The organism is Streptomyces wedmorensis (assembly GCF_000716445.1).
Classification (GTDB): domain Bacteria; phylum Actinomycetota; class Actinomycetes; order Streptomycetales; family Streptomycetaceae; genus Streptomyces; species Streptomyces wedmorensis.
This window is the reverse complement of record NZ_JNWK01000033.1, coordinates 1-102,926: the sequence shown is the minus strand read 5'-3', so window position 1 is coordinate 102,926 and position 102,926 is coordinate 1. Positions and strand designations below refer to the sequence as shown.

Annotated in this window: 91 protein-coding genes and 1 pseudogene; 52 read left to right on the top strand and 40 right to left on the bottom strand. The window is 72.7% G+C overall.

The window, feature by feature from the left end; translation table 11 throughout:
- Positions 1-206: 206 nt before the first annotated feature.
- The 6 genes and pseudogenes from OO54_RS24790 (at position 207) to OO54_RS24770 (ending at position 6,254) form a co-directional block, all read left to right on the top strand.
- Positions 207-524 (top strand): GNAT family N-acetyltransferase, encoded by a 318-nt coding sequence (locus OO54_RS24790; protein ID WP_033206674.1) that lies wholly within the window; start codon positions 207-209, stop codon positions 522-524.
- A 152-nt stretch (positions 525-676) separates the two neighbouring features.
- A pseudogene (locus tag OO54_RS48830) lies at positions 677-1,363 on the top strand (NADP-dependent oxidoreductase); the annotation flags it as partial.
- Positions 1,362-1,610 (top strand): zinc-binding dehydrogenase, encoded by a 249-nt coding sequence (locus OO54_RS48825; protein ID WP_106970092.1) that lies wholly within the window; start codon positions 1,362-1,364, stop codon positions 1,608-1,610. The pseudogene OO54_RS48830 and the gene OO54_RS48825, both read left to right, overlap by 2 nt.
- A gap of 108 nt (positions 1,611-1,718) precedes the next feature.
- Complete coding sequence (locus OO54_RS24780; RefSeq protein WP_200146764.1) at positions 1,719-2,483, top strand: SDR family NAD(P)-dependent oxidoreductase; 765 nt, start codon at positions 1,719-1,721, stop codon at positions 2,481-2,483.
- A gap of 90 nt (positions 2,484-2,573) precedes the next feature.
- Positions 2,574-3,152, top strand: coding sequence for an antibiotic biosynthesis monooxygenase (locus OO54_RS24775; RefSeq protein ID WP_033206668.1), 579 nt, complete (start codon positions 2,574-2,576; stop codon positions 3,150-3,152).
- A gap of 171 nt (positions 3,153-3,323) precedes the next feature.
- Positions 3,324-6,254: an AfsR/SARP family transcriptional regulator gene (locus OO54_RS24770; protein WP_051787158.1), complete on the top strand. Its 2,931-nt coding sequence runs from the start codon at positions 3,324-3,326 to the stop codon at positions 6,252-6,254.
- A 255-nt stretch (positions 6,255-6,509) separates the two neighbouring features.
- Here the strand turns inward: OO54_RS24770 and OO54_RS24765 are convergent, their stop codons facing one another.
- From OO54_RS24765 to OO54_RS24745, 5 genes are all read right to left on the bottom strand, one after another.
- Positions 6,510-6,944, bottom strand: coding sequence for an ester cyclase (locus OO54_RS24765; protein ID WP_033206666.1), 435 nt, complete (start codon positions 6,942-6,944; stop codon positions 6,510-6,512).
- Positions 6,945-7,429: 485 nt separating this feature from the next.
- A complete protein-coding gene (locus OO54_RS24760) occupies positions 7,430-7,993 on the bottom strand; it encodes an NADPH-dependent FMN reductase (protein ID WP_033206665.1) in 564 nt (187 codons plus the stop codon).
- Between the two features lie 67 nt (positions 7,994-8,060).
- Positions 8,061-8,609, bottom strand: coding sequence for an NAD(P)-binding domain-containing protein (locus OO54_RS24755; RefSeq protein WP_033206663.1), 549 nt, complete (start codon positions 8,607-8,609; stop codon positions 8,061-8,063).
- 80 nt (positions 8,610-8,689) lie between these two features.
- Positions 8,690-9,673: an alpha/beta hydrolase gene (locus OO54_RS24750; protein ID WP_033206661.1), complete on the bottom strand. Its 984-nt coding sequence runs from the start codon at positions 9,671-9,673 to the stop codon at positions 8,690-8,692.
- Between the two features lie 227 nt (positions 9,674-9,900).
- Positions 9,901-10,554 (bottom strand): hydrolase, encoded by a 654-nt coding sequence (locus OO54_RS24745; RefSeq protein WP_033206660.1) that lies wholly within the window; start codon positions 10,552-10,554, stop codon positions 9,901-9,903.
- Positions 10,555-10,704: 150 nt separating this feature from the next.
- Between OO54_RS24745 and OO54_RS24740 the strand changes: the two genes are divergently transcribed.
- Both OO54_RS24740 and OO54_RS24735 read left to right on the top strand, forming a co-directional pair.
- Positions 10,705-11,601 carry an NADP-dependent oxidoreductase gene (locus OO54_RS24740; protein ID WP_051787157.1) on the top strand — a complete coding sequence of 299 codons (897 nt, stop codon included), beginning with the start codon at positions 10,705-10,707 and terminating at the stop codon, positions 11,599-11,601.
- A gap of 38 nt (positions 11,602-11,639) precedes the next feature.
- Positions 11,640-12,317, top strand: coding sequence for an NAD(+)/NADH kinase (locus tag OO54_RS24735; protein WP_051787156.1), 678 nt, complete (start codon positions 11,640-11,642; stop codon positions 12,315-12,317).
- Between the two features lie 7 nt (positions 12,318-12,324).
- Here the strand turns inward: OO54_RS24735 and OO54_RS24730 are convergent, their stop codons facing one another.
- From OO54_RS24730 to OO54_RS24710, 5 genes are all read right to left on the bottom strand, one after another.
- Positions 12,325-12,864 carry a hypothetical protein gene (locus OO54_RS24730; protein WP_157856508.1) on the bottom strand — a complete coding sequence of 180 codons (540 nt, stop codon included), beginning with the start codon at positions 12,862-12,864 and terminating at the stop codon, positions 12,325-12,327.
- A gap of 44 nt (positions 12,865-12,908) precedes the next feature.
- Positions 12,909-14,222: a hypothetical protein gene (locus tag OO54_RS24725; protein WP_234439548.1), complete on the bottom strand. Its 1,314-nt coding sequence runs from the start codon at positions 14,220-14,222 to the stop codon at positions 12,909-12,911.
- Positions 14,223-14,287: 65 nt separating this feature from the next.
- Positions 14,288-15,094 carry an ABC transporter ATP-binding protein gene (locus tag OO54_RS24720; RefSeq protein ID WP_033206657.1) on the bottom strand — a complete coding sequence of 269 codons (807 nt, stop codon included), beginning with the start codon at positions 15,092-15,094 and terminating at the stop codon, positions 14,288-14,290.
- A 19-nt stretch (positions 15,095-15,113) separates the two neighbouring features.
- A complete protein-coding gene (locus OO54_RS24715) occupies positions 15,114-15,926 on the bottom strand; it encodes a membrane protein (protein WP_033206655.1) in 813 nt (270 codons plus the stop codon).
- On the bottom strand, positions 15,923-16,483 hold the full coding sequence (locus OO54_RS24710; RefSeq protein ID WP_033206654.1) for an RNA polymerase sigma factor: 561 nt from the start codon (positions 16,481-16,483) through the stop codon (positions 15,923-15,925). The genes OO54_RS24715 and OO54_RS24710 overlap by 4 nt, the downstream gene beginning before the upstream one ends.
- Before the next feature lie 676 nt (positions 16,484-17,159).
- On the opposite strand from OO54_RS24710, the gene panD reads away from it, so the two are divergent.
- Together panD and OO54_RS42505 are read left to right on the top strand one after the other, a co-directional pair.
- Entirely contained in the window at positions 17,160-17,615 is a 456-nt protein-coding gene (panD, locus tag OO54_RS24705; protein ID WP_033206653.1) for an aspartate 1-decarboxylase, read from the top strand.
- A 499-nt stretch (positions 17,616-18,114) separates the two neighbouring features.
- The gene (locus tag OO54_RS42505; RefSeq protein WP_051787154.1) at positions 18,115-19,584 is read left to right on the top strand and encodes a transglycosylase family protein; all 1,470 of its coding nucleotides are present in this window, start codon (positions 18,115-18,117) and stop codon (positions 19,582-19,584) included.
- On the opposite strand, the gene OO54_RS45135 is transcribed toward OO54_RS42505, so the two are convergent.
- Entirely contained in the window at positions 19,465-20,577 is a 1,113-nt protein-coding gene (locus OO54_RS45135) for a DMT family transporter (protein WP_033206652.1), read from the bottom strand. The two genes, OO54_RS42505 and OO54_RS45135, sit on opposite strands and share 120 nt — an antisense overlap.
- A 291-nt stretch (positions 20,578-20,868) precedes the next feature.
- On the opposite strand from OO54_RS45135, the gene OO54_RS24695 reads away from it, so the two are divergent.
- From OO54_RS24695 to OO54_RS46460, 3 genes are all read left to right on the top strand, one after another.
- Positions 20,869-21,582, top strand: coding sequence for a (2Fe-2S)-binding protein (locus OO54_RS24695; RefSeq protein WP_033206649.1), 714 nt, complete (start codon positions 20,869-20,871; stop codon positions 21,580-21,582).
- 62 nt (positions 21,583-21,644) lie between these two features.
- Positions 21,645-23,129: an SDR family NAD(P)-dependent oxidoreductase gene (locus OO54_RS24690; RefSeq protein WP_033206647.1), complete on the top strand. Its 1,485-nt coding sequence runs from the start codon at positions 21,645-21,647 to the stop codon at positions 23,127-23,129.
- A 281-nt stretch (positions 23,130-23,410) separates the two neighbouring features.
- Positions 23,411-23,581, top strand: a complete 171-nt coding sequence (locus OO54_RS46460) for a hypothetical protein (RefSeq protein WP_017240713.1) — start codon at positions 23,411-23,413, stop codon at positions 23,579-23,581.
- Positions 23,582-23,666: 85 nt separating this feature from the next.
- On the opposite strand, the gene OO54_RS24685 is transcribed toward OO54_RS46460, so the two are convergent.
- Together OO54_RS24685 and OO54_RS24680 are read right to left on the bottom strand one after the other, a co-directional pair.
- Positions 23,667-25,094, bottom strand: coding sequence for a lipase maturation factor family protein (locus tag OO54_RS24685; protein ID WP_033206646.1), 1,428 nt, complete (start codon positions 25,092-25,094; stop codon positions 23,667-23,669).
- Positions 25,095-25,116: 22 nt separating this feature from the next.
- Positions 25,117-25,668 (bottom strand): DUF1990 domain-containing protein, encoded by a 552-nt coding sequence (locus OO54_RS24680; RefSeq protein WP_033206645.1) that lies wholly within the window; start codon positions 25,666-25,668, stop codon positions 25,117-25,119.
- A 263-nt stretch (positions 25,669-25,931) separates the two neighbouring features.
- On the opposite strand from OO54_RS24680, the gene OO54_RS24675 reads away from it, so the two are divergent.
- The 8 genes from OO54_RS24675 to OO54_RS24640 all read left to right on the top strand — a co-directional run bounded on the left by OO54_RS24675 (position 25,932) and on the right by OO54_RS24640 (position 36,096).
- Complete coding sequence (locus tag OO54_RS24675) at positions 25,932-27,233, top strand: DUF6777 domain-containing protein (RefSeq protein ID WP_234439547.1); 1,302 nt, start codon at positions 25,932-25,934, stop codon at positions 27,231-27,233.
- A 157-nt stretch (positions 27,234-27,390) separates the two neighbouring features.
- Positions 27,391-29,367 carry a SpoIIE family protein phosphatase gene (locus tag OO54_RS24670; protein WP_234439550.1) on the top strand — a complete coding sequence of 659 codons (1,977 nt, stop codon included), beginning with the start codon at positions 27,391-27,393 and terminating at the stop codon, positions 29,365-29,367.
- A gap of 97 nt (positions 29,368-29,464) precedes the next feature.
- A complete protein-coding gene (locus OO54_RS24665; protein WP_234439546.1) occupies positions 29,465-30,928 on the top strand; it encodes a wax ester/triacylglycerol synthase family O-acyltransferase in 1,464 nt (487 codons plus the stop codon).
- 52 nt (positions 30,929-30,980) lie between these two features.
- Positions 30,981-31,853 carry an Fpg/Nei family DNA glycosylase gene (locus OO54_RS24660; RefSeq protein ID WP_033206641.1) on the top strand — a complete coding sequence of 291 codons (873 nt, stop codon included), beginning with the start codon at positions 30,981-30,983 and terminating at the stop codon, positions 31,851-31,853.
- 30 nt (positions 31,854-31,883) lie between these two features.
- Positions 31,884-32,633: a LytR/AlgR family response regulator transcription factor gene (locus OO54_RS24655; RefSeq protein ID WP_033206640.1), complete on the top strand. Its 750-nt coding sequence runs from the start codon at positions 31,884-31,886 to the stop codon at positions 32,631-32,633.
- A gap of 118 nt (positions 32,634-32,751) precedes the next feature.
- On the top strand, positions 32,752-33,138 hold the full coding sequence (locus tag OO54_RS24650) for a DUF485 domain-containing protein (RefSeq protein ID WP_033206639.1): 387 nt from the start codon (positions 32,752-32,754) through the stop codon (positions 33,136-33,138).
- A gap of 19 nt (positions 33,139-33,157) precedes the next feature.
- Complete coding sequence (locus OO54_RS24645) at positions 33,158-34,891, top strand: sodium/solute symporter (protein ID WP_033206638.1); 1,734 nt, start codon at positions 33,158-33,160, stop codon at positions 34,889-34,891.
- Positions 34,888-36,096 (top strand): histidine kinase, encoded by a 1,209-nt coding sequence (locus OO54_RS24640; protein WP_033206637.1) that lies wholly within the window; start codon positions 34,888-34,890, stop codon positions 36,094-36,096. The genes OO54_RS24645 and OO54_RS24640 overlap by 4 nt, the downstream gene beginning before the upstream one ends.
- A 17-nt stretch (positions 36,097-36,113) precedes the next feature.
- Here the strand turns inward: OO54_RS24640 and OO54_RS24635 are convergent, their stop codons facing one another.
- The 3 genes from OO54_RS24635 to OO54_RS24625 all read right to left on the bottom strand — a co-directional run bounded on the left by OO54_RS24635 (position 36,114) and on the right by OO54_RS24625 (position 37,800).
- Positions 36,114-36,617 carry a hypothetical protein gene (locus OO54_RS24635; protein WP_033206636.1) on the bottom strand — a complete coding sequence of 168 codons (504 nt, stop codon included), beginning with the start codon at positions 36,615-36,617 and terminating at the stop codon, positions 36,114-36,116.
- 201 nt (positions 36,618-36,818) lie between these two features.
- Positions 36,819-37,238: a PaaI family thioesterase gene (locus tag OO54_RS24630; protein WP_033206634.1), complete on the bottom strand. Its 420-nt coding sequence runs from the start codon at positions 37,236-37,238 to the stop codon at positions 36,819-36,821.
- A gap of 4 nt (positions 37,239-37,242) precedes the next feature.
- Positions 37,243-37,800, bottom strand: coding sequence for a sigma-70 family RNA polymerase sigma factor (locus tag OO54_RS24625; protein ID WP_017240699.1), 558 nt, complete (start codon positions 37,798-37,800; stop codon positions 37,243-37,245).
- 259 nt (positions 37,801-38,059) lie between these two features.
- Here OO54_RS24625 and OO54_RS24620 point away from each other — a divergent pair, with 259 nt between their 5' ends.
- Complete coding sequence (locus tag OO54_RS24620; protein ID WP_033206690.1) at positions 38,060-39,289, top strand: CapA family protein; 1,230 nt, start codon at positions 38,060-38,062, stop codon at positions 39,287-39,289.
- A 113-nt stretch (positions 39,290-39,402) separates the two neighbouring features.
- Positions 39,403-40,287 (top strand): polysaccharide deacetylase family protein, encoded by an 885-nt coding sequence (locus OO54_RS24615; protein ID WP_033206632.1) that lies wholly within the window; start codon positions 39,403-39,405, stop codon positions 40,285-40,287.
- 60 nt (positions 40,288-40,347) lie between these two features.
- On the opposite strand, the gene OO54_RS24610 is transcribed toward OO54_RS24615, so the two are convergent.
- A complete protein-coding gene (locus tag OO54_RS24610) occupies positions 40,348-41,010 on the bottom strand; it encodes a class F sortase (protein WP_033206630.1) in 663 nt (220 codons plus the stop codon).
- 481 nt (positions 41,011-41,491) lie between these two features.
- On the opposite strand from OO54_RS24610, the gene OO54_RS24605 reads away from it, so the two are divergent.
- Positions 41,492-42,016 (top strand): hypothetical protein, encoded by a 525-nt coding sequence (locus OO54_RS24605; protein ID WP_033206629.1) that lies wholly within the window; start codon positions 41,492-41,494, stop codon positions 42,014-42,016.
- Between the two features lie 108 nt (positions 42,017-42,124).
- Here the strand turns inward: OO54_RS24605 and OO54_RS24600 are convergent, their stop codons facing one another.
- The 3 genes from OO54_RS24600 to OO54_RS46810 all read right to left on the bottom strand — a co-directional run bounded on the left by OO54_RS24600 (position 42,125) and on the right by OO54_RS46810 (position 44,425).
- The gene (locus tag OO54_RS24600; protein ID WP_033206627.1) at positions 42,125-42,691 is read right to left on the bottom strand and encodes a hypothetical protein; all 567 of its coding nucleotides are present in this window, start codon (positions 42,689-42,691) and stop codon (positions 42,125-42,127) included.
- 167 nt (positions 42,692-42,858) lie between these two features.
- Positions 42,859-43,623, bottom strand: coding sequence for a bestrophin-like domain (locus OO54_RS24595; RefSeq protein WP_033206626.1), 765 nt, complete (start codon positions 43,621-43,623; stop codon positions 42,859-42,861).
- Between the two features lie 91 nt (positions 43,624-43,714).
- A complete protein-coding gene (locus OO54_RS46810; protein WP_209440902.1) occupies positions 43,715-44,425 on the bottom strand; it encodes a hypothetical protein in 711 nt (236 codons plus the stop codon).
- Positions 44,426-44,965: 540 nt separating this feature from the next.
- Between OO54_RS46810 and OO54_RS24575 the strand changes: the two genes are divergently transcribed.
- Together OO54_RS24575 and OO54_RS24570 are read left to right on the top strand one after the other, a co-directional pair.
- Positions 44,966-45,778, top strand: a complete 813-nt coding sequence (locus OO54_RS24575; RefSeq protein ID WP_033206621.1) for an SAM-dependent methyltransferase — start codon at positions 44,966-44,968, stop codon at positions 45,776-45,778.
- Positions 45,775-47,940, top strand: coding sequence for a putative bifunctional diguanylate cyclase/phosphodiesterase (locus OO54_RS24570; RefSeq protein ID WP_033206620.1), 2,166 nt, complete (start codon positions 45,775-45,777; stop codon positions 47,938-47,940). Before OO54_RS24575 ends, OO54_RS24570 begins: the two co-directional genes overlap by 4 nt.
- Positions 47,941-47,968: 28 nt before the next feature.
- Here the strand turns inward: OO54_RS24570 and OO54_RS42500 are convergent, their stop codons facing one another.
- Both OO54_RS42500 and OO54_RS24560 read right to left on the bottom strand, forming a co-directional pair.
- Positions 47,969-49,180 carry a serine/threonine-protein kinase gene (locus OO54_RS42500; RefSeq protein WP_078905324.1) on the bottom strand — a complete coding sequence of 404 codons (1,212 nt, stop codon included), beginning with the start codon at positions 49,178-49,180 and terminating at the stop codon, positions 47,969-47,971.
- Between the two features lie 31 nt (positions 49,181-49,211).
- A complete protein-coding gene (locus OO54_RS24560; RefSeq protein ID WP_033206619.1) occupies positions 49,212-49,658 on the bottom strand; it encodes a hypothetical protein in 447 nt (148 codons plus the stop codon).
- 108 nt (positions 49,659-49,766) lie between these two features.
- On the opposite strand from OO54_RS24560, the gene OO54_RS24555 reads away from it, so the two are divergent.
- Positions 49,767-50,354 carry a helix-turn-helix domain-containing protein gene (locus OO54_RS24555; RefSeq protein WP_051787152.1) on the top strand — a complete coding sequence of 196 codons (588 nt, stop codon included), beginning with the start codon at positions 49,767-49,769 and terminating at the stop codon, positions 50,352-50,354.
- Positions 50,355-50,366: 12 nt separating this feature from the next.
- On the opposite strand, the gene OO54_RS24550 is transcribed toward OO54_RS24555, so the two are convergent.
- Positions 50,367-51,254 carry a LysR family transcriptional regulator gene (locus OO54_RS24550; protein WP_026058460.1) on the bottom strand — a complete coding sequence of 296 codons (888 nt, stop codon included), beginning with the start codon at positions 51,252-51,254 and terminating at the stop codon, positions 50,367-50,369.
- Between the two features lie 96 nt (positions 51,255-51,350).
- On the opposite strand from OO54_RS24550, the gene OO54_RS24545 reads away from it, so the two are divergent.
- From OO54_RS24545 to melC2, 5 genes are all read left to right on the top strand, one after another.
- Positions 51,351-52,076 carry a succinate dehydrogenase gene (locus tag OO54_RS24545; protein WP_078905323.1) on the top strand — a complete coding sequence of 242 codons (726 nt, stop codon included), beginning with the start codon at positions 51,351-51,353 and terminating at the stop codon, positions 52,074-52,076.
- A gap of 2 nt (positions 52,077-52,078) precedes the next feature.
- Positions 52,079-54,022, top strand: a complete 1,944-nt coding sequence (locus tag OO54_RS24540) for a fumarate reductase/succinate dehydrogenase flavoprotein subunit (RefSeq protein ID WP_033206615.1) — start codon at positions 52,079-52,081, stop codon at positions 54,020-54,022.
- Positions 54,019-54,768, top strand: coding sequence for a succinate dehydrogenase/fumarate reductase iron-sulfur subunit (locus OO54_RS24535; protein WP_017240685.1), 750 nt, complete (start codon positions 54,019-54,021; stop codon positions 54,766-54,768). Before OO54_RS24540 ends, OO54_RS24535 begins: the two co-directional genes overlap by 4 nt.
- Positions 54,769-55,060: 292 nt before the next feature.
- Positions 55,061-55,453 (top strand): apotyrosinase chaperone MelC1, encoded by a 393-nt coding sequence (gene melC1 / locus OO54_RS24530; RefSeq protein ID WP_033206614.1) that lies wholly within the window; start codon positions 55,061-55,063, stop codon positions 55,451-55,453.
- 23 nt (positions 55,454-55,476) lie between these two features.
- Positions 55,477-56,304 carry a tyrosinase MelC2 gene (gene melC2 / locus OO54_RS24525; protein WP_033206612.1) on the top strand — a complete coding sequence of 276 codons (828 nt, stop codon included), beginning with the start codon at positions 55,477-55,479 and terminating at the stop codon, positions 56,302-56,304.
- A 26-nt stretch (positions 56,305-56,330) separates the two neighbouring features.
- Here melC2 and OO54_RS24520 read toward each other — a convergent pair whose 3' ends face one another.
- Complete coding sequence (locus tag OO54_RS24520) at positions 56,331-58,721, bottom strand: ATP-binding cassette domain-containing protein (RefSeq protein WP_033206610.1); 2,391 nt, start codon at positions 58,719-58,721, stop codon at positions 56,331-56,333.
- A gap of 93 nt (positions 58,722-58,814) precedes the next feature.
- Entirely contained in the window at positions 58,815-59,834 is a 1,020-nt protein-coding gene (locus tag OO54_RS24515; RefSeq protein WP_033206609.1) for an MsnO8 family LLM class oxidoreductase, read from the bottom strand.
- Between the two features lie 167 nt (positions 59,835-60,001).
- Between OO54_RS24515 and OO54_RS24510 the strand changes: the two genes are divergently transcribed.
- The 5 genes from OO54_RS24510 (at position 60,002) to OO54_RS24490 (ending at position 68,304) form a co-directional block, all read left to right on the top strand.
- Positions 60,002-61,246: an ABC transporter substrate-binding protein gene (locus OO54_RS24510; RefSeq protein WP_033206606.1), complete on the top strand. Its 1,245-nt coding sequence runs from the start codon at positions 60,002-60,004 to the stop codon at positions 61,244-61,246.
- Positions 61,247-61,258: 12 nt separating this feature from the next.
- The gene (locus OO54_RS24505; RefSeq protein WP_033206604.1) at positions 61,259-63,976 is read left to right on the top strand and encodes an ABC transporter permease subunit; all 2,718 of its coding nucleotides are present in this window, start codon (positions 61,259-61,261) and stop codon (positions 63,974-63,976) included.
- The gene (locus OO54_RS24500) at positions 63,973-64,740 is read left to right on the top strand and encodes an ABC transporter ATP-binding protein (RefSeq protein ID WP_033206601.1); all 768 of its coding nucleotides are present in this window, start codon (positions 63,973-63,975) and stop codon (positions 64,738-64,740) included. The genes OO54_RS24505 and OO54_RS24500 overlap by 4 nt, the downstream gene beginning before the upstream one ends.
- A gap of 313 nt (positions 64,741-65,053) precedes the next feature.
- Complete coding sequence (locus tag OO54_RS24495; RefSeq protein ID WP_033206598.1) at positions 65,054-65,257, top strand: DUF6229 family protein; 204 nt, start codon at positions 65,054-65,056, stop codon at positions 65,255-65,257.
- 209 nt (positions 65,258-65,466) lie between these two features.
- Positions 65,467-68,304, top strand: a complete 2,838-nt coding sequence (locus OO54_RS24490) for a type 2 lanthipeptide synthetase LanM family protein (RefSeq protein ID WP_051787151.1) — start codon at positions 65,467-65,469, stop codon at positions 68,302-68,304.
- Between the two features lie 25 nt (positions 68,305-68,329).
- On the opposite strand, the gene OO54_RS24485 is transcribed toward OO54_RS24490, so the two are convergent.
- Complete coding sequence (locus OO54_RS24485) at positions 68,330-68,995, bottom strand: deoxynucleoside kinase (protein ID WP_033206595.1); 666 nt, start codon at positions 68,993-68,995, stop codon at positions 68,330-68,332.
- 375 nt (positions 68,996-69,370) lie between these two features.
- Here OO54_RS24485 and OO54_RS24480 point away from each other — a divergent pair, with 375 nt between their 5' ends.
- The 3 genes from OO54_RS24480 to OO54_RS24470 all read left to right on the top strand — a co-directional run bounded on the left by OO54_RS24480 (position 69,371) and on the right by OO54_RS24470 (position 74,689).
- The gene (locus tag OO54_RS24480) at positions 69,371-69,970 is read left to right on the top strand and encodes an RICIN domain-containing protein (RefSeq protein WP_234439605.1); all 600 of its coding nucleotides are present in this window, start codon (positions 69,371-69,373) and stop codon (positions 69,968-69,970) included.
- Between the two features lie 241 nt (positions 69,971-70,211).
- Positions 70,212-74,093, top strand: coding sequence for a GDSL-type esterase/lipase family protein (locus OO54_RS24475; protein ID WP_033206590.1), 3,882 nt, complete (start codon positions 70,212-70,214; stop codon positions 74,091-74,093).
- 107 nt (positions 74,094-74,200) lie between these two features.
- A complete protein-coding gene (locus OO54_RS24470) occupies positions 74,201-74,689 on the top strand; it encodes a phosphatase domain-containing protein (RefSeq protein WP_033206588.1) in 489 nt (162 codons plus the stop codon).
- Between the two features lie 173 nt (positions 74,690-74,862).
- Here OO54_RS24470 and OO54_RS24465 read toward each other — a convergent pair whose 3' ends face one another.
- On the bottom strand, positions 74,863-75,078 hold the full coding sequence (locus OO54_RS24465) for a dodecin (protein ID WP_017240671.1): 216 nt from the start codon (positions 75,076-75,078) through the stop codon (positions 74,863-74,865).
- A gap of 280 nt (positions 75,079-75,358) precedes the next feature.
- Here OO54_RS24465 and OO54_RS24460 point away from each other — a divergent pair, with 280 nt between their 5' ends.
- The 3 genes from OO54_RS24460 (at position 75,359) to OO54_RS24450 (ending at position 78,551) form a co-directional block, all read left to right on the top strand.
- The gene (locus OO54_RS24460; protein WP_033206681.1) at positions 75,359-76,609 is read left to right on the top strand and encodes an extracellular solute-binding protein; all 1,251 of its coding nucleotides are present in this window, start codon (positions 75,359-75,361) and stop codon (positions 76,607-76,609) included.
- 137 nt (positions 76,610-76,746) lie between these two features.
- Entirely contained in the window at positions 76,747-77,664 is a 918-nt protein-coding gene (locus OO54_RS24455; RefSeq protein ID WP_033206586.1) for a GNAT family N-acetyltransferase, read from the top strand.
- Entirely contained in the window at positions 77,661-78,551 is an 891-nt protein-coding gene (locus tag OO54_RS24450; RefSeq protein WP_033206583.1) for a lysophospholipid acyltransferase family protein, read from the top strand. Before OO54_RS24455 ends, OO54_RS24450 begins: the two co-directional genes overlap by 4 nt.
- Here the strand turns inward: OO54_RS24450 and egtD are convergent.
- Genes egtD through egtA form a run of 4 tightly spaced genes read right to left on the bottom strand, consistent with a single transcriptional unit; the run spans position 78,446 to position 82,786 of the window.
- The gene (gene egtD / locus OO54_RS24445; RefSeq protein WP_033206580.1) at positions 78,446-79,411 is read right to left on the bottom strand and encodes an L-histidine N(alpha)-methyltransferase; all 966 of its coding nucleotides are present in this window, start codon (positions 79,409-79,411) and stop codon (positions 78,446-78,448) included. The two genes, OO54_RS24450 and egtD, sit on opposite strands and share 106 nt — an antisense overlap.
- On the bottom strand, positions 79,408-80,160 hold the full coding sequence (egtC, locus tag OO54_RS24440; RefSeq protein ID WP_033206578.1) for an ergothioneine biosynthesis protein EgtC: 753 nt from the start codon (positions 80,158-80,160) through the stop codon (positions 79,408-79,410). The genes egtD and egtC overlap by 4 nt, the downstream gene beginning before the upstream one ends.
- On the bottom strand, positions 80,160-81,530 hold the full coding sequence (gene egtB, locus OO54_RS24435) for an ergothioneine biosynthesis protein EgtB (protein ID WP_234439606.1): 1,371 nt from the start codon (positions 81,528-81,530) through the stop codon (positions 80,160-80,162). The genes egtC and egtB overlap by 1 nt, the downstream gene beginning before the upstream one ends.
- Positions 81,527-82,786 carry an ergothioneine biosynthesis glutamate--cysteine ligase EgtA gene (egtA, locus tag OO54_RS24430; protein ID WP_033206577.1) on the bottom strand — a complete coding sequence of 420 codons (1,260 nt, stop codon included), beginning with the start codon at positions 82,784-82,786 and terminating at the stop codon, positions 81,527-81,529. Before egtA ends, egtB begins: the two co-directional genes overlap by 4 nt.
- A gap of 691 nt (positions 82,787-83,477) precedes the next feature.
- Here egtA and OO54_RS24425 point away from each other — a divergent pair.
- Positions 83,478-84,308: a TIGR02452 family protein gene (locus OO54_RS24425; protein ID WP_033206575.1), complete on the top strand. Its 831-nt coding sequence runs from the start codon at positions 83,478-83,480 to the stop codon at positions 84,306-84,308.
- 419 nt (positions 84,309-84,727) lie between these two features.
- Here the strand turns inward: OO54_RS24425 and OO54_RS24415 are convergent, their stop codons facing one another.
- The 3 genes from OO54_RS24415 to OO54_RS24405 form a co-directional block, all read right to left on the bottom strand.
- Positions 84,728-86,149, bottom strand: a complete 1,422-nt coding sequence (locus OO54_RS24415; RefSeq protein ID WP_033206572.1) for an SPFH domain-containing protein — start codon at positions 86,147-86,149, stop codon at positions 84,728-84,730.
- Between the two features lie 83 nt (positions 86,150-86,232).
- Positions 86,233-86,463: a hypothetical protein gene (locus OO54_RS24410; RefSeq protein WP_017240661.1), complete on the bottom strand. Its 231-nt coding sequence runs from the start codon at positions 86,461-86,463 to the stop codon at positions 86,233-86,235.
- A 112-nt stretch (positions 86,464-86,575) separates the two neighbouring features.
- The gene (locus tag OO54_RS24405) at positions 86,576-87,850 is read right to left on the bottom strand and encodes an MFS transporter (protein WP_033206570.1); all 1,275 of its coding nucleotides are present in this window, start codon (positions 87,848-87,850) and stop codon (positions 86,576-86,578) included.
- 155 nt (positions 87,851-88,005) lie between these two features.
- Here OO54_RS24405 and OO54_RS24400 point away from each other — a divergent pair, with 155 nt between their 5' ends.
- The 3 genes from OO54_RS24400 (at position 88,006) to OO54_RS24390 (ending at position 90,946) form a co-directional block, all read left to right on the top strand.
- Complete coding sequence (locus OO54_RS24400) at positions 88,006-89,040, top strand: LacI family DNA-binding transcriptional regulator (protein ID WP_033206567.1); 1,035 nt, start codon at positions 88,006-88,008, stop codon at positions 89,038-89,040.
- A gap of 155 nt (positions 89,041-89,195) precedes the next feature.
- Positions 89,196-89,465 (top strand): hypothetical protein, encoded by a 270-nt coding sequence (locus tag OO54_RS24395; RefSeq protein ID WP_017240658.1) that lies wholly within the window; start codon positions 89,196-89,198, stop codon positions 89,463-89,465.
- A 293-nt stretch (positions 89,466-89,758) separates the two neighbouring features.
- Complete coding sequence (locus OO54_RS24390; protein ID WP_033206564.1) at positions 89,759-90,946, top strand: thiolase family protein; 1,188 nt, start codon at positions 89,759-89,761, stop codon at positions 90,944-90,946.
- Between the two features lie 73 nt (positions 90,947-91,019).
- Here OO54_RS24390 and trxA read toward each other — a convergent pair whose 3' ends face one another.
- Positions 91,020-91,385 carry a thioredoxin gene (gene trxA / locus OO54_RS24385; protein ID WP_017240656.1) on the bottom strand — a complete coding sequence of 122 codons (366 nt, stop codon included), beginning with the start codon at positions 91,383-91,385 and terminating at the stop codon, positions 91,020-91,022.
- A 311-nt stretch (positions 91,386-91,696) separates the two neighbouring features.
- Here trxA and OO54_RS24380 point away from each other — a divergent pair, with 311 nt between their 5' ends.
- Complete coding sequence (locus tag OO54_RS24380) at positions 91,697-93,406, top strand: alpha/beta hydrolase (RefSeq protein WP_033206562.1); 1,710 nt, start codon at positions 91,697-91,699, stop codon at positions 93,404-93,406.
- Positions 93,407-93,661: 255 nt separating this feature from the next.
- Positions 93,662-95,113 carry a dihydrolipoyl dehydrogenase family protein gene (locus tag OO54_RS24375; protein WP_033206561.1) on the top strand — a complete coding sequence of 484 codons (1,452 nt, stop codon included), beginning with the start codon at positions 93,662-93,664 and terminating at the stop codon, positions 95,111-95,113.
- A gap of 40 nt (positions 95,114-95,153) precedes the next feature.
- Here OO54_RS24375 and OO54_RS24370 read toward each other — a convergent pair whose 3' ends face one another.
- Complete coding sequence (locus OO54_RS24370) at positions 95,154-95,798, bottom strand: TetR/AcrR family transcriptional regulator (RefSeq protein WP_033206559.1); 645 nt, start codon at positions 95,796-95,798, stop codon at positions 95,154-95,156.
- 160 nt (positions 95,799-95,958) lie between these two features.
- On the opposite strand from OO54_RS24370, the gene OO54_RS24365 reads away from it, so the two are divergent.
- On the top strand, positions 95,959-97,365 hold the full coding sequence (locus OO54_RS24365; RefSeq protein WP_033206557.1) for a purine-cytosine permease family protein: 1,407 nt from the start codon (positions 95,959-95,961) through the stop codon (positions 97,363-97,365).
- 64 nt (positions 97,366-97,429) lie between these two features.
- Positions 97,430-99,115: an amidohydrolase gene (locus tag OO54_RS24360; protein ID WP_033206555.1), complete on the top strand. Its 1,686-nt coding sequence runs from the start codon at positions 97,430-97,432 to the stop codon at positions 99,113-99,115.
- A 31-nt stretch (positions 99,116-99,146) separates the two neighbouring features.
- On the opposite strand, the gene OO54_RS48375 is transcribed toward OO54_RS24360, so the two are convergent.
- The 4 genes from OO54_RS48375 to OO54_RS24345 form a co-directional block, all read right to left on the bottom strand.
- Positions 99,147-99,269: a hypothetical protein gene (locus tag OO54_RS48375; RefSeq protein ID WP_267888943.1), complete on the bottom strand. Its 123-nt coding sequence runs from the start codon at positions 99,267-99,269 to the stop codon at positions 99,147-99,149.
- Positions 99,270-99,421: 152 nt separating this feature from the next.
- Positions 99,422-100,075 carry a DUF305 domain-containing protein gene (locus tag OO54_RS24355; RefSeq protein WP_033206552.1) on the bottom strand — a complete coding sequence of 218 codons (654 nt, stop codon included), beginning with the start codon at positions 100,073-100,075 and terminating at the stop codon, positions 99,422-99,424.
- A 93-nt stretch (positions 100,076-100,168) separates the two neighbouring features.
- Positions 100,169-100,678 carry a hypothetical protein gene (locus tag OO54_RS24350; protein ID WP_033206550.1) on the bottom strand — a complete coding sequence of 170 codons (510 nt, stop codon included), beginning with the start codon at positions 100,676-100,678 and terminating at the stop codon, positions 100,169-100,171.
- Between the two features lie 97 nt (positions 100,679-100,775).
- Positions 100,776-101,120 (bottom strand): tetratricopeptide repeat protein, encoded by a 345-nt coding sequence (locus OO54_RS24345; RefSeq protein ID WP_033206547.1) that lies wholly within the window; start codon positions 101,118-101,120, stop codon positions 100,776-100,778.
- A 152-nt stretch (positions 101,121-101,272) separates the two neighbouring features.
- Between OO54_RS24345 and OO54_RS24340 the strand changes: the two genes are divergently transcribed.
- Positions 101,273-102,238 carry a pirin family protein gene (locus tag OO54_RS24340; RefSeq protein ID WP_033206544.1) on the top strand — a complete coding sequence of 322 codons (966 nt, stop codon included), beginning with the start codon at positions 101,273-101,275 and terminating at the stop codon, positions 102,236-102,238.
- Positions 102,239-102,926 lie beyond the last annotated feature (688 nt).

The following is a 102,926-nucleotide window of genomic DNA, read 5'->3' as shown; positions in this document are numbered from 1 at the left end:
AAGCCGTTCCCACTCGGCATCCGTCAGATCACCCCGCCCCATGCCCACAGCAACGACTCGGGCACGGAGTAGTCACATGATCGACCGGACAAGTCCTAGGCGGTGATTGCCGATGTGCGCCTGGGCATGTGCCTGCCAGCGTGGCGTACATGTGCACGCCGTCCGCTTCCCGTCGCGACGCGGTGCCCGCTCGGAACGGAGAAGCCATGGACAGTGCGAAGCCTGAGGTCACGGTGACCAGGGTCGATGAGGAGAACCGGCTGGAGGCGTACGCGGACGGACGGCTCGCGGGCCTGGTCGAGTACATCCCCGCCAAGGGGCTGATCGCGTTCGTGCACACGGAGGTCCTGCCCGAGCGTGAAGGGCAGGGCATCGGGTCCGCTCTGGCGAAGGCGTCTCTGGAAATGGTCCGGAAGGCCGGCGTGAAGTTCCTGCCGGTGTGCCCGTTCATCGCCGCCTATGCGGACCGGCACCCCGAGTTCGAACCGTGGCGGTACCGGCCCCTCAGTCGCGTCGCCGACTGAGGCAGCGAGCCCGCATTCGCGCTTATGTTGACGCATCAACAAAATGCGTTATTGTTGATGCATCACCAAATGGGGTCGGGTTATCCGCCCCGCTCCCACCGGCCGCGGCGCCAGGTCCCACGGCTGATCACACAAGAGTCAGGAGCAAGGTCATGAAGGCGCTCATCGCCCGGTCGTACGGACCGCTGGAGGACCTCGAGTTCGCGGACGTACCCGCTCCCACCCCCGGCCCGGGCCAACTGCTGGTCCGGCTTCAGGCCACCTCGCTCAACGCCGTCGACAAAGTGCTCGTCACCGGCGCCATGCGAGACGTGCTGCCCGTACGGCATCCCTTCGTCCCCGGCGTGGACGTCAGCGGAGTGGTCGAAGCCGTCGGCGAGAACGTCACCCGCTTCTCCGCCGGCGACGCCGTCATCGCCTGGAACAGCGTGACCGCCGGTGCGCTCGCCGAGTACATCGTCATCGACGACGCCCCGTCCGTGGCCCCCCGACCCGCCGGACTCACCCCCGCGCAGGGCGCCGCGCTGCCCACCGGCGCGCTCACCGCGGCAGCGCTGCTCGACGCCGTCCGGGCCGGTGAGGGCGGCAGCGTCCTGATCGTGGGAGCCGCGGGCGGCGTCGGCTCGTTCGCCGTCCAGCTCGCCAAGCAGGCGGGCCTGACCGTCCTGGCCACCGGCCGCGCGGACGACGAGTCGTTCCTGCGTCGCCTCGGCGCCGACCACGTCCTCGACTATCGCGACGTCGACATCGCCCAGGAGGCGCACCGCCTGTCGGACGGTGGTGTCGACGCGGTGATCGACCTGGCGAACGCCGGTCCGGCCCTCGCCGCCACGGCCGCTGCCGCCAAGGCCGGCGGACAGCTCGTGTCCCCCCTCGGCGGCCCCCCCCGCCTTCGAACGCGGCGTCACCGCCGTCTACACCGGCACCCGCACCCCGAAGGGCAGGCTGGAGGAACTCGCCGCGCAGGCCACCGACGGCCGGCTGAGCGTCGAGATCGACTCCGACTACGCGTTCGGCCAGGCGGACCAGGCCCTGGTCGACTTCGCCGCCAAGCACGTACGCGGCAAGGTGACCGTCACCTTCTGACGTCCGAGCCGCCTCCGGCGGGGCGTACTCAGAACCTCCGCCGGGGGCATCCAAAGCCATCGGCCCACCCCCCACCCTCCACGCATCACCAGTCAGGAGCTGGACACAGTGACGGAACGGTATTTCGACTTCACCGGCAAAGTCGTGCTCGTCACCGGCGGCGCCACCGGAATCGGCCGGGCGGTCTCCCTCGCCTTCGCCCGCCAAGGTGCCACCGTGGTCATCGGCGACATCGGCGCGCGCAGCAGCGAGACCGTCAACCTCATCGAGAAGGAGGGTGGTCGCGGCCTGTTCGTCCCCACCGACGTCACCGTCGCACGGGAGGTCTCCCGCCTCGTCTCGACGACCGTCGACACCTTCGGCGACCTCCACATCGCCTTCAACAACGCGGGCGTCTTCGTCCCGCCGGTTCCGCTGGCCCAGCAGACGGAAGAGGACTTCGACAAGGCGATCGCCGTCGACCTCAAGGGTGTCTTCCTCTCCCTCAAGTACGAGATCGCCCACATGGCGTCCGCCGGCGGCGGCTCCATCATCAACACCGCGTCGATCGCCGGACTCATCGGCGATCCGGACATGGCCCCCTATGTGGCGGCCAAGCACGGCGTCATCGGACTGACCAAGGCGGCCGCCGTCGACTACGCGAAGGCCGGAGTCAGGGTCAACGCACTGGCCCCCGGACTGACCAAGACGGCCATGACGCAGGCGTGGCTCGACGACCCGGTCAAGCGGGACGTCGTCATGGCCGGTCCGCAACTCGGCCGCGCCGCCGAACCCGAGGAGATCGTCGGCATGGTGCTCTACCTCGCCTCCTCCGCCGCCTCCTTCACCACCGGTGGCGTGTTCGTGGTCGACGGCGGCCAGACCGCTCACTGAACCCATCCACACGGTCGCCGACCCCTGGGCCAGCACACCCGGCAGGGTCGAACGCCTGAACTCGGCCGCCCCGTGCCGAAGGAGACAGCCATGTCGGAAACCGTCGAGTCCGAGCGGCGGTCGGCCCCGCTCCCCTCCGGAGAGGTGGGTCTGCTCATCGCCCGCCAAGTGGACCCCGGACACGAAGAGGACTTCGAGAAGTGGGCTCACGGGGTGCTCACCGCGGCCTCCGCCTTCCCGGGACACCTGGGCTACGGCCTGTTCCGGCCCAGCAGCCCCGGTGAGCCGTGGTGCGTGGTCCACCGGTTCCGCGACGCCGAGGCACACGCCCTCTGGGACGCCTCCGCCGAACGCGCCGCCTGGTTCCGGCGGGCCGACGGCCACCACCGGGAGGTCGACCGGCGCCGCCTCAGCGGCATCGAGAGCTGGTTCGTCCCACCGGGCAGCGCTCATGTCGCCCCGCCGCCCCGCTGGAAGATGACGGTGGCAGCGGTGCTCGGGATCTACCCGATCTCCCTCTTCGCCGGCGCTGTGGTCCAGCCGTATCTCGACAGCCTGCCCCTTCTCCTGCGTACAGGGCTGGTGGCGGTCCTGTTCAGCGGTCTCATGTCCTACGCGGTCATGCCCGCGCTGACCTGGGCGCTGAGGAAGTGGCTTCGTCCGAGCTGACCGGCGGGCCCGCAGGTTCGGCAGGCCAACCCTGGGCGCCCTGCGCGCTTTCTCTCGTGGTGCTCCGCACTCTCGACTGAAGAACCCTTTCTACGCGGTCTGCGTAGGATGATCATCTAGTCCCCCAGGGCGGCGGGAGCTGATCGGGTTCGTGGGCTGATGAGGTCATTCATGTGGACAGTGGGGGCGCCGGGCATCGGCTTCTCGGTGTTTGGTCGGCTTCGGGCATGCCGGGACGGTGTTGAGCTGGATCTCGGTTCGCCTCAGCAGCGGGCAGTGGCCGCGGTCCTGATCCTGCGGCACGGGCGTACCGTGAGCCTGGATGACCTCGTGGCCGCCCTGTGGGAGGCGCCACCCCGGCGTCCGGAATCCGTGGTGCGCACCTACGTGTGGCGGCTGCGGCGTCTGCTGGAGCCCGGCCGTACTCAGGGTGAGGCATGGCAGATCCTGCGATCCGTCCCGGGCGGGTACGTTCTGCACCTGGACGAGGGCTCTGTGGATCTGGAGCTGTTCGAGCGTCGGGTCGCCGAGGCGCGGGCGCGTAGCGCGGCCGGGGAGACGGTTGCGGCCCGGGAACTGTTCGACGACGCGCTGGCGCTGTCGCGGGAGCCGGCGTTGACGGAAGTACCCGGCCCGTTCGCGCAGACCGAGCGCTCCCGGCTGGAGGAGCGCCGACTGGATGTGGTCGAGGCCCGACTGGAGGCGATGGCAGAGCTCGGCGAAAGCACGGAAGCCGCGACCGAACTCGCCGGCCTCGTCGAGACGCACCCGTTGCGTGAAGGGTTGCACTATCTGCTGATGCGAGCCCTCTCACGTAGCGGTCGGCAGGCCGAGGCACTGGCGGTCTACCGCCGAGTGCACAGCATGCTCGCGCGGGAACTGGGCATCGAGCCCAACGCCCGTCTTCAGGGACTGCATGCCGAGATCCTCGCCGTCACCACCCCGTCCGCGGGGCGTCCTGAGGTCGTCTCCGGCGGGGACCGCGCCCCTCGACAGATCCCGCACGCCGTGGCCGACTTCACCGGCCGGGCCCAGGAGACCGAACGCATCCGGCAGGCCCTGCGGCGTCCTGCCGCGGAAGGCATGCCGATCGTGCTCCTCACCGGGATGGGCGGTGCGGGCAAGACGTCCCTCGTCACACACAGCGTGCGCCCTGTGCTCGACGCCTACCCCGACGGGCAGCTCTACGTCGACCTGCGCGGAGACGGCGGCACCCCCGCCGACCCCGGAGCCGTCCTGGCGTCCTTCCTGCGCGCCCTGGGCGAACGGGAGTCCTTCATCCCCGCGGAGCTGGATGGACGTGTTGCCGGCTACCGCTCGCGGCTTGCCCAGCAGCGCATGCTGATCGTCCTGGACAACGCCGCCGACTTCGACCAAGTGACCCCGCTCCTGCCCGACTCGCCCTCCTGCGCCGTGGTGATCACCAGCCGCAACGCCCTCGCGGCCCTTCCGGTCAGCCTCCGTGTCGTCCTCGGCCCCATGTCCCAGCAAGAGGCGATGCACCTGTTCACCCGTCTCGTAGGTTCCGCCCGCATCGACGCGGAACCGTATACGGCACACCGCGTCCTCTCGGCGTGCGGAGGTCTGCCGCTGGCCGTGCGCATCCTCGGCTCCCGTTTGGCCGCGCGCCCCGAGTGGACCCTGGAGGACCTCGCCGAGCGCCTTGCCGACGAGCAGCAGCGACTATCAGAACTGCGCGTGGAGGACGTCAGCGTGGAGTCCAGCTTCGCCCTCGGATACGACCAGCTCGACCATGAGGCACGACGCGCCCTGCGACTGCTGGCTCTGCCCACTCACAGCCTCTACGACCTGCCGACCGCGTCCACCCTCCTCGGAACCCCCACGGGCACCACTCGGCAGCTTTTGGAACGCCTGGTCGCGGCCGGGCTGCTGGATGAACCGGCCCTGGATCGCTACCGTCTCCACGATCTGGTCCGTCTCTTCGCGCGCCGCCTGGCCGTCGAAACCGACTCCGAGCAAACCCGTCACGCCGCCCTTGGCCGCCTCCTCGACCTGCACCTGCTCTCCGCCACCGAGTCCTACCGTGTCATCCGCCCTGGGCATACGGTGGTACAGGCATCGCTCCCGGCCGCCCCTGGAGGGCCGCACTTCGGCAGCGTGGGCGAGGCACTGGCGTGGAGCGCGTCCACCCTCGACGATATTCTGATGCTGCTGCACCAGACGGCGGCCACCCACACCGCGCGAGCCGCGACCCTCCTGCTGATGCTGGACGCCGTCCTGATGAGCTCCCACCTCTGGCATCAGGTGATTCCGGTCGCTGCCCTCGTGGCTGACGTGGCCGCCGGCACCCACGACGCGCGCTCCGAAGCGCGGGCCCGCTACATGTTGGGCGGGGCTCTGGCATCGGTCGGCCGACCGGACCAGGCCAGGGCGAACGTGGCCCGCGCCCTGGAATTGTCGAACCAGGAAGATGACGTCTACAGCATGGCGCTCAACGTCCAGGGCCTGCTGCCCCAGCTCGCCCCGAAGGACAGCATGGAGATACTCAGGCGGGCGGCTGAGCTGGCCCGGAAGAATGGAAACTCCCATCTGGAGGCCATGACACTGGGCAATGCGGTGCAGGTCCGTCTCGTCTCTGAGGGTATTGACGACCGGACGGTGGCCGACTCCGAGCGCCAAGTGCGGTTGTACCGTCGGCTCGGCGACCGTTTCGGGGTGGCTTTCTCCTACTACCGTCACGGTCAAGTCCTGGCCCGGCAGAACCTGTTGAGCGATGCGATCGCGATCCATCTCCGCAGTCTGGACATGCTCGCCGTGGGGGAGCAGGACCTCGTCCGCGCAGGCAACCACGTTCGGCTTTGTGAGGCCTACACGCAGACGGGCGGGCTGGCGCTGGCCGTGCGTCACGCGGAGGAGGGCCTGCTGCTGAGCCGACAGATCCGCCACGAGCAACTGGAAGCGGTCTCGCTGCGCGCGTTGGGCGACGCGAAATCCGCGATGAATCGGCCTGAGGAAGCCCGGGAACATTGGCAGCTTGCCCTGAGCATCTTTGAAAGCGTGAGGCTTGATGCCCTCGCCGACGGAGTGCGTGAACGCCTCAGGGCGGGTTCTCAGGGCACCCCGCCACCTACCGCTGCGTGATGTTGCGCAGAATGCCTTCCGCGGGGTGCGCGGCTTTGGGCTCAGTGGGGGTCTGGTGGACGTCTCGTCGACAGGCGGTTCCACAACGGCTGGGCGGTTCCGGAAGGGCTGTCCGGTCTCGGTAGCCGGACAGTTCGAGCAGCAGACGTCGGTAATAGATCCTGAGCATGGCGCGGTGCAAAGGGTCTGTGGCGTTCCTCAGAAACGCCTCGACACGCAGTGGCCACTGCGTGTCGAGGGCCGGGGTCTCACCGGTCACGGGGTGACGGTGCGGGCGCCGAGCTGCTCCATCAGGGAGAAGAGGTTGGCCACGCCCCAGTGCTCGGTGATCCGGCCGTCGACGACCCGCATGGCGTCGACGGTCTCGAACCGGATCTCGCGCCCGGTGGGCGCGATGCCGAAGAACTCTCCCTTGTGGGTGCCGTGATAGGTCTTGTAGGTGGTGACGAGATCGTCCTGGGCGGCTTGCCAGTGGATTACTGCATGGAAGTCCGGGAAAGCGGCGCGCAGGGTCTTGTAGAGCTCCAGGGCGCCTGCCTTGTCCGGCGTGCGGCCGGGCTGCGGGGTGTGATCGACGAAGTCGTCGGAGAACAGTTCGTCGTAGAGAGCCCAGTCTCCGCCGCCCTGTACTTCCTCGGTGTTGCGGCGGATCACTGCCTTGGCGGCTTCGCTGACGGTGTTGTTGCTCATAGGGGGTCCTTGTCGTGCTCGGGCTCGGGTCGGGGGTCACATGGCAGCGGTCTGGCTGCCGTCGACGACCGACACCGCTCCGGTGACGTAGCCGGTCAGGTCGGGGCCGAGGTGGGCGACCACGTCCGCGACCTGGGAAGGGCTCCGAACCGGCGCAGCGGAATGATGCCGATCGTGTCAGGGGAGACTGCGTCGGCGTGGAAGCCGGAAGGGCCGAGCGTGTCGGCCAGGGCTGCGGCCATCGAGACGGCGGCGCCGTTGAGTGTGCGACGGGCGGCACGGGCGTCGGCGCCGACGACGCCGCTCTGAGAACGACGCTGCCGTCCTGCTGAGCCCTCTCGTCTGCTGGGCTGCTGCCTGAGCTGTGTGGAGTACGCCGGCGACGTCGGCAGTCATGAGACGGTCGATGTGTGACGCCTGGGAGATGTCCGCAGCGGCGACGACCTTGCCCGTGAGGAGGCTGCTCGCGGGACCGTTCTGTGCGATCAAGCCGAGGCGCGGAGCTTCGCGAGGGCGCCGCTCCAGGCGACGACCTGGTCCAGGACGCCGATGACCGCACCCTCCTGGTGGGCGGCGGGGTGGAACTCGCTGAAGTTCTCGAAGTCGGTGTACAGGGAGAGGGCGACCTGGTTGCGGACGTCGGCGACCTGGAGCTCACCCATGACCAGGCGCAGGTGCTCGACGGCACGGGTGCCGCCGACGCTGCCGTAGCTGACGAAGCCGGCGGCCTTGTTGTTCCACTCCTTGTAGAGGAAGTCGATGGCGTTCTTCAGGGCTCCGGACGTGGAGTGGTTGTACTCGGGGGTGACGAAGACGTAACCGTCGAAGGAGGCGATCTTCTCTGCCCAGGCCTTGGTGTGGGGCTGGGCGTACTGGCCGAGGGAGGGCGGCGCCACCTCGTCGAGGTGGGGAAGCTTGAACTCGGCGATGTCGACGAGCTCGTACTCGGCGTCGGTGCGCTGCTTGGCGATGTCGACTACCCAGTTGGCCACGGCTTCGCCGTTCCGGCCGGGACGGGTGCTGCCGAGGACGATCGCGATGCGGGTCATGAGGGGTCTCCTTGGAGGGAGTGCTGAACGGGCGGATGCCGACCGGGAACGTGGGTCCGGTCCGGGGCTACAGCTCGCCGGGACGGCCGTAGCGGTAGAAGAAGGGGCCGATCTGCCCTGCGAGGGCGCGCGTCAGCGCGGAGCTGTTCTCGAGCAGCCGGGCGCCGGGGTCGAGGTCGCCGACGTAGAGCGGGTCGAGGCCGGCGTCCCGGATGAGCTGCTCGGTGATGTCCTTCGCTCCGGGTTCCGCCGCGTAGAGGCTGCTGGGGGTGACGCGCTGCGTGGCGATGTCGTCGTAGGCGGAGGCGAAGACGGTGGAGAACGACTTCGCGGTGGGGCCTCCGACGACGGCCTTGATGCGGTGGGAGAGGGACGGGAAGGTCTCGTCCCGCTCGGTGTAGAGGTTGGTGGTGTCGATGGTCACCTGACCGTCAAGGCCGGTGACCGTCGACAGGGCCTCGGTGATCACGTTGCCGGGGACGGACACGACGACGACGTCGGCGCCGGAGGCGTCACCGCCCTCGCGTCCGATGGTGGTCACCTGGTGGCCTGCCCTCTGCCACATGCGGGCCAGACCGCCACCCACACGCCCACGGCCGATGATGGTGATGTTCATACAGAGCTCCTTGGTTGATGTGTCAACAAAATAACGGAGGGATGTTGTCGCGTCAACAACTGCACTCTCCGGTGTGGCGGTCAGAGCCGCAGCGTCCGACGCAGCCAGTCGACCCGCATCGCGCGAGCCCGCCTCGACAGATCGGCCTCGGGCGCGAGCGCGTCGAATCCGTGAAAGCCGCCCGGCCACACGTGCAACTCGGCCACGCCGCCGGCCTGCCAGAACCGGGCGGCGTAGGTGACGACCTCGTCGCGGAAGGTCTCGGCGGAACCGACGTCGATGAAAAGGGGAGGCAGGCCGGACAGGTCCTCGGCGCGCGCGGGAGCCGCATGGGCCGGGACGTCCGGGCCACCGCGACGCTCTCCCAGCAGCGCGGTCCACCCCGTGTCGTTGGATGTACGGTCCCACGCCCCCACGCCGGCCATCTGGCGGGCTGACACGCTGTCGTTGCGGTCGTCGAGCATCGGGCAGACCAGCAACTGCCCCGCTGCCACAGGACCGTCCAGATCCCGGGCGAGCAGCGTCATGGCCGCCGTCAGACCGCCGCCCGCGCTCGGCCCCGACACCACCACACGCCCGGGGTCGATCCCCAGGTCCTCGGCACGGGTCATGGTCCACCGGAACCCGGCGTACACGTCCTCCAGGCCTGCGGGAAAAGGGTGCTCCGGAGCGAGCCGGTACTCGACGGAGACCAGGACGATTCCCAGTTGCTGCACCCAGTCGAGCATCTCGCCGATGAGGTTGCGGTTGTCCCCCAGGACCATGCCGCCACCGTGCGTGAAGTAGACCGCGGGCCGCGACTCCATGGAGCCGGTCCGCCGGCAGATCAGCAGAGAGATGTCCGGAGCTCCCGTCGGCCCCGGAACCCGGAGTTCCTCGAACTCGACGGCGCCGCCTCGGCGTATGTCGTCGTCGGTCGCGGCACCGGACGCCATGAAGTCACGCAGCCCGGGGAGCATCTCCGGAAGAATGGCCGGTGGCATGACCTGCGCCAACGACTCCAAGGCGGGCACGAGTTCGGCGTCGAAGGGAGGCGGCGGTCCGATGCGCGACGTGTCGGTCATGTGTTCCTGCGTTTCTGTCGGTGAGTCATGGCACGACATGTGCGGGGCGTGAAACCCCACTCGCCTGCCCGTTCCGGTGGGCGGCGGCGCAGGTGCGCCGCCGCCCTGGCGGCACTTGAGCCGGGGCAAGCGGAACCGCGTGGGTGCGGCATGCACGAGCCGCGGGCGGCATGGCAACGAGACCGGTGCCGTGCCGCCCGCGGGCTCCCGCTGCCGGACGGGCGGAGTCAGCCCTTGTTCTGCCCCAGGAGCTGCAGTTCCCAGGCCAGGCTGGTGCCGAAGCTGCTCCCGTGCTCCAGGAGGATCTCCGTCATGCCGGGAACGGTCTCCTCGCGAGCCCAGTCGCGCTGCCACTCCGAGATGACGGTGCCGGAGCAGGTCGGGATGACACCGGCCTGGATCATGCGCTCGATGCCGCGCTCGTGGGCCTCGGTGGTGGTGGCACCCGAGGCGTCGGTGACGGCGAAGACGCGGTAGCCGTCGGCGAGGGCGTGGATCGCGGGCCAGGCGAGGCAGATGTCCGTCCACAGCCCGGCGATGACGAGGTCCTTGCGACCGGTCGCCTCGACGGCGTCGACGACCCGCTGGTCCTCCCAGGTGTTGATCGCCGTACGGTCGATCGGCGTCTGCTCGGGGAAGACGTCCTGGAGCTGGCGGATGATGTGGCCGCCGCGGTCCTCGACGACCGTGGTCAGGATGGTCGGCACGTTGAAGAGCTTGGCGCCCTTGGCCAGCGCAGTCACGTTGTTGATGACCAGGCTGGCGTCCATGCTGCGCATGCCGGCGAACTGGGCACCCTGGTGGTCGATCAGCAACAGTACCGACTTCTCGGGAGTGAGGAGCGCGTCGAGTCCGGTGTACGTGATGGCGTTGGCTGCCATGTCATCTCCGATGATTGTCGTGACCGGCGACCTGGATGCGGCCGCCTCGAGCAGAGTCGCAGCAGCCTCAACTCCCGCGCATCGGTGACTAGTACGTACGTGGTTCGCAGGGCTATCGGCGGATCGACGGGCACTTGACAGGCGGATCGGATCCGACGGCCGGCGGAGGCCCTCGTCCGCGTCGTGGTGGCACCCGTAAACCCGGGCGAGGCCGGCATCAGGGAAGGCGGCTTCGCGGACATGCGGCCGGCGCACTTTCCCGAAGGCCGGGGCAACGACTTCGCCGGATGCATCGTCGCCCTGGGCGAGGGGGTGAACGAGTTCGCCGTCGGGGACGAGGTCATCGGATATCTCCCCCGCGCCGCACACGCCGACTACGTCGTCTCCCCGGCCGCCGTCCTCACGCCGAAGCCCGCGGACATCCCCTGGGAGGTGGCAGCGCCCCTGTCCGCGGTCGGGGTGACCGCCTGGGCAGCTGTCCAAGCGGTCGACCCCCAGCCCGGGGAGACCGTCGTCGTGTCCGCGGCCGCCGGGGGTGTGGGCTCCCTCGCAGCCCAGCTCGCCCGTCTGCGTGGCGCCACGGTCATCGGTACGGCCGGAGACCAGAACGCCGACTTTCTCCGGTCTCTGGACGTCATTCCCGTACAGCACGGCCCCGGACTGGCAGAGCGTCTGCGCGCCCTCGCGCCGCAGGGGATCGATGCCTACATCGATACCTTCGGGCATGGCAACGTCGACACCGCCATCGCCCTGGGCGTACGACCGCAGCGCATCAACACCATCGCCGACGGCCGTGCCGTAGCCCGCTACGGCGTACGGAGCGAGGCGCAGGAGGGCTCGTTCTCCCGTGAGGTCGTCGCCGAGCTCGCGGCCCTTGTCTCGAAGGGTTCGCTGACCGTGCCCATCAGCGCCGTCTACCCGCTGGAAGAGGTCCAGGAGGCCTACCGTCAGGTCCAGCGGCGCCACACACGGGGAAAGATCGTCCTCAGCCTCGTCCCGGACACGGAGCGTGCCTCTACAGCGGCATTGATCAAGACCCGAACCTGAGCATCCCGCCGGCCTCCGCCGCATCCGAGGAGGTACGCATGTCCGTACAACGCATAGGGCTCATCACCCACCGAGGGCGCCCCGCCGCCAGGGAAGCCACCGGCGCCGTTCACGCATGGTGTCGGTCGCACGGCATCCGCTGTACCGACATCGATGTGTGGGGCGAGGACCAGCAGCGCCGCACCAGCCGAGAAGAGGCGGAGGCCGCCGGTGACCCGGACCTCCTCGCCACCCCCACCGGCTCGACTGCTTGCGGCTTCGCCGCCGGAGGCCCCGTTCTGTCCTCCCACATAGATGCGGTCGTCTTTACGCCGATCGCCCCGCACATGACCTTCGACCACAGCGTCGTGGCGGCCCCCGACGAACCTGTCGCCCTGCGGATCCTGCCGAACTCGGGACAGGCCGCGGTCATCGTCGACGGCCGGCTGCACGGCATCCTCGACCCGGGCGACTGGATCGGCGTCTTCCGGGCCCCGCACCGAGTGCGGCTCATCCGGCTGCACCCGACCGACTTCTACGGCCGCCCACATGACCGCTTTCGCCTCACCGACGCACCCGCGAGAGTAGTCGACGGACAGGCCGCGCCGTTCTTCCGTCCCGACACCCCGATACCGCCCGACCTCGCCGAGATGCGGCTGCCTCCCCGACAGCGGCGCGCTGACCCCTGTCGACGGCCGTCGTCTGCCGAGGCGACTTCTTCGTGGACGGCCGGATGACGCCGTGTCAGCGAGCAAGGACGGAAGGCCGGGGACCCGCTGTGGCATAGGTGACCAGCCCGGTGACCAACAGCGCCGCCGACATCCATGTGGAAGGCGCCGCGTCGGCAGGCTGGAACATCCACGCTGCGATCTCCACGGTCCGATCTCCTGATGGCGGGACGAAGTAGGCGACGGCGCACCAGGCGAAGGGCACGGCCCAGGCGAAAGCAGCACCGAAGACCGCCGCACCGATCGCCGCGAGACCGGCCAAGCCGCAGGCGGCGCGGCCGATCACGAGAAGCGTGGTGGTCTCGGTGGTGACCTGGAGTGCCAGTAAGACCGTCACGGCCGCCATTCCGATGCCCAGGGCATGCGCGGCCCTGATCCAGGCCCAGGAGAGTGAGCCGGTTCGGTCGAGCCGCACATCCTGTCCGCCCAGCCCGGTGGAGGCCACCGCGATGCCTGCGCTCAGGGCGAGTACCAGCGACCGGGCGTCGGGCGAGTGCTGCTCACCGGACCAGGACGGAATAGCGGCCGCGATACCGCTGATCACCGTGGCCGGCAAGCTGAGGAAGATCTGCCGTGAGCGGGCATAGAGTCGGAGCCACCTCAAGGCTGCCCGCCTTTCGTTAGTGCGCCAAGGGGATCGCCCTGGCACGAGAAGGCAGCGCGGCGCATCGCGTCGATCTTCGAGCGCTGCTCCTGTTCGGGTCGCGAGTGCAGCGTCTCCCAGACCGGCTGAGCCAGAGCCATTGCTTCGTCGCGCGACCAGAGAGTTCCCGGCAGCGGCTCCAGCTCACCTGTCGCCCATGCGACCGCGACGCTTTGCGCGGCGATCTCACGGATCTTGCGGCGACTGCCGTCCTCCGGGGAAAGACATGTGGGTGCCAGCCCGCTGGCGATGAGGCTGCGGACGAGATCTGTCCCACGGGCGTGAGTGACCGACCAGTCGTCGAAGTACAGGAACAGCGTGGTGCGCGAACGCGGCCGCACTGTTCCGGGGGCCTGCTGAACGGTGGACTCGTTCATGGTCAGAGGCGCCTGATCGCCCAGTCGCTCACGCATGATGCGCAGCGCCTGGTAAGCGGGCCCGACAAGATCCGGAAGCCGTGAGGAGTGGGCCCTTGTGACACACACCCGTCCGTTGCACTGCGGCGCTGCCATCACGGTGTCCACCACGTAGGTCCGAGACGAAGTGGGCGGCAGGACGGCCAGAGCGATCACGCCGGCGGCAAGAGCTGATGAGACCGCCGCGAGACGCGCTCGTCGGCGGGCGGCGACGAGAAGCGCGACACCCGTCGTGCCCAGTCCGGCCAGCCAGATCACTTGCCCGGCGTGCACCGAGGCGGAGAACGTCGTCAGCACGTCGCGCACGGGGCCGTTCGCGGGGGAGAGGAGCGCGAACCGCAGCGGCACGATGCGCTCGCCGGCCATGGGGTCCTGGGCCTGTTGCATGGTCAGCGTGCCCATGAGCGCCGCTGCCGCCAGGAGCGGTGGTGTCAGTGCGGACGGCGCGACCTTGCCCATGCCCATGCCGAAGACGGAACCGGCGACGAGCGAAAGAGCGCCCACCAAGGACAGCGGTAGCCATCCCGTGTGCCAGTGACCGTCACTGGTGTGCACGTGGATCGCTCCCAGCAGGACGGGGCAGGCGAAAGCCGCTGTCAGCGTGAGCGCCGACGCGCCCGCGGTTCGTACTGCCCGCGACAACGGGGGCCGGGACGTGGTGGCCAGCAGCTCTGTCATTCCGGAGCGGTGATCTCGCATGCCTTGCAGCGCCCCGAACCCCACTGCGAGCGGCCACAGGAACACGAGCAGGAAGCGGGTCCACAGGGCCATCGAGGTCCACTGTGCCGTCCACATGGTGGGGCCCTTCTCCCAAGGGCCGCTGATCAGGTACAGGAACCCCAGCGTCAGGAGCACCAGGACACCTCCCGCCGAAGGAGCGACCGAACGTCGCAGCTCTGTGCGCAGGATGCCGAAGGACCTCACCACGTACCCGCCTCGCGGTCGGTGGAAGCCAGGAGTGCGGAGTATCCCCGGTCAAGCGGGCTGCCGCCGATGTCCTCGGGACCGCCGATCGCCTCGAGTTCCCGTGGGGTCCCCTGAAAGACCAACCGGCCGTCCGCGAAGAGGATGACGTCCGTACACGCGGCGGCCACGTCCTCGACGAGATGGGTGGAGACCACCACACAGGTCTCGTCCGCGAGGCTCTTGAGGAGTTCACGGAAGCGCAGTCGCTGCGCGGGATCGAGGCCGACGGTGGGTTCGTCGAGAAGGAGGATGCGAGGGTCGTTGACCAGGGCCTGCGCGATGCCGACGCGGCGCACCATGCCGCCGGAAAGCGACTTCATGCGGTCGTCCGCCCGGTCCGCCAGTCCGACACGTTCCACCGCGCGTTGCACCGCCCCGGGGATCTCCTTCTTCGGCACTTCCTTGAGCCAGGCCATGTACTCGACGAACTCGCGCACGGTGAACCGCCGGTAGTAGCCGAACTCCTGGGGGAGGTAGCCGATGGCGCGGCGCACTGCTCGTTGGTCACCGGCGTCCCCGACGGCGTGTCCCAGCATGTGCAAGGACCCGCCGGCCGGACGGAGCACGGTCGCCAAGGCCCGGATGAGGGTGGTCTTCCCGGCGCCGTTGGGGCCGAGGAGGCCGTGGACTCCCGTGCCCAGGCGCAGGTCGATGCCGTCCACCGCACGCCTCCGGCCGGCCCTGACCGACAGCCCCTTGGCGTCGATCTCCCAGGCGTAGGTCTTCGGCGCGAGTTCGCTCGCGCCCACGAAGGTTTTCACTTGACGTCTCTTCTCAGGGTCATCGCTGCGGATGCAGCAGCGCGCCGGTGTTCCGGCGGACGATCAGGGCCATGGTCGCGAGGGCGGCCAGCGCGGCCCAGACAGGCAGTGCTGACGGCCGGAGGGCCAGAGGCATGTGGCTCATCGCCAGGGCGGGGACGAGGATCACGCCGGCCCACAGGCCGGACAGGGCGAGAGCGGCGCGGGTGACTCCCCACACGGTGCCCAGCGCCAGTGTGGCCGCGGTGGTGGCCAGACACGGGAGGAGCCATTGGGCCACCATTGCCCCGGTCGCCCAACCGCCGATGAGCAACGTCGGTACGACCACGGCGAGGGTGGCCACCGTGCGCCGCAGCACCAGGGGCATCCCGGCCCGTGGCGTCGCCGCCGTGATCTCGGAGGCGGGGTCCAGTGCCGGCGACCAGGCGGCCGTCACGGCGAGGACGGGCAGGAGGGGAGCGAGCAGCAGGAGCAGGGAGATGTCGCCGGTCAGCGATTGCAGGACGTCGAGGAGTGTCGCGAGGAACGACACGACGATGATCGCCAGCAGCCACGGCACTGTGGTCGGGGCAGCCCAGCTGAACAGTCCTGCGCTCCGACGGCGCGGTGCCGACGCGGTGGCGGTCAGCTGCGGTTCCAGTCCGGCCCAGACGTCGTCGAGGAGGGACATGACCGCGGGGTCCTGGACACGTGCGAGGGCGGAGAGGTGGTCGCGGCACGTCGGGCATCCTTCGAGGTGTCCCTCCAGGGCCCACACCTTGTCCGTCGCCAGAGCTTGCGGGCTGCGCAGATAAGCACTGATCAATTGGGGCGACGCGTGTTCCGATGTCATGACAGGGCCTCTCGCATCACCCTTCGTGCCCGCCGGGCACGCGTTTTCACGGTGCCCTCGGGCACCTTGAGCAGAACGGCGGTCTCCCGCACCGACAGACCGTCGAGGACCAGGGCCTGCAGGACGTCGCGGAGTTCCGGTGCCAGTTCGGCCAGTGCTTCTCCGAGGTGCCCGTCCACGCGCGCTGCGAGAACCTCCTCCTCGGCGCCCGGCGCCGCTGGATCGGGAGCCGCGGCGGGTGGTGGCTGGGCGTGGTGGGCCCGGCGCCGGAAGGCGTCGACAAGCCGGCGGGCGGCGATGGTCCACAGCCATCCGACGGCGGACCCACCGACCGCGGAACCCGCGAACCCGTTCGCCGCCCGCCAGACGGCCAGGTACGTCTCCTGCAGGACTTCCGCGACGATCTGTTCGTCGCCGCAACGTCTGCGCAGCCGGGTCGCCAGCCAGGGAGAGGTGCGCCGATACAGTTCTTCGAACGCGCTGCGGTCGCCGCGGGCGACGAGCTTGACGAGATGCTCCTCGTCAAGCTCGTGCAGTGGCTCTTTGCGTGGTCTCACACCCGCAAGACGTGGGCAGTCGACGATCGGTTTTCGCCAGACTGTGATCCGCGGCACAGAGGCGGAGAAGGGGTCGCTCGCTGCTGAACCCTGCCCGGCCGATCATGCGGTTGGGGCTGCAGCGGACTTTGCGGAAATCTCGGCAGCCGGGCCCATAGGCGCTTCCGCTCTCAGCGCCGAAGGGGCCGTGCGCCGCTGGCCGGGGTCGGTTTCCTACCGCGCCTACGGCTCGCGGGCCCGCCGGGCGGGAAGCCGTCGCTCGCGAGTTCCACGCTGCCGAGGGGCCTCGGACGGGCGACAGACAGCGAGCCGACTTCCGGAGCGGTCGAGCGTCGACCGGCTGATGGCCAAAGGGGCCGTGTTCCGTGAACCGGAGCGATGCCGGTGCCCGACAGTTTGGTGGTGCGTGGGCATACGTCGTCCGTGTGCAGAGGGGTCTCCCGCATGTCTGATGGCTCATCAGGTAAGTCAGCATCTGGTCAGTATGAGTCCCCGCGCGTTCCGGTGTGATCGTCCCAACAGACGCCTGAGCGAAGGGAAAGGTCCAGGTAGGAACCCGTCTCGCCTGATCGGAGCGATGTTCCTCACAAACATCGTTCGGCGCGTGCCGGTGTACAGTCGAGACCGCCCTTGACCTGCACGAAGCAGGCAGGGAGCCGTCTCAGAGGAGTCCACAGTGCTGCGCACTCTGTTCAAGTCCAAGATCCACCGGGCGACCGTGACCCAGGCGGACCTCCACTACGTCGGTTCGGTGACCGTCGACGCGGAGCTGATGGAGGCGGCCGACCTCCTGCCCGGCGAGTTGGTGCACATCGTCGACATCGACAACGGGGCCCGTCTCGAGACCTATGTCATCGAGGGTGAGCGCGGTTCCGGCGTGATCGGGATCAACGGTGCCGCCGCGCACCTCGTGCACCCCGGGGACCTCGTCATCCTCATCAGTTACGCCCAGGTCGACGACGCGGAGGCGCGGACGTTCGTGCCGAGCGTCGTGCACGTCGACGCGGAGAACCGCATCGTGGAGCTGGGTGCCGACGCGTCCGCGCCCGTGCCCGGGAGCGACACGGTGCGGGCCCCGCACGCCGTGCCCGGCGCGCCGGCGGAGCCCGTCGGCGCACCCGTGCGGGTCTGAGCGGAGAAACGCCGCACGGCAGGGCCGAGGATCCCCGACGACCGGGCGGACGCAGGCCCGGAGACGGGCGGGATCCGGCGGTGCGGGCGGTCCTTCCGGCCTCCGCCGGCCGGGTGCGGGACCCGAAGGGCGGGGTCCGGCGGGCGTAGGCGCGTCCGCCGGGCCACCCTGGGAAGGGACGAACCCGTCGACCGAGAGGTCCGTGATGACGCAACCGCCGTACCCCGACCCGCAGCCGCCCTCGCCGATCCCGCCGTCACCGCCGCCGGTGCCGCCGCCGAACCCGGTTCCGGTGCCGCCGGATCCCGCGCCGACGCCGCCGCCGCAGCCCGGCGGGCCCGTACCGGAGCCCGAGCCTCAGCCCCAGCCGGGTCCCGCGGGCCGGGGACCGGCGTCAACACGGAGGTGACACAGGGGGCTTGAGGTTCCGCGAAGCCCTTGTCACGGAGCGTGCGCCACCCCTAACTTGGACGGCTGCTGCTGTGTTCAAGGGGGGCCCATGGCCGTACGCGGACGTCACCGCCGCCACCAGCCGAGCCGGATCAACCGCGCCTCGCTGACCGTCACCGCGGGAGGCGCCGGAATGGCGCTGCCGCTCATCGGGGCGGGCGCGGTTCAGGCGGCCTCGCTCGACGTGTGGGAGAAGGTCGCGGCCTGCGAGTCCTCCTCCAACTGGCGCATCAACACGGGCAACGGCTACTTCGGCGGCCTCCAGTTCAGTCAGTCCACCTGGGAGCGGTACGGCGGAACGCACTACGCGCCGCGCGCCGACCTCGCCTCCAAGGACCAGCAGATCGCCGTCGCCGAACGCGTCCTCAAGGGACAGGGGCCCGGTGCCTGGCCGTCCTGCGGGCCGCGCGCGGGTCTCGCCCGGGGCGGGGAGACACCGGCCGCCGCTCCCGAGCGCGGCACGGCGCAGAAGCCGTCCCGTGCGGGGAACGCGCCCCGGACCACGTCCCTGCCCGGGCAGCGCGCGTTACCGGAGGAGCCCGCGAGGAACGCCGGCCCCACCTCCGTACCGACCGTCCGCGAGATGTACACCGTGACGCCCGGCGACTCGCTGTCGGCGATCGCCCGCGACGAGCACGTCCAGGGCGGCTGGAAGGGCCTCTACGAGGCCAACCGACGGATCGTCGGCGACGATCCCGACCTCATCCACCCCGGCCAGCGCCTCACCCTCCGCATCGCCGCGCCCCGCAAGCCGGACGCCACCAAGGCCGCCAAGCCGACGACGGCGACTCCCCCCGCGAAGGGGACCCCGTCGGCCGAGCCCGCCACCCCGGCGAAGCCCGTGGGCCGGACTGCCCGGCCCGCCAGGACCGCCCCGCCCACCGGAGCGACACGTCCCGGCACGCAGCCCTCCAAGACCCCCGCCACGCGCCCCACCGCGCCGCGACCGGCGCCGACGGCCTCGACGAGACCGGCCCCGAAACCGGTGACGAAGCCCGCGCCGAAGCCCGTGGTGGGGAAGAAGCCGGTCCCGAAGCCCGCCGCGGCCAAACCGGCGCCGAAACCGGTCCCCAAGCAGACGCCACGGCCCAGGCCCGCCGCCGCGCCCGACGAGGACCGCTACTCGGCGCCCGTCTCCGCGGACGTCGGCACCCGCTACGGCAAGCCGGGCAGCTCCTGGTCCAGCGGCTACCACACCGGCGTGGACTTCCCGGTGCCCACCGGGACCTCGGTCAAGGCCGTGGCGGGCGGCCGCGTCGTCTCCGCCGGGTGGGGCGGGGCGTACGGCTACCAGATCGTCCTGCGGCACGACGACGGCCGCTACAGCCAGTACGCGCACCTCTCCGCGCTCAGCGTCCGCGAAGGCCAACGGGTGAGCGCCGGTCAGCGCATCGCGCGCTCAGGATCGACCGGCAACAGCACGGGGCCGCATCTCCACTTCGAGGTGCGGACGGGTCCCGGGTACGGATCCGACATCGACCCGCTGGCCTACCTCAGGGCCCGGGGCGTCACCCTCTGACCGCCGGGCCACGGGATCCCGGCGGACCGACGGCGCCGGCCCCTGGGCCTCGGACGGCCCCCGGGTCTCGGACGGCCCCCGGGTCTCGGACGGCCCCCGGGTCTCGGACGGCCCCCGGGTCGCCCCGGACGCCGAAGGCGGTGCCGGCGCCGACGGCGCGTCCGGGGGCACGGTCATCCGGTCCAGCATGAGCTGGACGAGTCCGCCCGCGGCCACGGCGCCGCAGATCAGGGCGGCGACGGCACCGGCCGTGCCGTACCGGAAGCTCTCGCCGAACAGGGTCAGGCCCACGGCCGCGGCGACCACCGGATTCACCACGGTGACGGTGGCGAGCGGGGCGGCGAGCCCGGCACCCCGGTACGAGGCCTGGGAGAGGAGCAGTCCGGTCACGGCGAGGGCCGACAGGACCAGCAGCGCCGTCCACTCGGCGACCGGCGCGCGGGACGTCCACTCCTCGGCGACCGCCTTCGTGAAGACCGACGCGATGCCGAACGAGACGCCCGCGGCGGCGGCCAGCACGATGCTGCGCAGCACGGACCTGCCGATCAGGCGCGCCACCGTGAACAGGACGGCCACCGCGGCGAACGTCGCGGCCGCGAGCAGCCACCGCTCGTCGTCGGCCAGGGACCGCGCCTCGGCGCCGCTGGTCAGGCTCAGCAGCCCGGCGAGGCCCGCGGTGGCCATGACGGCCCCCCGCCAGGCCCGCCGCCCGGCCGCGCGGCCGACGAACAGGGCTGCCAGGGGCAGCGCGAAGACGATCGTGAGCGCGCCCAGCGGCTGGACCAGGCTGAGCGGCCCGTACGCGAGGGCGGCGACGTGCAGCGCCGCGCCGACGCCGTTGAGCAGGACGGAACCCCACCAGGCCGGGCTGTGCAGCGGCGCGTAGCGCGGACCCGTGGCGGAGGCCGCGACCCGCTCCTGCACGATCGCCGCGGACGCGTAGGCGACCGCCGAGACCAGGGCCAGGAGGACGGACAGCATGAGAGGACTCATACCTTCCACGATCTCTCTTCCCGGCCGTTCGCGTCGTCGTACCAGGGGACGTCTTCGCACGTACCACCGGCGCAGTACGCGGGGCCCGCGTACGCCTTGAGACGTACGCCTTCGCAGGTCGGACCGGGTGGAAAGCGACTTTTCCGGTCCCCGGTACGACCGCACGACCGACTCCGGAACCCGTGTGCGAAAAGTCCCCGGCTACGGTGGGCGCCGAGCCCGCGACACGGGCTCCGTCCGCGCCGCCAGGCCCGGACGGGAGGGACGGCGACGGACCGGGGGCGCAGGCGCGTGGATCTCGTGGAGAGCGGATCGGTGGGCGGGTTCTTCGCCCTGCGGACCATCCCGCCGGAGGGCGGCGGGGCGCACCGTCCGCTGGCCCGGCTGTACGCGGGGGAGGACGGCCCCCTCACCGCGCGCGTGGACCGGGTCGCCGCCCGGCTCGGCACCCCCGAGCGGCGCGTCGCGGCCTCGATCGCCCACCTCGGACTCGCCGCCCGCCTCTGGTCGACCGCCATCGGACCGGCCGCGCTGTACGGCCGCTTCCCGGACCTGGCCCCCGGCGAGCTGCACTGGGACGGGGCCCTCACCTCGCCCGACGACCTGTGGTGGTCCGGCTCCGCCACCCGCCCCGCCACCGTCGACGAGCTCGCCGCGGTGGTCCTGGAGGCCCACCTCGTCCCGCTGCACGCGGCGCTGCGGCGCGACGGCGGGATCTCGCCCCGGCTGCTGTGGGGCAACGCGGGCTCGGCGCTCGCCGGCGCGCTGCGGGAGCTGAGCCGGTGGGCGGCCGTCCACCGGCGGCCGGACGCGGCCGAGCGGGCCGCAGCACTCGTCTCCGGGCTCCTCGCCCGTCCCGAGCTCGCGGGCACGGTGCGCGGGCCCCGGCTGCGCCGGTCCAGCTGCTGTCTCTACTACCGCTGCCCCGGGGGCGGCCTGTGCGGCGACTGTGTCTTCGACCACGCTCCCCGTACGGGTTTGGAGGCGCGGCCCCCCGCTCCGTAAAGTTGCTTCTTTGAGAGCCCCTGAGCGGCGAGACGCACGAGCGAACGAGGAACCCGAAGGCCATGACGGTGACCGAAGAAACCCAGGACTACGGGCCGGGCGTCGACCCCGAGCGCCTGGCCGTCTGCCTGAGCGTCCTCGACGAGCTCGACAAGCTGGACGTCGACCACCCGGACGCCATCCGCGTCCGGCGCGCCACGGCCGGGATCTACCGGACCGTGAAGCAGCGCCGCCGCCAGGAGCGCCGGGCCTCGAAGACCGCCAACGACAAGGCGGTCACCGAGGCCACGGCCACCGGCTCCGCGCAGCGCATCGACGACGAGACCGAGGGCCTCCTGCCCAGCTCCGTCACCGAGGAGGGCCGGATCGCCGGGATACTCCAGCGCCCGCGCTCCTGCTACGTCTGCAAGACGCGGTTCGTCGAGGTCGACTACTTCTACCACCAGCTCTGCCAGAAGTGCGCCGCGGAGAACCGGGCCAAGCGGGACGCCCGCGCCGACCTCACCGGCAAGCGCGCGCTGCTCACCGGCGGCCGGGCGAAGATCGGCATGTACATCGCGCTGCGGCTGCTGCGCGACGGTGCCCACACCACCGTCACCACCCGTTTCCCCAAGGACGCCATCCGCCGCTTCAAGGCGATGGAGGACTCCGCGGACTGGATGCACCGGCTCGAGGTCGTGGGCATCGACCTGCGAGACCCGGCGCAGGTCGTGGCCCTCGCCGACCAGATGACCGAGGCCGGACCCCTCGACATCCTCATCAACAACGCGACGCAGACCGTGCGCCGGCTGCCGTCGGCGTACGCCGCCCTGGTCGACGGCGAGAACGCCCCGCTGCCGGCCGGTGAGCTCCCCGCCCACCACGTCATCGGTGCCTTCAACTCCGGCGCGGTCGGCGAGCTGGTGGGCGGCTCGTCGCTGCCCGCCGGAGTGAGCGGCCTCGACGCGCAGCAGGTGGCGGACCTCGCCCTGGTCGCGGGCAACGCCTCCATCGCCCGGCACCTCGACGGCACCGCCATCGACGCCGGCGGCCTGGTGCCGGACGTCGTCGAGACCAACACGTGGGTGCAGAGCATCGAGCAGATCTCCCCGGTGGAGCTGCTGGAGACCCAGCTGTGCAACTACACGGCGCCGTTCATCCTGATCAGCAAGCTGCGGCCGGTGATGGCCGAGGCCGCGAGGAAGGCCGCGAGCGGCCGTTCCTACGTCGTGAACGTCTCCGCGATGGAGGGTGTCTTCAGCCGCGGCTACAAGGGCGCGGGCCATCCGAACACCAACGCGGCCAAGGCCGCGATGAACATGGTGACGCGCACCAGCGGTGAGGAGATGTTCAAGACGGACGGCATCCTCATGACCTCCGTCGACACCGGCTGGATCACCGACGAGCGCCCGCACTTCGACAAGCTGCGGCTGGCCGAGGCCGGCTTCCACGCCCCGCTCGACCTGGTCGACGGCGCGGCCCGGGTGTACGACCCGGTCGTGCGCGGCGAGGCCGGCGAGGACCTGTACGGCTGCTTCCTGAAGGACTACGCCCCCGCCAACTGGTAGGCCCGCCCGGCCCCCGTCGACTGAAATGAGCGTTCTACCCATCGGTAGGGCGCTCATTCGACTTGTGTCACCCGATCGCGTCACACTTTGGAGCCCGGTAGAGCGCGGATCCGCTCATTTGGTTAGTCTGATGCTCACGGTCGGCCACCGAGGAGCCACACCTTCCTCACGGCCGGCCCGGGGACTGGCCTGCCACCAAGGCCGCGGTCCCGCCCGACGAACGGCGCCACCGCGACCGACCGGCACTTGTCCCACAGGTACGCGACACAAAGGAGTGCGCGGTGACACCCGAACTGACGAAGCAGGATCCGCGACCGGCCGAACCCGTCGACCGGCCCCGCCGCAAGGGCGAGCTGGGAAGCCTCGAAGTGTGGGCCCGCTCGGCCCCGATCCGGCTCGCGGGCTACGAGGACGACCTCGCGGAGCCCCACATCCTGCCCGGCATCGACTGAGCCGGTGGCTTGACGCCATCCTGATCTCCCTGTGCCCCCGGTCGCCGGAACCCACGTTCCGGCGACCGGGGGCACAGGCGTGTCCTCACCGGTCGTCCACGGACGGGCGCAGCAGCCGGGTCGGCGGCAGGTACTCCCGCACCAGCGTCCGGTGCCACCACGCCCCGGTCGAGCGCAGCTCGCGCCAGGTCGTGTACCGGTACCGGTAGAGCCGGGCGCGGACATGGGTGGGCGGGGCGTCGGGGAAGGGGTTGTGGGCGAGCAGCCGAAGGGTGTCCCGGTCGCCGTCGAGCAGCCGCTCGACGAAGGGACCGAACCACTCGCGCGCGTACCCGGGGGAGAGGGCGGCGAACCACATCAGCCAGTCGAGCCGCAGGTGGTAGGGGGCGAACTGGCGGGGCAGCCGGCGGAGGTCGCCGGGTTTGCCCTTGAAGCCGTACTCCCGCCAGACCGTGCCCGGGTGCGGAGCCGGGTCGTCGGTGCCCTCGACGACGATCTCGTCCCGGATCCGGCCGACGGTGCCGAACGCGCCGTAGGTGTTGACCAGGTGGAACGGGTCGTACGAGCGGTTCATCGCCTGGTGCCGGGAGAGCAGGTTCCTCACCGGGCGGTAGCTCCGTACCAGGACGAAGACGGTCACGAGGACGACGAGCACCACGTACCAGAGCGGCGGGTCCGGCTGGGGGTGGGAGCCGGTGAGCGGCGAGGCGTCCACGGCGGACAGCGCGAGCACGATGGTGATCCAGTTGAGCCAGGCGAAGTTGCCCGAGAGCACCAGCCACAGCTGGGTCGCGATCATCAGACCGGCCGCGATCGTGGCGACCGGCTGCGGGGTGAACAGCAGGAACGGCACGAGCAACTGGACGACGTGGTTGGCCGCGGCCTCCACCCGGTGCAGCGGGCGCGGGAGGTGGTGGAAGAACCAGCTCAGCGGGCCGGGCATCGGCTGGGTCTCGTGATGGTGGTAGAGGCAGGTCAGGTTCCGCCAGCAGGCGTCGCCGCGGATCTTGATGAGCCCGGCGCCGAACTCGACCCGGAAGAGCAGCCAGCGCAGCAGGAAGAGGACGAGGACGGGCGGGCCGGTGTCGTCGTTGCCGAGGAACACGGCGAGGAACCCGGTCTCCAGGAGCAGCGACTCCCAGCCGAAGGAGTACCAGGTCTGGCCCACGTTCACGATCGACAGGTACAGCGCCCAGAGCACGAACCACAGGAGCATCGACACGGCCAGCGGGACCGCGTCGCCGACGCCGGCCACCAGCGCGAGCGCCAGCGCGGCACCGGACCAGGACACCGTCGCGAACAGCCGGTCGGAGTAGCGCCAGTGGAAGAGCGAGGGGGTGTGGCGCGGGCGGGTCCGGCGCACGTACTCGGGCACCGGGAGCATGCCGCGCTCGCCGATCAGCGCCCTGAACTGGAGGGCGGCCGACAGGAACGCCACGCAGTACAGCCCGGCGAGGCCCCGCTGGAAGACGATCCGGCTCAGCCAGTGGTCGGGTGCGGTGAACCACTCCATCGCTTCCAGTATCGGCCCCCGGTCACCTCCTGACGAGGCGCCGCAGGGTCCGGCCCAGGCGGCGCGCGTACGCCAGCTGGAGCCGCGGGATCAGGGGGCCGCCCAGTCGGGTGTACCAGGTGGCGGGTCGGCTGAACGCGGTGACCGTGAACCGGACGGCGCCGCCGGGCTCCAGCGAGACGACGAACGACTCCTCGCCGCACTCCGGATGTCCGCTCAGGGTGCCGTAGGCGAAGCCCGCGCGGTTCTCCTCGTACGCCGTCCAGATCACCGAGCAGGGAGCGCCGAGCCGCGCCCGCCCGACGCCCACCGACACCTCCAGGCAGACGCCGGGCTCGGCGCGCGGGGCTTCGCAGCGGACGGTCGCCCCCGAGGCGCGGTGCATCCGCCATGTGGTGACGGCGGCACCGGCGGCCTCGAACGCGGCACGGCCGCTGCCCACGACCACGCTGTGACGCAGGTGCAGGTACCCGTCGGGCAGCGTCTCCGGAGTGCCGGTCGCCCCGACCTCCCGGTAGGTGAGGGTCTGACGCGGGCGCGCCGGCCGTGCGAGGTCGCTCGTGAGTCGGGTCATGCCGGAATCCCCCTCGGCGGTTGAACGCGTTCAACTGGCGAGTTGAGAGTAGGACGTTTCTTGAACGTGTTCAAGTGGAGGCGGGGTGGCGTACCGGTCGCGCCGGGGTGGAGGAGGCGCGAAGGCGCGGGCCGTCCCGCCGACCGGGTGTCCACGGACCCGGTCGGCGGCCCTCCGCTTGCGGCCCGTCACGGGCTGCGACACACATGGAGGACTGGCCGGAACCGGGCCGCGGGGCCCGGGAAGAGAAAGCGGGAGAACCAGTGCGCACCCCCTTGCGCCGGACACGGCGCACCCCCGCCGCCGACCGGGCGGCCCGGTCGGCGGCGGCCGACCGCCCGTTCCCGTCCGCCTTCGACGGAACGGCCCCGTCCGCCTCCGGCGGCCCCGCACCCTCCACCCCGGGCCGCCCCGCCCCGCCCGTCGCCGCCCGCTCCGCGGCGGCGGCGGTGGCGTCGGTGTTGCTGCTGGCGGGCTGTTCCGCCGGTGAGGAGGGAGCCGGGGGAGGCGCCGTGGAGGCCGCGGCCGCCGTCACGCGGGACATCGTCCTCCAGCCGGTGGGTGCCCAGGGGCCGGACCCGTTCACCGCGTCCACCGCACGGATCACCCGGCAGTCCTTCGCACCGAACCGCGAGCCGGGGAACGGGTCCGGACAGGCCCGCGAGATCACCGGATCCACCCCCGGCCTGTACGGGGGGACGCGCGCGGAGGCCAGCTGCGACGTCGAGCAGCAGGCCGCCTTCCTCGCCGCCGACCAGGGCAAGACCCGCGCGTTCGCCGAAGCGGCCGGCATCCCCGAGACCAACGTGGGGGACTGGCTGCGCGGACTGACGCCGGTCGTCCTGCGCGCCGACGCGCGGGTCACGAACCACGGGTACCGCGAGGGTCGGGCGACCGCCTTCCAGTCCGTGCTGCAGACCGGTACGGCGGTCCTCGTCGACCAGTACGGCTCCCCGCGCGTCCGCTGCGCCTGCGGCAACCCGCTGCGCACCCCGGTCGCGGTCCGGGAGGGCGTCCACCAGGGTGACCCGTGGGACGGCTTCGACCCGGACCGCGTCATCGTCGTCCGGCCGACCACCACCGTCGTCACCAGCCTCGTCATCGTGAACGCCGCCGACAGCACCTGGATCGAGCGGCGGACCGGCAGCGACGGGGACGCGGACCGAAAGCCCGACGTCGCACCGGCCTGCGACCCGGACGAGTGCGCCCTGTCCGACGCCGCCACGCCCGGCCCGGTCACCCCCGTGCCCAGCTCCCCGGACCGCCGCCCCTCGCCGGACCCGGCCTCCCCGGCCCCCGTCCCGCCGCGCCCCGTACCTTCCGACCCGCCCACCTCCGCCCCCGACCCCTCCGGGACCGGCGGCACGGACACCGGAACCGAGCCGCCCGCCCCGCCCTCGGAGCCGTACCCCGACCCGTTCGCCGACCCGCCGACGGACCCGTACCCCGACCCGCAGGACGTGCCGTCCGGCGAACCGCCCACCGTGCCGGACGGGGAGCTGCCCCCTGAGGAGCTCTTCCCGGCCGGGCCGATGCCGGACCTGCCGGAGACCTTCCAAGGGTGAATCCGATCTTCATGGTGCGCAGGGGCGGTGCTGCGCCTAGCGTGGCCCCATGAACGCGGGCAGAGGGGGCGGGGAGGCGGTCGAGCGGCTCCGCCGTGCGCCGGAGGAGTCGGCCGGCGGGGCCCGGATCCTGCACGAGTACGGCTCCGCCTTCCGGATGGGCGGCTTCGACTGGGACCTGGTCAGCGGCATGATGATCATGGACGATGCCGCGCTCGAGGTCTTCGACATGGACCGCGAGGAGTACGACGACCGCCCCGAGTCCCTCGGCTCGCGGGTCCTGCCGGACGAGGGCCGCCGCCTCGACACGATGGTGGCGCAGGCCCTCAAGGAGGGCAGCGACCAGTACGGGGCGTACTTCAGGATCCGCCGCCGCGACGGCAGCCACCAGTGGACCCACACCCAGGGGCTCGTCCACCGCGACGACGCGGGACGGCCCGTACGGATCGTCGGCGTCCTGCGCGACGCCACCCACGAACTCACCGAGTCCGCCGCCCGGCTCGGCCTCGACGAAGGGCGCCGGCAGCGCGCCGGCGTCGTCGAGGGGACCACGGCGGCCCTCGCCTACGCCCGGACCGTGCAGGACGTCATCGACCTGCTCAACGACTCGCACGCCCTGGAGCACTTCGGCGCCGCGAGCCTGGTCATGGGCCTCGTGGAGGCCGGCCGCATCCACCTCGTCGCCGAGGGACCCGACGGCGCCTTCGTGCCGGGCACCCGGTTCACCCGGGTGGACGAGCCGTACCCGATGAGCGAGGTGATCCGCACCCTTCGGCCGCGCTTCATCGACTCGGCCCGGGACTTCGCCGACTCCTTCCCGGTGCTCTGGCCGCACATCAGCGGGCTCGGCATCACCGCCGCCGCCTATCTGCCGCTCATCGCCCAGGCCCGGCCGATCGGCGCGCTCGGGCTGCTCTACAGCGACAAGACGGGCTTCAGCGAGGACGAGCGGACCCTGCTCGTGGCCCTCGGCAGCAGCATCGCCCAGAGCCTCCAGCGGGCCATGCTCTACGAACAGGAGCACGACCTCGCCGAAGGGCTCCAGCAGGCGATGCTGCCGCGCCGCATCCCCGAGGTGCCCGGCGCGCAGACCGCCGTCCGCTACCGCTCGGCCCGGCTCGGCCGGGACATCGGAGGCGACTGGTACGACATCATCCCGCTGCCGGGCGGGCGGGTCGGCGCCGTCATCGGCGACGTCCAGGGCCACGACACCCACGCGGCGGCCGTCATGGGCCAGCTGCGGATCGTGCTGCGCGCCTACGCCGCCGAGGGGCACCCCCCGGCCACGGTGATGGCCCGGGCCTCCGTCTTCCTGCACGAGCTGGACACCGAACGCTTCGCGACCTGCACCTACGCCGAGGTCGACCTCGCCACCGGGGTCGTCCAGGTGGTCCGGGCCGGCCATGTCGACCCGTTGGTGCGGGAGGTCGACGGCAGCTGCCGCAGGATCCCGGTCGAGGGCGGGCTGCCGCTCGGCCTCTCGGCGGAGTTCGGTCGCCTCGACTACCCGGTGACGACCCTGGAACTGGACCCCGGCCAGACCCTGATGCTCTACACCGACGGCCTCGTGGAGAAGCCCGGCGCCGACCTCGACGAGGGCTTCCAGTGGCTCACCTCCCTGGTCAGGCGCGGTCCCGGCGACCTCCAGCAGCTCGCCGACCACCTCTGCGACGTGGTCGCCGACCGCGGCGGCGAGGACGACGTGGCGATCCTGCTGCTGCGCCGCGACGGAGGGTTCGCCGTGCCGGCCGGGCGGTTCCGGCAGCACGTGGCCCAGAGCGACCCGGAGGCCCTGAGTTCGGCCCGGCACATGGTCAGGGCCGCCGTGCGGGCCTGGGGCGCGGAGGAGCGCGCCGACGAGATCGAGCTGGTCGCCGACGAGCTGATGACCAACGCGCTGATGCACACGGACGGCGGGGCGATCGTGACCCTGCGGATCCTGGCCGGCCCCGTGCGGCGGCTGCGGGTCGAGGTGGAGGATCGTTCCAGCGCCCTGCCCCGGCGCCGGGAGGCGGGGGAGGCGGGGGTCTCCGGGCGCGGGCTGCTGCTCGTCGACCAGATCTCCGACATATGGGGCGTCGAGTCGCGGGGCGGTGGCAAGTGCGTGTGGTCCGAGTTCACCTTGGAACGCTGAGGTTGTTAACTGAGCGTGAACCGATCGTACTTGACCGTAACTGTCGGTACGCGATTGACTGCGATCTCCCGCCCCTCCGCGCAGGACGTGAGGCCCCATGAGCAGCAGCGAGCTACTGGCCCCCGAGCGACCGGCCCCCGCACGCCCCGACCCCAAGGGTCCCGACCCCGAGGACCCCGCCCCCGAACTCCTGGCCCCGCTCGACCTGGCCTTCTGGCACCTGGAGTCCACCGACCACCCCCTGCACCTCGGCGCCCTCGCCCACTTCGGCCCCGCGCCCGCCCTCGCGGGCCACGAACCGCCGGACGTCCTGGACCTGCTCGCCCGCCGCGCCGCCGCCGTCCCCCGGCTCCGGATGCGCGTCCGCGACGTCCTCCTCCCGGTCGGCGGCGCCGCCTGGAGCGCCGACCCCGGCTTCGACGTACGCCGCCACGTCCGCGAGATCGTCCTGCCCGGCGCCGACTTCCCCGCCGAGAGCGCCCGGATCGCCGCCGAACTGATGGAGCAACCCGTCGAACGCGGCCGGCCCCCGTGGGAGATGTACCTCCTCACCGGCGCCCCCGACGGCTCGTTCGCCGTCCTCGTCAAGCTCCACCACGCCCTCGCCGACGGCATGCGGGCCGTCGCCATCGGCGCCGGCATCTTCGACGAGATCGCCGCCGCCGGCCGCCGTCCCGCCGGCCGCCCCCGGCCCGTGCCCCCGCGCTCCTGGCTCCCCGCGCCCGGCCGGCTCCTCGACATCGCCCGGGAACGCCTCGGCGACCTCGGCCGCGCCGTCGAGGTCGGCGCCTCGGTCGTCGGCGCCTCCGTCGTCCGCGCCGCCCGCCCCGCCGAGGCGCTCGCCGCCCACTCCAGCGGCACCCGCAGGATCGCCACCGTCACCCTGGACCTCGAACGCGTCCAGCGGATCCGCCGCGCCACCGGCGGCACCGCGAACGACGTCCTCCTCGCCGTCACCGCCGGAGCGCTCCGCCGCTGGTTCGACGGCCGCGGCCTGCCCCTCCCCGGGGTCGACCCGCGGGCCCTCGTCCCCGTCTCCCGCCGCCGTCCCGGCGCCGCGCCCGGCCCCGGCAACAGCCTCTCCGGCTACCTGCTCGACCTGCCGGTCACCGAACCCGAACCGGCCGCCCGACTCGCCGCCGTCCGGCACGCCATGGACCGCAACAAGGCGGCGGGCCCCCTCAAGGGCGCGGGCGCCGTCGCCCTCCTCGCCGACCGGCTGCCCCCGCTCGCCCACCGCATCGGCGGGCCGCTCGCCTCCGGCGCGGCCCGGCTCCTGTTCGACGTGCTGATCACCCAGGTACCGCTGCCCCGCGCCGCGCTCTCCCTCGGCGGCGCCCCGCTGCGCGCCCTCTTCCCCATGGCCCCGCTCGCCCGCGGCCAGTCCCTCGCCGTCGCCATGTCCCCGTACGGCGGCCGGGTCCACATCGGCCTCGTCGCCGACGGCGAGGCCGTCCCCGACCTCGACGCCCTCGCCGCCGCGCTCGCCGCCGAACTCGACCTGCTCGACCCCCCTCGGACAGCCGCGGAGCCGGGGCCGCGGCCCGGCCCGGCCGACTGAGCGGCACAGGGTCTGTCGCGCGACCCGGCCGGCCGTGCGGCAGGGTGGAGCCATGCCCGAACTCCCCGAGGTGGAAGCGCTGCGCGAGTTCCTCGACGCGCACCTGGTGGGCAAGGAGATCGCCCGCGTCCTGCCCGTGGCGATCAGCGTCCTCAAGACGTACGACCCGCCCCTGGACGCCGTCGAGGGCGCGGAGGTCACCGCCGTCGCGCGGCACGGGAAGTTCCTCGACCTCACCACCACCGGACCGGCCGGCGAGCTCCACCTCCTGATCCACCTGGCCCGCGCGGGCTGGCTGCGCTGGCAGGACCCGCTCCCGTCGGGCCCGCCGAGACCGGGCAAGGGCCCGCTGGCCCTGCGGGCCGCGCTCACCGGCGGCGACGGCTTCGACCTCACCGAGGCCGGCACCACCCAACGCCTCGCCGTCCACCTGGTCCGCGACCCGCAGGACGTGCCGGGCGTCGCCCGCCTCGGCCCCGACCCGCTCGCCGACGACTTCGGCCCCGACGCCTTCGCCGCGCTCCTCGCCGGAGAACGGCGCCAGATCAAGGGCGCCCTGCGCGACCAGAGCCTCATCGCCGGCGTCGGCAACGCCTACAGCGACGAGATCCTCCACGCCGCGAGGATGTCGCCGTTCAAACCCACCCAGAACCTCACCCCGGAGGAGACCACCGCCCTCTACACGGCGCTGCGCACCACCCTCCGCGAGGCCGTCGAACGCTCCCACGGCCTCGCCGCCGGCCGGCTCAAGGCCGAGAAGAAGAGCGGCCTGCGCGTCCACGGCCGCACCGGCGAGCCCTGCCCCGTCTGCGGCGACACCATCCGCGAGGTCTCCTTCAGCGACTCCTCCCTCCAGTACTGCCCCACCTGCCAGACCGGCGGCAGGCCGCTCGCCGACCGGCGCCTGTCGAAGCTGCTCAAATAGCCCTCCGGACCGGCCGTTACACTCCGCCGCATGCTGCGCGTACTGGCCGTCGACGACGAGGAACCCGCCCTCGGGGAGCTGCTCTACCTGCTGCGCGCCGACCCGCGGGTGCGGACGGCGGAGGGCGCGGGCGACGCGACCGCCGCCCTGCGCCGGATCGGACGGGCGCTGGAGACGGGACCCGAAGGGGACGACGGCATCGACGTCGTCTTCCTCGACATCCACATGCCCGGTCTCACCGGGCTCGACGTGGCCAGGCTGCTCGCCGGCTTCGCGCGTCCGCCGCTGGTCGTGTTCGTCACCGCCCACGAGGGCTTCGCGCTCCAGGCGTTCGACCTGAAGGCCGTCGACTACGTCCTGAAGCCGGTCCGCCGCGAGCGACTCGCCGAGGCCGTCCGCCGCGTCCACGACCTGGTGCACGCGACGGCGGCCCCCGCGACGGCGGCACCCGAGCAGATCCCCGTCGAACTCGGCGGCGTCACGCGCTTCCTCGCCGTCGACGACATCGCCTACGTGGAGGCCCACGGCGACTACGCCCGCCTCCACACGGACCACGGCAGCCATCTCGTCCGCATCCCGCTCTCCACCCTGGAGGAGCGGTGGGCCGCCCGGGGCTTCGTCCGCATCCACCGCAGCCACCTCGTGGCCCTCGCCCGGATCGACGAACTCCGGCTCGACGGCGGCGCCACCTCCGTCCGGGTCGGCGCGACCGACCTCGCCGTCAGCCGCCGCCACGCCCGTCACCTGCGGGACCTCCTGATGCGGCGGGCCGGCGGCTGACCGCCCGCACGTCTACCGCGGCCGGAGCGCGCTGCGTAGACTCCACGCGTCCGCCGGGCCGGTGCCGCCGTCCGCGCGGGCCGTCGCAAGTCGTCGAGAGAGCCGGGAGCGGACCCCGATGTCCGAGCACCACCCCCCGCGCAGACCCCGGCGCGAGACCGTCACCTACGCCTCCGCCCACGGCGGCGCGGCCGCGCCCGGGACAGCCGGGCGCCGGCCCGTCCACCCGCCGGCCCGCTCCGAGATAGACGAGCAGACCACCCTGGGCCACACCTACGTCCGCTCCCTGATGCGCAGCCAGCTCCGCGCCGCGCTCACCGCCCTCGGCGCGCTCGCCCTGCTCGTCGGCTCCCTGCCGCTGCTGCTCGCGCTGCCCGCGCCCGAGGCGCTCGTCTGGGCCGCCCTCGGCGTCGGCGTGTACCCGGTCGTCTGGGCCATCGCCCACTGGTACGTCCGCCGGGCCGAGCGCAACGAACGCGACTTCACCGGCCTCGTCGAGCACTGAGAGCGGTGGAGCACCCCGGATGAACCAGACCTACGCGGTCGCCGCAGTCACCGCCGTCGTCCTCGCCACCGTCCTCATCGGCGCCCTCGGCCTGCGGATCTCCCGCACCACCTCCGACTTCTACGTCGCCTCGCGGACCGTACGGCCCGGCCTCAACGCCGCCGCCATCAGCGGCGAGTACCTCTCCGCCGCCTCCTTCCTGGGCATCGCCGGCCTCGTCCTCGTCCAGGGCCCCGCCATGCTCTGGTACCCGGTCGGCTACACCGCCGGATACCTCGTCCTGCTCGTCCTCGTGGCAGCCCCGCTGCGCCGCTCCGGGGCGTACACCCTGTCGGACTTCGCCGAGGCCCGGCTCGAATCCCCGCAGGCCCGCAGGCTCGCCAGCCTCTTCGTCGTCGGCATCGGCTGGCTCTACCTGCTGCCCCAGCTCCAGGGCGCCGGACTCACCCTGGAGATCCTGACCGGCGCCCCCGACTGGGTCGGGGGGCTGCTCGTCGCCCTGGTCGTCACAGGAACCGTCGCGGCGGGCGGCATGCGCAGCATCACCTTCGTCCAGGCCTTCCAGTACTGGCTGAAACTCACCGCCCTGCTCGTCCCCGCGCTGTTCCTGCTCGCCGCCTGGTACGGGGACGGGGCGCCCAGGGCCCGCTTCGACGCCCCCGCCGTCCTGCGCGGCTACACCGTCGTCCGGGTCGCCGACACCGTGCGGATCGGGCTCGACGCCCCCCTCACCGTCACCGTCACCGGCCGCGTCGACTCCGTCCCGTACGCCGACCGGACCGTCACTCTGACCTCCGGCACCCACCACGTCCTCGGCGGCACCACCCTGTCGTTCGCGCCGGGCGCGCCGCTGCCCGAGAGGGCCGTCACCGGCTCCGACCCGCTCGGCTGGTCGCAGCCGCTCGCCGGAGGCCGCGACGGACACCAGCTGTACGCCACGTACGGCCTGATCCTGGCGACCTTCCTCGGCACCATGGGGCTGCCCCACGTCGCCGTCCGCTTCTACACCAGCCCGCACGGCCGCGCCGCCCGCCGCACCACCCTCGTCGTGCTCGGCCTGGTCGGCGCCTTCTACCTGCTGCCGCCGCTCTACGGTGCCCTCGGCCGGATCTACGCCCCCGAACTCGCCCTCACCGGCTCGGCCGACGCCGCCGTCCTCGTGCTGCCCGACCGGATACTCGGCGGACTCCTCGGCGACCTCCTGGGTGCGCTCCTCGCGGGCGGGGCCTTCGCGGCGTTCCTCTCCACGGCGTCCGGGCTCACCATGTCCGTCGCCGGCGTCCTCACCCAGGACGTGCTGCCCTCCCGGGGCGTGCGGCACTTCCGGCTCGCGACCCTGCTCGCCACCGCCGTGCCGCTGGGCGTCGGCGTGGTCGCCTCCAAGGTGCCGGTGGCCGACGCCGTCGGCCTCGCCTTCGCCGTCTCCGCCTCCTCCTTCTGCCCGCTGCTCGTCCTCGGCATCTGGTGGCGGCGGCTGACCCCGCCCGGCGCCATGGCGGGACTCCTGCTCGGCGGCGGTTCCGCCCTCGTCGCCGTGATGGCGACGCGGGCCGGACTCGCCCCCGGCGGCTGGCCGCACACCCTGATGGCCTGGCCCGCCGTCTGGTCGGTACCCCTCGGCTTCCTGAGCATGGTGCTGGTCTCGCTCGCCACGCCCCGCCGCGTCCCGCCCGGCACCCCGGCCATCCTCGCCAGGCTCCACCTCCCGGAGGAGTTCACCGGCACCGTCCCCGCCCAGGAGGCACGCCGATGAGCGGCATCGCCCTCGCCGCCGCGTCCGCCGCGGGGGCCGTGCTCCTCGCCGCGGGCTTCGTCCTCGGGGGGTTCGCCGCCCGGCGCGGCGGCCGCGCCGCCGACCCTGGTCTCGGCACACCGGTCGAGCGGGCGACCTTCCACACGCTGCACACCGCCTCGCTCGCCGCGCCGCCGCTGCGGGCGGGCCTCACCGAGGAGACCGCGCGCAAGGCCGCCGGCACGCTGCGCTCGCTCCTCGGCACCGAGGCGCTCTGCCTCACGGACCGCGGCGCGGTCCTGGCCTGGGACGGTCCCGGCGAGGACCACCACCGCGCGCACGTGCCGGACCAGGTGGCCGAGACCCTGGAGACCGGGCGCAGCCGCTCCGCGCACACCGGCTGCGCCGACCCCGACTGCCCGCTGCGCTGGGCGGTGATCGCTCCGCTCACCGGGGAGGACGGGGTGCTCGGCGCGCTCGTCGCCTACGGTTCCCGGGAGTCGGCCGTCCTGGTGCGGGCCGCGACGGAGGTGGCCCGCTGGGCCTCCGTACAGCTGGAGCTGGCCGAGCTCGACCGGTCGCGCACCAGGATCGTGGAGGCCGAGATCCGGGCCCTGCGCGCCCAGATCTCGCCGCACTTCATCTTCAACTCCCTCGCGACGATCGCCTCCTTCGTGCGCACCGACCCCGAGCGCGCCAGGGAACTCCTCCTGGAGTTCGCCGACTTCACCCGTTACTCCTTCCGACGGCACGGCGAGTTCGCCCAGCTGGCCGACGAACTGCGCTCCATCGAGCAGTACTTGGCGCTGGCCGGCGCCCGCTTCGGCGATCGCCTCAAGGTGACGCTGCAGATCGCTCCCGAGGTGCTGCCGGTGACCCTGCCCTTCCTCTGTCTCCAGCCGCTGGTGGAGAACGCGGTGAAGCACGGGCTCCAGGACCGGGAGCGGGGCTGCCGCGTCACCATCGCCGCCCGGGACGCGGGCGCCGAGGCGGTGGTGACCGTCGAGGACGACGGCATCGGCATGGACCCGGAGGTGCTGCGCGCCGTCCTGCGCGGCGAGCACCCGGCCGGCTCCGGCATCGGCCTCTCCAACGTGGACGAGCGGCTGCGTCAGGTGTACGGGACGGAGTACGGCCTCGTCATCGAGACGGGGCTCGGCGCCGGGATGAAGGTGACGGTACGCGTCCCCAAGTACCGGCCGGGCGTGCACCGTTCTGCCGCTTAGCGGTCTCGCTCGCGCGGTCAGCGCAGGTGCAGCGAGAGATGGGCGAGCGGAAGGCCCAGCTTCCAGGCGGGGAGCCAGACCTGGTCGTCCTCGTCCACCGGGGAGGCGTCGCCCCCGACCGCGCGGCCGTCGAGGTCGGCGGCGAGCACCCAGGTGTCCCGCAGCAGGCGCCAGGCGGTGTGCGCGAGTGCCAGGTCCGGGCCGTCGCCGCCGGACGCCCGCCGCGCGGCGAGCCTCTCCTCGACCCAGGGCGGCCAGGGCCGGTCGTAGGCCGTGCGGCGCAGCCAGGCGTCGACGTCGCCGGCGGCCCAACCGACCGAGGGCCCGTCAGGTCCTTCGGACAGGTGGACGGTGAGGGCCAGGGCCCGGAGGCCGGCCCGGTACTCCAGTGAGCCGGGCGCCACGAGGGCGGCGGCCCGCAGCACCTCGTCGGCCAGGTACTCGGCGCACAGCCAGGCCATCGGGACGGCGAGGCCGCCGCCACTCGTGCCGCCGGCGCCGTTCGTGCTCTCGGGCAGCAACGCTCCCACCTTCTCCCGGACGTCGGGGACCCGGACGTCAGGGCCCGGGGGAGAGCCTCCTCCGAGAAGGGCGCCCGCGGGTCCCGCTTTGCTCAACTCGCCCGTGTGGTTTCGGATACGTTTCCCGGCCGGATCGGTGCCGGTGAGGTTCCTGTTGCCGGACGTGTCGAGGGTGGCGTGGGAGACGGCGGGGACGAGGCCTCAGCCGAGGAGCGCGTACACGGCGGTGGCGTGGGCGGCGGTGTCCTCCGTGCCCTCGGCCGTCATCGCGATGTCGGCGAAGGCCATCCGCTTGCCCGCCTTGGTGAGCCGGGCGTGCACGAGGACGTCGGCGCCGACGACCGCCCGCTGGAAGCTGATGGACTGCTGGACGGTGGTCATCGGCACGAATCCGCCGCGGGCCGCGGCGACCGCGATGACGGTCGCGGTGTCGGCGGCGGCCATCAGGGCCTGGCCCGAGAGGCCGCCGCCCTCCCGGGCGAGCCGGTCGGACCAGGGGAGCCGGAGCACGGCCCCCTCACCGTCGGCACCGACCGACTCGACGGTGAGTCCCAGATCGAGCACCCAGGGGGCGAAGTTGTCGGCGAGGATCTTTTCGGCGGCGGCGAGTGTCAGCGTCACGGCGTCATTGTGGGGCCGCGGCCCGGGGCCGGGCAACGCCCGCGCGACGCGGCCGGTACCCGGGCAGTGACCGGCCGAGCTGGCGCAGGGCGTAGTGCGAGCGGGACTTGACGGTCCCGGCGGGGATGCCGAGGTCCACGGCGGCCTCGTTGACGGTGAGGCCGTGGAAGTAGAGCCGTACGAGCACCGCGCGGTGTTCCGGGCTCAACTCCCGGACGGCCGCCCGGACGTCGAGCGCGGCCTCGGCGGAGGTGGTGGCATCGGCGGGGTCGGGGGTCACGGCGAGGACGCCGTCGCCGATCTCGGCCGGCCGGGCGAGTCGTGACCGCCGGGCGTCGATGGCGAGGCGGCGGGCCACGGTGAAGAGCCAGGGCCGGATCGAGGCGTAGGCGCCGTCGAAGGCCTCGGGGTGCAGCCAGGCCCGTACCAGCGTCTCCTGGGCGAGGTCCTCGGCCCGCTGCCGGTCCCCGTAGGTCAGCCCGAGCAGGAAGGAGAGCAGCGCGGGTCCGTGCTCCCGCTGCAACTCCTCCAGGGTCCGTTCGTCGGTCGTCGCCGTCGTCATCCTGCCCACCTCTCCCGCGGCTCGTCGTCGGGCCGTATACGAGCGCATCCGGAGGACGAGGGACAGGGAACGGACAGCGGTCTGCGACGAACGGTCGCACCGAGCGGCGAATGGTACGGCGAACGGTCAGACGGAGTCGGTGCGTCCGTTTCGGCTGGGTTCATGACGTTCTACGGCCTTGACCCTTGACTGAGGCTTTTTCGCGCGCTCAATTGATCAGAACAGATGTTCATCGGATGAGTTGGGTGGAGTGCCGTACATGACCACACGCACCAGACCCGCGGGAGCGGTGGCCCTCACCGCCGTCCTGCTCGCGGCGGCGACCGGCTGCACCGACGGCGCCGGCGGCGGCCCGGGCGGCGGGACACCCGGAACCTCGTCCGGCCCGCCGGGCGCGAGCCGCCCCGCGGGGTCCCCCGCTGCCCCGTCCGCGGCACCGGGCGGGGCCTCCGCACCCACCGGATTCACCCTCGTGGCCTCGGGCGACGTCCTCCCGCACGACTCGATCATCCGCCGCGCCGCCGAGGACGCCGGCGGCGGGGGATACGACTTCGGCCCCATGCTCTCCGGGGTGAAGCCCGTCGTCTCCCAGGCCGACCTCGCCATCTGCCACATGGAGACCGTGTACGGGAAGGAGGGCGGGCCCTACACCGGCTACCCCGCCTTCAAGTCGCCGCCCGAGGTCGCCGCGGCGCTGAAGGCCACCGGCTACGACTCCTGCTCCACGGCCTCCAACCACACCCTCGACGACGGCGCCGCGGGCCTCGGCCGCACCCTCGACGCGCTCGACAAGGCGGGCGTCCGGCACGCCGGTTCGGCCCGCACCGCCGAGGAGGCCGCACGGCCCGCCCTGCTCAAGGCCGGCGGCGCCACCGTGGCCCAGCTCGCCTACACCTACGACACCAACGGCTACCCGCTCCCCGAGGGGCGGCCCTGGGCGGTCCAACTGCTCGACGAGAAGAAGGTCGTCGCCGACGCGCGCGCCGCCCGGGCGGCCGGCGCGGACGTCGTCGTGGTCAGCGTGCACTGGGGCACCGAATGGCAGACCGAGCCCGACGAGCGGCAGCTCTCCCTCGGCCGCGCGCTGACCGCCTCGCAGACCGGAGGCCGCCCGGACATCGACCTGCTGGTCGGTACACATGCCCATATCCCGCAGGCTTACGAGAAGGTCAACGGCACCTGGGTCGTCTACGGCATGGGCGACCAGATCGCGGGCGACATGATCAACCACGAGGGCGCCTACGACCCGCGCGGCAACCAGGGCACCCTCGGCCGCTTCACCTTCGCGCCGCCCCGCACCCCCGGCGCGCGGTGGGAGGTCACCAAGGCCGAGTTCATCCCCCAGTGGTTCGACACCGCACGCGGCCGGGTCGTCAACCTCGGCGCCGCCGACGGGAGCAACGCGCGCCACGCCGAGATCCGCGACACGATCCGGCGGGTGGTGCTCAGCCGCGGCGCCGACAAGGACGGCCTGGTGATGGGGAAGTAGGCCGCCCGCACCCGTTCCCGAAACGCCTCGGGCGATCGGCTCATCGGGTGTTTTCGGACGGGTGGCCGGTGTCGATGGGCTGCGGCGGGCCCCGCCCGTACGAACCATTGGTCATGAAAAACGATCAGATGAACAGTGGCCGCCGGGCGGTGCTGCGCCTCGCCGCCGCCCTCGGCGCCACCGCCACCGTCGGCGTCCTCGCGGCGGACCGGTTCGGCACCCCCGGACCCGTCGCCGGCACCGCTTCCGCACCCCAGGGAGCGCCGGGCGCGGGGCACGGGGGAGTGGGGTCGGCCGCCGGACCCCAGGCCGCCGGGTCCACCCGGCTGCGGCCGACGGCCTACCGGCTCCAGCCGATGACCGCGTACGCGCCGCCGGCGTTCCGCCGCGCGCTGCCCCCGGTCCGGCAGCGGCCGTTCCTGAGCATGTCGGGGGTCGGCCGCTCGATGGTGCTGACCTTCGACGACGGGCCCGACCCCCGCTACACCCCGGCCATCCTGGAGACCCTCCGCCGCTACGACTGCCGGGCCATGTTCTTCGTCTGCGGCGAGATGGCCGTCGACAACCAGGACCTGCTGCGGGAGATGGCCGAGGACGGACACGTCGTCGGCAACCACTCCTGGTCCCATCCCCTCATCCCCAAGCTGCGGCCCTCCCGCATCCGCGACGAGCTCGGCTCCACCAGCGAGGTCGTCGAGCGGACGCTCGGCACGGCGCCGCTCTGGTACCGGGCCCCCTACGGCGCCTGGAACCGGCACTCCTTCGAGATCGGCGCCGAACTGGGCATGGAGCCGCTCGCCTGGACCGTCGACACCCTCGACTGGAAGGAACCGGGCACCGACTCCATCGTCCGCCGCGTCCTCGACGGCGCCGCGCCCGGCACCGTCGTGCTCTCCCACGACGCCGGCGGCAACCGCTCGCAGAGCGTCGCCGCGCTCCGCCGCTACCTGCCCGAACTCCTCGACGCCGGCTACCGGATCACCGTGCCGCGGCGCTGAGCGCCCGGGTACGGCGGAAGGGCCCCGGCATCTGGTGCCGGGGCCCTTCGTGCGGGGCCGCTAGCGCGAGCCGACCATGCGCGCGTAGACGACGACGTTCCCGTCGTAGCCACGCGCGCGCGTGTAGCCGCCGCCGCAGGTGATCACCCGGAGTTCCGGCTCCCCGTTGTCGGCGTAGACCTGCACGCCGGGGAAGTTGTCCTTGGCGTACACCTCGACGCCGTAGATCTCGAAGACCGCGACCCGGCCGTCGTACCGCTCGACCTCGACGTGCTGGCCCTTCTGGAGCGAGCCCAGGCCGTAGAAGACCGCCGGTCCCTTCGCGTTGTCGACGTGGCCGACGATGACGGAGGTGCCGCGCTGGCCGGGGGCGATGCCGTTCTGGTACCAGCCGGCGAGGTTGGGGTCCTCCGGCGGCGGGGCCGCCACCCAGTCGTCCGCGTCCAGGCCCACGTCCATGATGGGGGCCGCCACCTGGATCGCCGGGATCTTGATCCGGGACGCCGGTGCGAAGGGCAGCGGCTCCAGACCGGTGGTCGCGGCGGGCGGTGGCGGGGCGACCGGATGTGCCACCGGCCGGGCGGCGGCGGCGGGTTGAGGCGGCCCGTCGGCGATGTCCACCCCGTTGCGCATCATCGCGAGTCCGGACAGCATGGCGAGGGCCAGGACGCCCCAGGGTCGGCGTCTCCTGCGATCGAAGACGCGGAAGTCCTTCGGGGGCATGGTTCTCCCTTCTCGGCGTCGTCAGAACGGTAAAGCCGGTCGCGCGCGCCGTCGCGCCGGACGGCGCGAACGGGTGAGGGCCCGCCGCCGGACGGGTGTCAGGGCCGTCGGCGGCCTACGGGACGGGCGCGGACGGCCCCGGCCGAGGCGCGGGCCGGAGGCGGCGCGGGGGGTATGCGTGGAGGCGGCGGCGGGGCGGGTGAGGGGCGAGCCCGGCAGCCCGTGCCGAAGCGCGGCCGGGGTGCAGCCGGGTGACGTCGGGGCTGACCCATCCGAGTAATCGTCGGATAAGCATCCCGAACGCCTTTGACCTGCGGCTCCGTTGCCTCAGGGGGCTCTTCCCTCGGCGTGTCGCCTCACCGGGGTGGCCCAGTGCCGACGTGCACGGCTCGCACCGACTGGTGATGGTTCGTCATGGAAGGCGTACTCGTCGAATCTCCCGGAGCACCGCTTTGGGGCGTCTTCCACAGGAGGTTCAACCATGCGTGCTGCACGCACTCTGGCGGTGACGGCGACCGCGTTCGCGGCGCTCGGACTCGCGGCCCCCCTCGCCACCGCAACCAACGGGCCCAGCAACGTGACGGTCCCTCTCCAGACCGAGCGGGGCGGAGACGGTTCCAACGGCGTCACCGTGTCCCCCTTCGCGGTCCACCAGGGCGCGATCCTCACGATCACCGTCCGCGGCTGCGCGGGTGGCACGGTCACGTCGAACGCCTTCCCGACGACCACGCTCCCCGCCGCCGTCAACGGCGTGTCGACCGCCACCCCCCGCATCTTCAACAACGCCACGCCCGGCCAGTACAACCTGGCCGTCCAGTGCAACGGCCGCACCCTGACCCAGCCGTTCCGGGTCCTGGCCGGCCAGGGCGCGCAGGGCGGTCTCGGAGGCTCGCTCGCGCCCAGCTCCACCGAGATGGCCGTGGGCGGCAGCCTGGTCGCCGCGGCCGCGCTCGGCGGCGGGGTCTTCATCGCCCGCCGTCGCCGTATGACCGGCGCGGGAGTCTGACCGGTCGAACCTCCCGGTCGGCCCGCTGCGCCCGCCGCCCCCGAGTCCCGCTGGGACCCGGGGGCGGCGGGCGTCCGTGGCGCCCACCGGTCCGGCCGCGACGCCCGGTCAGTGGCGCCGGGCCGAGCCGTTGCGGCGGCGCACCACGTACACGACGCCGGTGGCCCCGGCCACGACCAGCGCGCCGCCGGCCGCCAGCTCCAGGGGTTCGACGCCGCTGTCCACCGACCCTCCGAGACCTCCCCGTACCCCGCGCGGGGGGGTGAGGATCGTGGCGCTGATGGTCGGGGTGGCGGTGGGGGCGGGGGTGCCGCTGATGCTGAGGTCGACGGTGTCCTGGACTCCGCCGGTGCAGTTGAACGACACCGTGTACACGGCGCCGCGCTTGGCGTCGATGTCCACGAGGGCGGTGGCCGCCGAGCCCGGTGCGATGACGACGGTGTCGAAGATGCCGGCCGAGGCCGTCGCCGTACTGGCGCAGCCGGGCGCGCTGAGCGTCACCCGGCCGCCGGGGGCGACGACCCCGGGCGACACGACGAAGTCGCCCGGGGCCTTGGCCTTCGGTGCCCGCGGGCCGTTGGCGGGAGTGTCGTCCGCCGCGACGGCGGTGGGGGCGGCCAGGGCGAGGGCGGCCGCCCCCAGCAGGGCAGTGGTAGCGGCACGTATCGCGCGCATGGTGAATCCTCCGGGTCCCGAGGGGCAGCCGCGGAAGGGGGTTTCCGCCGAACGCCTTGCGTACACCTCGATGCCGGACACGCTAGGAGCGCACTACCACAGCCGCGATCCCAGGCGTGCGAATGGGGCACGATTGTCCCCCGTGCGGCCCATTCGGACGGCCTGGATCACCGTGTGAGCTGCGGGAACAGATCGGTGAACGGCGTGGCGGTGGCCGAGATGCCCCGGCCGAACGGCGCGTCGAAGTCCCAGATGAGGAACAGCAGGAACGCGATCAGGACGCTGAAGAGCCCGGCGAGCAGCAACTCCCGCCCGGTCCTGCGGATCTGGAGCGTGAAGATCAGGCCGACCGTCACCAGGGCGCCGATGATCAGGCCGAACCACACCACCCCCGGCATGGTCGCCCCCGCGCTCTGCCCGCGGGCCCCCCGGGCGTCGTCGGCCGCCGCCACCCGGTCGACCAGCGGCTGGTAGGCCTGCCCCTCGAAGTCGTTGGCGGGCTGGTAGTCGGTGACGCTGCGCCGGACCCGCTCCAGGAGCGCGGTCCCCTCGTCGCTCAGCTCGCCGTGCTCGGACATGTACGTCCACTCGTCGTGGACCACGTACGAGACGTACGCGTCGACGTCGGCGCGGATGCCCTCCCGGACCGCCTGCGGATACACCTCGGCGCGGGCCGAGATCTCGTGCATCGCCTGGGCCTCCTGCCGGACGGTCTCCTGGGCGGCCCCGCGGGCCTCCCAGACGCCGGCGATGGCCAGACCGAGGACGATCGCGTAGATCACGCCGATCATCATCGTCATGTACTCGATGACGTCGGGGGTCTCGCTGGGGTCGTCGTCCTCGGGGATCCGGCGGTTGTTGATGACGACGATGGTCAGGACGACGGCGCAGGCGGCCGCCATCGCAAGGGTCAGAACAAGCCATTCGGACATGAAAGCTCTCCGGCGGGACTCGGCGGGTGAAGGGGACGGGAGGGCAGCGGGACGGCTGTCCGGCGCGTAGGGCGACCGGTGCGGCGGCGGGTCATTTGGACCGGGGGCGCAGGATCGCCGTCGCGAGCACGGCCGGGGCCGTGATCATCAGCGTCGCGGTGACGACGGAGGTGCCGCCCTCCCGCTTGGCCTGCGTGGCCGGTCGGTAGTGGGGCAGCGCCACGGGCGTGGGGGCCGGGCGACGCGGGCGCACGGTCGGCGGAGGCGGCGGCGCGGGCGCGGGTTCAGGCGGCCTCGTGGTCGGCGGCGCGGGCTTCGGCGGCTCCGGACGCGGCGCGGGGCGGACGGCCGGCGGCTTCGGTACGGGACGCGGCGGGGGCGGCTCGGGCGTGGGTGGCGGCGGGGGCGGCTCCGGCGTCGGCGTCGGGGACGGGGAGGGCTTCGGCGGTTCGGGCTTCGGTGTGGGGGAGGGAGTGGGCGTCGGCGTGGGCGTGGGCGTGGGCGTGGGCGACGGGCACGGCGGGGGCGGCTTGGGAGGGCAGGGCTTCGGGTGGTGGTGGTCGTGGCCCTTGCCTTTGCCCTTGCCGTGCTGGTGGTGGCCCTTGCCGCGGCCGTCGTCGCCGTCACCGTCGTGGCCGTGGCTGTGGCCGCCGCCGGCGACGGCCACCGCGATGTTCGAGCCGTCCTGGTCGGTGGAGGCGTAGGCGCAGGCGTCGGCGGCGGCGGGCACGGGCGAGGCGAGCAGCCACACCAGTCCCAGGGCCGCCACCGGCCGCGCGAGGAGTGATCCGTACAGAGACACGCCGTCGAGCTTGATCACATGAGGCGCGCGCCGGGGCGGAATCACGGCGGATTCGCCGGATGGAGGGGATCTCCGGTTGTGCGGGCTTGACGTTTCGCCGTGTGTCGGACTCGGATTCGGCTCAATGCCCGGTATCGCCGACCGCGTGATTCCGGACGGGGGCCGAGAAGGTCCGTTCCGGCCTCCGGATCGAGAACTGTCCGGTTGTCGCCCTGTCGGATCGGGCCGTCAACGGGGCATCCTGCACCGGCGACCGGGTCCTGACAACGGCAACGGCCGAGGTACGGGCGGGACCTGGGCCACCGTCGGATGGTGAGCGGCGTCGCCGGTGTAGCCGACGCACGATCATATGCACGTGAATTTGCACAGCCTGAAGGCGTGAACTCTGCGTTCCGGGAGCACGTGCCAATGGCGTGTGACCAAGAACGGACCGCTAATTTCCGTTTCTACTCGCTCTCCCGGCGGGCGATCAGTAGCCTCACCTCGAACACCGGCCGCGAACACATGGCCGCATCCCATGGCGACTTGTTGGAGACATTGATGGAGCGTCCCGCCTGGGCTCCGCCTGGTATCGACATCTCGGTACCGAGCGTGTCCCGTATGTACGACTTCTATCTGGGCGGCTCGCACAACTTCGAAGTGGACCGGGAAGCGGCGCGCAAGGCCATGGAGTTCATGCCGGGCCTGCCGAAGATCATGCAGGCGAACCGTGCCTTCATGCGGCGCGCCGTCCGCTACGCCGTTGACAACGACGTCACCCAGTTCCTGGACATCGGCTCCGGCATACCCACCTTCGGCAACGTGCACGAGGTCGCCCGGAAGGCCGACCCCGCCGCGCGCGTCGTCTACGTCGACCACGACCCGGTCGCCGTCGCCCACAGCCGCGCCGTCCTGGAGGGCGACGAGGCCGCCGCGGTCGTCGCCGCCGACCTGCGCAAGCCGGCCGAGATCCTCTACAGCCCCGAGGTCTCCCGACTGCTCGACCTGAACCGGCCGGTCGCCCTCCTCCTCGTCGCCGTCCTGCACTTCCTGGAGGACGAGGACCGCCCGTACGAGGCCGTCGCCGAACTGCTCGGCGCCCTCGCCCCCGGCAGCCTCGTCGTCGTCACCCACGCCTCCTACGAGGGCATCCCGCTCCTGGAGGACGAGGCGGACGGCACCGTGGGCGTCTACCGGAACATCCGCAACCCCCTGGTGATGCGGTCCAGCGGCGAGATCGCCCGCTTCTTCGAGGGCACCGAGATGGTCGAGCCCGGCCTCGTCCCGATGCCCCTCTGGCGACCGGAGAGCCCGGTCGAGGAGGAGGATCCCTACGCCTTCTCCGGCTTCGCAGGGGTGGGGCGCACAGCGTGAAGGTCCCGTCGCAGCCGACCGGCGCAATCGCGGAGGCCGACGGCCCGGAGGACAGGCTCAGGCGCTTCGTCACCATCTGGAGCCGCGCCATCTTCCCGGTGACGGCCACCTCGCTGACCCGCGCCGAATTCGAGGTGCACCTGCTGCCGCTGGCCCGCACCCTGTGCGACGCGCTGCACGCCCGGCCCTTCGACACGGCCCCGGCCCAGCGCACCGGCGCGGACCTGATCGCCGCCCACTGCACCGACCCGGACGCGCTCGGCCGCAGCCTCGGCGTGGTCGATTCGTACCTGGTGCTCTACTGCGGCACGGAGTCGGACCTGCCGGCCGAGGAACTCCGTGCCCGCTGCGCCCGGCTCCAGCACGCCATGGCCACCGGCTACGCGCAGGCCCTGCGCGAGCGGACCCGCGCCGAGCAGGAGGCCATCGCCCGCTCGGCGCTCACCGCCCGCAGCGCCGCCGAGATCGCCCTGCACGCCACCGAGAGCCGCTTCCGCGCGGTCTTCGACGGCGCGGCGATCGGCATCGGCATCGCCGACCTCGACGGCAACGTCCTGGAGATCAACGAGACCCTCACCCGCATGTTCGGCGGCATGGAGGGCCAGGTCCGCAGCAAGAACGTCAGCGAGTGGGCCCACCCGGAGGACGGGCCGCACGTCTGGAAGCTGTACGAGGAGCTGGTCCGCGGCGAGCGCGAGCACTACCGCGTCGAGAAGCCCTACTACCGGGGTGACGGAACGGTTCTGTGGACCAACCTCACGGTCTCGCTCCTCCGCGACGCCGAGGGCCGGCCCCAGTACCAGCTCGCCCTCCTGGAGGACACCACCGAACGGCGCCTGCTCCACCTGCGCCTGCGGTACGAGGCGACCCACGACGCGCTCACCGGGCTGCCCAACCGGACCCTGTTCTTCGAACGCCTGGAGAAGGCCCTCGCGCCCGGCGACAACGCCCGCTTCGGCCTCTGCTACCTCGACCTCGACGGATTCAAGGTCATCAACGACAGCCTCGGCCACTCCGCCGGCGACCGGCTGCTCGTCGAGGTCGCCGACCGGCTGCAGAGCTGCGTCACGGGCGCGGGCGAGATGGTGGCCCGACTCGGCGGCGACGAGTTCGTCGCCCTCACCACCGCCCCCGGCGGCGAACGGGACGTCACCGAACTCGCCGACCGCATCCTCGCCGCCCTCGCCACCCCCCTCCGCATCGACGGCCGCGAACTGACCGTCCGCGGCAGCCTCGGCGTCGTCGAGGGACCGGCGGGGGAGCGGACCCCCGCCGAGGTCCTCCGCAGCGCCGACATCACCATGTACCGGGCCAAGTCCGCGGGCGGCAACCGCTTCGAGCTCGCCGACCCGGAGGCCGACGCCCGCGCCATCACCCGGCACGGACTCACCACGGCCCTGCCCACCGCCCTGGAACGCGGCGAGTTCTTCATCGAGTACCAGCCGCTCGTCCACCTCGACGACGGCAGCGTGCACGGCGCGGAGGCGCTCGTACGCTGGTGCCACCCGCAGCACGGGGTGCTCGGCCCCGACCGCTTCATCCCGCTCGCCGAGGACACCGGCCTCATCGTGCCCCTCGGCCGCTGGGTGCTCCAGGAGGCCGTGCGCCAGGCCCGCTTCTGGCAGACCCGGCACGCCGACGGCGGCCCGCTGCGGATCAACGTGAACCTCTCGCCGACCCAGCTGCACCATCCGCGTCTGGTCGCCGACACCGTCGACGTCCTGGAGCGCTCGGGACTCGAACCCGGCGCGCTCTGCCTCGAAGTCACCGAGTCCGCCCTGATCGGCGCCGACGAGGACCTCCTGAAGCCGCTGCGGCAGCTGGCCGAGATGGGCGTCGACATCGCGCTCGACGACTTCGGCACCGGCTACTCGAACCTCGCCAACCTCCGCCGGCTTCCGGTGAGCGTCCTCAAGCTCGACCGCTCCTTCACCCGGGGCATGCAGCAGCACCCCGTGGACCCGGTCGACCTGAAGATCGTCGAAGGGATCGTCTCCCTGGCCCACAGCCTCGAACTCGCCGTCACCGTCGAGGGCGTCGAGACCGGCGCCCAGGCCCGCCGACTCCGCGACCTCGGCTGCGACACCGCCCAGGGCTGGTACTACGCCCGCCCCGGCGCCCCGGACCGCATCCACTCCCTCCTCCTGGCGGACGCGGTCTGAACCCGGCGGCCCCCGACCCGGACAGGGCCTAGTACTCCTCGGAGAGCTGCGGGGTCCACTCGTAGCGGGCGGTGGCCGGCACGTGGTCGCAGACCAGGAGGTACCCCTCGGGGCTGAAGGAGACGGCGAGCGCCTCCTCCGGGGCGCACGGGGCGAACACGGCGGGTCCCGCGGGGTCGGGAGGCCCCTCCTCGGCGTGGGGCGGCACCGTGCGGACCGGGGCCGGCGAGGAGCCGGCCGGAGCGCCTCCGGCCCCGGCCTCCGAGGTGAGCGCGGCGAAGGCCGTCATCGCGGCGGCGGTGAGGGCCACGGCCCCCAGGACGGCCGCCCCGAGCGCCACCCGCCCCCGGCGACGGCGCACCGCCGGGGGCGTTGCCGCCTGCGCGAACGCGGGCGCGGCGGGCACGGACGGGGTGGAGGCCGGCGCGGCGGGCCGGGGCGGCTCCACCCGGGGCAGCGGTTCGTCCGTGAACTGGTCCGGAATCAGGAAGGGTTCGCCGTCCCACAGGACGGGCCACCGCACGGGTCCCGAGGCGGCCCGGCGGCGGGCCAGTTCGTCGCGGGCCTCGCGAGCCGTCGGGCGGTCGCCGGGGGCGTCGGCGGTCATCGCGGCCACGAGGGCGGCGGGCGCCCCGAGCTCGCGGAGTACGAGCCCCGCCGCGTAGACGTCCTGTTCGGGACCGCCGCCCGACCCGGCGCGGACCTCCGGGGCCAGGTAGTCCGGGGTGCCCGCGACGAACCTCGTCGAGGTGAGCCGCAGATGGGGCAGCACCCGGGCCAGGCCGAAGTCGCTCAGGTACAGGCACGGGCGGCCGGGTCCGCTCGCCGCGAGCAGCAGGTTGGAGGGCTTCACGTCACGGTGCACGAGCCCCGCCCCGTGCACGGCGACCAGTGCCTCCATCAGCTGCTGGGCGATCAAAAGCCCCGCCTCGATGGGGAGTTCGCCGTAGTCGGCGAGGAGTCCGGCGAGGGTGCCGCCGCGTACCAGCGGCAGCACCAGCCAGGCCTCGCCCTCGCGGACGAACCAGTCGACGGGGGTGAGGACATGGGGGTGGCCGAGACGGACCGACTGCTCGCAGACGAGCCGCAGCAACGACTCCAGGTCCGCGCTCCCGGACACCTTCACGGCCACTTCCGTGCCGCCGTGCGTGTCGACGGCCCGCCACACCGCGCCCTGCGCTCCGCGTGCCACCGGCGCCACGAGCCGGTACCGCCCGGCGAGCATCCCCCCTGCTTCCATGCGCCGCAGAGTACCTCCGCGGCGCGGCGGGTCAGAGGGTGGCCAGCGTGAGGACGACGGTGTCGGCGGTGGTGACGACCGAGACGGAGGTCTTGTCCGAGGTGGCGGTGAAGACGCCCGCGATGTCCACCACCGTGTACTGGGCGCCTTCCAGGGCCTTGCGGTACTCGGCGAGGACGCCCTTCGGGTCCGTGGCGGCGTACGTCATGACGTAGCCGCCGGTGCCGCCGGTCACGGACGTCAGCTCCCCGGACGGCAGCGGCAGGTCGGCGGGCAGGTCGTCCGGCTTCTTCACGCCGTCGGCGGGCGCGTCCGGGGTCGCGGTGCCGGCGCCGCCGGAGCCGTCGGCCGGGGCCTGGGTGGTCGCGGTGGCGGTGGCGCCGCCCTTGGCGTCGCTGCCCTCCGACTGGCAGGCGGTGAGTCCGAGGACGGCGAGGGCGGCGACGGCGGCGAGCGAAGTGGTGCGCTTCCAGGTCATGGTGACGTCCCATCAGTGAGGGTGGGTGAGGTCGTGCCTTCCGGCGAGGAGATTGACATATGAAAACTCCCTTTGACAAGTGTCAATTGCCGCCCTAGCGTCCTGTGCATGGACGAGACCACCGTCGCCCGCAACCAGGAGCTCCAGCGCCAGTGGTACGGAGCTCCGCTCGGCGACCTCTGCCGGGACGTGTGCGGCCTGTTCGGCCTGACCCAGTCCGGACTCGCCGAGACCCTGGGAATCTCCCCCGCCATGCTGAGCCTCGTCATGCGCGGGCAGCGCGCGAGGATCGCCAACCCCGACGCCGCCGCCCGGCTCTCCGCCGTCCTCCACCTCGCCCAGGGCGTCCGCGCCGGAGGGGTGCCGGCCGGGGACGCCCCCCGGGCCCTCGCCGAGATCCGTGCCAGCAGGACGCCGGGCCAGGACTCCCTCGGTGCCGCCGTGACCCCGCACCAGGCGGGCGAGACCCCTCCGGCGGACCCCGACTCCGACCTGCGCTTCGCCCTGCGCCTGCGCGAGCTCCTCACCGGTCGCGCGAGCGCCCTCGACATCCTCGACGCGGCCCGACTCCTCGACGCGGACCACCCCGGACTCGCCGAGATCCTCCGGGTCTGCGGCGCGGGCCGTACGGACGAGGCCGTCGCCCTCGTCCGCGCCGTCCGCCCCGGATCCGCCGGAGAGGCCCCGGGCCGGTGACGGCCGGGGGCGTCAGGCGCCCCGGCGGGAGGCCATGAGCAGCCGCTGGAGCTCACGCGCCGCCCTCGGCGGCGCCACGTCGCTGCGGTGGGCCAGGGCGATGGTGCGGCGCAGGCCGGGCCGGGCCAGGGCCGTCACCCGCAGGTCGCGGCCGGCGCGCGCCGCGACCATCGTCGGCACCACCGCCAGCCCGAGGCCGGCCCGTACGAAGCCGAGGACCGCGTCCAGCTCGCCGCCCTCCACGGTGAAGGTGGGCTCGAAGCCGGCCGCCCGGCAGGCCCCGACGGTGAGTTCCCGCAGGTCGTAGCCGTGGCGGAACATGACGAGTGGCTGGTCGCGCAGGTCCGTGATGCGCACCGGCCGGCGCGGCGGCGGGGCCGAGGCGCTGGAGACCACCACGAGGTCCTCCCGGAGCAGCTCGACCGTGGTCAGCGCCGGTGACGGGGAGGGCAGCGGAAGCACGACGAGCGCCAGGTCGAGCGCTCCGCGCGCCAGCTCCCGTACGAGGTCGTGCGAACCGCCCTCCTCGATGAGCAGCTCGATCCCCGGGTGCAGGTCGTGGAAGGTGCGCAGGACGTCCGGCAGCAGGCCCGTGCACAGGCTGGGCGTCGCGCCGAGCCTCACCCGGCCCCGCTTGAGCTGGGCCAGCTCCTGCACTTCGAGGCGGGCCGTCTCGGTGTCGGCGAGGATGCGGCGTGCGAGCGGCAGCAGCGCCTCGCCGGCGTCGGTGAGCGTGATGTTCCCCCGGGCCCGGCTGAAGAGTTCCGCGCCCAACTCCTGCTCCAGCGCCTTGATCTGCTGGGAGAGCGAGGGCTGCGAGACGTGGACGCGCTCGGCGGCCCGGGTGAAGTGGCGGGTCTCGGCGACGGCGACGAAGTAGAGGAGCTGCTGGAACTGCATGGTCCCAGCGTAGGCGATATGGATAGGCACGACCTATCGAGATCAGCCGGACCATGTCTTGGACCTCTCGGGTCCTTCGGCCCTAGCGTCGTACGCATGGCTCTGGCACCCACGAGGGACCGCACGGCGGGCCGCCCGCCGTCCCCCACACCGTCACGCGGATTCCGGTCGTCGACCCTCGGCAAGAAGACGGTCATGGCCGTCAGCGGGCTGATCATGCTCGGCTATCTCGTCGCCCATGTCGCCGGCAACCTGAAGGTCTTCTTCGGCCCCGAGGAGTTCAACGCCTACGGCCACTGGCTGCGGGTCATGGGCGCCCCCGTCCTGCACCACGAGTGGGCCCTCTGGCTCGTCCGGATCGTGCTGGTCGCCGCCGTCGTGGCGCACGCCGTCTCCGCGTACCAGCTCAGCCGGCGCGACCTGAAGGCCCGCCCCACGGCGTACGTCCACCGCCGCAGGCGCGCCTCGTACGCCACCCGCACCATGCGCTGGGGCGGGATCGTCCTCGCCCTCTTCATCGTCTGGCACGTCCTCGACCTGACCACCGGCACCGTCCACCCCGGCGGCTTCGAGGAGGGCAGGCCCTACCAGAACGTGGTCGACACCTTCTCCACCTGGTACGGCAACGTCGTCTACATCGTCGCCATGCTCGCCGTCGGCCTGCACGTCCGCCACGGCTTCTGGAGCGCCGCCCAGACCCTCGGCGTCGGCAACGCCCGCCGCGAGCGCCTGCTGCGGGCCCTCGCGAACACCCTCGCGCTCGTCCTGACCGCGGGTTTCGTCTCCGTCCCCGTCGCCGTCATGACCGGAGTGGTGAGCTGACCATGAGCTACCTCGACTACGTGACCGGCGAGCCGATCACCGACACCAAGGCACCCGAAGGACCCGTCGCCGAGCGCTGGGACACCCGCCGCTTCCAGGCGAAGCTGGTCAACCCCGCCAACCGCCGCAAGCACCGGATCATCGTCGTCGGCACCGGCCTCGCGGGCGGCTCCGCCGGCGCCACCCTCGCCGAACAGGGCTACCAGGTCGTCCAGTTCTGCTTCCAGGACTCCCCGCGCCGCGCCCACTCCATCGCCGCCCAGGGCGGCATCAACGCCGCCAAGAACTACCGGAACGACGGCGACTCCGTCCACCGGCTCTTCTACGACACCGTCAAGGGAGGCGACTTCAGGGCCCGCGAGTCCAACGTCCACCGCCTCGCCCAGATCTCCGTCGAGATCATCGACCAGTGCGTCGCCCAGGGCGTGCCCTTCGCGCGCGAGTACGGCGGACTCCTCGACACCCGTTCCTTCGGCGGCGTCCAGGTCTCCCGCACCTTCTACGCGCGCGGCCAGACAGGCCAGCAGCTGCTGCTCGGCGCCTACCAGGCGCTGTCCCGGCAGATCGCCGCCGGAAACGTCGAGATGCACGCGCGCACGGAGATGCTCGACCTGGTCGTCGTCGACGGGCGGGCCCGCGGGATCGTCGCCCGGGACCTGATCACGGGCGAGATCACCACCCACTACGCGGACGCCGTCGTCCTCGCCAGCGGCGGCTACGGCAACGTCTTCTACCTGTCGACGAACGCGATGAACTCCAACGCCACCGCCGTCTGGCGGGCCCACCGGCGCGGCGCGTACTTCGCCAACCCCTGCTTCACCCAGATCCACCCCACCTGCATCCCGCGCACCGGCGACCACCAGTCCAAGCTGACCCTGATGAGCGAGTCGCTGCGCAACGACGGCCGCATCTGGGTCCCGAAGGCCAAGGGGGACACCCGCCCCGCCGCGGAGATCCCGGAGGACGAGCGCGACTACTACCTGGAGCGGATCTACCCCTCCTTCGGCAACCTCGTCCCCCGTGACATCGCCTCCCGCGCCGCGAAGAACGTGTGCGACGAGGGCCGCGGCGTCGGCCCCGGCGGCCAGGGCGTCTACCTGGACTTCGCCGACGCCATCCGCCGCATGGGCCGGGCGGCGGTCGAGGAGAAGTACGGCAACCTCTTCGACATGTACGAGCGGATCACCGCCGAGAACCCGTACGAGGTCCCCATGCGGATCTATCCCGCCGTGCACTACACGATGGGCGGACTCTGGGTCGACTACGACCTCCAGACCACCGTCCCCGGCCTCTTCGCCGTCGGCGAGGCCAACTTCTCCGACCACGGGGCCAACCGGCTCGGCGCCTCCGCCCTCATGCAGGGCCTCGCCGACGGCTACTTCGTGCTCCCGGCCACCATCAACGACTACCTCGCCCGCCACCCCCACGCCGAGCCCGTCACCGACGACCACCCGGCGGTACGGGAGGTGCTCGCCGAGACAGAGGACCGGCTGAACCTCCTCCTGGCCGTCGACGGCGACCGCACCCCCGACTCCTTCCACCGCGAACTCGGCGAACTCATGTGGGAGTTCTGCGGAATGGCCCGCGACGAGAGCGGCCTGCGCACCGCCCTGGAGCGGATCCCGAAGATCCGTGAGGAGTTCTGGAGCCGCATCAAGGTCCCCGGATCGGGACAGGAGTTCAACCAGTCCCTGGAGAAGGCCAACCGGATCGTCGACTACCTGGAACTCGCCGAACTCATGTGCCTCGACGCGCTCCACCGGGCCGAGTCCTGCGGCGGCCACTTCCGCGAGGAGTCCCAGACCCCCGACGGCGAGGCCGCCCGCCACGACGAGGAGTTCGCCTACGTGGCGGCCTGGGAGTTCGGCGGGACCGGCGCTCCCGTCCTCCACAAGGAAGACCTCGCCTTCGAGTACGTCCACCCCACCCAGCGGAGCTACGCATGAGGCTCAACCTGCGCGTCTGGCGCCAGAAGAACGGCGCCGCCGAGGGCGCCATGGCCACCTACGAGGTGGACGGCATCTCCGCCGACATGTCCTTCCTGGAGATGCTCGACACCCTCAACGAGGACCTCATCCTGCGCGGCGAGGACCCCGTCGCCTTCGACCACGACTGCCGCGAGGGCATCTGCGGCGCGTGCAGCCTCGTCATCAACGGCGACGCCCACGGCCCCGAGCGCACCACCACGTGCCAGCTCCACATGCGCTCCTTCCGCGACGGCGACACGATCGACGTCGAACCCTGGCGCGCGTCGGCCTTCCCCGTCGTCAAGGACCTCGTCGTCGACCGCGGCGCCTTCGACCGGGTCATCCAGGCCGGCGGCTACATCACCGCCCCCACCGGATCGGCGCCCGAGGCGCACGCCACCCCGGTCCCGAAGGCCGACGCGGACTCCGCCTTCGAGCACGCCGAGTGCATCGGCTGCGGCGCCTGCGTGGCGGCCTGCCCCAACGGCTCCGCGATGCTCTTCACCTCGGCCAAGATCAACCACCTCAACGTCCTGCCCCAGGGCTCACCGGAGCGCGAGACCCGCGTCCTCGACATGGTGGCCCAGATGGACGCGGAGGGCTTCGGCGGCTGCACGCTGACCGGGGAGTGTGCGACCGCGTGCCCGAAGGGCATCCCGCTGCCGTCGATCTCGGCGATGAACAGGGAGTGGCTGCGGGCGCGGCGGAAGGCGTCCCGGGGCTGACCGGATCAGGACAGTCTGACGGCGTGGTCCGGACCACACCGCACACCCCGGAACCGAAGATCGTTCACGGAATGATCATCTTCTCCGTAAGATCTTCGCTCCGGGGTGCCTCCACCCCGTGCGACAGCAAGATCAACTTCGTTCGAACCTGTACTCAATGTGGCAGGTTGTCCACTTCACGGCCAACCGGCCGGCGGTGATTTCCGCCGCGCCGACACCCCCGGGTACTGATGAGGGCCGCCGGGGGGTACACGACCAGACCCCCCGGTCGCACAGGCCACCTGGGGGTTTCATGTCCAGCATCACCCGTCGCCGGGCCCTCGGCGTCGCCGCCGGCGCGGCAGGCGCCGCCGCCGGCCTCGCCGCGGCCGGCTCCGCCACCGCCGCCGCTCCCCGGGCCACCGCGCCCGAGGCCGAACCGGCCCCGGCCTCCTTCGACGAGGTCTACCAGGGCCGCCGCATCAAGGGCGGACCGTCGCACGGCGGCGACCACCACGGGGGACACCACGGAGGCGGCTACTCCGTGACGATCGACGGCCGGGAACTGCACGTCATGCGGAACGCCGACGGCACCTGGATCAGCGTGATCAACCACTACGAGCCCGTCGCCACGCCCAGGGCGCTGGCCCGCGCGGCCGTCCGGGAACTCCAGGGCGCCCCGCTCGTACCCCTCACCCTCGCCTGATCCGAACCCGGAGCCGCACCACCATGACCGTACGCAAGAACCAGGCCACCCTCAGCGCCGACGAGAAGCGGCGCTTCGTCAACGCCCTCCTGGAGCTCAAGCGCTCCGGGCGGTACGACACCTTCGTCACCACGCACAACGCCTTCATCATGAGCGACACCGACAACGGCGACCGCGTCGGCCACCGGTCTCCCTCGTTCCTGCCCTGGCACCGGCGCTTCCTCATCCAGTTCGAGGAGGCCCTGCGGTCCGTCGATCCGGCCGTCACCCTCCCGTACTGGGACTGGACGGCCGACCGCACCTCCCGCTCCTCGCTCTGGGCGCCCGACTTCCTCGGCGGCACCGGGCGGGCCCGCGACGGCCAGGTGACGGACGGGCCGTTCGCCCGCGGCGGCAACCGCTGGACGATCAACGTCAGGGTCGACGGCCGCGACTACCTCCGGCGCGACCTCGGCGCGGGCGGCCGCCAGCTGCCCACCCGCGCCGAGGTGGAATCCGCCCTCGCCATGGAGACCTACGACACGGCCCCCTGGAACAGCGCCTCGGACGGCTTCCGCAACCACCTGGAGGGGTGGCGCGGGGTGAACCTCCACAACCGCGTCCACGTCTGGGTCGGCGGGCAGATGGGCACCGGAGCCTCGCCCAACGACCCCGTGTTCTGGCTGCACCACGCGTTCGTCGACAAGCTGTGGGCCGACTGGCAGGCCCGCCACCCCCGGTCGACGTACCTGCCGGCCGCCGGCACCGCGAACGTCGTCGACCTCGGCGACACCATGCGCCCGTGGAACGACGTGACCCCGGCCGACATGCTGGACCACACCCGCCACTACACCTTCGACACGGCGGCCTGATCCCGTAGGGAACGTCCTGCAGGGGTTCAGCGTCGCCCGTCGAACCCCAGCGCCCGGGCCAGATACGGTGCGGTGCGGCTGCCCGCCGCCCGCGCCACCTGGTCCGGGGGACCCGCCGCCACCACCCGGCCGCCCTCGTCGCCACCACCCGGCCCGAGGTCGACGACCCAGTCGGCGGTGGCGACGACGTCCATGTCGTGCTCGACGACGATCACCGAATGGCCGGCGTCCACCAGGCCGTGCAGCTGGCGCATCAGGACCTCGACGTCGGCCGGGTGCAGCCCGGTCGTCGGCTCGTCGAGGACGTACAGGGTGGGGGAGCGGTGCGGCCGCTGGAGCTCGGAGGCGAGCTTGATGCGCTGGGCCTCGCCGCCGGACAGTTCGGTGGCTGGCTGACCGAGCCGCAGGTAGCCGAGTCCGACGTCGAGGAGCGTCCGCAGGCTCCGCGCGGCCGCCGGGGTGTCCTCGAAGAACACGGCGGCGGACTCGACGGTCAGGTCCAGGACCTCGGCGATCGTCAGCCCGCGCAGCCGCACCCGGAGCGTCTCCGGGTTGTAGCGCGCGCCGTGGCAGTCCGGGCAGGGCGCGTACGTGCTCGGCAGGAAGAGGAGCTCGACCGAGACGAACCCCTCGCCCTGGCAGGTCTCGCAGCGTCCGCCCGCCACGTTGAAGGAGAACCGCCCCGCCTTGTAGCCGTGGGCCTTCGCCTCCTCCGTCTCCGTGAACAGCTTCCGCACGACGTCGAACAGGCCCGTGTACGTGGCCAGGTTCGAGCGCGGTGTCCGGCCGATCGGCCGCTGGTCCACCGTCACGAGCCGGCCCGCGCCGGAGACCCCTTCGGCCAGTGCGCCCACGAGGGTCGACTTCCCCGAGCCCGAGACGCCGGTCACGGCGGTGAGGACGCCCACCGGGAAGGCCGCGTCCACCGCCCGGAGGTTGTGACGGGTGACCGTACCGGTCCGCAGCCAGCCGGCGGGGGAGCGCACCGCCCGCGCGGGCGCGGGTGCCCGGTCGAACAGGAACCGCCGGGTCGCGGACGCCTCGACGTCCGCGAGGCCGCTCGGCGGACCGCTGTGCAGCACCCGTCCGCCGTGCACTCCGGCGCGCGGGCCGACGTCCACCAGCCAGTCCGCGTGCCGTACGACGTCGAGGTGGTGTTCGACGACGAACACCGAGTTGCCGGCGGCCTTGAGCCGGTCGAGGACGACGAGCAGCGCCTCCGTGTCGGCGGGGTGCAGACCGGCGGACGGCTCGTCGAGGACGTACACCACGCCGAAGAGGCCGGAGCGGAGCTGGGTCGCGAGCCGAAGCCGCTGGAGCTCGCCGCTGGAGAGCGTGGGGGTGGCGCGGTCCAGGCTGAGGTAGCCGAGGCCGAGTTCGGTGACGGTGGCGATCCGGGCCACCAGGTCGTCCGTGAGCACCCGCGCGGTCTCCCCGTTGTCCGGCGTGGCGGCCGCCGTCCCCGCGGAGGCTTCCGTCGTCCTCGAGAGCAGCTCGGACAGGGCCGTCAGCGGCAGTGAGGCGAGCTCGGCGATGGTCCGGCCCCCGAAGGTGACCGCCAGTGCCTCCGGCCGCAGCCGTCCGCCGCCGCACACCGGGCAGGGCGCGCTCGTGAGGAAACGCTCGGCCTTCGCGCGCAGGGTCGGGCTCTTCGAGTCGGAGAAGGTCCGCATGACGTAGCGGCGGGCGCTCATGTACGTGCCCTGGTAGGGGCGTTGGATCCGGTCCGCCTCCCGCACCGGATGGACGGTGACGACCGGTTGCTCGTCCGTGAACAGGATCCACTCCCGGTCCTTCGCGTCGAGCTCCCGCCACGGCCGGTCGACGTCGTGGCCGAGGGTGTCGAGGACGTCCCGCAGGTTCTTCCCCTGCCACGCACCGGGCCAGGCGGCGATCGCGCCCTCGCGGATCGACAGGTCCGGATCCGGCACGAGGAGCTCCTCGGTCGTGTCGTGGATCAGGCCGAGGCCGTGACACGAAGGGCACGCGCCCGCCGCCGTGTTGGGGGAGAACGCGTCGGAGTCGAGCCGCTCCGCGCCCTCCGGGTAGCGCCCGGCCCGCGAGAACAGCATCCGCAGGGAGTTCGAGAGCGTGGTCACCGTACCGACGGAGGAGCGGGCGTTCGGCGAGGACCGGCGCTGCTCCAGGGAGACCGCCGGCGGCAGTCCCGTGATCTCGCCGACCGCCGGCGCCCCCACCTGGTGGATCAGCCGCCGCGCGTAGGGCGCCACCGACTCGAAGTAGCGGCGCTGGGCCTCGGCGTAGATCGTCCCGAAGGCCAGCGACGACTTCCCGGAGCCGGAGACCCCGGTGAACACGACGAGCGCGTCGCGCGGGATGTCGACGTCGACCCCGTCGAGGTTGTGCTCGCGGGCGCCACGGACGCGGACGTACGGATCGTGGGGGGTGTCTCGCATGGGGTGACTTTATCGAATGGTCCGTTTTCGCCCTGGTGCCTCCCCAGGGCCCGGACGACCTCGGCGGACGCCGGCGGACCCGCTCCGGTGGCGTCAGGCGGGCCGCGGCGTCAGGCCGGCGGCCCGGGCGAGCCGACGGTACGACTCGCTCAGCGCCGCCCGGTCGTACGTGCTCGTGGTGACCAGCAGCTCCTGCGCCCCGGTCTCCTTCACCGCCCGCTCCAGCGCTCCGGCCACCTGTTCCTCCGTGCCGTGCACATGCCCGTCGAGCCCCGCCTCGTAGAAGCCGCGCTGCTTCTCCGTCATCCGCAGGCCCTCGATCCGATCGGGCGGGGCGAGTGGCGGGAACTCGCCGTGGGTCCGCGAGTACGCGAGCGACCAGGCCTCCGGAACCAGCAGCCGCCGTGCCTCAGCCTCGGTGCCGGCCACCGCGACCGTCCCGGCGACGACCACGTACGGCTCCTCCGCCCAGGAGGACGGGCGGAAGGCGGCGCGGTACGCGTCGACGGACTTCAGCAGCCGGTCCCGGCCGCGCAGGTCGCCGATGACCAAGGGCAGCCCGGCCGCCGCGGCGATCCCGGCACCCTCCCCGGTCGCGAGCACGAAGGGCGGCACCCGCAGTCCCTCGGCGGGCCGGGCGTGCACCCGCGGGTGCGCCGTCTGCTCGCCGGTGAACCAGCCGAGGAGCTCGGTGAGCTGCTCCCCGAACCTGTCGGCCTCGTCCTTCTCCCGGCCGAGGGCGCGGCGGACGCCGTCCGTGAACCCCACCGAGCGGCCGATCCCCATGTCGATCCGGCCGGGGAAGAGGGACTCCAGCACTCCGACCTGCTCGGCCACGACCAGCGGCCGGTGGTTCGGGAGCATCACCCCTCCCGTCCCGACCCGGATGGTGGAGGTCGCGGCGGCGACGGCGGCGGCGAGCACCGTGGGCGCCGATCCGGCGACACCGGGCACTCCGTGGTGCTCCGACACCCAGAAGCGGTGGTAGCCGAGGGCCTCCACCTCCCGGGCGAGGGCCACGGTCGCGCGCAGCGCCTGAGGGGCGTCCTCGCCGTCCCGGGTCCGGGAGCGGTCGAGGACGGAGAAGCGGATGCCGTCGAGGAAGGTGCTCACACAGGCTTCAACAAGCGGGGGCGGGAGGGATTCCCCGCGGCCCGGTGGGCGGCCGGCCGCGTCGGCGGCGCAGTGTGCCTGACGCATCATCAAATGATGCTGCATCAGTTATTGACGGCTCATCAGTTCGGTCGCAGAATGCGGGTCACCCGACGGAGGGATCGCCCGTGCCTCGACCGTTGCGCGTCATCGCCGCCGCGTTCGCGTTGCTCCTTGTCACCGCCTGCAACTCCGCCTCCAGCGGCGGAAGCACGCCTTCGTCCGTACGCGGAGTCACCGCCGACGCGATCAAGGTCGGCGGCATCGTCTCCATGACGACCGCCAGCGGCTACTCCAAGAAGGACACCGACCTGGGCGCCCGGGCCCGCTACGACCGGGCCAACGCCGAGGGCGGCGTCAACGGGCGGAAGATCCAGTACCTGGGGGCCGAGGACGACGGCCAGGACCCGGCCAGGAACCTGGCCGCGGCCCGCAAGCTCGTCCAGCAGGACGAGGTCTTCGCCGTCTCGCCCATGAGCTCGGTCACCTTCGCCGGCGCCGACTTCCTCGACGGTCAGAAGGTCCCGACGGTGGGCTGGGGCACCCTCCCCTCGTTCTGCGGACCGGCGCACATCTACGGCTTCAACGGCTGCCTCGTCCCGACACCCGGCGGCACGCTCAACCAGACCTGGCCCGAGAGCCTCGCGGCCGTCCTCGGCGGCGCGCGCGGAAAGTCGGTCGCGCTGATCGCCGGCGACAACGACGCCGGCAAGTTCGGCATCCGTACCTTCACCCGGGGCTTCAAGGCGGCCGGCTTCCAGGTCGCGTACGCCAAGGCCGTGGTCCCGGCGACCTCGATGCCCAGCGACTGGTCCGCGTACACCAAGGAGATCCTCCGATCCGGCCCCGGCGGCGGCGCGCCCGACGCCGTGGTCTCCGTGATGCAGACGCCGTACAACATCGGCCTGTTCACCGCACTCAAACGGTCCGGCTACAAGGGGCTCATCACCGACCCGACGGACTACGACCCGGGGCTGCTCGCGAAGGACGCGACGAAGCAGGCTTTGGACGGAGTGCACGTGCTGCTGCAGTTCCAGCCCTTCGAGTCGGACAGCCCCGCGATGCGGCAGTTCAAGGACGACATCAAGAAGGCCGCCGGCAAGGACGTGCCTCTCAACATGCACATGATGACGGGGTACATGAGCGCCGACCTCTTCCTCTCGATCGCCCGGAAGGCGGGCAAGGACCTCACCGTGGAGTCCTTCCAGAACGCCGCGGCCGGATTCTCCGACAGCGGCACGCTCGTGGGCGACCGCGCCGAACCCAAGGGGAAGAAGGAGAGCTTCGGCTGCGGGGCGCTCGTCCGGCTGAAGAACGGGCGGTACGAGGTGGCGGTGCCCTTCAAGTGCTACCCGCCCATCCCGTTCGGCTGAGGGGCGCGTCACGTGGGTGACCTGCTGGGCTTCGTCCTGAGCGGACTGGTCTCCGGCGCTTTGTACGCGCTGCTCGCGACCGGCCTCGTGCTGTCGTACTCCGCCTCCGGGGTGTTCAACTTCGCGCACGGCTCCACCGCCTACCTGTGCGCGCTGGCGTACTACGAGCTCCACTCCGGCTTCGGCTGGCCGGCCGTCCCCACCGCGCTGCTCCTGGTGTGCGTGGTGGCGCCCGGCCTCGGCGGTGTCCTGGACCGGCTGATGTTCAGGAAACTGGCCGGGGTCGGCCAGACGGCGCAGATCGTGGCCACGATCGGTCTGCTGGTCGCGCTGCCCGCGGCCGGGCGGTGGACGGTCGAACTCCTGGAGCGGGCAGGCGCCCCCGTCCTGCCCGCCGAGAACCAGTTCGGGCTGCCCGGCGTCGGGCCGAGCCCAGCCGTGTCCTGGCAGCCGATCGACGGTGTGGGCGTCGACTCCGACCAGCTGATCACCTGGATCACCACGGCCGTCGCGGCGGCCGGACTGTGGGCCCTGATGCGGCACACCCACCTCGGACTGCGACTGCGGGCGGCGGTCGACGACCGCACCCTGACCGAGCTGCGGGGCATCAGCGCGGACCGGCTGTCCTCCATGGCGTGGATGCTGTCGTCCGGTCTCGCGGGCCTCGCCGGTGTCCTCGCCACCCCGCTCCTCGGCCTCTCCGCGCACGACTACACGCTGTTCCTGTTCGTCTCGGCCACCGCGGCGGTCCTCGGGCGCTTCGTGTCGGTGCCCCTCGCCTTCGCGGGCGGCCTCGGGCTCGGCGTGCTCCAGAACCTGGTTGCGGGGTACGCGTCCTTCACGGACGACATCACCGGCTTCCGCACGGCCGTGCCGTTCCTCGTCCTCTTCGCCGGGCTCGTCGTCCTGGTCCGGCGGCAGCGTGCGGCGGGCACGGCGGCCGCGGACCCGCCACCGGTCGACTACCTCGCCGGAAAGGGGTGGGGCCGCCGCTGGGGCGGGTGGGTCGTCGCCGGCGCCCTGCTCGGCACGGCGTTCTACACCGTCACCACGCCCTTCTGGAGCGGGATCCTGGCCCAAGGCCTCGCGATCGGGCTCGTGTTCATGTCGTTCACGGTCGTCACCGGCCTCGGCGCGATGGTGTCCCTGGCCCAGGCGACGTTCGTGACCGGCGCCGCTCTGGTCGCGGGGCTGCTGATGAGTCACGGCTGGCCCTTCGTCGCCGCGGCGGCGGCCGGCACCGCCGCGGCAGCCCTGCTCGGCGCGGTCGTCGCACTGCCCGCCCTGCGGCTCGGCGGCAGATCACTGGCCCTGGCCACGCTCGCGCTCGCCTTCCTGGCGGACCAGGTGCTCTTCCAGCTCGGCCGGCTCCGCAACGGCGACACCGGCTGGGAGATACCCCGGCCGGTGGCCGGCCCCGTGGACCTGGCCGACGACCGGGCGATGGGGCTCGCCCTCGTACTGCTCAGCGCGGTGCTCGTCGCGCTGCTGACCCGGTTGCGCGGCTCCCGCTGGGGCCGGGCCATGCTCGCGGTCCGCTCGGCCCCGGAGGCCGCCGCGGCGTCCGGGGTGTCGGTGGTGCGGACCAAACTCCTGCTGTTCACCGTGTCCGCGGGCCTCGCGGGCCTCGGAGGAGTGCTCTACGCCTCGTACAACACCCGCATCACGGCCACGGACTTCACCGCGATGACCGGCCTGGTGTGGCTGGCGGTCGTGGTCGCCGCGGGAGTGCGCAGGCCGCAGTTCGCGGTGGTGGCGGGGCTCGTCTTCGCCGTGGTCCCGCACCTGATGACGACGTACGTGACGGAGTCCGCGCACCTTCCGGTGATCCTCTTCGGCCTGGCGGGGCTCGCGCTGGCGAACGACCCGGACGGGTACTGCGCCGCGCTGCCGTCCAGGCGAGCGGCCCGGCGCGCCGCGACACGGGCCGGTGACCGCTCGTCCGCGCCACCCCGCGCGCGGACGGCCGACGCGTACGCCACCGGCGCCGGGAACACCGCCCCGGGAACGGACGGCGGCCCCGGCGAGACGCCGAGCGCGCTCCGGCTGAGCGGCGTACGCGCCGGGTACGGCGGCGCGCCCGTGCTGCACGGGGTGGACCTCGCGGTGCGCCCGGGAGAGGTGCTGGTACTGCTCGGACCCAACGGGGCCGGGAAGTCCACCCTCTGCCGGGTGGCGGCGGGCCTGCTGCGGCCCGCCGACGGAGTCGTACGGGTCCGGGGCGAGGACGCCACCCGCGACACGGCCGTCGCCCGGGCGCGTCGCGGGGTACGGCTCGCTCCCGAAGGGCGGGGTGTCTTCCCCGGGCTCTCGATCGAGGCGAACCTGGCCCTGCAGCTGACGGAGGCCGAGGACCGCGACGCCGTGTACGCGCGGTTCCCCGGGCTCGCCGCCCGCCGCACCGTCGTCGCCGGGTCCCTCTCCGGGGGCGAGCAGCAACTCCTCGCCCTCGCCCCGCTCCTCCAGCGACCACCGGCCGTCCTCGTCGCCGACGAGCCGTCCCTCGGCCTCGCGCCCCGCGTCGTGGACGAGGTCTTCCAGCTCCTGACCGAACTCCGCGACCACGGCACCGCGCTCCTCCTCGTCGAGGAGAAGGCCGCCGACGCGCTCGGCGCCGCCGACACCGTCGCGTACCTCGCACAGGGCGAGATCGCCTGGTCAGGGCCGCGATCCGAAGTGGACAGGGACCGGCTCGCCGAGGCGTACCTGGGGACGGGAGTCCGCCGATGAACCAGCCTCTGCTCCACGCGAGCGGGATCGACGTCCGCTTCGGCGGCGTCCACGCCCTGCGCGGCGTGACCGTCTCCGTGCGCCCCGGCGAGGTCTGCGGCCTCATAGGCCCGAACGGCGCGGGCAAGACGACACTCTTCGACGTGCTGTCGGGCATGCGGCGACCGGACGCCGGCGCCATCGCGTACGACGGCACGGACATCACCCGCCGCCCGCCGTCCTGGCGAGCCCGGCACGGCATCCGCCGCACCTTCCAACGCCAGCAGCTCTTCGGCCAGTTGACCGTCACGGACAACCTCGTCGTCGCACAGGACTGGCGCGGCGGCGTACGCCCCTCCGCGGGCCGTCACCGGCAGCGGGCCGCCGCCGTGCTCCACGACTGCGGACTCGACGCGCTCGCCGACTCGTACGCGGGCGGCCTGCCCGTCGGCCAGGCCCGCATGGTCGAGCTGGCCCGCGCCCTCGCCGACCCGCCCCGCGTCCTCCTCCTGGACGAACCCGCCTCCGGCACCACCCCAGAAGAGCGCCGGCGACTCGCCTCCCTCATCCGCCGCACGGCCACCGACGACGACTGCGCCGTGCTCCTCGTCGAGCACAACGTGGCCTTCGTGATGGACCTCTGCTCCCGCGTCGTCGTACTCGACCTCGGACACGTCCTCGCCGAAGGCACGCCTGCCGAGATCCACGCGAACCCCGCCGTGCGCGAGGCCTACCTCGGCACCGGGACCCAAGGGCCGGAACACGATCACGACCCCGCTCACTGAGGCGGCGGGCCGCGGCCGGCGAATGGCCGAATGTGTGAGCACGACGCCACTTGACGGGCCCGGTCGCCGTCCGAGGCGCCTCCGTCCGGGCGGATGCGTCGGACCGGGACGTACGGGGCGGGGCACCGCCACTCACCTCGGCTCGCGTCCCGGCGCACGGATCGGCGGACACGGGTCCCGCGGCGCGTCGGCGATCTCCGGACGCGACCGAACACCTGAATGAAAAATGACCGGTTCTGGCAGGTCTCGGACGGACATCCTCCGGTGGATTCTGTATTTCCGCGCATTCCCTGCGATTCGTAGGAGGAACCGCATGCCCGTCATGTCCGCCAGCCGTACCGACGAGATCGTCACCGCCTGGCTCCGGGGGGCCGAGACGGCCTTCGGCGCCGACAACCCGGCCGGCCCGCTCTACGTGGGCGGAGCGGCCGGAGAGGCCGCGCTGACCGACGCCACCGAGGCGCTGCTCACCGGGTGCAGCAGCTGTACCGGCTCGTGGCACAGCTACTGCTGCTGACGAACCGCCGTACGGCACCACACGCAACACCCGGGGGACCCCTGAAGGGTCCCCCGGCCCGCGACGCCGACCCGACGCCGACCCGACCCGGTCCGCGCGGCCGGGATCCGGGCGCCCGCGACCGGACGCGTCCGGCCGGAGCGGCTCGCGGGGACGCGCCACCGGCCCGGGCCGGATCACGTGCACCCGTCGTCAGGAGAGGACCCAGCATGGTGGAACCGGTGGCAGCGGCCCGCTCGGCCGACGGAACACCACCCGAGGGATGGTTCGCGGCCCCGGTGGACGCCTTCGTCGCCCCCCTGTACGCCGAGCTGGGGGACCGGATCCCGGAGATCGCCGGGCTGTCCGCAGACGAGCGGGCGGTACTACGCAAGGCGACGCGCGAGGCCCTCGGCCGTACGCTGCAACTCCGGCTCAACCGGGTGCTCCTGCTGGAACTGCGGGCCGCCGCCCTCGCCGGCGAACTGCCCGGTGCGGACTCGGCCGCCCGCTGGGGCGCCTTCATCCGGCACGCCTCCGCCCCGGACTTCGCCGAGACCCTGCACCGCCGGTACCCGGCGCTGCGTGAACGGGTCTTCGCCTCCGGGCGCCTCCTCGTCGAAGGCGCGCTGGAACTCGGAACCCGGCTCGCCGCCGACAGGGAGGCCGTCGTCGGCCTGCTCGGCGACGATCCGGGCCCCCTGCGCGCCCTGGAGCTCGCGCGCGGGGACACCCACCACGGAGGGCGGGCGGTGGCCCGGGTGCTCTTCGAGACGGGCAGCGTCATGTACAAGCCGCGGCCGGCGGAAGTGGACGCCGCGCTGCGCTCCTTCGTCGCCGCCGTCCCCGGCGCCGAGGACCTGGGCGTGCCGAGGGTGGTGCTCCGGGACGGCTACGGATGGGCCGAGCACCTCGGCCACCACTACTGCCGGGACGAGGCGGAACTCGCCCGCTTCTACCGCGCCCTGGGCGGATGGCTGGCGGTGATGCGACTCCTCGGCGGGACCGACCTGCACGCCGAGAACCTCGTGGCCCACGGCCCGGTGCCCGCCGTGGTCGACGCCGAGGCCCTCTTCACGCCCGACGTCGAGGTCCCGCCCAGCGGGCGCGGCGACGCCGTCGACCAGGCGGCCCGGACGATCCGCAACACCGTACTGCGCACCGGCATCCTGCCGCTGCGCACCGACGGCTACGCCCTCGCCGGCGTGGACCTGTCGGCCGCGGGCGGGCTGCCCGGCCAGCAGCCGAGGATCCGTGTCCCGGTCATCGCGGACGGGGGGCTGGACACCGCCCGCATGGAGGTCGGCGTGGTGGACCTGCCGCCGGCCGGCAACCACCCCAGCCCCGAGCCGGTCCTGATCCGCCACTGGGACCAGGTGCTGACCGGTTTCGACACGCTCACCGGGACGCTCGCCGAACTCGACGCGAGCGGTGAACTCGGCACGCTGATCAAGGTGTTCGACGGATGTGCCGTCCGCAGGATCCGCCGGCCCACGCAGGCGTACACGGACATCGGCCGGATGCTCTGGCACCCGGCCTCGCTGCATGACCCGGAAGCCGGCCTGGCGCGGGCACGGGACATCCTCCACCGCAACGCCCTCGCCGCTCCGGGCGCGCCCCGCGAACCCGCGGTGATCGACGGGGAGATCGCGGACCTGCTCGTCGGTGACGTCCCCGTGTTCGTCGAGCGGGTGGACGAACAGCGGTCGGCCGCCTTCCTGACCGGATGGCGGCAGGCGGACCTCACCCGCGAGCGCGACACCATCCGCAGCGCGCTGGTCGGTGCCTATCTGAACGAACGGCAGCTCCCCGACCGGGTGCGGACGCCCGCCAGGTCACCGAGCACCGATGACCTGGACCGGCGCCGTCGCGCCCTGGCGGCCGCGGCCGTGGAGACGATCCGCGCGGCGGCCGTACGCGGCACCGACGCCACCGCGACGTGGATCAGTCCGGTGCTCACGGAGTACGGCTGGGCCGTCCGCCCGCTCGGCGCGGACCTCTACACCGGCCAGGGCGGCGTCGCCCTCGCCCTCGCCGAGTACGTACGGGAGCAGCGGGCGGGCCGGGCCGACCCGGTGGACGGCGTCGAGACCGTGCTGGCCGGCGCCCTGGAGGTGCTGGCAGCCACCGAGGACACCACACCGACCCGCCAGCTCGGCGGGTTCACCGGGATCGCCTCGCAGGTGTGGACCTGGGCAGCCCTCCACCGAGTCCTCGGGACGTCCGAAGCGCTCGACCGCGCCCGCGCCAGGGCCGCGCTGCTGACCCCGGAGCTCATCGCCGAGGACCGGGTGCTCGACGTGCTCGGCGGCGTGGCGGGCGTGATCGTCCCCCTGCTCGACCTCGCCGAACTCACCGGCAGGGAAAGGTGGTCGGACGTCGCCGCCGAAGCCGGGCGGCGACTGGAGGCGACCGCGGTCGTCGACGACCGCGGAGCACGCTGGTCCACGGTGATGTTCCCCGAGGGCATCGGCGGATTCGCCCATGGCTCCACCGGCGCCGGCTGGGCGCTCACCAGGCTCGCCCTCTCCACCGCCGGCAGCCCGACCGAACGGCGCCGGTGGTACGAACTCGGCTCCCTGGCCCACGACTTCGAGGAGTCGCTGTACTCGCCCGGCGAACGGGCCTGGGCCGACGCGCGGGGCGGGGGAGAGGTCGACCATCCCACCGCGTGGTGTCACGGCAGCACCGGCATAGGCCTGGCCGCCGTCGACCTCCACGAGCGCACCGGCGACCCGCGCCACCTGGACACCGCGCTCCGCTCGGGCCCGGCCGGCCTGCGCGAGGGCTTCGGCTGGAGCCACACCCTCTGCCACGGCGACCTCGGACTCTGGGAGATCCTCCACCGCCTGCGCGGCCTGAACGGCTACGAGGGGCCGTCCGCAGCCCAGGCGGACGCGGAGCTGCTCACCGGCATCGAGCAGCGCGGCCCCGTCGGCGGCCTCGCCAAGGAGGCCTTCGCCCCGGGACTGCTCCCGGGGCTGTCCGGAGTCGTCCACCAGCTCCTGCGGATGCATCCGGACGCCAGGCTGAGCTCACCGCTCCTCCTGGCCCTCCCCCCGGCATAGGAGAGGGCACGCGGGCGGGCGCCGGTCAGAGCACGCGGCGTCCGCTCTCCGCCAGGGCTTCCTTGACCTCGCGCGCCACCCGGGCCGCGTCGTCCGGGTTGTTCACCACGTCCGTGTGGTTCATGTCGACGACGAGGACGTCGCTGGCCGAGTAGTGCTCGTGCACCCAGTCGTCGTAGCCGGACCACAGCGTGCGGTAGTACTCGACGAGCCCCGCGTCCTGCTCGAAATCGCGTCCCCGCAGCCCGATGCGGTGCATGACCGTCTCGAAGTCCGCCTTGAGGTAGACCATGAGATCGGGGGCCTTGCGGTACGGCAGGCCGTCGATCTCGCGCATCATCTCCTCGAGCAGCCCCTCGTACACCTGCATCTCGAGGGAGCTGATCCGGCCCAGCTCGTGGTTGACCTTGGCGAAGTACCAGTCCTCGTAGATGGACCGGTCGAGCACGTTGTCGCCCTGCTTGTACGCCTCCTTGATGGCGGCGAACCTCGTCTGCAGGAAGTAGAGCTGGAGGAGGAAGGGGTAGCGCTTCGCCTCTATCTCCTCGGGACTCGCCGAGTAGAAGAGCGGAAGGATCGGGTTGTCCTCCACGCTCTCGTAGAAGACCTCGCTGCCCAGCTCCTTGGCGAGCAGCTCGGCCACACTCGTCTTGCCGATTCCGATCATGCCTCCGACGCAGATCACCGGCATACCTCACTTCTCCCTGGGAGTTCTTCTTGTTCGTGGGCGGGGAGCCGGGCTTCCCGCGCCCCTGTGACACACGGTGGTCACGCGATTCCCCGGGATTCTCTGATCGACGTCGGCCGCGGCCCGCGGCAATTTTAGATGACGTTCCCGCCCGGACCGGCCGGTGCGTCGGCGCGGGCCGACGCCGCCTCCCCGTCACCGTGGGTGGTCGTCCCGCTTCGCCTCGGGTGGCCGCGTGGGGGCGCACGGTTCCCGTTCGGGGGAGTACCGGACGTCCCGGCGCGCGCCGGGACCACACGGACGGCCGATGCCCCTTCTCGCCCCGCGTCAGTACATTCGCCGTTCCCGATCTTGCCTCCCCCGCTCCGAGGAGTCACCGTGTCGCATCGTGTCCGGCTGCCCAGGGTGCTGCGCGCACTCGCCTGCGCCGCCCTGCTCGCCGCCTTCTCCGTCGCCCCGGCGACGGCCGAGCCCGTCGACTCCGGATCGGCGGGGAGCGGAAGGGCGCTCCCGTCGATCTTCCCGCCCGACGGACACGTCGGACGCCTCGTGAACGTCGGGACGGGCAAGTGCCTCGAGATCGCGGACGGTTCGCACGCGGACGGCGCCCGCGCACAGCAGTGGGACTGCGTGGGGGTCCGGCACCAGTCCTGGCGGTGGGAACTCAGGGGAGTCTGGTACGACCAGTGGGAGCAGGAGCGCCACAACTACCGCCTGATCAACGTCGAGAGCGGCAAGTGCCTGGAGATCGCGGACTTCTCGCGTGCCGACGGCGCCCGTGCCCAGCAGTGGACGTGTGCCGACGTCGCCTCCCAGATCTGGGACTTCCCGTACGCCAGCTACCGGCGGACGATGATCTACAACTGGAACAGCGGCAAGGCCCTGGAGATCGCCGACGGCTCGCGGGCCAACGGGGCCCGGGCGCAGCAGTGGTCGGTTCCCTACATCGTTCCTAATCACATGAGCTGGGACTTCTGAGTCACAGGCCGTCCCGGGGCCGGTGGCGCCGGGGAGCTGTGCGGGGTTACCGGCCGCACCGCCGCGGCAGGGCCCGGTCCCGGCCGCGGCAGTGCGGCCGGGACCGGGCCGCCGGTCGGGAGGCGCGCCGCCGCCGGCGCGGCGAGAACTCGCCACACGGCCACCCCTGTGGAGGATGGCCAGGGATGATTACGCTGCGTAACGTTGTCGGTGATCACGGTGCTCGTCCCTGGAGGTCCCCATGCGCCTGTTCGCCGCTGCCCTCGCGTGCGCGGCCGCGATCGGACTCGTCGCGCCCTCGATCCCCGAACCCGCTCCCGGAGTCAGCCCACGGCCGGCCTCCGCGACGGCCGTGGAACCCGGCGGCGACCTCGCGTGGACCGGCGTCGGCGACGAGGAAGGCTTCCACGTCCTCGTGGCCCGGAAGTCGGAGGGGCATGCCTGGCGAACCGTCACCTCCCTCTCCGAGCCCGGGATCGACACCGACCGATGGATCGGCAACGCCTGCCTGACGGCCTCCGGACGCAGACTCGTGGTCGTCTACGCGCCCCGGACGTTCACCAACCGGCCCGAACTCTTCCTGCGGGGCGGCTTCTCGGCGGTCGTGGACCTGGACACCGGCGCCGTGCGCAAACTGCCGGTGCGGACGACCCTCGCGTACTACAACCCGGGATGCGGCGCGGGCGAGGAAGCCGTGCTCACCCAGGCGGGTGACACCGACCTCGGGCAGACCCGGCTGATGCGCCTGGACACCGCCTCGGGCACCCTCGGCGATCCCGTGACGGCGGCCGGTCAGGTCACGTCCGCCGTGCCGACCTCGCAGGGGCTGGTGGCGGCGTCGGGCCCCCGGGTGGTGCGGATCGACCCCGACGGATCCCTGCGCACCCTTGCCCGATCGACGGGCACACCGTTCGAGCTCCACCCCGACCGCGAAGGCGGCGTCTGGTTCATGGACCACACGGCCGACCAGGTGCGCGTCCGCCGGCACCACCAGGGCGGCACCCACTCCTACGCGGTCGGCGAGACCGGCCGCGTGGGCCTGTCCCCGGGGGCCGGCGGCCGGGTGTTCCTCACGGGACTTCCCGGCGAAACGCGCGCTCCGAAGACCGCCGCGGTACCAGGGGAGACGGAAGGGGCACTGCCGGCGACCGCGTCCCGGCTCGCCGTGCCGGCCACGGCGACGCCCTCCTCCACCGGCGCGATCGCCGTGACCGACACGGAGCTCGGACCGGGCCGTCGGACCGCCGACGGGCCGCGCGTCACGACGGTGACCGTGGGCACCGGACGACAGAGCGTGGCCCACGTCCCCGTGGAGCGGCGGACGCCCGCCCGCCCGGAACAGGGACACGCCCCGTCCCCGCGCCTCACGGCGCGCGCCGTGGCAGGACCGCGCGCGGCCGAGGACCCGCACGATCCCGTCGACGCCGACCGCACCTGCTCCGTCGCCCGGAGCGACGTCCGCACGCAGGTCTACCAGCCGACCCCCCACCAGGTGGAGTGGGCCGCCGACATGCTCGCCCAAGGACGTCTCGACCTGGAGCGGCCGGCGAACTGGAAGGGCTCCGGCCTGCCCGCCTACGCGCCGAACCGCATGTTCCCTCCCGTCCCCCTCGCGGGCGGCGGACGGATCCCCGCGCAGATCCTGCTCGGCATCACCGCCCAGGAGTCCAACATGTGGCAGGCGTCCCGCCACACCGTCGAAGGGCTGACCGGCAACCCGCTGATCGGGAACTACTACGGCATCCCGTTCAAGGTCGCCGCCGACGAGAACAAGTGGGACGTCGACTGGACGCACGCGGACTGCGGCTACGGCATCACCCAGGTCACCGACGGCATGCGGATGGCCGGCCGCACCAAGCCCGGCGAGGTCGCCCTGCCGCCCGACCGGCAGCGGGCCATCGCCGTGGACTACGCCGCGAACCTCGCGGCGGGCGCCCGCATCCTCGCCGAGAAGTGGAACGAGCAGGCCGCGTACGGCATGAAGGTCCACGACGGGGACCCCGCCCGCCCCGAGAACTGGTTCATGGCGGTCTGGGCGTACAACAGCGGCTTCTACGCCAGGGAGGGAGCGGGCGTCCCCTGGGGGCTCGGCTGGTTGAACAACCCGGCCAACGCCCACTACTCCGAGAACCGGCACCCGTTCCTCGACGGCCGGCCCAGCGACGCCTCCCACCCCCAGGACTGGCCCTACCCGGAGAAGGTCCTGGGCTGGGCCGCGCACTCCATCGGCAAGACCACCGGGAACAAAGGGGCCGGGTTCCAGCCCGCCTGGTGGAACACCCCCGAGCAGCGCGCCCAGGTCAAGCCGCCGCGCTTCCTGTTCTGCCTGGTGGAGGCCAACGACTGCGACCAGCGCCGCACGTTCGTGCCCGACGACCCGTCGGTGATGCCCTCGAAACCGGGGGAGAAGCCCGAACCGCCCAGCCACTGCGGTCACATCAACCCGGCCACCGGAAAGTACGACCTGAAGTGCTGGTGGCACGGGTCGGTGGAATGGAAGGACGACTGCGCCACCGAGTGCGGCAACGAGAAGATCCGGTTCAACGCGGGAGAGCACGGCAATCCGCCCGACGTGTCGGTCCACCAGCCGAACTGCCAGGCCGAGGACCTGCCCCAGGGCGTCCTCGTCGTGGACGACGTCCCCGCCGACGTGCCCGCGATCACGCCGACCGCCTGCCCGCGGCGCAGCGACGGCACCTTCGCCTTCGACTTCGCCAAGGACGGACAGACCGGGGACTACCTCTCCAAGGCCGACCTCCACCAGATCGGCGGCGGATTCGGCGGGCACTTCTGGTTCACCCACAGCCGCGCCGGGGCCCTCGGCGACCGTCTGAAGGTGACCGGACGCTGGGAACTCGGCCGCGAGTTGGACGGCTGGGCCCGGGTCATGGTCCACATGCCGAACCACGGCGCCCACACCCAGCAGGCCGCGTACACCGTGCACACCGCGGACGGGCCCAAGCGGCGCACGCTGCTCCAGCGCACGGAGGAGAACCGCTGGGTGCCGCTGGGCGCCTTCCGGTTCACGGGGCGGCCGCGGGTCGAGCTGTCCTCGGTCACCGGCGGCAAGCCGGACGGCAAGGAGGACATCGCCTTCGACGCGGTCGCGTTCCAGCCGCTGCCCGGCAAACCCCGGCACCAGGTCGTCGTCCTCGGCGACTCCTTCGCGGCCGGCGAGGGCGCGTCGCCGGTCGACGGCGCGAAGTACTACCCGGAGTCCGACCGCATGGGCCTGACGGCCTACGCCAACGCCTGCCACCGCTCGTACGCCGCCTGGTCCCGCAAGACCCGGCTGCCCGGCAGCCGGCACACCCTCGGCTACCGGACGGACGTCTGGGATCCCGAGGTCGACGCGCACCTCCTGGCGTGCAGCGGCGCCCGCACGCAGATGCTCCTGCCGACGGCCGCGCCCGGTCAGGAGCCGGTGCGCAACGCCTTCGGACTGGCGGCCGAGGGCCAGCACCTCGAACCCCCGCAGCTGGACAAGGGGTTCCTCGACGAGAACACGACGCTGGTCCTGCTGTCCATCGGAGGCAACGACGCCGGTTTCGCCGACATCATCGCCTCCTGCTTCGCCACGGACGCCTGTCACGAGAACTTCGTCCTGAACCTGGACGCCACGACGAGGAAGCGGATCACGGACAAGGTCGGGCCCTCCGTGAAGACGGCCCTGCAACAGATCGCCCAGGCCGCCCCCAACGCCAAGATCGTCCTCATGGGCTACGTGAAGCTGTTCACCGCCTCCTGCGACACGACGTCCCAGCCCGGTCAGACCGCCTTCTACAACCCGGAGGCCGGAGAGGTCGAGTGGATGGGGAAGATCGCCCTCCACCTGCGCGACACACTCGCGTCGGTGGTCAAGGAACTCCGCGAGTGGCCCGACCGGATGGACGTCCACTTCACCGACCCGATCGAGCGGTTCGGCTCCCGAGGGGTGTGCGGAAACCCCGAGGCGGTCAACGCGGGCATTCCCAAGCCCACGCGCGGCGAAGGCGCGAAGGGCGGCTTCCCCGGTCTCAACCCGCTGGTGAGCCAGCAGTCCTTCCATCCCAACGAACTCGGCACGACCATCCTGGCCGACGCCCTCACCACCGACCTCCCGCTCTTCGGCTACCCCCGCTGACCCGGGGGACCACGCCGGGGTCAGCGGGCGCCGGGCCCGGGGCCCGTGCCGGGACTCGGCGTGGAATCCCCCGGTGCCCGCGGCGTACGGCTCCTACGCTGGGGGCCGTGACATCGGACAACAGGCCCCTGGCCGTCTTCGACCTGGACAACACGCTGGCCGCCACCGCACACCGGCAGCACTACCTTGAGCGCAAGCCCAAGGACTGGGACGCCTTCTTCGCGGCGGCGCCCGACGACCCGCCGCTCGACGAGGGCATCGGGCTGTGCCGTGAGGCGGCGGAGGAGTGCGAGGTGGTGTACCTGACGGGGCGGCCGGAGCGCTGCCGGCGGGCGACGGTGGAGTGGCTGGCGGAGCAGGGACTTCCCGAGGGGGCCGTCCACATGCGGCGCCATCGCGACTTCCGGCCCGCCCGGGTGACCAAGGTGGAGGTCCTGCGCCGTCTCGCCGCCGACCGCACGGTGAGGATGCTGGTCGACGACGACATGGCGGTGTGCGACGCGGCGGAGGAGGCCGGTTTCCGGGTCGTGCGCGCCCGGTGGGCCGAGCCCTCCGAGGCACTGCGGGAAGCCCAGGAGAAGGAGGGCCGGACCTGACCTTCGGGCCGGACCTGACCTTCGGGCCGTGCCTGACCTTCGGGCCGTGCCTGACCTTCGGGCCGTGCCTGACGGGCGGGCCGTGCCTGACGGGTGGGCTGTGCCTGTCGGGTGGGCCGTGCCTGACCCGGTGGGCCGTGCCGGCTGTCGGGCGGTATCGGGAACGGGGTCCGTCAGCCCTCGTCCTCCAGGCGGAAACCGACCTTGAGGCCGACCTGGTAGTGCTCGATGGCGCCGTCGACGATGTGGCCGCGTACCTGCGTGACCTCGAACCAGTCGAGGCCCCGCAGCGTCTGCGAGGCGCGCTTGATGCCGTTGCGGATGGCCGCGTCGACGCCCTCGGTGGAGGTGCCGACGATCTCGGTGACGCGGTAGGTGTGATTCGACATGGGGGCCGAACTCCTCTCGGTGCGTTCCCTCCACGGTGCCCCAGGGTGCGTCGGCGCGCGACACGACGGCGGCCGGGCGGTGCCCGGAGGGCTACCGAAGGTAACGGATCCGGCTGCCCGACCTCGGGTCGGAACGGGATGGTCCAGGACTTGACCATCCCGTTGGTCCAGACCAGAATCCAGGCCACATACCCGCGCGAACACCCCGTTCGGTCCCCCCATGTCGGGTCAGCCCCCCATGCCGCACGCCCCTGTGCTGAACCCGCAGAAGGTGACCCACGTGAAGAACCGCCATCTCGCCTGCCCCTTGGCAGCCGCCCTCGCACTCGCCCTCGCCGGCTGCGGGATGCTGCCGGGTGGCGGCGGCCAGACGAAGACCGTCAACATCTGGCTGATGCGGGACAGCGTCAGCGAGGACTTCCTCACGCGCTTCACGGAGGCGTACGAGGACGAGCACGACGACGTCGAGCTCAAGGTCACCATCCAGGACTGGACCGGCATCGGGAAGAAGGTCACCGAGGCCATCGAGGGCTCCGGCGGCCCGGACGTCATCGAGGTCGGCAACACCCAGGTCGCCCAGTACGCCGACACCGAGAAGCTCTTCGACCTCACCCTGGAGTCCGTGCGCGACCTCGGCAGCGAGGACTGGGTGCCCGGCCTCGCCGAACCCGGCAGCATCGGCGGCTCCCAGTACGGCATCCCCTGGTACGCGGCCAACCGCATCGTCATCTACAACAAGGACCTGTTCAGCGCCGCCGGCATCGACGCGCCGCCGGCCACCCGCGCCGAATGGCTCTCCGACACCGAGAAGCTCAACCGCGACGGCAACCAGGGCATCTACCTCGCCGGACAGGACTGGTACACCCTCGCCGGCTTCATCTGGGACGAGGGCGGCGAGCTCGCCGTCGACAAGGGCGGGGAGTGGACCGGCGCGCTCGAATCGCCCGCGGCCCGGCGCGGCATGGCCTACTACAAGGAGCTCCAGTCCCTCGGCTCCGGCCCCAAGAACGCGGACGAGCAGAACCCCCCGCAGGCCGACGTCTTCGCCAAGGGCGACGTGGCCCAGCTCATCGCCACCCCCAGCGCCGTCGCCGCCATCCTCAAGGCCAACCCGGGGCTCAAGGACAAGCTCGGCTACTTCCCGATACCCGGCGGGAGGGCCGGCCAGCCCTGCGCCGTCTTCACCGGCGGCTCCGACCTCATCATCCCGGAGAACGCGCCCGAGCGGACCGCCGCCATCGACGTCGTCAAGGCGCTCGCGGGCGAGAAGTGGCAGTCCGAGCTCGCCCGCACGATGGGCTACGTGCCCAACAAGAAGAGCCTCGCCTCCGTCGTCGCCAACCAGGAGGCCACCGCCGTCATGGCCAAGGGCGCCGTGCGCGGCCGGGCCACCCCCAACTCCCCGCAGTGGGCCAGCGTCGAGGGGGACAACCCCATCAAGCCGTACATGACGGCCGTCCTGATGGGAGAGGACCCGCTGAAGGCGGCCAAGGAGGCCTCGGCCGCCATCACGGACACGCTCGCCGAATAGCATTCAGCGTTCGCACACCGGCGATCCCCCGGACGGTCAACTCGAATCCAGCCGGTCACGGAAGAAGTAGGGAGCCGGGCCACCGCGCAAGCGGCCCGGCCCGCCCCGTCCCCTTCCGTCCGCCGGAGGAGCCCGCCATGACCGCACCGACGCCCACGCTCGCCGTCCCCGCACCGGCACCCACGCCGACCGTCCCCACGCCGACCGTCCCCACGCCGACCGTCCCCACGCTGACCGTCCCCGCACAGGCGCTCGCCGCCCCCACCGCGACACCCGCGCCCGCCGTCCCCGCACAGCCCGCGGACCGGGCGGACCACGAGCCCGGCCCCCGGTACCTCGTCGGCCTCGCCCGCAACCAGGAGGACGTACGGGCAGCCCAGCGGCTGCGCCACCTGGTCTTCGCCGGCGAGATGGGCGCCCGCATCGACGGGCCCGAGCCCGGCCTCGACACCGACGCCTTCGACGCGTACTGCGACCACCTCCTCGTACGGGAGGAGAACACCGGCGAGGTCGTCGGCACCTACCGCATCCTGCCGCCCGAGCGGGCCGCCGTCGCCGGCCGCCTCTACTCCGAGACCGAGTTCGACCTCACCCGGCTCGCGCCCGTCCGGCACGACCTCGTCGAGGTCGGACGCTCCTGCGTCCACCCCGCCCACCGCAACGGCGCCGTCATCGCCCTCATCTGGGCCGGACTCGCCCGCTACATGACCGACACCGGGCACAACTGGCTCGCCGGCTGCTGCTCCCTCCCGCTCGCCGACGGCGGCACCCTCGCCGCCGCCACCTGGGACACCGTCAAGGCCAAGCACCTCGCCCCGGAGGAGTACTGGGTCACCCCGCACAAGCTGTGGAACCCCGACGGCGTCACCCGCCCCGAAGGCCGCACCGAGCTCCCGCCGCTGCTGCGCGGCTACCTCAGGCTCGGCGCCTGGGTCTGCGGCGCCCCCGCACACGACCCCGACTTCGGCGTCGCCGACCTCTACGTCCTGCTCTCGCTGCGCCGCACCAACCCGCGCTACCTCAACCACTTCCTGTCGCTCGCCCCGACGCGGTGAACCGCCCCACGGCACCCTCGCCGTGGCTCCCCACGGCACCCTGCACCCCGGACCGCTGCGCCGCCCACCCGCACACCGACGGCGACCACGACACCGCCGGCACCGCCCTCGCCGTCCTGCGGCTGGCCGCCGGCACCGGCACCGTCCTCCTCGGCATCCTCCTCGCACCCGCCGCCGCACTGCTCCCGCCCGCCGCCCGGCCCGGCCTCGTCCGGACCTGGGTGCGGGCCGTGGTCCGCGCCTTCGGAGTACGCGTTCGGTACGAAGGGACGGCTCCTGCCGCCGGTCCGCTCCTCGTCGTCGCCAACCACGTCTCCTGGCTGGACATCCCCCTCGTCGCGGCCCTGCTGCCCGGCCGGATGGTCGCCAAGGCCGAAGTGCGCGGCTGGCCGGTCCTCGGCGTGCTCGCCGCGCTCGGCGGCACCCTCTTCCTCGACCGGGACGGGCTCCGCGCCCTGCCCGGGACGGTGCGGGAGATGACCGGAGCGCTCGCGCGGGGCGGTCGGGTCGTCGTCTTCCCCGAAGGGTCGACCTGGTGCGGCCGGGCGGCCGGCCGCTTCCGGCCGGCCGCGTTCCAGGCCGCGCTCGACAGCGGGGCCGACGTCCAGCCCGTACGGATCGACTACCGGCCCACCGGAGCGGCCGCCTACGTCGGAGACGACCCGCTCGGCGCATCGCTGTGGCGGGTCGTCACCGCCCGCCGCCTCACCGCCGAGGTCCGGATGGCCGAGCGGATACCCACCGCCCGGCACCCGGACCGGAAGTCCCTCGCCGCCGCCGCTCAGCGCGCGGTCGCGAGCGACAGCGCGAACCTGCCCTCGGCGTCCGTCCACCAGCGGTCGAGATCGAGGTCCGCCGCCGCCAGCTCCGCCCGGACACCCGCCTGACGGAACTTCGCCGACACCTCCGTCCGTACCTCCTCGCCCGCCGCGAACGGCACCACGAGGTCCAGCTCGGGAATCTTCACGGTGAGCGCGTGGCGGGCGCGCAGCCGCATCTCGATCCACTCCCGCTCGGCGTCCCACAGCGCCACGTGGTCGAAGGCGTCCGGATCGGCGTCGGCGCCCAGCTCCCGGTCGATCACGGACAGCACGTTCTTGTTGAACGCGGCCGTCACCCCCGCCGCGTCGTCGTAGGCGGCCACGAGCGTCGCCTCGTCCTTCACCAGGTCCGTGCCGAGCAGCAGCGCGTCCCCCGGCGAGAGCATCGCCCGCACCGAGCGGAGGAACGTCCGCCGCTCGGCCGGAAGCAGGTTCCCGATCGTCCCGCCCAGGAAGGCGACCAGCCGCGGCCCGGGCGTCCCCGGAAGGCCGAGACCCCGGGTGAAGTCGGCGACCAGCGCGTGCACCCGCAGCTCCGGCCGCTCGGCGAGCAGCGACTCGGCCGCCCCGGTCAGCGCGGACTCGCTCACGTCCACGGGGACGTAGCTGTCCAGGCCCGGAAGCAGTGCGTCGATCAGGAACCGGGTCTTCTCGGAGGAACCCGAGCCCAGCTCCACCAGGGTCCTCGCCCCGGTGGCGGCGGCGATCTCCGGAGCCCTCGCCGCCAGGATCTCCCGCTCCGCCCGCGTCGGGTAGTACTCGGGCAGCCGGGTGATCTCCTCGAAGATCTCACTGCCCCGCGCGTCGTAGAACCACTTCGGCGGCAGCTCCTTGGGGGAGCGGGTCAGACCGTGCCGGACATCGGCGCGCAGATCGGCGCCGGCGGCGTCGGGGGCGAGGGTACGGGTCAGCTGGAACGGGCTCACGCGGACGGCTCCTTGAGCGGGGTGAGGGTGACGTCGGCGCGGTCGGCGGTCACGAGCGTGTGCTCGGGCACCGCCCGCCAGCGCGGATCGGCGTCGTACGGTTCGGAGGCCACGACCACCCGGTCGGGGCCCGTCAGGTACCAGAGGCTGTCCCCCCAGGTCGTCGCGGCGATGGTGACGCCGTCGGTCAGCAGCAGGTTCAGCCGGGACCCGGGCGCCGCGGCGGCGGCTTCCCGCACGGTGTCCGCGAGCGCCGGACCCGGCGCGTCCCCGGCCCGCAACCGGTGCAGCACGAGCGCCCACAGCAACGCCGAGTCGGTGCGCGCCTCGAGCGACAGCAACTCCTCGGCCGGGAGCGTCCCGGCCGTCGCCGCCAGCGAACCCGGCCAGCCCGCTACCGCGCCGTTGTGGCTGAACAGCCACGGCCCGCCGCCGAACGGCGCCGCCGCCGCCTCCCCGTCGGCACCCGGCAGGGTGGCACTCCGTACGGCGGCGAGGGCCGCCCCCGAGCGCACCACCCGGGCGAGGTCGGCGAAGGACAGGTCGCCCCAGATCGGCCCGGCCCGCCGGTACCGCGCGGGCACCGGATCGCCCTCCGCGTACCAGCCCACGCCGAAGCCGTCGGCGTTCACCACCCCGCTGGCCTGCGTACGGGGCTCCCAGGACTGCCGCAGCAGCGCGTGCCCCGGCCGGAGAAGGAGCTCGCCCAGTGCCACCGGCTCGCCCACGAAGGCGATGTGACGGCACATCAGTCGAGCTCCGCGCTGCGCGCCGTACGGAACCCGGAGAAGATCTGGCGCCGCACCGGCAGGTCCCAGTTGCGGAACGTGCCCCGGCAGGCGACCGGGTCCACCGCGAACGATCCACCGCGCAGCACCTTGTGGTCGGGGCCGAAGAACACCTCCGAGTACTCCTTGTACGGGAAGGCCGTGAACCCCGGATACGGCAGGAAGTCGCTCGCCGTCCACTCCCACACGTCGCCGATCAACTGCCGTACACCGAGCGGCGAAGCGCCCTCCGGATAGCTGCCCGCGGGCGCCGGCCGAAGGTGTCGCTGCCCGAGGTTCGCGTGCTCGGGACCCGGCTCCGCGTCACCCCACGGATAGCGCCGTGAACGCCCCGACCCCGGGTCGTACCGGGCGGCCTTCTCCCACTCGGCCTCCGACGGCAGCCGGCGGCCCGCCCAGCGCGCGTAGGCGTCCGCCTCGTACCAGCTCACGTGCAGCACCGGTTCCTCCTCCGGCACCGGCTCCGTCACCCCGAACCTGCGGCGCAGCCACTGCCCGCCCTCCCGGCGCCAGAACAACGGCGCCTCGATGGAGTGCTCCCTGATCTGCGCCCAGCCCTCCGGCCGCCACCAGCGCCGCTCCGTGTAGCCGCCGTCGGCCATGAACGCCAGATAGGCGCCGTTCGTCACCGGCGTCGTGTCGATGTGGAACGCGGGCACCAGACGCGCGTGCGCCGGCCGCTCGTTGTCCAGCGCCCACGGCTCGTCCGAGGTCCCCATCGTGAACGGACCCCCGGGAACCAGTACTTCCGGCGGCAGCGGTCCCGACCGCCGGACCGGCGGCGGGGGAGCGGTCAGCGCGGCCGGGCCCTTCCGCAGCTGATGGGTGATCAACATCGTCTCGTCGTGCTGCTGTTCGTGCTGCGCGATCATGCCGAACGCGAATCCCGCGTCGACCAGCGGCCGCCCCTCCAGAGGCGTGCGCTCCAGGACGTCGAGCACCCGGACGCGTACGTCCGCCGCGTAGGCCCGTGCCTCACCCGGCGCCAGCAGCGGAAGGGACGGGCGCGTCGCCCGCGGATGCTCGAACGCGTCGTACAGCGAGTCGATCTCGGGCCGCAGCGCCTCACGCCCCGCGACGGCCCGCCACAGCCACTGCTCCTCCTGGTTGCCGATGTGCGCCAGGTCCCAGACCAGCGGCGACATCAAAGGAGAGTGCTGCGCGGTCAGTTCGCCGTCCTCCACACAGGACGTGAGCAGCGCGGTCCGCTCCCGCGCGACGGTCAGCGCCTCCAGGGCACGCGTACGCAACGCCTCCGGATCGCCCTCGCCACCGGCCCCGGTCGCGCCCCCGTCCGCCACCCGACTGTCGCTTCCCTTCCCACCGGTCATGACGTCACCGCCTGAAGCTCGTCGGCCGGGCAGATCCCGGGAATCACATACCGTTCCTGGAAGGCGGCGACCGCGCGCCGGACCGACTCGCTCGCCCCGACCCGGGGCAGCGCGTCGAGGGCGACGGCGAACACGGTCCGCGCGGCGGCGTGCAGCTCGGGATCGGCGAGGCCGTCACGGGCCGCCGCGACCCAGAGCGGATTGCGCGGAGCGGGATCCGAACCGGCCCGCTCCCCGAGATGCTTCAGCGACCGGTACACGGTCTCCGCCGCCTCCGGGTCCTCGAACACCGCCGTCGTCACGGCCACCGGCACCATCCAGCCGTCGTGGCCCGACTGCGCGTCGACCATCCGCAGCTCCAGATGGCCGCGCGGCCGCACCGGCGGGAACAGCGTCGTCATGTGATAGCGGAGATCGTCGGCATCGGCCGGACGCGGCAGACCCGTACGCAGCCACTCCCGGAACGTCAGCCCCTCCGGTACCGCCCACGGACCCTCGTCGGTCCGCACGCACAACACCGGAGTGTCGAGAACATGCGCCGCCCACTCCGCGCGGGGCTCCCCGTCGGCCGAGGGCGCCAGCGCCCGCCGGGGGTCGAGGTCCGCCCAGAGCGCCTGCCGCGTCGAACGCCAGCCGGTCCGGCGACCACCGTGCACGGCAGAGTTGGCGAACGCCGCCACGAGCACCGCGCCCAGGAGATGAGCCAGCCGCCAACGCCGGTGATAACCCAGCGGCCCCGGCTCCTCGACACCCGCGTCGAGACAGATCTGCACCGACGCCGAGTCGCACATCATCGCCCGCCCCGCCGTGCCGGAGCGGCCGAGCGCCGTTTCCATCGCGTCGTAACGGGGCTCGTGCAGCACCCTCTCGCGCGGCGCGTGCCAGGGATCCACCCCGTACCCGCTCAGCGTGAGCCCCAGCGGCCCCAGCGCGCCCCGCACCGCCCGCAGGTCCGCCGCGAGCGAGTCGAGACACTCCATGAGAGAACCGGCCGGGTGCGAGCTGAGCTCCAGCTGCCCGCCGGGTTCGAACGTCAGCGCCGACACCAGCGGCAGTGACCGCACCGTGTCGACGGCCGCCGCCAGCCTCGGCGGCCGTACGGGTGTCCGCGCGTCCCGCAGGTCGTGCACCAGCCACTCCAGCTCCGCCCCCACCGTCCGGGGCGGGCCCGTCTTGAAGCAGATACATCGCAGCAGGTCCTCCGCCTCCCCTTCACCAAGAGGGGGCCCGCCACGCGGTATGCCGCTCGACGCCATCCCTGCACCTCCTCGTCATGGGGCCACGCCCCCGGAAGTCGCTGCTTCCACCTAAAGCCACCCCCGACCCCCACGCAAGACCACCTCCCCAGCCACCCCCGCGCCACGGGCCACCCCTCCGCCGCGCCTCGCCCCGCGTTACGAACCCGCACCCGGTGCGCACCGAGCAATGGGTGCGGGCCAAGGCAACAGGGGCGGAGGCGCCGCCGAGGGCGCCGTCCCGTGTGCCCACCCGTCCCGCCCCAGCGGGACGATTGCCCACACGGCGGGTGGGCCGGGATGCCGTCCCGTGTGCCCACACGGTGGGTGGGTCGGGTGCCGTCCCGTGGGCTCACGCGGTGGGTGGGTCGGGTGCCGTCCCGTGTGCCCACACGGTGGGGGGCCGGGTGCCGTCCCGTGCTCACGCGGGGGTGGGTCGGGGTGCCGTCCCGTGTGCCCACACGGGGGTGCGGCGGGCGAAGGCCCGCACGGGGCGGGGCGCAGGCCCACACGGCAGCGGGCGAAGGCCGTACGGCAGAGGGCGACGGGCCCGCACGGCGGCGCGTACGGGTGCGGGGCAAGGGGCGCAGCCCTTCGGGGCGCGGGGCCAAGGGACGCGGCCCGTCCGAGGGCGGGCGCGGCCGGCCGGAGGGTGGGGCGGTCCGGGAAATTCCGTTGCCGTGGGGGAGGCGAAACGATCACGCTGGGGGCCATGAGCGCACGACTGCGCGCGATCGCGCGGCACACCGAGGAGATCGTGGCCGAGGGCCGGTACAGGGCCCCGGACGGCCGGACCGTCTCCCTCGCGGAAGACCTGGCCGCCGCCTTGTCCGGAACCCGCCTTCACGGCCCCGGCCCGGTCGTGGTCACGCCGGACACGGATCGCGCGACGACACTCGAGGTGACGGGCGAGAGCAGCTTGGCGGCCGCCCGGAGGATGACGGCGGCCGACGGTTCCCGCCCTGTGGCGGTGCTGAACTTCGCGTCGGCGCGGAATCCGGGCGGGGGCTATCTGAACGGGGCGCAGGCCCAGGAGGAGGCGCTCTGCCGCGCGTCCGCCCTTCACGCGACCCTGCTGCGCGCGCCCGCGTACTACGCGCATCACCGGGCGGAGCGGGACGCGTTCTACACGGACCGGGTCATTCACTCGCCGGGTGTGCCGGTCTTCCGGGACGACCGGGGAGGTCTGCTCACCGACCCGTTCACGGTCGGTTTCCTGACTTCGCCGGCACCGAACGCGGGGGTCGTCCGGCGAACCGCCCCCGAGCGGGCCCATCTGCTGCCCGGGGTGCTCGCCTCGCGTGCGGAACGGGTTCTGGAGACGGCGGCGGCGGCCGGGTATCGGCGGCTCGTTCTCGGCGCGTGGGGATGTGGGGTCTTCATGAACGATCCGGAGGACGTCGCGGGCGCCTTCAGGGGGCTGCTCGCGGGGGACGGACGCTTCGCAGGTCATTTCGAGGAGGTCGTCTTCGCCGTGCTGGACCGCTCCGCGGGCGGCAGGACCCTCGCGGCGTTCGCGCGGGTGCTGGACCGTACGGCCTGAACCCGTTGCCGGCGGGAGGCCGCCTGACATGCGGCGCCCGCACCCCCGTGCCACGCTGAGGAGATACGGACCACAGTCCGATACCCCTTATGGGAGGCACGATCGTGGGCAAGAAACAGACCCGGACGAACCGGGGAGCCCGTACCGGCGGTCATGAGCACCGTACTGAGGCGGCCGCGAAGGAACAGAAGGCGGCGGCACCCCCGAGAGAGGCCTCGATGCCCCTCGTGGAGCACGCGTCGCACCGGAAGGAACGGAAGTTCGGCCACAACTGAGGCCGGTCACCCGGCGGGAGCCGACGGGCCGCGCGACGACCTGGGGTCAGTGAGCGGGGCAGGGGAGCCGACGGGGGTACGAGGACGGGGCCCGGGCGCCGAGAAGGCGCCGGGCCCCGTCCGTCACTCCCGGAACCGCGCTGACTACGCGCCGTCGCCGATGGTGATCTCGACGCTCTCCTCCGGCCGTGCGGCCGACGGTGCCGGCACGTTCGTCGCGCCGAGGCGCTCCTGGGCGGCCGGGTTCATGGTGGCGAGGAGTTGGCGGGCGAGGCCGAGGCCGGTGCCGCCCATGGTGAGGGCCTTGGCGAAGACGTCGGCCATGCCGTCGGCGCCGTTGAGGAGCACCATCTGGTCGACGTTGCCGAAGGCGGAGGCGCCGGCGGAGACGATCTCCGGCCACTTCTCGGCGAGTTGCTGGGCGACGACGGCCTCCTGGTTCTCGGCGAGCGCCGCGGCGCGCGCCTTGATCGCCTCGGCTTCGGCGAGACCCTTCGCGCGGGTGGCCTCGGCGACTGCGAGGCCCTTGGCGTGCTGGGCGGCCGCCTCGGCCTCACCGGTGAGCCGCGTCGCCGTGGCCTGGGCGGCGCTCGCGAGCTCGGTCTCCTTGGCCTCGGCCTCGGCCGCGGAGATCCGGGCGTCACGTTCGGCCGCGGCGAGCGTCCGGGTCTCGTAGGCCATGGCGTCGGCGGGCTTGCGGACCTCTGCCTGGAGCTGCTGTTCCTTGCGGTGTCCTTCCAGCTCGGCGACGCGGGTCTCCTGGACGACGACCTCCTGGCGGGAGGCCGCCTCGGCGAGCGGGCCGGCCTGGCGGGCCCGGGCGGAGGCCTGGTCCCGCTCGGCCTGGTAGCCCGCCTGAAGGATCTCGCTGTCGCGGGTCGCCTCGGACATGCGGGCCGCGGCCTGCTGCTCGGCCTCGGTGGCCCGCCGGTTGGCCTCGGCCTGCGCGATCCGGGCGTCCCGCTGGACGGCGGCGGCGTGCGGGGCGGCGAGGTTCTTGATGTAGCCGGTCGGGTCCTCGATCTCGTGGATCTGCAGCGAGTCGACGATCAGGCCGAGCTTCTCCATCTCCGTGCCACAGGCCGAACGGGCCTGTCCGGTCAGCTTCTCCCGGTCACGGATCATGTCCTCGACGGTCAACCCGCCGACGATGGCGCGGAGATGACCGGCGAAGACGATGTGCACCCGCTCCGACATGAGTTTCTGCTGGTCGAGGAAGCGGCGGGCGGCGTTGGCGATCGACACGAAGTCGTCGCCGACCTTGAAGATGACCACGCCGCGGACCTTGAGCGGAATGCCCTGGTGGGTGACGCACTCGACGGACAGCTGCGTCTCGTTGAGGTCGAGCGACAGCTTGCGGACCGCCTGGACGCCGGGGAGCACGAGGGTGCCGCGACCGGTGACGATGCGGAATCCCATTCCCGCGCCGAGGCCCTCGTTCTTGTGGTTGGAACCGGAGATGATCAGCGCCTCGTTGGGTTCCGCGACGCGCCACATCATCTTGAAGACGGTGATGACAACGACGACGGCGCCGACGACGACGCCTGCCAGAATGCCGATGCCCATGGGCAGGTTCCCCCTTCACCGGGGCCGAGCGGACCCGGTGAAGGGAGTGTGCGCCCGTGACGGGCGCACACTCAACGGTTCGGTCAACTGTCGTACGCGGCTGTGACATAGACGGTGCGTGGAGGGAGATGTTCCATGACCATCACGACCGTTCCGATCTCGATCCGCTCCTTCGGAGTCGCCGGGTGGGCGAGGAAGTGCTCGGCGCCGCCCCGGATCCGGACGATCACCTCGCCGACGAGGCCGGGGCCGACGGTGCCGGTCACCCGGCCGAGCAGTCCCACCATCGCGGAGTCCATCGACGCGTCGTCCATGACTGAACGGTACGTCAGATCCCGCCGGTCAGCGCGGACATGAACCCGTCCGGTCGAAGTCGTCCGGGGCGCTGTGTGCCCTGACCCGGCCGCGGTCCGGGGCCCCGGGCGGTCAGCGGACGCTGCGGATGGGGCGTACGGCGATTGCGCCGAGTACCGACAGGACGGCCGCGATCAGGAAGAGCGCCGTGTATCCGCCGCTGAGGGAGACGACGAGCGAGGCCACGAAGGGGGCGACGATCTGGGGTCCGGCGTTGGCGACGTTGAGGACGCCCATGTCGCGGGCCGCGTCCTCCGCCTTCGGCAGCACCATGGTGACGAGGGCGGTGTCGACCGCCATGTAGCAGCCGAAGCCGAGGCCGTTGACGACGGAGAAGGCGAGCATCGCGGTCCAGCCGGTGGAGACGGCCGGGATGAGCAGGGCGACGGCGGCGAGCGCGGCGGAGGCGCCCACGAAGAGCTTGCGCCGGTCGAAGCGGTCCGACAGCCAGCCGCCGAGCACCGTGGAGACCACCATGGCCACCGAGTTGAGCGGCATGAGGATCGCCACCGCCTCCTCGGGGGTGAGCCCGGCCGGCAGGTCGGTGTGGTCCTTGAGGATGTAGAGCTGGAATCCGGCCACCGCGAAGTAGCCGAGGACTAGGAGGGCGCGTCCGATGAACGCCCAGCGGAAGTCGTGGTCCTTGAGTGCGCTGCCGAAGGCCGCGATCTGCTCCTTGACGGGCAGCGCCGCCTTCGGGGGCATGCGCTCCTCTCGGGCGCAGGCCGTGAAGAGCACGGCGGTGGCCGCGACGATCGCGCCGAAGACCAGGTACCCGGTGCGGTAGTCCTCGGAGAAGGCCGCGCCGACGAGGGCGCCGATCGTCGAGCCGATGGGCAGTCCGAGGCCGACGGCGGCCGACGCCTTGCCGCGCGAGGCGACGGGCACCCGGTCGGGCACCACGGAGGTGATGGCCGCCTGGTAGACGTTCATGACGGCCTGCCCCAGGCACCAGGCGATGGTGACCAGCAGGATCGTGTGGACGCCGCCGAGCAGCAGCATCACCGGGACGGCCAGGAGTCCGCCGGCGAGGATCCACGGGTTGCGCCGTCCCGAGCGGTCCGACAGAGCCCCCGCGACCGGGTTGAAGACGGTCGCGAAGATCGCGGATATGCCGGAGACGAGGCCGAAGTTCGCCACCTTGTCCGCCGGATCGATGGCCTCGATCTGGAGCGCGAGGAGCATGCCGGGGACGCCGATGTACAGGGCGTACATCGCGGTGTTCCCGGCGAGCAGCAGGGGCAGCAGGCCGCGCGTCGGCCGGTCGGCGGCAGTGGGGTTCGCCGTACCGGTGGCGGGTCCGGGGGTAGCGGTGCCGGAGCCGGTGCCGGAGGAGGAAAGGGCCACGGTGCCCTCCTGGGAAGATCGCCCGATGAGGGGGCGAGGGGCGGATTGAACGATTCGTTTACACGTGTCAGTGACACGTGTGAGCACTGTGTAGCATTCAATTCCGGCCATCCGCCAGACCCCGTGCCGGATTGTTCTGGAAAGATGCCGAAGCGATGAGCCAGTCAACCGATCAGTCCCCCGAACGCCCCGCCGGGCGCGCGGTCCCTACGAGCGCCGACGTCGCGCGCCTCGCGGGCGTCTCCCGGGCCACCGTCTCGTACGTCCTGAACAACACCTCGGCCGTCCGCATCAGCGAACCCACCCGCCGCCGGGTCCGGGAAGCCGCCGAGGAACTCGGGTACGTCCCCCACGCCGCCGCCCGCAGCCTGCGCGCCGGCCACAGCCGGATGGTGCTCCTGCCGACCGCCCACGTCCCGGTCGGTCCCCTGTACAGCCAGTTCTTCAACGACTTCCAGTGGGCCCTGCGGCGGCTCGACTACACGGTGGTCCAGTACGGCAGCGTCGGCATGCGGGCCGAGGAGGCCGCCCGCGCCTGGGCCGAGCTGCGGCCGGTCGCCGTGGTCTCGCTCGGCGAGGCCGAGCTGACCGCGCAGGGCGTCGAGATCCTCAAGCGGTCGGGCGCCCGGGCCGTGATCACCCTCGGCACCCAGAACGTGGAGGGCACCCACGCCCTCGTCATGGAACAGGGGCGGGTCGGCGAGGTCGCCGCCACCCACCTGGTGGAGACCGGCCGCCGTCGCATCGGGGTCGTGATCCCGGAGGAACCCGGGCTCGACATGTTCTCCGGGCCCCGCCTCGAAGGTGCGCGCCGCGCGGCCGAGGGCACCGGCGCCACCGTCGTGCCCCTGCCGCTGCGGTACGACGAGGAGTCGGCGCGAGCGCTCGCCGCACGCTGGCGCGACGAGGACCTCGACGGAGTCTTCGCCTACAACGACGAGTACGCGATGCTCCTGATGCGCGCGCTCCAGGACGAGGGGATCTCCGTACCCGAGGAGACCGCCGTCATCGGCGCCGACGACCTCCTCCTCGGCCGCCTGCTCCGGCCCCGGCTCAGCACCGTCGCCATCGACATGGTGCTCGGCCGCGAGCTCGCCGAACTCGTCGACCGCGCCGTCCGCGAACCCGACACGGCACCCCTCTCCCGTTCCCTCCTCGACTCCCGCGTCGTACGGAGGGAGTCCAGCTGACCGGCCGGAGCCGCACGTCCGGAGTCCGGCCGAGCCGCCGGGGCCGTGCGTCCGGAGTCCGGCCGAGCCCCCTGCCGGCCGGGGTCGTACGGCTGGATCCGGACGAGACCCCCGGTCGCCCGGCGGGAGTCCCGCCGAGCGCTTAGCGTCGGTGCATGAGCACTGTTCCGAAGCGTTTCGAGATCCTGCTGGTGGCCGAGCACGTGGAGGACCGGGGCGGCGCCTCGGTGACGGACAGCGCCGTCCGCTCGGCCGTGGTCGAGGTCACCGGACGGCACGGGGAGACCGGATACCCGATCTACGAGGGGCACGGCATCAGGGCGGACATCGACCCCGAGACGCGCACCGTCGAGGCGATCCTCGTCGACGGGCGCGAACTGGACTACGGCCTGACGGCGCTCGTCCGCCTGACCGACCGCCCGTGACACACGGCCCCCGCGCCCGCCCCACCGCGCCCCGACGTGCGGCCGTCCCGTCCCGCCCCACCGCGCCCCGACGTGCGGCCGTCCCGTCCCGCCCCACCGCGCCCGACGTGCGGCCGTCCCGTCCCGCCCCACCGCGCCCGACGTGCGGTCTTCCCGCCGTGGGCGTCCGGATCCGGCCCGTTGACACGGCGGGCCGGCGGACGCAGACTCTGCGCGCGCACGCTGGCGAAGATTTTTTCACCAGGCGAACAGAGTCGTTCCGAAGGTCACGAAGGTCACGTGGGAGAGAACCGATGAGCATCCGCGACGTCTACATCGTCGACGCCGTCCGCACCCCGATCGGGAAGTTCGGCGGCGCCCTCGCCCAGGTGCGTCCCGACGACCTCGCCGCCCATGCGGTGAAGGCCCTCGTCGACCGCTCGCCCGCGCTGGACCCGGCGCGCGTCGACGACGTGTACTTCGGCGACGCGAACGGCGCGGGCGAGGACAACCGCGACGTGGCGCGGATGGCCGTGCTGCTCGCCGGGCTGCCCGTCTCGGTCCCCGGCGTCACGGTCAACCGCCTCTGCGGTTCCGGCCTGGAGGCCGTCATCCAGGCGGCCCGCGCGATCGCGCTCGGCGACGCCTCGGTGGCGATCGCCGGCGGAGTGGAGTCGATGACCCGCGCGCCCTGGGTCATGCAGAAGCCCGAGCGGGCCTTCCCCGCCGGTCACCAGCAGCTCCACTCGACGACCCTCGGGTGGCGCATGACCAACCCGAGGATGCCCGCCGAGTGGACGGTGGCGCTCGGCGAGGGCGCGGAGCTCGTCGCGGACCGGCACGGCCTGACCCGCGAGCAGCAGGACGCCTTCGCCCTGGCGAGCCACCGCAAGGCCGCCGAGGCCTGGGCCAAGGGCCTGTACGACGACGAGGTCGTCCCCTACCCGGGGGTGGACCTGGCCCGCGACGAGTGCATCCGCGACACCACCTCCATGGAGGCGCTCGCCAAGCTCAAGCCCGCGTTCCGTCCCGAGGGCGGCACCGTCACCCCGGGCAACTCCTCGCCGCTCAACGACGGCGCCGCCGCCCTGCTCCTCGTCGACGAGGAAGGGCTGCGCGAGACGGGCCGGGAGCCGCTGGCCCGCATCCGCACGTCGGCGGTCACCGGCATCGAGCCCCAGCTCTTCGGCCTCGGTCCGGTCGCGGCGGTCCGGCGTGCGCTGGAGAAGTCCGGCCGCTCCTTCGCGGACCTGCGCACCTTCGAGCTCAACGAGGCCTTCGCCGCCCAGGCGCTCGGCTGCCTCGCCGAGTGGCCGGATCTCGACCCCGAGATCGTGAACCCGCGCGGCGGCGCCATCGCCCTCGGCCACCCGCTCGGCGCGTCCGGCGCCCGCCTCGCCGGTTCGGTCGCCCACCAGCTCGCGGCGGCGGGTTCGGGCACGGGCCTCGCCGCCCTCTGCATCGGCGTCGGCCAGGGCCTCGCCCTGGTCCTGGAGCGCTGAGCCCGGGTACGACGCGTCCGGGTACGACACGAGGGGAGTACGGGATCGGCTCCCGTACCCCCCTCGCGGTGGGTCACTTCTCCAGGGCGCTCTCGATGGACTTGCGCACCTCGTCCATGTCCAGCTGCCGGGCCTGGCCGATGACGTCCTCCAGGGCCGCCTCCGGCAGCGCGCCCGGCTGCGCGAACACGGCCACGTTGTCGCGGACGATCATCAGCGTCGGGATCGAGCGGATCTCGAACGCGGCGGCCAGCTCCTGCTGGGCCTCGGTGTCGACCTTCGCGAAGACCAGGTCCTCGTGGCGCTCGGACGCGGCCTCGAAGATGGGGCCGAACTGACGGCAGGGACCGCACCAGGAAGCCCAGAAGTCGATCAGGACGAATTCGTTGCCGCTCACGACCTCGTCGAAGTTGTCCTTGGTGAGCTCTACGGTGCTCATGTTGCTGCCTACCTTTCGGGGTCTCCTGGCGGTGTCCTCACGGTCCCCTGGGGACTCGACCGACACAACGGCGGATCGAGCCGAGCTATTCCGGCCACTTCGCGCGGCCGTTTCGGCCGGTTCGTCCCGAACGGCGACGCGGGAGGCCGGGGTGGGGGCCCGCGGTGCAGGGGCGGGCGGCGCGCGAGGCCGGGGGCCTGGTCATCCCGGGGTCGGAGACGGTGCCCGTCTGAGGGAGGATTCGCCGAACTGTCCTCTGAGCAAAGGTGGTTGAGACCAATCCTTCCCCTTCCACGAGGACCTGACCGACTGTGCGAAGCATGCGAGCAGCACCCGTCGTGGCCATCGGCGCCTTAGCGACGCTCCTTCCCGCTCTCACCCCCGCGGCCGCGGCGGCCGGCTCCCGAGCCGGAACCACCGCCATCACTGTCTCCACCGCCACCACCGTCTCCACCACGGTCGACGCGCTGGAGCGGTACACGCGGCAGAAGCCGCACTGGAACCGTTGCGGCGCCGAGACCCCCGCCGATCTCGAGTGCGCGACCGTCAAGGTGCCGCTCGACTACTCCCGCCCCGGCGACCGGACGCTCGACGTCGCGGTGTCCCGGACGAAGGCGACCAGCGCCCAGGACCGGCGCGGTGTGCTGCTGCTGAATCCCGGCGGGCCGGGTGGATCGGGCCTGGACATGCCGGTGTGGATGGCGCCGGAACTGCCGGACGAGGTGAAGAAGCGGTACGACCTCGTCGGCTTCGACCCGCGGGGCGTGGGCCGGAGCGCCCCGGTGAGCTGCGGCCTGAACGGCGACGAGCTGAACTGGCAACGCCCCTACAAGGCGGCGACGTTCGACAGGGACATCCGGTGGGCCGAGACCGTGGCGGCCAAGTGCCGGGCGGGGAACGGAGCCGTACTGCCCCATCTCGCGACCCGCAACACCGCACGGGACATGGACGTGATCCGCGCCGTGCTCGGCGAGAAGAAGATCTCGTACCTCGGGTACTCCTACGGCACGTACCTGGGCGCCGTCTACACGCAGATGTTCCCCCGGCGAACCGACCGTTTCGTGCTGGACAGCGCGGTCGACCCGGAGCGGATCTGGCGCGGCATGATCCAGGTGTGGGCCGAGGGCGCGGAACCGGCGTTCACGCGGTGGGCGACCTGGACCGCCGCCCGCGACGAGACGTACGCGCTCGGTCGCACCCCGGCCGAGGTGCGCGCGACGTTCTGGGCGCTGGTCGCCCGGGCGGACCGCGAGCCGATCGTGCTCGACGGCACCGCCCTCACGGGCGACGACATCCGGGCCGGCAGGCCCATGTTCTTCGACGTGGCGTACGCGGCGGAGACGGTCGCCCGCCTCAGGGACGCCGCCGCCGGCCGTACCCCCTCGTCCTCCGGGCGCGCCACGCCACCCGCCCCCGTACCCCCGTCGTTCATCCCGGTCGGCACGGGCACGGGCACGGGCGGAGGCGCGGGCACCGGCACCGGCGCCTCGACCGGCATCGCGACCGGAACCTCCGCCGGGGCAGTCCCGGCGGACAACATGGACGCGGCGTTCTGGTCCGTGGTGTGCGCGGACACCCGTGCCTGGCCCCGGGACCCGGAGCGGTACCGCCGCGACGCGATCCGTGACAAGGCCAGGTATCCGCTGTACGGGGACTTCGCGTCGCACATCAAGCCCTGCGCGTTCTGGGGTCACGGCTCCGAGCCCGCCACCCGGGTGAACAACTCCGTCGGCGCCCTCATCCTGCAGAACGAATGGGACTCCCAGACACCGCTGGTCAGCGGCCAGGGACTGCGCCGGGCCATGAAGGGGGCGCGGATGGTGACGGTCCTGGGCGGTCAGGGTCACGGCGTCTACGGGATGAAGTCCTGCGCCGACGCGACCGCCACCGCGTACCTGACCACGGGCAGGCTGCCGGCCGCGGACACGGTGTGCCGGACCCCGGCCGCCGGGGCCGGGCACTCGCCGCGGCTGCCGCTGCCGACGCCGCGGCTTCTTCCGGGCGGGAAGGCCCGTTTCTGAAGGCAGGGGAAGGCCCGCTGCTGACGGCACCGGAAGGTCCGCTTCTGAAGGCACGGGAAGGTCCGCTTCCGGCGTCACCGTGACCGGCCGCCGACGCGGGGCCCGCCGACGGTACCTCACGCCGGCGGGCTCCGCGGGGCCGGGGCCTCGTCGGCGGTGCCACCGGCGCCGCCCGTGCGGCTGAGCCGCGACTCGCCCGGCGCGACGGCGTATCGAGCCGCGCCATTCCGGACCGCTGCCAGCAGACTGGGACCCATGACACGAACGGTGGATGCGGTGGAAGCCGAGCATGCGTACGACGTGGTGGTCCTGGGGGCCGGTCCGGTCGGCGAGAACGTCGTCGACCGGGTGCGGGCGGCCGGTCTGAGCGCCGCGATCGTCGAGAGCGAGCTGCTGGGCGGCGAGTGCTCGTACTGGGCCTGCATGCCCAGCAAGGCCCTCCTTCGCCCGGCGCTCGCCCGCTCCGACGCCCGCAAGGTGGCGGGGCTGCGCGAGTCGGTCTACGGCCCGCTGGACGCGATGGAGGTCCTCGCCCACCGGGACTCGGTCGTCGGTCACTGGAAGGACGACGGCCAGGTGGACTGGCTGGACTCCATCGACGTCCGGGTCTTCCGCGGCCACGGCCGGTTCGTCGGGCCGCGCCGGCTGGAGGTCGCGGGCCCGGAGGGCGAACGCCACCTGCTGACCGCCCGGCACGCGGTGGCCGTCTGCACCGGCACCCGCGCCGTCCTCCCGGAGCTGCCCGGTCTGCCCGGGGCGCACCCGTGGACCAGCCGTGAGGCGACCAGCTCCGACCGGGTGCCCGAGCGGCTGATCGTGGTCGGCGGGGGAGTGGTGGGCGTGGAGATGGCCACCGCCTGGCAGGCTCTCGGCGCGAAGGTGACCATGCTGGTGCGGGGCGGTGGCCTGCTGCCGCGCATGGAGCCCTTCGTCGGCGAGCACGTGGCCGAGGCCCTCGCGACGCGCGGCGTGGACGTCCGTACCGGCACCGACGTCACCGCGGTGGTACGCGACGGGGGCACCGGCCCGGTCACCGTGGTCCTGGAGGGCGGCGACCACGTCGAGGGGGACGAGGTGCTGTTCGCGACCGGCCGGGCCCCGCGCACCGACGACATCGGCCTGGAGAAGGTCGGTCTGACACCGGGCTCCTGGCTCGACGTCGACGACAGTCTGCGGGTCACCGGCAGCGACTGGCTGTACGCGGTGGGGGACGTCAACCACCGGGCGCTCCTGACCCACCAGGGCAAGTACCAGGCCCGCATCGCCGGGGCCGCGATCGCCGCCCGCGCGCGGGGCGACGCGTCCCTGGACACCGGCCGGTGGGGCGCGCACGCGGCCACCGCCGACCACGCGGCCGTCCCCCAGGTCGTGTTCAGCGACCCCGAGGCGGCCGCGGTCGGTCTCGGCCTCGCGCAGGCCGAGCGCGCGGGGTACCGGGTCCGGGCCGTCGACCTCGACATGCGGCAGGTCGCCGGGGCGGGCCTGTACGCGCAGGGTTACCGGGGGCACGCCCGGATCGTCGTGGACCTCGACCGCGAGGTGCTCCTCGGCGCGACCTTCGTCGGCCGGGGCATCGGAGAGCTGCTCCACTCGGCGACGGTCGCCATCGCAGGCGAGGTCCCCATCGCCCGCCTCTGGCACGCCGTACCGTCCTACCCGACGCTGAGCGAGGCCTGGCTGCGCCTCCTGGAGGCCTATCGGGGCTGACGGTCCTGACTCACCGTCACTTCGGTTCCGCCACTCTCCGTCACTTCGCTTCCGCCGCAGGCGTGTCGGCGTCCTCCGCCGCGTAGGGCGGGATCAGGAGCCGCGCCGCCGAGCGGGCCGCTTCGAGGGCGGGGCGCGGGTCGCGTCGGGACTCCTGGCCCAGGACGACACGGGTGCTCAACCCGTCGAGCAGGGCCAGGAGTTCGGAGGCGCGGGCGGCCGCGTCCAGGGGGGCGAAGCGACGGCGTTCGACGCCCGCCGTCAGCAGGGCCTCCAGGTCCTCCTGCCAGCCCCGGTCCAGTTCGTCCTGGGCCTCGCGGAGCGCGCTGTTGCCGGGTGTGCGGGCCCACAGCTCGATCCACAGCGTCCAGCGCGGATCGCGTGTGCCGCGCGGCAGGTAGAGCCGCAGGAAGAGGTCGAGCTTGCGCTCGGCCGTGGTCCGGCGGGCGAGGAGCGCTCGCCGCTCCTCGGCGAGCGCGGCCTCGCTCCAGCGGAGCGCGGCGAGCAGCAGCAGGTCCTTGCTGCCGAAGTAGTACAGGATGTGGCCGCCGCTGGTGCCGAGCCGCTCCGCGAGCGCGGACATGGTGAGCGAGGCGAGGCCGTCCTCCGCGATCGCGGTCATGGCCTCCTCGAGCATCCGCTCCTGGGTGACGTGTCCGTCCCGTCGTCGTGCCGACCCTGCCACCGCAGCCGTCCCCGTCCTGCCGTTCCGTGTCCTTGTGCGTCCGCTGTCCGCGAGTCCGACCTTAACCGCAACCTCCGAAGGTCTTGACGTGGCCGGAACTCATCGCACATCTTGAATGCCGTTCTAACACTTAGAACGGCATTCAAGACAGGAGCGCGTGGTGCTCGGACACGAGACGGAGCCCGTGAGCACGGGCCGGACGGCGACCGACGAGGTCTTCCAGGTCGAGGAGCACGGCATCGACCCCATCCCCGACGCGGAACGCCACGGCGCTGCCAAGGACGTGTTCTGGCTGTGGTTCGGCTCGAACCTCACCTTCACGTACGTCATCAACGGCGCCCTCGCCGTCGCCTTCGGGCTCTCCTTCTGGCAGGCCGTCGCCGTCGTCGTGATCGGCGGCCTGTCCTTCCTCGCCATCGGCGCGGCCGGCCTCAGCGGCGTGCGCACCGGCACCGCCACCCTCGTCATCTCCCGCGCCGCCTTCGGCATCCGGGGAAACTGGCCCGCGGGACTGCTCAACTGGATCGTCAGCATCGGCTACACCATCGTCAACACGGTGGTCGGCACGCTCGCCCTCGAAGCCTTCTTCGCCGACCTCGGCTGGCACGGTGGGCACGCCTCCCGGGCCCTCGCCCTCGGCGTCACCCTCGCGCTGACCTTCGCCGTCGCCCTCTGGGGCCACGCCACCGTCCAGTTCGCCGAACGCTGGATGGCCTACGTCCTCGCCGTCGGCTTCGCCGCCCTGCTCGTCCTCGTCCTGCCCGGCGCCGACACCTCCGCCCCCGCCTCCGCACCCGGCGCCTCCGGCTGGAGCCTCGCCTTCGTCGTCATGCTCGCCGGCCCGTTCTCGTACCTCCCCATGCCCGCCGACTACACCCGCTACCTGCCCCGCACGACCTCCCTCAAGGCCGTCACCTGGAGCGGTGCCCTGGGCGGCTTCCTCTCCTCCGTCGCCCTCGGCGTCGCCGGTGTGGCCGCCGCCACCCAGGCCGACATGACCGACGCCGTCGCGGGCACCGAAAGCCTCCTGCCCGGCTGGTTCCAGCCCCTCTTCCTCGCCCTGGTCCTCGGCGGCTCCGTCACCAACTCGATCATCACGCTCTACTCGTCGAGCCTGAACCTCCAGGTCCTCGGCATCCCCTGGAACCGGGCCCGCGCCATCGTCATCAGCGCCGCCGTCACCGCAGTGGGCTCCCTCGGCGCCCTCTTCCTCACCGACTTCACCACCTCGCTCCTCTCCTTCCTCTCCCTCCTGATCATCGTCTTCGCCCCCTGGGGCGGGGTCTTCCTCGCCGACATGGTCCTGCGCCGCTGCACCTACGACTCCGCCGGTCTGCACACGGGACCGGGCGGGGCCTACTGGTACCGCTCGGGCTGGCACCCGGCCGGCCTGACCGCGCTCCTCGCGGGCCTGCTCTTCTCCGCCCTCACCTGCGACTCCGAGCTCTGGACCGGCCCCCTCGTCGCCCCCCTCGGCGGCGCGGACCTCACCGTCCTCGGCGCCGCCGTCTCCGCCCTGGTGTACGTGCTCCTCGCCCGCGGGCGCGTCACCCCGGTCCGCCCCTGAACCGCCCGACACCCCCCCCGCACACCACCGCCCTTCCCGCACGTACGCCACGGAGCCACCCCGCATGAACAGCGTCACCCCCACCCCCTCCGACCTCGTCCTCACCGGGGCCCGCATCCACACCGTCGACCCGGCGCTTCCCGAAGCCCAGGCGCTCGCCGTCCGCGACGGCCGCATCGCGTGGATCGGCTCCGACGCCGAGGCGGCGGCCTGGACCGGCCCCGGCACCGAGGTCCTCGACGCCCGCGGACGGCTCGTCCTGCCCGGCTTCGTCGACGCCCACAACCACGTCCGCCTCGGCTCCGACGACGCCTGCGTCCAACTCGCCGGCGCCCGCACCCTCGACGCCGTCCACGAACGCATCCGGGCCTGGCACGCCGCCCACCCCGACGCCGGGTGGATCGAGGCCGAGGCCTTCGACTACTCCGCCGTCCCCGACGGCCGCATGCCCACCGCGGCCGACCTCGACCCCGCCACCGGCGACACCCCCGCCCTCGTCCTCAGCTACGACGTCCACACCGCCTGGCTCAACACCGCCGCCCTGCGGCGCCTCGGCGTCGACCGCGACCACACCGACCTGCCCTTCGGGCGGGCCGTCACCGACCCCGCCACCGGCGAACCCACCGGATTCGTCAAGGACTTCGCCGTCAAGGGACTCTCCCGCGACGGCCACCGCGCCCTGCGCGAACTCGGCCTTCCCTGGGCCTCCCCGGACCGGCAGTACGGCCGGCTCGCCAAGAGCCTGGACGACGCCATCCGCTACGGCATCACCACCGTCGTCGAACCCCAGAACTCCCTCGACGACCTCTCCCTCTTCCAGCGCGCCCGCGCCGAAGGCCGCCTCCGCTCCAGGATCGTCGCAGCGCTCTTCCACCCGCGCGGCACGACCGACCAGGACCTGGACGAATTCGAGCAAGCCGCACGGCGGTTCGCGGACGACAGGCTGCGCGTCGGCCCGCTCAAGCTGTACATCGACGACGTCGTGGAACCGCGCACCGCCGCGCTCCTGGAGCCGTACGCGGGCTGCTCCCACCACCGCGGCGACACCTTCTACCCGCCCGAGGAGTTCGCCGAGCTGCTCACCCGCCTCGACTCCCGCGGCTTCCAGTGCTTCGTCCACGCCACCGGCGACCGGGGCATCCGCACGGTGCTCGACGCCGTCGACCGCGCCCGCGCCGCCAACGGCCCGCGCGACGCGCGCCACCAGATCGTCCACGTCGAATGCCTGGACCCGGCCGACACCCCGCGCTTCGCCGAACTCGGCGTCGTCGCCTGCATGCAGCCCCGCCACGCGGCCCCCGACATCGCCGGACCCGGCCAGGACTGGGCCGAGAACGTCGGCCCCGACCGCTGGCACAAGGCCTGGCCGCTGCGCAGCCTGCACGCCGCCGGCGCGGTCCTCGCCCTCTCCAGCGACTGGAACGTCGCCGAGATGGACCCCATGATCGGCATCCACGCCGCCGTCACCCGGCGCCCGCCCGGCGGGGGAGAGGCGTGGACCGCCGGCGAGACGATCGACGTCGCCACCGCCGTCGAGGGCTACACGATGGGATCCGCGTACGCCAACTTCCTGGACCACGAACGCGGTTCGCTCACGGTGGGCAAACTCGCCGACCTCGTCGTCCTCTCCCGCGACATCCTCCGCATCGCCCCCGACGAGATCCCGGGCACCACGGCCGAGACCGTCGTCGTGGGCGGTGAGGTGGTCGTGGGAGGAGAGCCGGCCGCCGGGCGTCCCCGGGAGGCCTGACGGAACCCGCCCCCGCGTCTCCCCCTCGCGGTCAGTGGCCGCCCCTCCCGGACGTCACCGCCATCCGCCGTTCGAACCGGCCGCCCGCGTCCCGGGACTCGTACCCCCCGTCCTGGGTGGCGACGAGCACCCGACGGGCGTCCACGACCGTCATCGCCTGCGGAGCGCCACCCGGCACGGCGGCGACCCGGGTCCAGGAACCGCCCCCGTCGCCGCCGCGGAAGCGGTCCGCCTTTCCGGGGTGGACCGCCTTCGCGGGCGGACCTCGCGGGGTGGAGCCTCACGAGGTCGGCCTTCGCGGTGGGATCAGAGCCGGTCGAGGATCTTCCGCAGGGCGGCGATCTCCTCCGACTGGGTCCGGACGACGTCGTCGGCGAGGGCCTTGGCGGCGGTGTTGCCACCGTCCTTCCGCTCGTCCTCGGCCATGGCGACGGCCCCCTCGTGATGGGCGATCATCAGTTCGGCGAACTTCCGGTCGAAGGCCTTGCCCTTGACGGCGGCGAGGTCCTTCATGTCCTGCTCCGACATCATCCCGGACATGCCGTGACCGGAGCCGGAGCCGTGACCGGCGGACTCGGGCTTGCCCCACCCCTTGAGCCAGGCCCGCATCTTCGCGATCTCCGGGTCCTGGGCTCCCTTGACGGCGGCGACCAGCCTCTTCACCTCGGGGTCCTCGGCCCGGCCGTCGGCGAGCTCCGCCATCTCCAGGGCCTGCTCGTGGTGGGGGATCATCATCTGCGCGAACATGACGTCCGCGTCGTTGAAGGCACCGGGGGCGCCGGCCTGGGCGGTCCCCGACGCGGAAGCGGAAGCGGTGGCGGTGGCGGTGGCGGACGTGCCGCCGTGGTCCATTCCGCTCATCGGGTCGTCGGTGCCGCAGGCGGAGAGCAGGAGTCCGGCGGTGGCGGTGGCGCCGAGAAGGGCGAACTTCCTGGCGGTGCGGTTCGTGAAGGCACGCATGTGGTGATACCTCGTGTGCTGCTCGTACTGACGGAAAAGGGCAGGCCGAAGACGTCCACGGGCAGCGCGAAGCGCCCGCGGCGGCGAGACGGCCTAGATCCGCAGGACGGACAGACGTGCGAGGTCGGGGGGTCGGCGCGGTGGCGCGTGCGGCACCCGCACGGACGTGAGCCGTGCGAGGAGGAGGGTGAGCCAGTCGGGGCGGCGCCCGAGCGCGGCCCGTACGAGCCCGGCGAGCAGCCAGGCACCGAGGACGGCCACGCACAGGGTGGTCATGTCCATCCCCGCACCCGAGTCGTGCCGGCTGTCGGCACCGTCCCGGTCGGCGGAACCGTGCAGGCCGCCGGAGCCGGCGGAGCCGTGCGCCCCACCGGTCCCCACGGCATCCGAGGCTGCCCCGTGCGACGCGGCGGCCTTTTGGGCGTGCACGTGTGAGGCTGCCCCGTACGAGTCGCGGGAAGCGGAGTCCGTACCGCCGCCGGAGCCCTCCGGGTGGCCGACGGCGTGCATCAGGAACACGCCGAGCGCGAGCACGACGACGAGCAGCAGGTGCCCCGGGGCACCTCCCGCTCGTCTGTCGCGTACCGCTCGTCGTACAGGCACAGCCAGGACCTCCTGGCCGCCGAATATACCGTGCGGGGGTATCAGGTCCGCGTGAGGACGCGCTCCCGCCGACCGGCTCCGGCCCGGCGCCGCGGCGTCAGGACGGGAGCTCGCCCGTCATAGCGGCGGCCAGGCGCAGGTGCGGCGCCGCCTCGTCCGAGCGCCCCTGGCGCTCCAGGGTGCGTCCGAGCATGAGCCGGGCGTAGTGCTCGACCGGGTCGCGGTCGAGGACGGCCCGCAGCTCGGTCTCGGCCTTGGAGAGCTGGGCGGAGTGGTAGTAGGCGCGGGCGAGCAGGAGCCGCTGGGCCGTCTGCTCCGGGTGCTCGGCGACGAGGCCGACCAGGATGCGGACGGCGGTTCCGTACTCCTTGGCCTCGAAGAACAGCCGGGCGCGGTCCCAGCGTTCTGCGGCCGTTCCGAACCCGTAGTACGTGTCGCTCACTTGCCGTCCCTCTCCCGTGTGCCGGATCTGTCACCCTGTGGGGTGGTCGATCACGTCAACACGGCAAGATGGTTGAACATTCCACCATGATCGGCCTTGCCTCCCCGGGAGCGCCCCGCGCCCGGAACCCGGACAGGAAGAGGTCGAGCGCCATGAGCAATCTTGATCGTCAGGCCGTGCCCACCGTCTGCGGCGGCCGCGGCTTCGTCGTCGCCGAGCCGGTACGGGAGCTGCTCAGCCCCCGCCGCGTCCAGCTCGGCGAGTCGACCGAGGTGCGCCGGCTCCTCCCCAACCTCGGCCGGCGCATGGTCGGCGCCTGGGCCTTCGTCGACCACTACGGCCCCGACGACATCGCCGACGAACCGGGCATGCAGGTCCCGCCGCACCCGCACATGGGCCTCCAGACGGTCAGCTGGCTCCACGAGGGCGAGGTCCTGCACCGCGACTCCACCGGCAGCCTCCAGACCATCCGGCCGCGCGAACTGGGCCTGATGACCTCCGGCCGGGCGATCTCCCACTCGGAGGAGAGCCCCCGCCCGCACGCCCGCTTCCTGCACGGCGCCCAGCTCTGGGTCGCCCTCCCCGACGCCCACCGCCACGTGGAGCCCCACTTCCAGCACCACGCCGAACTGCCCCACGTCACCGCCCCCGGCCTCACCGCCACCGTCATCCTCGGCACCCTCGACGGCGCCACCTCGCCCGGCACCACGTACACCCCCCTCGTCGGCGCCGACCTCACCCTCACCGCCGGCGCCGACACCCGCCTCCCCCTCGACCCCGACTTCGAGTACGCCGTCCTCTCCATGTCCGGCGAAGCCCACGTCGACGGCGTCCCTCTCCTCCCCGGCTCCATGCTCTACCTCGGCTGCGGCCGCACCGAACTCCCCCTCCACGCCCCCTCCGACGCCGCCCTCATGCTCCTCGGCGGCGAACCCTTCGAAGAGGAACTCGTCATGTGGTGGAACTTCGTCGGCCGCACCGACGACGAGATCCGCAAGGCCCGCGAGGACTGGATGACGTCTGACCGCTTCGGCGAGGTCAAGGGCTACGACGGCGACCGCCTGGACGCGCCGGAGGTCCCCCCGACCCAGCTGAAGGCGCGGGGTCGAGTGCGCTGAACTGGGGTTTTCTTCTCGTGCTCGACGCCCGAAGGAGGTTCGCCCGGCCATGCCTCCGGCTTTCGGCGTGCCACCAGGAGGGATGTTTCGCAACCTCTCTTGGTGGCGCAGCCGATGCGGTGCGCTTCTGTGGTGGGCTCGCGTGCGAGCAGGTCTGATCAGCTGAATGCCGACCTTTTGCCGACTTTGCCGACGAGTCATCAGGCGTGCCAGGTGGGGGCCAGTGGCTTTTCCGACTGCAAGCAGCGCATGCGAACCGGCCCTTCTGGCCAGTGCGCACGCCTGCCGCGGGCTCGCGGGCGACTTCGTGCACCGGGAACGGTCCGGATCTCGGGCGCCGTTGCGAGGCCTTCGGGGGAGTGACGGGCCAGGCCCGGGCTGCCCCGAAGTCCGCCGGAAGCAGGATTTGGGCGAGTGGGCGTTCTGTGGTTCCCCATGGCGCGCCGTCCGCCGCTTGACGTGCTGATCGACCACGAATGTCCACCGTGCGGGCCGGACCACCCGCCGGACATGCCGAATCCGGCCGTGGACCAGGGCCGCGACCGGATTCGAGAGGCTGCTCGGAGACTACTTGTTGACGGTGAAGCCCTGGTCGTTGCCGTACTTGACGCTGGCGTCCTGCCAGGCCTTGAGGCCGTCGGTGAGCTTGGTGGGGGTGACGTAGGCCTTGCCGACGGTGTCGTTGAAG

Coding starts and splice junctions, on each gene's coding strand:
- OO54_RS24790 (WP_033206674.1), top strand. CDS start 207: ATGGACAGTGCGAAGCCTGAGGTCACGGTGACCAGGGTCGATGAGGAG.
- OO54_RS24775 (WP_033206668.1), top strand. CDS start 2,574: ATGTCGGAAACCGTCGAGTCCGAGCGGCGGTCGGCCCCGCTCCCCTCC.
- OO54_RS24770 (WP_051787158.1), top strand. CDS start 3,324: ATGTGGACAGTGGGGGCGCCGGGCATCGGCTTCTCGGTGTTTGGTCGG.
- OO54_RS24765 (WP_033206666.1), bottom strand. CDS start 6,944: ATGAGCAACAACACCGTCAGCGAAGCCGCCAAGGCAGTGATCCGCCGC.
- OO54_RS24760 (WP_033206665.1), bottom strand. CDS start 7,993: ATGACCCGCATCGCGATCGTCCTCGGCAGCACCCGTCCCGGCCGGAAC.
- OO54_RS24755 (WP_033206663.1), bottom strand. CDS start 8,609: ATGAACATCACCATCATCGGCCGTGGGCGTGTGGGTGGCGGTCTGGCC.
- OO54_RS24750 (WP_033206661.1), bottom strand. CDS start 9,673: ATGACCGACACGTCGCGCATCGGACCGCCGCCTCCCTTCGACGCCGAA.
- OO54_RS24745 (WP_033206660.1), bottom strand. CDS start 10,554: ATGGCAGCCAACGCCATCACGTACACCGGACTCGACGCGCTCCTCACT.
- OO54_RS24735 (WP_051787156.1), top strand. CDS start 11,640: ATGTCCGTACAACGCATAGGGCTCATCACCCACCGAGGGCGCCCCGCC.
- OO54_RS24715 (WP_033206655.1), bottom strand. CDS start 15,926: ATGACATCGGAACACGCGTCGCCCCAATTGATCAGTGCTTATCTGCGC.
- OO54_RS42505 (WP_051787154.1), top strand. CDS start 18,115: ATGGCCGTACGCGGACGTCACCGCCGCCACCAGCCGAGCCGGATCAAC.
- OO54_RS45135 (WP_033206652.1), bottom strand. CDS start 20,577: ATGAGTCCTCTCATGCTGTCCGTCCTCCTGGCCCTGGTCTCGGCGGTC.
- OO54_RS24690 (WP_033206647.1), top strand. CDS start 21,645: ATGACGGTGACCGAAGAAACCCAGGACTACGGGCCGGGCGTCGACCCC.
- OO54_RS24685 (WP_033206646.1), bottom strand. CDS start 25,094: ATGGAGTGGTTCACCGCACCCGACCACTGGCTGAGCCGGATCGTCTTC.
- OO54_RS24680 (WP_033206645.1), bottom strand. CDS start 25,668: ATGACCCGACTCACGAGCGACCTCGCACGGCCGGCGCGCCCGCGTCAG.
- OO54_RS24670 (WP_234439550.1), top strand. CDS start 27,391: ATGGGCGGCTTCGACTGGGACCTGGTCAGCGGCATGATGATCATGGAC.
- OO54_RS24665 (WP_234439546.1), top strand. CDS start 29,465: ATGAGCAGCAGCGAGCTACTGGCCCCCGAGCGACCGGCCCCCGCACGC.
- OO54_RS24660 (WP_033206641.1), top strand. CDS start 30,981: ATGCCCGAACTCCCCGAGGTGGAAGCGCTGCGCGAGTTCCTCGACGCG.
- OO54_RS24655 (WP_033206640.1), top strand. CDS start 31,884: ATGCTGCGCGTACTGGCCGTCGACGACGAGGAACCCGCCCTCGGGGAG.
- OO54_RS24650 (WP_033206639.1), top strand. CDS start 32,752: ATGTCCGAGCACCACCCCCCGCGCAGACCCCGGCGCGAGACCGTCACC.
- OO54_RS24645 (WP_033206638.1), top strand. CDS start 33,158: ATGAACCAGACCTACGCGGTCGCCGCAGTCACCGCCGTCGTCCTCGCC.
- OO54_RS24640 (WP_033206637.1), top strand. CDS start 34,888: ATGAGCGGCATCGCCCTCGCCGCCGCGTCCGCCGCGGGGGCCGTGCTC.
- OO54_RS24625 (WP_017240699.1), bottom strand. CDS start 37,800: ATGACGACGGCGACGACCGACGAACGGACCCTGGAGGAGTTGCAGCGG.
- OO54_RS24620 (WP_033206690.1), top strand. CDS start 38,060: ATGACCACACGCACCAGACCCGCGGGAGCGGTGGCCCTCACCGCCGTC.
- OO54_RS24615 (WP_033206632.1), top strand. CDS start 39,403: ATGAAAAACGATCAGATGAACAGTGGCCGCCGGGCGGTGCTGCGCCTC.
- OO54_RS24610 (WP_033206630.1), bottom strand. CDS start 41,010: ATGCCCCCGAAGGACTTCCGCGTCTTCGATCGCAGGAGACGCCGACCC.
- OO54_RS24605 (WP_033206629.1), top strand. CDS start 41,492: ATGCGTGCTGCACGCACTCTGGCGGTGACGGCGACCGCGTTCGCGGCG.
- OO54_RS24600 (WP_033206627.1), bottom strand. CDS start 42,691: ATGCGCGCGATACGTGCCGCTACCACTGCCCTGCTGGGGGCGGCCGCC.
- OO54_RS24595 (WP_033206626.1), bottom strand. CDS start 43,623: ATGTCCGAATGGCTTGTTCTGACCCTTGCGATGGCGGCCGCCTGCGCC.
- OO54_RS24575 (WP_033206621.1), top strand. CDS start 44,966: ATGGAGCGTCCCGCCTGGGCTCCGCCTGGTATCGACATCTCGGTACCG.
- OO54_RS42500 (WP_078905324.1), bottom strand. CDS start 49,180: ATGGAAGCAGGGGGGATGCTCGCCGGGCGGTACCGGCTCGTGGCGCCG.
- OO54_RS24560 (WP_033206619.1), bottom strand. CDS start 49,658: ATGACCTGGAAGCGCACCACTTCGCTCGCCGCCGTCGCCGCCCTCGCC.
- OO54_RS24555 (WP_051787152.1), top strand. CDS start 49,767: ATGGACGAGACCACCGTCGCCCGCAACCAGGAGCTCCAGCGCCAGTGG.
- OO54_RS24550 (WP_026058460.1), bottom strand. CDS start 51,254: ATGCAGTTCCAGCAGCTCCTCTACTTCGTCGCCGTCGCCGAGACCCGC.
- OO54_RS24545 (WP_078905323.1), top strand. CDS start 51,351: ATGGCTCTGGCACCCACGAGGGACCGCACGGCGGGCCGCCCGCCGTCC.
- OO54_RS24540 (WP_033206615.1), top strand. CDS start 52,079: ATGAGCTACCTCGACTACGTGACCGGCGAGCCGATCACCGACACCAAG.
- OO54_RS24535 (WP_017240685.1), top strand. CDS start 54,019: ATGAGGCTCAACCTGCGCGTCTGGCGCCAGAAGAACGGCGCCGCCGAG.
- melC1 (WP_033206614.1), top strand. CDS start 55,061: ATGTCCAGCATCACCCGTCGCCGGGCCCTCGGCGTCGCCGCCGGCGCG.
- melC2 (WP_033206612.1), top strand. CDS start 55,477: ATGACCGTACGCAAGAACCAGGCCACCCTCAGCGCCGACGAGAAGCGG.
- OO54_RS24520 (WP_033206610.1), bottom strand. CDS start 58,721: ATGCGAGACACCCCCCACGATCCGTACGTCCGCGTCCGTGGCGCCCGC.
- OO54_RS24500 (WP_033206601.1), top strand. CDS start 63,973: ATGAACCAGCCTCTGCTCCACGCGAGCGGGATCGACGTCCGCTTCGGC.
- OO54_RS24495 (WP_033206598.1), top strand. CDS start 65,054: ATGCCCGTCATGTCCGCCAGCCGTACCGACGAGATCGTCACCGCCTGG.
- OO54_RS24490 (WP_051787151.1), top strand. CDS start 65,467: ATGGTGGAACCGGTGGCAGCGGCCCGCTCGGCCGACGGAACACCACCC.
- OO54_RS24485 (WP_033206595.1), bottom strand. CDS start 68,995: ATGCCGGTGATCTGCGTCGGAGGCATGATCGGAATCGGCAAGACGAGT.
- OO54_RS24475 (WP_033206590.1), top strand. CDS start 70,212: ATGCGCCTGTTCGCCGCTGCCCTCGCGTGCGCGGCCGCGATCGGACTC.
- OO54_RS24465 (WP_017240671.1), bottom strand. CDS start 75,078: ATGTCGAATCACACCTACCGCGTCACCGAGATCGTCGGCACCTCCACC.
- OO54_RS24455 (WP_033206586.1), top strand. CDS start 76,747: ATGACCGCACCGACGCCCACGCTCGCCGTCCCCGCACCGGCACCCACG.
- egtC (WP_033206578.1), bottom strand. CDS start 80,160: ATGTGCCGTCACATCGCCTTCGTGGGCGAGCCGGTGGCACTGGGCGAG.
- egtB (WP_234439606.1), bottom strand. CDS start 81,530: ATGACCGGTGGGAAGGGAAGCGACAGTCGGGTGGCGGACGGGGGCGCG.
- egtA (WP_033206577.1), bottom strand. CDS start 82,786: ATGGCGTCGAGCGGCATACCGCGTGGCGGGCCCCCTCTTGGTGAAGGG.
- OO54_RS24425 (WP_033206575.1), top strand. CDS start 83,478: ATGAGCGCACGACTGCGCGCGATCGCGCGGCACACCGAGGAGATCGTG.
- OO54_RS24415 (WP_033206572.1), bottom strand. CDS start 86,149: ATGGGCATCGGCATTCTGGCAGGCGTCGTCGTCGGCGCCGTCGTCGTT.
- OO54_RS24410 (WP_017240661.1), bottom strand. CDS start 86,463: ATGGACGACGCGTCGATGGACTCCGCGATGGTGGGACTGCTCGGCCGG.
- OO54_RS24400 (WP_033206567.1), top strand. CDS start 88,006: ATGAGCCAGTCAACCGATCAGTCCCCCGAACGCCCCGCCGGGCGCGCG.
- OO54_RS24395 (WP_017240658.1), top strand. CDS start 89,196: ATGAGCACTGTTCCGAAGCGTTTCGAGATCCTGCTGGTGGCCGAGCAC.
- OO54_RS24390 (WP_033206564.1), top strand. CDS start 89,759: ATGAGCATCCGCGACGTCTACATCGTCGACGCCGTCCGCACCCCGATC.
- trxA (WP_017240656.1), bottom strand. CDS start 91,385: ATGAGCACCGTAGAGCTCACCAAGGACAACTTCGACGAGGTCGTGAGC.
- OO54_RS24375 (WP_033206561.1), top strand. CDS start 93,662: ATGACACGAACGGTGGATGCGGTGGAAGCCGAGCATGCGTACGACGTG.
- OO54_RS24360 (WP_033206555.1), top strand. CDS start 97,430: ATGAACAGCGTCACCCCCACCCCCTCCGACCTCGTCCTCACCGGGGCC.
- OO54_RS48375 (WP_267888943.1), bottom strand. CDS start 99,269: ATGACGGTCGTGGACGCCCGTCGGGTGCTCGTCGCCACCCAGGACGGG.
- OO54_RS24355 (WP_033206552.1), bottom strand. CDS start 100,075: ATGCGTGCCTTCACGAACCGCACCGCCAGGAAGTTCGCCCTTCTCGGC.
- OO54_RS24340 (WP_033206544.1), top strand. CDS start 101,273: ATGAGCAATCTTGATCGTCAGGCCGTGCCCACCGTCTGCGGCGGCCGC.